The sequence below is a fragment of the Segatella copri genome (assembly GCF_019127135.1).
Lineage (GTDB): Bacteria > Bacteroidota > Bacteroidia > Bacteroidales > Bacteroidaceae > Prevotella.
This window is the reverse complement of sequence record NZ_JAHOEA010000006.1, coordinates 1-98,307: the sequence shown is the minus strand read 5'-3', so window position 1 is coordinate 98,307 and position 98,307 is coordinate 1. Positions and strand designations below refer to the sequence as shown.

Here is a 98,307-nt window from a genome sequence, read left to right as displayed (position 1 = left end):
CTGCCCCCGAAAAATAGAAAAATCCAAGATGGGTGACGCATAGTCAAAGTCAGGATAGCCATCATCTGAGTACTGGCGACCGCTATATCGTTGGCTAGCCCATTTTTGCCGCAACTTCACTCCATAGAAATTAGGATTAGAGCCATGTCGCATCAGCTCTATGTCCGAGAAATCCACATTGATGTATTCATTGCTCTGAAATAAGGCCCTGAGATTGTTGATGTATTGCTGCTTGTTTTGCTTGCTATAAACCACTTTCTCCTTTACTTGTTGGGAAACACCATCAGCTTGACTTTTACCCATAGTTTTAATAACACGACCTGTGATAATAAGCGCATCATCACTGAAGATTTCATCCAAAGCCGCTATATTCTTCTCAACATAATAGCTTCTGAAATCTTCCACGAACTTCAAGATTTCCCTTCTCATTCGCATATCCAAGTTAGCTTTTCCACCTGATAAAAGTGCAAGATAAGAGTTATTGTCTATAGCTGTTCTTACGCCTGTAATAACCCCTTGCTTGTTAAAACTGATAGTCAGTTCTTTATGCAATTCACCTTTGTAAGTATTGTCCAAAGGTTTCATCTCGACAGGTATCTGACGGACTTCATACCCTGTAAAGTCTTGGATACACGACTGAACATTATTATTCCATTCACAACGGAAATGGATGTTCTTCCAAAGACTTCTCAATCCATTTGCCGCATTATCATCTATTCTTACTCCTCCTAAGTTCAAGAGCCCTACCCTATTTCGCTCAGCTCTGTTAATCTCCGTCAACAAAGCAGACACATTTCTCTCAACTTGCGATTTTAGCGTTTGGTTATAGATTCCATCAGAAAATCGGAACGTCACCTGTGCCAAAGCAAATTGAGCACAAGCAAACGCAGTACATAATATCAAAATTAACTTCTTCATATATCTCATTTTAGCAGTATACCTATTGGTATACAATTAGTAAACTTATTCATACTTTCCGTATCCATCACCGCTCCTGTTTTAACATTGATCCTCGCTCCATTCTGCATTGGAGAAAGCACACCAACAATTTGACGGTCGATATTCAACATTATCAGATAGCAAGCATTGGGATCAGACATCGTGCGAAGTTTTCCCCAATCTTCAACCAATCCGTTGTCCATTGCCTTTTCCAATAAGTATTGCATACTGGCATAAGTGTCTATTTCATTTATTTGCTTGATGATATTTGGCAAAGCAGAGCTACCAGACGTATGAGAAACAGAAGCTGTAATTTCACTTGAACTATTTGGAGTAAACTTCATGGTACTTTTATTGACAATGTCTTTTGCTACATACACCATGACAAGAGCCGACTCACCACGCTTAACATTTTTAGACAATAAGGCTTCCCGAACCCTATCCTCTCCGATTTCCGCGATTTCCATTTCCTCACAATAGGCAGAAAGTCTCTCCATCAGTCCCATCAAAGCCAATTTCTTGGCATCATCTTCAGTAGAGGCAGTTGCCTCTGCCGTGAAATACTTGCCTGAAAGTTTGATGTCATTGATAGCATCTATGCCATCCTGCCCAAAACAAAATAAAGGAAAAGCCCAAAGGACTAAGTAACCTAAAATTCGTTTCATTTTTTATTTTCTTGATTTGATGTCATTATAGAGATTCTTCACATTGGTTGTTGGTGTATATAGATACGCATACGATGTGAACAAAAATTTGCTTGTTGCAATATCTTTCACATCACACGACAAACTCAACACATGGTCATAGCCAAGTTCCTTATTATATAGGAACAAGCCACCTTGCAACTTGCCGTTCTTAGTTTCTTCATAGCCAAAATATGGCACGCATCCCATACTCCTTGCAAAAGCAACCAACTGTCTGACTGGCACTACAACTGTTGTTTTTTTCTTATCACTACCTATTACGGTAAGTGAAATCTTTGCCGCTGGAATGGCATCGCAATCCAACAACAACGTATTGGCTACTGTTTGAACTGGGAACTTTGCATCTACAACAGGAATATAATCCACGCTATCTTTCAACTTAAAGAATGTAGTGTTGGTTATCGTTTCCAAGCCATAATGTTTTCCTGGCAAAGTGTACAGAGTATCCGTACCATCCTTCACAATATTCAGCCTCGCAACATCCACATTACAATCAGCAGGGCTATGCTTCAACTTATAAGCCTTTAAGTCTCTCACAAAGTTGGCTTCCAATTCCTTACGTGGAGCATTCATCAAGAAATCATACTTAATCGGAAGAAGAATATTAATTTTCTCGTTTTTACCATCTTTCCATATAATTTGGTACGCTTTGTTATTGACCATTGCTACAGAGCAAGATACCGATTTTGGAAGAGACAGCATCAGGCTCCAGTTTCCCTTGACGAATTTGGCATCCATATACTTTAATTGATTCTTTGTCAACTTATAGGTATTACATAGCAGTCCATTCTCCAAGAAATCAAGCACGGCACCATTCGCTTGCTGCCGATAAGCCTCAGGGAATAGTTGTATGCCAATATGTTCCACCATACCATTTTCGGCTTTTCTAACTACCAGTTGATGATTGTTCTTCTGTATGAAAGTATACCCTATCTTGAGTGTATCGAGACCCTCTAGCTTTAACTCAGCAGCCACCTTTTTCAATTCTTCCGTTTTGAAAGAGAGGTTATTCTGAGCCTCAGCAGCAAGAGCGACGAACATCAAGGATATTATTAATGATAGAATTCTTTTCATGTTATGCTATTGTTTTTAGCGATAGCAGATGCCCATTGGCACCTGCTATCATATAGGATTATCAGAATGTAAATTCACGAAGAAGCCCAGTCCACGAATTGCCTTCCTGTCCTCGTTTCATTATTTCCTTGGCGATTTCCGCATTTTTCGGCAAACCGCCTAGTCCTTGTTGATAACAAGAAGCAAGATTGGCTGCAGCCGTCTTAGAGAGATAGCCATTGACCAACGCTTTATTATAGCAAGCGATGGCTTTCGTGATATTTTTATTCACAAGCTTTCCTGTGAAATACAAATCACCAAGCTCACACATCGCTGGAGCATAATCTCCATCGGCAGCCTTTTCAAGATATGTCACCACCTTGTTTTTATCTACCTTGACCGTTTTACTGCCAGAAAGATGTAATTGAGCTAGGAGGAAACAAGCGTATGGTTCACCAAGGCTTACACCTTTCTCATAATATGCCAACATCTTCTTTTCGTTAGCCTTTTTCCATTCTTTGTCTGCATAGCAGAGACCCAAAAGAGCCGAAGCCACTGGTATATTTTTCTTTTCAAGCGCTGTCAGTTCCTTTACAGCCGTGGCATAATCAGGAGTAGTTGCTTCCATACAAGCCATAGCGTGTATAAAAGTATAGAAATCCGTTCCTTTCCAACCATTATTGATTTCCACATTATCATCAGCCAGTTGCTTCATGAAGTTCGCCTTCATGCCTTTAGCAGAAGCATTCGCTAACCATTGCAAGGCTATGAGATAGTTTTGTTTTACTCCCAATCCTTTCTTATACATGATGCCAATATTCCACAGAGCCACAGGATTGTTTTTCACCGCAGCTTGCTTGTAAAGACTCATAGCCTTTGAATAATCTTGCTGAACGCCATCACCTTTGTATAAAAGGTCGCCCAACAACATCATTGCACTCGGTATATTTTGCTTCGCAGCCTTGTCAAGATAGCCAACAGCCTTAGCTTTATCAACCTTGGTTCCCTTACCATTGCATAGATAATCGCCCAATTTATAAGCTGCAAATCCATTGTTCAAGTCAGCAGCCTTTTGGAAATAAGGCAAAGCCTCGGCATACTTCTTGGCATGGTCGTAGGTAGTAGCCACCTTGACGATTGCATCAAGAGAATTGTAGTCTGCTGCCATCTTATAATACTTTAACGCCAATTCTGGATTCTTCTTGACGGTATTACCACAACCATTCTCGTACAAATCAGCCAATAGATGCATATCAAAAGCGGAGTGAGACTTTGCTAGGTTCTCCTCACGCTGTTTGACGAGTTCTGAATTTCCAGCCTTGACAGACTCCTTGTAGAGTTTCACCGCCATGACAGAATCTTTCTTGACACCATGTCCCAACTGATAACAAAGTCCCATATTGGCAATCGCCTTGACATGCTTCTGCTTACCAGCCATACTAAACCATTTCAAAGCTACATCGTAGTTTTGCTTTACCTTTTTACCTGTATAGTAATAGGTTCCCAATGTGTTTTGCGACTCTGCATCTCCTTTCTTTGCCTCATCTATCAGTTTTCTAACCTCAAGAGAATCCACATTGACCGAAGTCTTTGCCTTCTTTACTTTTGCCGTTTTCTTCTGTGCGGAAACAGGAAGAACCAAACAAAAAGCCATTGACAGGACAAATAATATATGTTTATTTCTCATAACTATGAATTTTACTGAATATTACCAAAATAACTTTTTATCCAAGGTCAACGACATCGTCCATTGGGTTATCCAAGTCGCTATCCGAAACATTATCATGCTCATTCTGTGCCAGATAACCAGTCTCACCATTATTGACACTAACAATACTTTCCGAATCGCTTACAGTCAGGGTAGAAGGCACATCTGCTAGAACATTACCCGATTCATCGGTAACGACATCATAGGTATTGTCACCATCCACATCCACGGCATAAAGAGTTTCTCCATTATCACCAGTGAATTGTGCGGCTGACAAGACTTGCCCATCAACCGTTTCCACAGTACCAACTGCTGCAATGTCAAGATTTCCCATGTCATTATCGGTTGGGTCCACCATAATAACATCATTCGTAATATCTTGTGCTACCAAACGAGGGTCTACGTCCGGAATATCATTTGTATCTATCTCGCCAGCATGAACGGTATTCTCTGTAGCTGGCTGCACATGGGTAGTAGAATTTCCTTGTGGTTGTGTCGCATTATCAGACACCTGCGGCTGAGGCTCTGTAACATGAGACTCATTCTCCGTTGGGGTTACAGTGGCATTCTGCGTTTCCGAGTCTTTATTTTCTTCCGCAGTCACAACCTCCTCAGTATTCTGACCGATAACCTCCTCGTCCATAGGACTAATAGGTTCCACGATGGCAAACTCTTCATCGCCTCTTACAATATCAGCCGACACCACCGCACCTGCACCTAAACCTGCTGCACCAGCCAAGGCTGCACCTTTCTTGAAAGTTTCCTTAGCATTTCCATTCTTTGCATTCTTATTAATAACCTGAGTATCCATAATTGTTTGTTTTTAAATGATTTATACTTATTTTCTGATGCAAAGATACTTGTTTTTAGCGGTACTATCAAGTTTTTTCAGCCATGTTACTCCAACCACTAAGGTTCTTTGACGAAACCTAAAGTTTCTCTGACGAAGTCCCAAATACGATAAAGTTTAGTTTTTCTGTTAGATTTAGGAACAATATAAGATATGTTCTCTAGTCGTTCATTCACCCCATCCACTTTATCTATCTCTATAAGATATGCCGTATTATTATCATCACTATCCCTACATATCATAGCTAGTTCTTTTGCTTTTTCATCCAAAGGAGCATCCAAAGTTAGAATTTCTGCAATATCTTTATCCTTCACTTTGGTATAAACACCATCTGTACAAAGCATAAAAACATCATGAGGTTGTATGTTACGTATCAAAGTGATAGATGGAGTTTGATAATCTGCGGGATTATTCGTTACAAAAAGACATTTTGTTATGACATTTCTTTTTGGATGGTCGATAGCCTCAGCAGGAGTTATTACCCCTTCCTCTATCAAATCATTTACCAACGAATGGTCTTTGGTTTGGAATATAATCCCTTCCTCCTTACGTATCTGATAAACACGACTGTCGCCTAGGTGCGCCAATAACATACCCTCGCTTGTTTTCGCCATAAAGGCAAGAGTTGTAGCCATGGTTGGGCATATCGCTCTATTATTATATAAGGTGTGGTAGGCATGTTCTACGAGCTGCAATATATCTTCTGCCTTCAGTTCCGAACAACTTTCATTAGCCAGATTCTCTTCTATTGATTGACAAACAAGTTTGCTTGCCACCTCCCCATGGTCTCTTCCCCCCACACCATCACAAACGACGAAATACGAAGTTTGCTTGTTGGCATCTACAGGACATAAGCAATCCTCTTGGCTCTTTCGATTGCCAAGCTGGGAGAATGAACAGGGCTGAGTTATCGAAATTATCATAATTGTTTCTCCTTCCAATAAAGCAAAACCATAGGTTGCAAAATACGAAAAGAAAATCAAAAATGTCCATTTTCTACGGAGAACTTCAAAAACTCCGTAGAAAAATCCCATTATTAGTGTTTATGTGCTTATTTTAGCCAAAATACCATACGAAAACAAAACCTTTTCATATTTATTCCGAAAGAGCCAAACGGAAGCCTAGATTCATATCACGAATATTAGGAGAATATCCTGCTCTTGCCGCAACAGTTATTGCCCCAGCGATATAACTTCCACCACGAGCAATTCGAGTTGGTCCAGAATTCGGACCGACAGGGTCTTTTTGAGATGATTCTATATAATTTCCCCACCAATCTTGACACAATTCCCAAACATTACCATTCATATCATAAATACCAAGTTCGTTTGATTTCTTGGTACCTACAGGATGTGGTCTATTGTTAGAATTACCTTCATACCATGCAACATCAGAATACAAACTGCTACCACTATACTGAGTTCCTCTACTCTTATTTTCCCCTCTTGCAGCATACTCCCATTCCGCTTCTGTTGGCAACCTAAATTTCTTCCCTGTCATTTCATTCAACTTAGCTATAAATAATTGGCAATCATTCCAACTAACATTACCTACAGGCAAATCTTCTCCTTTAATTGAAGATGGATTATTTTCCATTACTAACTGCCACAAGCTTTGCGTCACCTCATACTTACCAATATAATAGTCCTTCGTCAAAATCACTTTATGAGCAGGCTTTTCCCAACTATAAGGATTTTGAATTTCAGATGTTGCTCCCATAACGAATGAACCAGACTCCACCTTTACCAATTCTATGTTGAAACCGTTCTTTACTGGTACTATAAGAGTTTTATTTTTATCATCGTTATCTATTGAGCGAGATAAAGACAGGATATAGGTAGCCCCACTTTTTAATTTTCCTACTCCATAATCATAAAAGTTTATCATCAGAGGAACATAATCCTGATGAAGAATACGAAGCATAGAATTGCCTTTAGGCATATAGACCCAATATTCACCTGTCTTTTTTACTACATCTTTTACACCGCCACTACATTCAAACTCAACGCCATCAAGAGCCAAGCCCACTTTCACTAACGCACAAATTTTGTCATTATTGTCAAGCCTAATAGCAGAAGGAGGAGTCCTAGCTGACAAGTCGCCTTCAGAAAGTTTAAAAGACTTCACCAACAACTCCTGAGAATATCCCAAGCTAACCAAACATACCAAGAAACAGAAAGTAAAAAATCGTTTCATATTATTTCACTATTAAATTTTAAACATCATATTTTCATTCAGAAAGAGCAAGTCGCAAGCCCAAAATCGGTAGATAAAATAAATCCATACACCACTCTTTTTGCATTGCAACTCACACAATACTAGCTATCATACTACTCTGATAAAGCTAATCTGAAACCTAAGCTACTAGCATGAGCAGTAAATGGATCTCCAATACGAACAGACGAACGACAATTTCGTTCATTATTAGGAAAGCCTCCTCCCCTATACATTTTTGAAAAAGTTCTAGGGTTTATCATTATAGGGTCAGACTGAGCCGTACTTTGATACTCTCCTTTTCCATCTTCAACCCATTCCCAAACATTGCCACTCATATCATAGATTCCTAATTCATTCGGAAGTTTTGTTCCTACAGGATGTGGTTGTTTACTATTTGCACCCCACCATGCTACATCAGACAGAATATCACTTCCACTATATTGATAACCTTTTCCTTTATTTCCGCCACGAGCCGCATATTCCCATTCTGCTTCTGTTGGAAGACGGAAAACTCGTCCTGTAACAAGGTTAAGTTTTTTAATAAATTCATGACAATCCTTCCATGTTACCGATTCAACTGGCAGGGTCTTTCCTTTAAAGACCGAAGGATTATTACCCATTACAGATTCCCACAAATGTTGAGTTACCTCATACTTTCCTATATAATAGTTTTTTGTCAAGGTAACTTGATGAGCTGGTCTTTCATTATCATACGGCTCTAACATTTCTGGAGTTGCTCCCATTGCAAATGTTCCCCCCTCGACTCTTACCATTTCAACATTTACACCATTTTTCACTGGGATAACCAAGGTATTAGAAGAAATACTAGCGTGGAGTTGCCCCACAGACTTTTCCAACGTAAGTACATAGGTCACACCACTTTCCACCCTACCTATTCCATAATCATAGAAATTGATTTCCAGTGGGGTGTAATCATTGTGCAAGACACGGAGCTTCGAGTTGTTCTGAGGTAGATAGACCCAATACTCACCAGTCTTTCTCACAACATCTATCACCCCACCACTACACTCAAATTCAACACCATCAAGAGCAACACCCACCTTTATCAACGCACAATACTTGTCATTAGTATCGTAGCGACACGTGGCAGAAGCTCTCGCTAAGATGTCACCTTGTGACACCTCAAAAGAACTAACCGATATTTTTTGAGCACAAGCCAACATTGTTTGAAACAAAAACAAAGCAATAGTTACGATTATTGTCTTCACAGCACTAAAATTTTATACTTTCTACAATTATTCGATGTTAATTATGAGGAATGAAGAAATCCTCTGGAGACAAAATCTCATCTTTTTTAGAAAACAAAAGACAAAAATGTATCTTTGGATTAGCTTCCTCTGTAAAATCCCACAAAAGGAAATAGTAGCCACCAGTTGCACTTTGCAGCTCTCCATCACCACGAGACAACTGTAATCTAAAGTTAACGCCATAAAAATATGGATTCCATGCATGACGCATTAACTCTATATCTGAAATTTTGGCTACTATACACCCATCTTGTTGAAAGTATTTATTTAGGTTACTCAAATATTCCTGCTTATCTTTTACCGAGCATTCATTCTTTTTCAAAGACACCCTTACTGGAGTTTCACAGTTTTCGGCAAGCGACTTCTTGACATCAAACGAACAAAATCCTAACATTTTTGCTATTGCATTTATATCCTTTTCTGTATAGTAGCTTCTACAATCCTCTAGATACTTCAATATTTCTCTTCTCATCCGCATATCCAAGTTGGCTTTTCCACCTGATAAAAGAGCGAGATAAGAATTATTGTCAATGGAAGTCCTAACACCAGTAATAATCCCTTGCTTATTAAAACTAATGGTTAGTTCCTTGTGTGATTCACCTTTGTATGTATTGTCCAAAGGTTTCAACACAATAGGTATCTGACGAATTTCATATCCAGTAAAGTCTTGAACACAAGACTGAACATTGTTTTCCCACTCACAACAGAATGGCATATATCGCCAAAGCATAGATAATCGTTCTGAGGCTTCTTTACTCATTTTTATTTTAGCCAAATTCAGCGTTCTATTGCTACTGTCAGCACGATTTATCTCCGTCAACAATGCTGAAACATTGTTTTCTACTTGTTTTTTTAGTGCTTGGTCATAAATGCCATCACTAAATCTAAACTTTACTTGCGCAAATGTTAGCAATGAGCTAAACATTTGAATCAAGACACTGATAATTAAAACTTTAGTTCTCATATACATCAAGTTAATAAAACACTTATTCTGAAAGGGCCAAACGAAGTCCTAAATCTATGGTATGAACAGAAGGACAATAAAAATATCGACAAGAAGGACGGCAAGAGAAGCCATCAACTCCCCAACTTCCTCCTCGTACTACTTTCAATTTTCCTTTTTCAAGCCCTACAGGATTTATTTCTGGCGAAGCAGAATAATTTCTTTTCCAATCTTGACAATATTCAAATACATTCCCAGACATATCATAAATTCCCAACTCATTAGGTCGCCTTGTTCCCACACCATGAGCATACAATCCACTGTTATGAGAATTCCATCCAACATCTGAAATATCATTACCACCACTATATTGGTATCCTTTAGACTTAATTCCTCCACGAGCCGCAAATTCCCATTCGGCTTCAGTTGGCAGTCGAAACTCCTTTCCTGTCATTTTATTTATTTTTTTTATAAACTTTTGGCAATCATCCCAACTCACATTATTCACAGGAAAATTTGTCCTTTTCAAACGAGAAGGATTCTTACCCATTACTATTTCCCACAAAGATTGTGTCACCTCATACTTTCCTATGTAGTAATCATCGGTTAAAGTAACTTGATGAACAGGACGTTCACTATCAAAAGCCATTTCATCACCATCCTTAGCCCCCATCAAAAATGTACCCTTTTCAACTTTCACCATCTCTATAAAAACATTACTTTTTACTTGTATTGAAATAGTGTTACTGGCAACCTCCACATTAGTTTTAGGCTTAGCAACATTCGATATGGATGCAATACTGTCACTTAATTTTGTTATCGGCAAAGATGCTTGCTGGAATTCTGAAACGACAGTACTTTCGGCAACATCAGAGAATTGCGTTTCTTTGAATAAGGCGATTTGAAGGTTACTAGGAGAGGAGGACTTTAACTTTACCATTCCTTCCTCCGACTCATAACCATCACAAATAACCATATAAGAATGCTGTCCAACAGGCAATGTCGCTTTTACCATTCCCTTTGAGCCTTTTACCAGTTTACTATCAATGAGTACCATTGCAGATGTTGGAGTATATCTGATAGTCAACGTTTGCCGTTGAGTGTTTTGCCTGGTATTAGAAGCATTCATTGTTAATTGGTAAGTCCTGTTACTCTCCAATTTCTCGACACCGTAATTAGGAAAGGTTACCATAATCGGAGAATAATTGGGATGCTTCACTTTCAACATTCGGCTACCTCGTGGCATATATACCCAGTACTCTCCTATCTTATTTACAACCTTTCCTACAACATTGCCTTCAAATTGCACCCCTTGCAAACCTATACCAACTTTTACTAACGCACAATTTTTATTATTCAAGTCCTTGCGCGGTTGAGTTTGAGCTGACAAATCAGATTGAACAAAGGCAAAAGACTTAACTGCTAATTCTTGCCCTTCCATTCTACACACAATTAAGAGCAACATTAAAATTGTTATAAGTTTTCTCATTTTATACTAACATTTAAATTCTGCAATTCTTATTTATTATAAAATGGCGGCACAAAGAAATCCTCAGAACCTTAATACATTTCTTTTTGGGAAAACAAAAGACCATAACGTATCTGTGGCTTAGCATCCTCTGTAAAATCGTTGATTTTTCTGCATAGAACAGTCCATAAACTATTATTCAGATAAAGCCAATCGAAAGCCAAGGTTATAAATACGATTTTTTGAAGTTCCATAATTACTACGATCAGAAGAACGACAAAATCCTGCAGTTTGCTCCCAACTACCACCTCGATATACACGACAGATGCCATCATCCGCACCTAACGGATTTGTTTGGCTTAAAGCAGAATAAAAGCCAAATCTGTCAAAGCACCATTCATCTACATTACCAGACATATCATAAAGTCCAAGTTCATTCGCAAGTTTGAGTCCCACAGGCTGGGTTTTATGTTCACTATTACTTGAATACCAAGCCACATCTGAAATTTTATTACTTCCACTATATTGATAGCCACGACTCTTCTTGCCACCACGAGCTGCATACTCCCATTCTGCCTCTGTTGGCAAACGGAACTTTCTGCCAGTTATGTCGTTTAATTTATTTATAAACTTTTAACAATCATCCCAACTAACTTGTTCCACAGGAAGATTATCTCCTTTAAAATAAGAAGGATTGTTGTCCATTAATGCACACCACAATGATTGCGTTACTTCATATTTACCAATATAATAGTCATTAGTTAAAGTCACTTGATGTATAGGTCTTTCTTCTGTCCATGAATTCTTCATTTCTGGGGTTGCTCCCATCATAAATGTACCACCCTCTACTTTAACCATCTCTATGCTAATGCCGTCTTTAACTGGAATTGTAATAGAACTAGCAGACGATGATGGTTGTTTCTTGTACGTTTCTTCTATCAAAGTTATTTCTTCTTTTGTTCCTTCTGTAAGCTTTACTTGCTTAGGAACGCAACCTAAAAATGTCACAGTTACTGTTATAGAAGAGGATTTTGCCTTGATTATAAAGTTCCCATCTATATCTGTTACAGAAATATTTTTCGTCCCTGTTTCCTCAACAACGGCACCAATTACAGGTTGTCCATTTATATCAACAACCTTACCAGAGAATTTTACAATTTGATTACGAACAATATGCTGCGTCGCTACATCGTTTGTAGAAGTCGAGATAGTATTTGTTTCTTTTGACAATGTAATTTGAAGGTTGCTCGGTGCTGCTGCTTTCAACTTTACAGTTCCCTCCTCTGATTCATAACCATCACTAGCCACAATATAAGAATGCTGACCTACTGGCAAGACAACCTTGGCAACACCATTAGTTCCCCTAACCATCTTATTGTCAACAAGCACAGTTGCGGAAGATGGAGAATACTTGATGATAAGGGCTTGCTTCTTTTGTTCAATAATCGACATTGGTTTTGTCAATATCAAAACATACGTTCGATTGCTCTCCAATTTTTCGATTCCATAGTCAACGAAAGTCACCATTACAGGAAGAAAACTTTGAGTAAGCACTTTCATTTGTCTCGAACCTTGTGGCATATACACCCAAGTTTCATTGCCATGTTTTATCAAAGGGGTAATAACATTACCTTCTATTTCCGAGATACCACCTACAAACTGTACTTTCACCAATGCGCAATTCTTATCATTCAAATCCTTACGAGGTTGAGTTTGAGCAGAGAGGTCACTTTCTGCAATACCAAAGGATTTTACATGCAATTCCTGAGAATAAACAGAAATGGAGAATAGTAATAGTATAAAGAGAGCAAATACTTTCCTTATTTTCCCTACTTTAAAAGTAATATACTTCATTCTTTAACTAAACATTTTTACTAACAAACAAAATACAAAGAAAATCAAAGCCACAATTAAGCAAAGTATCTTTGCGAACCAAAGTCCCCATTCTACTTTTATTATCGCTTTCGGAAAATCTGTTGCAACATATTCAGTTCTTTTAGGACTGGCCACATATGATAATGGCTTTTTAAGCCTGTAACTTGCATACAATAGATTCACAATAACATTCAGAATCAAATGAGTAAGTTCTAAAAGTATAACCAACAAGCAAGATATTATTATGACTTGTGCATAATGATTATGCAACAACTCATCCAACTTATACTCACCTTTTTCAACCAATAGCCAAATCAGTCCTAACCCTGTAATTGCCAAATATCTAATATAAGTCGATATTCTGTCAGAAAACAAGACCGCATTTTTCATACGTTCGTTATATTTTTTCCGAATATCTTGAATATTATTTATCATTTGCATATTGCACCCCCTACCCCTTATCGTTACAATTGGCAAGAACTCTAAGGAACAATAATAACCCCTTTACATTTTACATTATCTTTCAAAGAATCCATTGGGACTTTACCACTTTCATCTTCATCACCACGACTTTGTAGTTTTTCCCGACTATAACGCACTTTTTCCAAAGCATGGCCAAAGTCGTTATTTCTAAACTGATGCAGAGTCAATGCTTTAATTCTTTTTCTAGAAACAGGCAGAAATTTATAATTATGTCTCATCTTTGCTTAAAAAAGTCTCTTATTAATTATATTTTCAAACATCTTGAATTCTAATTCTCCCTATTATTCTGTGAGAACCAAACGAAAGCCAATATCATCAGACTTAACAATAGCCCCCGTTGCATTACGACTTTTCACACTGCAAAATTGACTGCCTGCTAAAAACCACCGCCAACTGCCACCTCGCAAAACTCGTCTTGCTCCATCTACAGGACCTTTTGGATCTACTGACGCAGAACTAGAATAATCTCCGTACCAATCTTCACACCATTCATATACATTGCCTGACATATCATAAAGCCCTAATTCATTCGGTCGTTTCATTCCTACTTCATGAACTTTCCCATCTTTCCAACCTACATCATCAAATTTACTACTACCACTATACATATAATCCTTACTATTTTTTCCGCCAATAGCAGCATATTCCCACTCCGCTTCTGTAGGAAGACGAAACTGGCAGTTTGTAATCTCATTAAGTTTAGATATAAATTTTTGGCAATCATTCCAACTTACCATTCCCACAGGATATTTAACACCTTTATTTTTGGAAGGGTTCGTACCCATTATCACTTGCCACAGGGCTTGAGTTACCTCATATTTTCCAATATAGTAGTTTCTTGTCAATGTTACTTTATGAACTGGTTTTTCTTTGTTTCCATCCTCTCCCACCTTAGAAGTAGCCCCCATCATAAACGTTCCTGCCTCAACTTTCACCATTTCAATACTAATACCGTCCTTTACAGGAATCGTTATCGTATTACCAGAAATTTTACTGGAGCTACTAGCAGAAGTTGGCCTTTGTTGCACTGTTGTTTGAGCTATAGGTTCAGTAGGTTGTACCATATTACCATTCTGATTCAGCACCAACACATAAGTCCTATTACCCTCCAACTTCTCCACGCCAAAATCTGCAAAAGTAACCATGATAGGCAGAAAATTCTTGGTTATCACTTTTATCTGTCGTGAATTCTGAGGCATGTAAACCCACACTTCATTATTGTGCTTATCCAATGGCGAAACCACATTGCCTTCCACATCCAAGACTTCACCGACAAACTGCACTTTGACCAAGGCACAGTTTTTGTCATTCGTATCCTTGCGAGGTTGAAGTTGTGCCGTCAAATCAGAGGAAGCCAACTCAAACTCAGAAATTAGCTTTTGAGCCGATACAGAAAAGGCTTCAAGCACCAACAACATAAAAAACAGAAATCGTCTCTTCATTTTCTGTTTATACCAAACATTACATTCATTATCTTACAAACGACTCCACCTTTACTCCATCTTGAAAAAGAGCGCCATTTTGCAAAACACCATTCTCGCAGTAGCCGTCAATATAATCACCAGCTTGAGGAACCGTAGAGCAACCTGCCACCGCATGGGAACTACGGAATGTCATTCTACCATTGCCATGTGGCTTGCCATTGAGAATACCACCTGTCCATGTAGCATAACCTAGATTTACCGTTCCAGACTTTGCCGTTTCTTTCTTTGCTGGCTTTACTGATGCTGGACCTCCATCAACATCTTCATGTTTATCCACCTTATTAGAGGTCTTGGCAGATTGCTTTTCAACTTGCGAATTATCCCTTTTTGGAGATTCAACATTTTCCTTAGCCGTAAACTTAGCGATGCGTACTGTATCTTGGGATACAGAATCCGTCTTTACATCTTGCTGAGCTACCTCCGAAGACTTGCCCTTATCACCGAAATGGTTCTTAGCATACCAACCGATGCTACCCACCAACAAGAGTCCGATGACAAGAGCTGCAACCTTTCCGATAGGCAGCGAACTGGAAGAGCTAGGAATAACAGGGTCTGTAACGATAGGTTCACCAGCAGTCATATCGGCACCAGAGCCCGTCTGTGATTTACCTTGCTGCAAGATATTCTGAAAGTCTTGGATGGTTTGCGGAAGACAAAGGCTATCCTTTTGCATTCCACAAATAATAGCATCCATCGTATTCTGCGAGATGCTTTCTGGCAAAGCTCGATATATCTTATGAACGCTCTGCTCCGAGGCATCATTCGGTTCCTTGCCTGTTATCATATATAATAAGGTGGCGGCTAGCGAGTAAATATCCAACGAAGGGTGGAACTCAGAAACAGGTTGCTTCAGTTCCATAGGTGAATAGCCTTTGGAATATCCACCAATCCCTTTGTTTCTCTTTGGCTTTCCATTCTCGAAATACACAGCCTGACCGAAATCTATCAACATCGGCTTTACCGATGCACCCTCACCCACCATCATGATGTTATCTGGTTTGATGTCCAAGTGCAAGATATGATGGTTATGGAGATAAGAGAGCGCACCCGATATAGCGCCGACGATTCCCCGAGCTTGGCTCTCAGACAAACAACCACCTTGTTCGGAAACATATTGATAAAGCGATACTTTGCCAAGATATGCCATCACATAATAAACCGTGTTGTTCTGTTCAAAGACCTCGTTCACTGGCACAATATTGGCATGTTTCAAGGCATGAAGTATCTCTGCCTCTTCTCGAAAATCTTGCTTCGCCTGCTTGAATAGCTGTTGGTTCTCTTGTGCCACCCGTACGTTCCCATTGGCATCCCTAGAACAAATCTTGCCCATGAAGAATTCCTTGATGGTAAATGTCGCAACCTGAGAAATGTTACCTACCATAATCTGCGCCTTGGCTAGGTAAGTGATGCCAAAACCACCCTGATGTAGTTGTTTATCTATCGTATATGTCGTTGCTCCTTTCAGAACGGAGCCTATTGCTAATGCGTTCTCTATCATAACTTATTTATTTGTAAGACAAAAGTGAGTTTTACCTAATATGAATTCTTGGTCCAACTGGATGTAAACCGACGTACCTACAGGTATCATCTTTCCTGAAAGATAAACAGGATTCTTGGAGCGATTAACGGTCAGGAGGTATTTGTAGGAATGTCCCACTGCCTCGACAAGAATCGTTACAGAGCGATGGCTAATAGTCCTATCTCCCTCTATCATAATATCAGAAGGAGAAGACGAGTCATACATGCCTATCGTATTGGATCCCAACTGCAAACCATAATATTTGTCTTTGTTGTAGAAGTGCCTCTTTTTCTGCAAGAGCCTGGCTACCACACCCGAAGGAGTTCCATTGGTAGGAATAATAGGGTCTGTTGCAGGATGGGATGACTTTTCCGAGTTTCCATCCATACCCATTCGAATTTGCTTCTCGGTGATTTTCACGCCAAACGTTTGTCCACATTCTAGATGAGGACACTTTACCTTGACCAAGCCTCCCTGTCCTGGCGAATAAAACTTCACCACTCGTCCACATTTGGGGCATTTTGTCGCAATGACTGGTTTCTTATTTTCTTCCATCGCTATTTTTACCAACTCATTAACACATTATTATATAGTGCCTTTGATGTCACCAATTGAGGATGCTGTCTCTTGTTATGCAGCTGTACATCTTTATGAATATACTTGAAAAGTTCGATGGCGGTAATGTTCTTGTCGCCATCGCTATCCGCCTTCCCACGCAAGCCCTTCATAATACCATTGGTCATCAATCCCGAACCAACCAAAGGACTCTCTGAAGAAGTTTCGCTAGAACGAGAGGATAGATATACGATATACCGAGGATTGCTCTTCATAATGTTTTCCCATGCCTTTTCATTGGCACTGACAAAATTCTTGGAATGCATATTGTTAGCAGCAGTTCCAGAGTAGCAAGCATCAATATAACATACGATATCCTTGGCTGGGCACTGGTCTAACTCTCGGAACAGCTCATTATACGAGAGCATCTGCGAAGAAGTGGATGCATAAGTACAAATGATGTTCTCCATACCATGCCCACTATAGGAAAATACAATCCTATCATTGGAGGTTGCTATATTTCTTACCTTTCTGATGGCAGCGATGACATTGGCACGAGTAGCATTCTGAGAGGTTAGCAGAACTACAGTCGCTCCCTTCGACTTATATAACGAAGCCAGACTCTTGGCATCCTTGGTAGACTGGGTGAGGTCGTTAGCCGTTCCTTCATAATTAGACACACCAGTAATGATGGCGTATGTTTTCTGTGCAAGCGCAGTTGTTGTCAGCAAAAAAGCAGACAAGCATGTTAGGACTAATCTTTTCATGATGTTTATATGTTTTAAGCGTGAGCCTTGCAACGGCTACACATTTGGTTCTTGAATTCGATTTCCGAAAGAGGCTTCGCACAACAAGGGCAAATCAACTTACCCGAATATTTGCTATTGAAATTCTTCAATTTCGAGTCTTTACCTATATATATGTTGATGAAAGCCTGTAGTATAGTGGTAAACACGGCTGTCACCGCCACTCCATATACCTTCTGATGCAACGGCAACAGCAAGGTGAGCATCAGTCCAATCATCGCCGAGATAAATCCTGGCAAGAACTTCATCATGTTCTTTTTCTGCAATTTGGCATCTATCTCCGTTTTCTCCCTGATTGCCTTGTCATGAATTTCAAGAACATACCGAAACTCCTGTTGATAATTCTTAGGGTCTTCCTCCAAGACATGATGGGCATAGAAAGTGAATCCCATGCTTGTTTGGTCGGCAAGAACGATACGAGTAAACTCGGTAATGTTCACCCTCTTTATCTGGACTAGTTCATCATTCTCATTGATGATGTATGTGCCATTCGTGGAGTTGAGGTCTTCCAAAATCCACTGTCCACTATCCGTAACAGTAATCTTGGCATGTTGCCTACTTACCCTCGAACCATTGATGGCAAACCTCTGGGTTCCCTCTTTTCCAATAATAACTTCTAGCATAATTCATTCTTCTTTATGGTGCTCTTGCTGACCAAATCCTTGTATTTCTTCAACAAAGGCTTTGGAAGTTTGAGCGTTATGGTATTCTTCATGCAATCAGACAAAACAAGGTGCTGTTTCAAAACATTTATGTCGTAGAGAAACCACTGATTGATGATTACACTTCTTCCTAATCTCACAAAAGGACTGACTTCTCCATCTGCATACGAAGCCGATACCAAAGTTTCCACCTTAGAAATGCCAAACGACAGAACGGTTGTCATACCACCAATGTAGCATATCTTGGTGTAATTGCCATCAGCCATAATATATGCTATGTTATCAACAAATAGCATGATCATTTCGTCTCGATTGTTGAGACAAATCTTTTTCATAAGCTACACATTATTATATATTACTATTTTATCTTTTCCAGCAACCCTGTCGGCACATACGCCGTACTCACCAAACAAACGCCTTTCACCTCGACAACTACCCTCTGCTGTCCGCCGAGCCTAGCCACCCTACCGACCACCCCCTTAAACTCGCCGCCAGTCACCTTCACCAAGTCGCCACTCTTGAAGTGGCACTGGTCTTCGCTCACCACCTTCACCTTATCTATATCCACACTCGTTACCTTGATGAAATTCATCATGGCAGCATAGGGGATGGTGAGAGGTGGATTCTTGCCCGCCTCATCTTGCTTGAAATGATCATAATAAGGATTGAGAAAATTCAAATCGTCGTTATTGAGTATTTGGGAGATTGTTTCTAGAGTGGCATACACAAAGAGGAAATTAGGCAGGAAAGGCTCTATCTTGAATCGTCGCTTTCCTTTGACAATCTTCGCAACGTGCCGCAAAGGGAGATAGCATTCGGCATCTATTCTATTACCGTCGGGGCTATTTCGTTTGCTCAGAATATAATCGTAGGCTTTCTTCTCACGATGGTAAGTGGCTCGCAACACGTACCATTTCTTCATTGGGTTTGGAGCATATCTTACCGACACCTCATTTTGTGTATTATTGAGGGGGACATCGGAGGTAAGTCCGACGTGGGGAGATACTTTTCTACCTCCATCGGGTGCCACATTAATCAATGTTGACATGGTATTTTCCTAGTTTCTTAGAAAAATCCTCAAAAACGAACGGACACAAAAAGAGCGCGGAGCCAGTCTGCTGCCCGTCCCACGCTATTAAGGCCTTCGCATTGCCCTGTCTGTCGAAACGAACAACGCTAATACAACTTCAAATCTCATGCAACAATCAAAATGATAAGAAATCGCGCGTAAATACCAATATATACAGCATATAGCAAGTATTTAATAAAGTATGTATTTTGTTATTTGTTTGTTACTTTGCCATTTGATTTTATAATTTATCATAGTTAATGGTTCGTAATTGGTTCTTGTTTTGGGTAACAAATCCAATTATTTTTCGTATCTTTGCACCGTGAGTAACAAATCTCGCAAAATGACAATAAGTAGAATAAAAAACAAAGTAACATGAGAAGTAACAATGAACCTGTGCGCATACGCTACAAGGATTTGGCGAATGGCACAAAGTCGATTTATCTCGACACTTACAAAAGTGGAAAGAGGTCGTATGAGTTCTTGAAGCTTTATCTGCTTCCCGAGGACGATGACAAGGCTAAGGCTGTCAATGCCGAGACCTTGCAGAAGGCAGAAGCTATCAAGAACCAACGAGTGCAAGAAATCCTGTCGGGAAAGTTGGAAACAGTGAAGGCTTCCTTGGAGCATCCTGCTTCTACAACAACTTCAAGCAAGAAGACCGCACGTTTAAGTAAGAAGAAAAAAGTCGGCAGTGATAAAACTGGCAAAAGTGTCAAGGGAAAGGAAAGTGAGGTAAACGAAGTCGTTGGAGCCGTTTCTGGCAGAGAAGGACACCAATGGAAGTTTATTGACGATGACGGTGAGGACAGAGCCATAGATGGAACAATCAAAAAACATAGAGGCAGACCCAACAAGCGTGAAGCTGTCACTCTTCGTTTCAAGGACCTTGCCAACGGCAGTAAGTCGCTCTACTTCGACATATATTATAATGGTGAGCGCAAGTACGAGTTTCTGAAGCTCTATATCAACCCAGAGATTACCGAGGCTGACAAGCAGAATAATGCCTTGGTCATGGAAACCGCAGAGCGTCTGAAAGAACGCAAGATGCGAGAGGTTGTCAATGGAGAGACTTTCACGGATCCTTCTGACGAGCTGAACCAAGTGGAGAAAGTTGAGGAATACACCAGTTCTGTGATAGTCCGTAGTCGCAAGATGCGCAATGGAGACCGTTCCCTCTTCCTTGATATATATTATGGTAAGGGACAACGTGCCTATGAGTCAGTTGGTCTTTACCTTCGTAAGGATGACAGCGAGGATAAACACAAGGAAATCTGGAAAGAAGCTGAGAAAAAGGCCAAGGAACGCATGAAGGCATTGAAGGACGGAACCTTTGAGAAGCGTGTCGGCAGAAGAGGCTACAAGCCGCATGGAGAAGATCCAGATGCCAACGTGGACAAATACAAGGAGTATCTTGCCACTAAGAAGGTGAAGACAGAGATTGCCGTTGCAGAGACTGAGCGCAAGAGAAATTCCAAGACCAAGGAGCCTGTGAGAATCCGCTTCAAGGAACTTGCCAACGGCAACAAGTCGGTCTATCTATCCATCAATGTCAACGGTCGCCGTACCTATGATTATCTGCGCCTTTATCTCATACCAGAGGTTGACGCAGCTGCCAGGGAGCAGAACAAGCAGACAATGCAAGCAGTCTATGCTATCAAGGCACAACGCATCATGAGCATCACTAACGGTATCGCAGGGCTCAAAGACAAGTCAAGAATCAAAATGCGACTTGTGGATTGGTTGGAGATATTCCGTGACGCACAAGTGGAGCGAGGAAGACAATCTGCCCGAAACTGGGTGAACAGCGTGCTGAATGCAGTGAGAGAACACTCGCCAAATGTGACACTCGCAGAGATGACCAAGGAATACTGCAATGGTTTCATGGTGTTCTTGTTGAACGACTATATCACCTACAAGCACACCCATCCGTCCAAGTCCACGGTGATGAACTATCTCAAATGCCTCAAAGCAGCCTTCAACATGGCTATTGAGGAAGAGATAATGGACGACAATCCCGTATTGCGTCTTCGCATGGATGTTCTGAAAGGTGGCGGCACCAAGCGAGAGTACCTGACCGTTGACGAGGTGAAGAGACTGATTGACACCCCTTGCAAGCGTGAGGATATCAAGGCGGCGTTTCTGTTTTCATGCTTCTGCGGACTCCGTATCAGTGACGTGAAGAGTTTGAAGTGGAAGAACATCATCACCGAGGGTGACAAGACACGAGTTGAGATATTGCAGTACAAGACCAAGCAGCCTCTCTATCTTCCTCTCAACAAGCAAGCCCTTCGTTGGATGCCTGAGCGTGGATCTGCAAGTGACGAGGACAATGTGTTTCCAACACTGCCAAGCAAGAACTACGACTGCATCCCGGAATGGAGCCGTGCGGCAGGTATCAGCAAGCATGTAACCTACCATGTCTCAAGGCACACGTTCGCCACGATGGAGCTGACCATGGGCGCAGACCTATACACTACAAGCAAACTTCTCGGTCATACGGAGGTGCGCACGACACAAATTTACGCAAAAATCATCAACAAGAAAAAGGACGAGGCTGTTTCTCTGTTGGACAGTGCGTTCGAATAATAAAAATGGAACATAATAATACATCAAACAACCAAGGACGAGAAGACTCCTCGTTCTCTCTTTTTACCCCAATGCAATGAATGCACCTTCGCTAACGGTGTAGGTGGCATTTGTGGTACCAACAAATTGTGGCTGTTCTTCAAGGAAGCCCATGAGTGCTATCAGACGGAAGTCATAGGATGCGGTAAACTGTATCACCGCTACAAAAAGGACTTTCTCAACAGCCATTTCTATACGGACTGCCAGTATGCGGCAGGAAAGAACGAGCACAAGAAGAACTTCTACATCATGGAGGAGTTTCTTGAAGAACGTGAGGATTTGGTAGTCATATTCTTTACCAAAGTGGATTTCGAGTATCATGACTACAAGGCTCTTCATCACAAGTTCAACACCACGGAGCCGCCTCCAAATGGTCAGTATCTCCATGGTAAACCACCGTCAATATTACAAACAGCACAAGAAACCAAACCGAAACAGGACTTTCAATGTTACTTTGATTCTACTCAGTTGAACCTCATTGCGCGCCATGCCAATGAGGTTCATTTGTTCTCAGCCGATGTGTCGGAAGAGGATATGCGAAAACTCTTCTCGTGCCAAGTTTGCAAGCAGCTAAAGGCGAGAAGTAACAGACGTGTGGCATTCTTCTTTGACATGCTCTGCAGCAAGAACTTGATTTGCAAGCAATGGCAATCGGTCATTGCCAAGCATAAACTCATTCTGTCTTCATCAACAGACAAGCCACTTACAACAACCAAGCTGTCCTCAGCAACCAGTGATGCCAAAAGTACCAACGCCAGTATCTATGAGGCTATCCGCAAGAAAGTGCAAGAAATAGCAGAATGCGGTAAAAATGATAGCAAGGACACCATCTGACAGATGAAAACCTTGACAGTTGGCTTGATAGTCGGTTGACAGTCAAGCGCCCTTCCATCCGATTGGGCAGAAATGCCCTTACCTTTGCCCTCCGTAATCAGAAACCTGGTTATGGAGGGCGACCTCGTTATGTGTAACGATAAATAAAATTACGACAATGATTGGACAGACAACAAATCAGGCAAACAATCCGCCAAAGGATGGTGCGATACTACCGCCAACGATAGACGTGGATAAACACGAGTTGACAGAACAAGAACTGGCAGACATGACACCAATGAGACTTGCCGAGCGCATTCAACAGATGGAAGAAGCATTCAAGCTGCTTGGACCAGTGGAGGATGTGCTGAACCGCATCAAGTGCTTGGAGAAATGGCTCTTTGCAGGAAAAGACGTGCTCACCCTTGACGAGGCAAGCGTATTCCTTGACGCTTCAAAGAGTCAGCTTTACAAACTGACACGTACCTTTGCCATTCCCCATTACAAGCCAAACGGCAAGACCATCTATTTCAGCAAGGAAGAACTGGTGGAATGGATCAAGAAGCACCCTGTGAAAACAAAAGACGTGTATGAGCAGGATGCCATACGCTATGTGATGAACAAACCCTTGAAGAGCAGATGACGATGGAAGACATGAACGACATGAGCCTCTTTGAAGGCGCAGCGGACAATGCTGATTTGTTGGAAAAGTTGCTGAAGGCATCGCTTATCCATGCGGATGAGACCTACCAGACACCGCCACAGATAATATGGGTGGACAACTCGACCATAGCCACGCTTGGCAACTTCAGTGCCTCCACAGGCAAGGCGAAGAGCCGAAAGACGTTCAACGTGTCCGCTTTGGTTGCTGCCTCGCTTGCTAACGGAAAGGTGCTGCAATATACGGCAAAACTACCCGATGACAAGCGTAAGATACTCTACGTTGATACGGAGCAGAGCCGTTTCCACTGTCACAGCGTGATGCAGCGCATCCTCCGGCTTGCAGGATTGCCCGACAACATGAACAGTGAGAACCTTGTGTTCTTCGGACTGCGAGAGTACAGTCCCAACCTCAGACTGCGACTGATAGAATATGCCTTGCAGACGCAAAAGGGCTTTGGCTTGGTCATCATTGACGGCATAAGGGACTTGATGCTCGACATCAACAATCCGAGCGAGTCCGTCCATATCATCAACAAACTGATGCAGTGGTCAAGCCGCTATGACCTGCACATCCATTGCGTCTTGCACCTGAATAAGGGTGATGACAATGTAAGAGGTCACATTGGCACGGAACTCAGCAACAAGGCAGAGACGGTACTGGTGATAAGTAAGAGCAATTCGATGGCGAATGTGAGTGAAGTGAAACCGCTCAACATCCGAGACAAGGACTTTGCGCCCTTTGCGTTCCAAATAAACAAGGAGGGACTTCCAGAGATTTCCAAGGACTATGTGGTTGACTCTACCACAGCCAAACAGCCGAAGATGACGATAGCCGACATTACCGATGAGCAGCATGACAAGGCACTTGAAATGGCTTTCGGCAAGAAAGTGGTGTCAGGTTATGAGAATGTGATAAACGCATTGACGAAAGGATATACAACTATTGGTTTTGCCAGAGGTAGAACAGTGATGTCAAAGTTGCTGACCTTCCTATTGAAGAGCAAACTGGTGGTGAAATGCGGCAACAACGAGTATTGCAGAATGAAGAATTATCCTTCGCTTCCGCTGCTTGAAGGGCAGGAGGTGAAGAAGTGAGGATGAAGCGAAAATCACTTCAAAAACTACTTCATTCACCTCGGTGTATATATAATAGTAGAACGGACGGATTTTGTGAAGTGGCATCATATATAACTACATAGATATACGACGAAATGACTTCACAAAACCGTTCATTCACTCTGGTGTATATATAATAAGCGCACGAATGAACAAAAAAAAGAAAGATGAACATACAACAAGCAAAGGAAATCAAACTCACGGACTATCTGAGCGCATTGGGACATCAGCCCAAACGATGCAGCAAGTCCACCTCTTATTATCTGTCGCCATTACATGCGGAGACAAAGCCATCGTTCAAGGTGAACTTCAGCCGAAACCAATGGTATGACTTTGCTCTTGGCAAGGGTGGCAACATCATTGCTCTTGCCCAACTTCTCTACAATACGGATGATGTGGGTGCTGCATTGCAGCATATAGCAGCAGACATGAACAACCCAAAGTCCACAAAGGCAAAACCTCCCATACCGACACAAGTAGAGACAGACAAGATGGACAAGGTACATATCCAAGAATTGTCCTACCCTGTGCTTATGTCGTATCTGCGTTCACGCCATGTGGATGCGGACATAGGTAAACGCTATTGCAAGGAGATCTGGTACACGTTTAAGGGCAAGCGGTATTTTGGTATAGCCTTTCCAAATAACAGGGATGGTTATGAGCTGCGTAACCCATATTATAAAGGTTGTTTGGGCGAGAAAGACATATCCTTGATACATTCACAGCAAGTTGGAGTGCAGGACAGATGCTGCATCTTCGAGGGGTTTATGGACTTTCTTTCGTACAAGACTTTGGAAAAGCGAGGCGACAATGTGATTTGCATACAAGAGCCATGTGATTATATTGTACTGAACTCCATCAGTAGCCTTGGGAAATGCATGGAACGATTGGCGTGTTACACTGCTATCCATTGTTATCTTGATAATGACCAAGCAGGAACGGTGGCTGCCCATACAATCATGGACTGTTATCAAAACAGGGCAATCAACGAATCCATAAGATATGCAGAATACAAGGATGTCAATGATTATCTTATCGGCAGAAAATCCATTATTCCGCATAAAGAGGATGTATAATACGATAATTTTCTACGGAGAAAGTCAATATTCTCCGTAGAAAACTATATTTTGCGTGATTTTTGCGTAGATTTCCGTACAAACATACTACATTTTTGAAAATATGTAGTAACTTTGTACAGAATTAAAGATGCAAATCATGGAAAAGCGTATGACAAATCCAAAATCTGAAGGCTATATCTCTGCAAAAGATATGGCAGGAAGAGCTGCATACTATAAAGTATTGCAAGCCGCCAAGAATGGCGAACTCACCAGAATAAAAAGAGGTGTGTATGCAACCGATGACCATTTGGCAAGTCAAATGCTTGATGTGGAAAAGGTTGTTCCTGGTGGTGTGTTGTGTCTGTATTCCGCTTGGTCACATTATCAGTTGACTACACAGGTACCACAAGAATATTGTCTTGCAATAAAAAGAGGCCGAAAAATCACCCTTCCAGATTATCCCCCAATTACACTATACCATTGGAGTGATACCGCCTTTAACCTTGGAATTACGAATACAGAGATTGAGGGTTTCAAGGTGAGAATATATGACGTGGAGAAATGTGTCTGTGATGCAGTAAAGTATAGAAACAAAATCGGCATAGATGTCTGTACGGAGATTATAAAGGAATATCTGAAACGCAGAGATCGTAATGTCAGCAAACTGATGAAATATGCCTCACAACTGAGAGTTGCCAAAACATTGGGAACATATCTACAAATGGAACTATAAAATAATAAATATGACAACGAAGAATTATGCTCGCTCGGTAAGAGCGAAACTGCTTAATATATCGAAAGAAGAGAATGTCTTCTACCAATCGATATTGACACGATACTTTCAGGAGCGTCTGTTGTACCGTCTGTCGGTAAGTCCATACAAAGAACGCTTTATATTGAAAGGTGGTGCATTACTGTATGCCCATGAGCATTTGAAAGCAAGACCAACATTGGACATAGATTTCCTTGGTCAACAGATTAGCCGTGAGTTGGACAATATCAAGGAGACATTCAGAAATTTATGCGACATAGAATGTCCGGAAGACGGAGTTGTCTTTGAAAAGGACAGCATTAGCGTAGAAGAAATCACTCTCAAAAAAGAATATAATGGTGTGCGAGTGCATGTCAAGGTAGGACTTGACACGGCAAGCCAAGTTATTTCCATGGATGTAGGCTTTGGCGACATCATAACTCCTGCACCCGTTGACCTTTCTTATCCGGTGTTGCTGGACACATTACCAGAAGTTGACATCTTGGCTTACTCTTTAGAGACCGTGGTGGCTGAAAAGTATCAGGCAATGATAGACCATGCGACAGAGAACAGCCGCATGAAAGACTTCTTTGATGTGTACAGAATACTAAAAGCAGGAAATATTGACTTGGACACATTGCAAGAAGCCATCACAGCCACGTTTGAGAATAGAGGCACCGCCATCTCTACGGAATATAGCCTTTTCGAGGATTCTTTTGCGACAGATGCCAAACGAAATATTATGTGGAATAGTTATTTGAAGAAAATCAAATTCAAGGAGCCACTAACCTTCCAAGAAGTTTGGACATATATCACACAGGAACTGAAACAATACATGGAAAAATAACAGTTCACCAAGAATTTGCCAAGCTCTCCGTTTCGGAGGGCTTTTTTTATGCCCTTTTCATAAGCAAAGATTATAAGGATGTAAACGATTGTCTAATAGGGAGAAAGAAAGCATGAGGGAAGCAAAAGTGGAATATGACGATATAGCGGATATACACTGGTGGATGGTGGATCATATTCACTATCTGCCAGCCATGATATATGCTGTATTGTTGATAGATATAGTATCAATCGTTGTCATCATCAAACATAGCAAGGGGCTGGAGCAAGACGAGGTATTGGAACGATTGAAGATAGGATGCAGTGTGGCAGTGTTCCTGCTTGGGATGCTGTTGGTGTATTATATAGCATATCTGTTTTGGTAAGGTGATATGGGAAAGTTTGAAAAACGATAGTTTTCTACGGAGAATATTCATTTTCTCCGCAGAAAACTGTTGTATTGAATTTGGATGTTCAGAAGCAATGAAGCAGGAATCCCCATAACTGATTCTATCTGTAAAGCCATTTCTGTGGATAGTTGTCTTTTCCCAGAAATTGTTTCATTTAAAGCTATCAATTCGATATTAGCTTTTTCTGACAATTGCTCTACAGACAGTCCCGACGCAACAAGCTCGTCGTTTATCAGTTCTCCAACATGAGTGGGCACATAGGGAATGGCGTTTGAAAAATCATATGTAGCCATAATAAAGTACGATCATTAATTATCAACTCTAATATCATTATGAATATTGATATCGTTGTGTACATATCCTCTTTGTTCTAGTAAATCGAGACATTCGGTATATATAGTGCCACGATGTCTAGGGTCTTTTATTGTCACAACGACAACAACGTCTTGCGAAAGTACTTCTCCGTCTCTCTCCAAAGCTTGTACAGCTGCATCACGGTAGAGTCCAGTGAGTTTCAGTGCCCATTTTCTGTTTTCTCCCAATGCCTTTCTCCTGTTAGTGTCAGTCATCTTGGAAAGATCAACATAATACTTCTTGATAGGTTGATATTTATCTCCCTGTTCAATCAGCATACGTTCTTCTGCGAACTCCTTTTTGAAAGCTTTTGAGCTATAAATCGATGCATTGAGTACATTAACGGCATCTTTTGATGTTCTTGACTCATTGCGCATCATACCTTCGCCCAATTGAACATGTTCAACATGGTCATAAGTTTCCAATAGAACATCCACTTGACTTTGGCAATACTCACAACCTTGCCCCGCATTAATTACAGGATTCACAGCCATTGACAATGTAATTTCACCGATGAAATAACCGTTTTCAACCAAACTTTGTGGGTATGGAAAATCCAAAGAAACAATATTTGTTCCTTTCTGTAAAGTCTGATGAAAAACCATAGTGCACTCATCAGCATCGTTGTTAAGCATATCTGTAATAACAGATGGCAAACCGAACCCCATTTCCCTGCGAAGTTCTTCTGGCGTTTTCGATAAACCTACAGGGTAATCAGAGTTGTGAACAAGCAATGCTTTCAAAAGCAAGGGATTGCATTCACCTCCAATCATCTGATTAAGATTAGCAGCCAAAGCTGTAATTCGCGGAGTAGAAAAACTAGTTCCACTCCAGCGGCAAAACTGTCTTCCCCATTCTGAAAACAGGGACAGATGTGTATCCATATTGCCGCCATAGTGCACCAAATCTGGCTTTACTGCATTTTCAACACCAGGACCAATGCGAGAAAAAGGACTTCTGTCATTTTCTTTAGCATCATTATTGGTAGTTTTCTTATGAGCTATAGATCCTACAACGAGACTAAGCAAAGAATCGGCGCCATCAGTAATTCTTTGATTTTCTGCTCTTGGATCAACATTACCTGCAGATTTGCAAATCAAGATTCTGTTGTCTTTCTGCAAGCTGTCCAATGCGATGCCCAAGTCGGAATATCTGTCATTATCTATCGTTTTTGTTGTACCTTGCGAGAGATTCCAGATTTTTATATCTGGATGTTTAGCGATAGCATTTTGAATGTTGGCTACCAACTCGTTTTCGTATATTTGGGTTCTGTCTGTATTGACAATACAACTCTTTATTTTACAAGGTCCACATTTCGTCAAATCTTTATTTTCAAGAAAATCACCATAGTTGATGACACTTGCAACAGCAGTTCCATGACTTCTGTTTATGTCTTCATCTTCCAAATCAGCGATATTATCTTCATCATCAATCATCCAAGGACGCAGGTAATCATTATCGCCAACACCAGAATCCAACAAGCCTACCACAGGATATGTTGCGCCTTCCAATGGTGTCATCACTTCGATGCTGGAGTTGTCTTCGTCTGGGGCAGTTTCAAATTCTATTGTAGGCATTTTTCTAACCGCCAAGACACAATCCATGGATGCAATAGCCTGAAGTGCTTCCTCTGACACATGTTCCAAGGAAAACAAGCGTAAGCTACTAGCATAATTCAGCTCTTCTAATTCAACTCCAAATTCCTTGCATTTTATACTCAAAGCAATACGAGAACGATGATTGTACTCACTATTCAGATAATCAACCAACTGCAGTTTGAGACGGTCATTTTCTTGAATGCTATCATCAACAACAGCCTTGTATCGAGAAATGTTTTCTATTGCAGACAAACCAATCTTTTTGTCTTTCGGCAGATTGGCTGTATTTACCACCTTAAAACCTCGCTCCATTTTCTTCAAATCATTGGCGGTATCAATCTTTACCAAGATTTTACCTACCGATGTGACTCCTAGGACATTTCGTTTAGAGTTTACATCCATCATTTTTCGCACTGCTGGACGATGAGATTTAGCTGTTGCTTTTTTGTTCAGTGTAATCTCTGTAAGCACAGGCATCGTTCTATTTGCATCAGAGAATAATTCTGAGAACAACTCCAATTGATCGTAAACCCTTTCTGCATTAACGGAAATAGCAGTATCATTAACCCACTTTGGTAATTCACTGCCACCACCAGCTTCCGTCAAGAAATTGTCTGTTTCTCCCCTAAAAGATACATTTTGTATAGGATATTCTTTTGCCATAATTCACTATTTTTTAGATAATACATTTCTGACCAATCTTGCACTAATATTTAGTTTTTGTACAATCTTGGCTTGACTAACTCCGTTTGTGTTAAGGAACATGATGAGTTTATCTTGTGCTTCGTCTTTTCCTTCGAACTCAAAGATAGTAACAAGTAAGTCCTCATATTCAATAGCTTTGCTTCCATTGATAACGCCCTTCACTTTTAGTTTGTTAAATATCGTAGAGATGTCAGAGGGAGACATTTTTTTTGTTAAGTCACAAACCGTTTTCATCTTTTGTCCATCCTCTACAAAAGGACAATTGAACCCAGATGTTAAGTCCAAAATTATTTTTTTTCTTGCTTCGTCATCAGGCATTCCGACTTCAATTTTTGTTGTGAAGCGTCTCCAAACGGCCTTGTCTAACAATTCGGGATGGTTTGTTGCTGCAATCAGAACGCAAGAAGTTGGCATGGAGTCAATGTTTTGAAGCAAGCTGTTGATGACACGCTTCAGTTCTCCCAGCTCGTGATTGTCGTCACGTGCCTTGGCTATAGCATCAAATTCGTCAAGAAACAAGATGCATGGCATGCTACTAGCATAGCTGAATATTTTTCTTAAGTTCTTTGCTGTACTACCAAGAAGTGATGAAACAATTCCATCCAATCTTGCTACCACCAATGGTAAATTGGTGTTTTCACTGACATAGTGAGCTATAGAGGTCTTGCCACAACCAGGTGCTCCGTAAAGAAGCATGGACTTAGGCATATTAACCCCTGCCTGTTCCAGTTCGTCACTGTGCCTCACCAACTCAATGAATTCACCTACTTGCCTTCCGACATTATCAGAAAGGACAATATTGGTACGTGTTGAGTCTTCGGGAATTACTTCTACTATTTGCAATTTGCTGTCCGAATCTAAAGGTAACATACGCATGGCATCAGCTGTTGCAGAACTTCTTGTGTTAGAGTTTTGAATTTGCTCTTTGATGCAACGAGCCAATTGAATGTTGCCCTCGGCTTCAAGACGAGTAGCTAAACGATTGGAGTAACTTATGATTTTTCTCCTATCGTTATTCAATCCTCCTTCTATAATTCTTAATATATCTGATGACATATGGCTTGTTATACATGTTATTATTATTTTTTGAATACAAAAGTAATAAAATAAAATCCAATGCGGCAAACATATTGAAACATTAACTCATTTTTAACACAAAACGTACATAAAATCAAAATATCTGTACGAATACCTCTATTTTATGTTATATTTCGTATTAAACAAGTACATATTACAAGATTTAAACAGATAAGGTATTCTATACTTAAAAACATCCGTCTAAGTATAAGGAAGAAATATGCGAAAACTAACAGAAGAAGCTGATTAAAGTATGATTGAGAGTATGATATATGATTATAATTTGAATATATCTTAAACTTTGATGGCCATACTTTACAAAATTCTTTTATGTCGGATTTTACTCTTTACTTTGCACTCGCAACTGGCACTTTTGCCACTGCATAGAGTATAAATCATCAATAAAACAAAGTATTATATGAGTCCATTTTTGATATTCGCCATCAGCCTTACCATTGCATACGCTATTTACTATGCGGTGATGATAACAAGAGACCTGTATGGTAAGAAGGAAGAAGCCAAAAGCAATGAGGAGGTGTTTGACATCAGCAACATAACGGAAGAGGAAGCTGCTGTAGCCGTCAACGAAAGCGATGGTGGCTTTAGCGTTGCCGACAAGCAATACGACACGAGTTTCCAAGACGGCACATCATACGATGAGGGCTATGGCATGGGAACAGAGAACAACGGAATGAGTGGTTATTCTCCAGAAACGGATTCTTCCGGCAGAGAAGATGATGTTGATGAAGACGAAGGAAATGATGTCAACCAACAGAAGCCGAAGAACGCAGCCGAGTCGTTGCAGGAAAAGATGGATGGGCAGATGGAGTCCACTTCTCCCATATGGATAGACGGACTATGGCAGGACGACTTCACGGAGAGCCTATTGAAACAAGGCGAGACAAAACCAGGACAACCAAACATCAAAACAATACCAGTCAAGGATGAAATTTAGCCATATAATAAAGAATGTAATAAGTTCCTTTGTCTTTGCGCTGCTCCCCCTGTCAGCATCAGCCAAATGCGGTAATGTGGACTATAGCTGGGGAGCAGACGCATTGGCAGGGATGCACGACTATGTGGTGACGATGATGCTGTATGTGCTGTATCTGACATACGCTGTCGCTGCTGTGATGGTGATTATATCCGCTTTGCAGATATATATCAAGATGAACACAGGGGAAGATGGAGTTACCAAGTCCATACTGACGCTGATAGGTGCCTGTCTGTTTATGATAGGCGCATCCATCCTGTTCCCGGCATTCTTTGGCTACCAGATTTAAGACTCAACTGCAGAAGAGTATATCATGTGAAAGCGACAACACCTTTCTATATAATTATAATAAGGTGTTTCCAAACGAATCATTAACAAGTAAAACAAGAAAGAATGTTTAAGAAAACAACGAACCATTTGAAGAAGACCGCCAAGAGCGTTCTCTCTTCAGGACGCTTGAAGACATTGGCATTTATGCTCCTTGTGGGCGGTGGCATTGCCATGGCGCAAAACTCGGCAGGTGACTACACAGCAGGAACTACTGCCTTGACAACTGTGACGGAGGAAATAGCCAAATACGTGCCTATTGTGGTCAAGCTCTGTTATGCCATTGCAGGTGTTGTTGCCGTAGTGGGTGCCATCAGCGTTTACATCGCCATGAACAATGAGGAGCAGGATGTCAAGAAGAAGATCATGATGATTGTAGGAGCATGTATCTTCCTCGTGGCAGCAGCACAGGCATTGCCATTGTTCTTCGGTGTGACCAACTAACGAGTGAGAGTTATTCTGTGCATATTCAGTAAGTGAGAAACGACGTGAAGAATGGCAAGAGAAGAGCAGGAAATCCGCTACCAAGACTACCCACTATTTAAGGGACTCCAGAAACCCCTTGAATTCATGGGAATACAGGGGCGGTACATCTATTGGGCAGCAGCCACAGCAGGAGGAGCCATCATCGGCTTCATTGCCGCCTACTGTCTGATAGGTATCATTGCAGGACTGATAGTGTTGGTCGTGGCAATCGCTACGGGTGCAGGTCTCATCATGTTCAAACAACGGAAGGGAATGCATACCAAGAAGAACGACCAAGGAGTGTTTATCTATGCCTACAGCAAGCGCATATAAAAATGTGAAACAAAAAAGTATCGACATGACCAAGATGTGGATGACAAGTAGAAAGTGAACGACTGGTAGGCTCATTCTCCCCCAAGGGTGTGGGCCTACCTTTATTTGTTTCTGCCGAAAGTATCGCATCTTTGATATAAAAGAATGGTTATGAGCATGAAAGCAAAGAACATTATCATTATGGCATTGGCTGGCATATTGCTGACCGCATGCAAGGACAAGACCTACAAGCCACCCACATTGGATGCCATGAGGAGTGCTGACAAGGCAAGAGCTGCTTGGGCGAGAGAGGCAGAAGAACATCCTGCGACCGTGGAAACACAAACAAACAGGATGGATTCCACTGCAAAGGATAGTGTATCAACCCTTTATAGCGAAGAAAGCTACAATACCTCTTATCAAGAGAATGACAACAAATCATCCAGTATGGGAGAAAATCATCAATCATCCGAAGAAACAGAAGAATAAACGAATATGGTACTATATGTAATCTTATTTTTCGTGGCAATCTGCATTGGCATGGCCATATCGGTTTATGCCTTTGGTACTGGTGGCAAGCGGAAGAAAATCTTTCAGGACATCTACTTCTCCGTGGAAGACACGGACGGTATCGGTGTGCTCTATACAAAGACTGGAGAGTATTCTGCCATCCTGAGAATGGAGAACCCAGTGCAGAAGTATTCTGCCAATATAGACAGCTATTATGAGTTCACCAATCTGTTTGCTGCCATCGCACAGACTCTGGGTGAAGGCTATGCCCTGCACAAGCAGGACATTTTTACCAGAAAACAGTTCAAGGATGAGAGTGACAAAGGCCATGAGTTCCTGTCAGAATCCTACTTCCGCTATTTCAACGGAAGAGAATATACAGACAGCATGACCTATCTGACCATTACGCAGGAGAACAAGAAGAGTCGTCTGATGTCTTTCGACAACAAGAAATGGCGAGATTTCTTAGTGAAAATCAGAAAGGTGCAAGACCAGCTGAAGGATGCCGGTATCAAGTCAGAGTTCTTAAACAAACAAGAGGCAAGTCTGTATGTTGACCGTTTCTTTGCCATGAACTTCCGTGACAAGATGGTGAGCATGACAGGATTCAAGGTGTATGACGAGATGATAGGTATGGGTGACAGACGCTGTAAGGTATATAGTCTTGTGGATGTGGATTGCGCCAACTTGCCGACACAAATCCGTCCGTTTACCAACATCGAGGTGAACAACACAAGTATGCCAGTGGATCTGGTAGCATTGGTGGACAGCATTCCTGGTGTGGAGAGTGTGGTGTATAACCAAATCATCTTTGTGCCGAATCAGAAGCGTGAGCTTGCTCTGTTAGACAAAAAGAAGAATCGCCATGCCAGTATGCCCAACCCAAACAATCTGATAGCCGTGGAGGACATCAAGCGAGTGCAGGAGGTGATAGCGAGGGAAAACAAGCTGTTGGTATATACCCACTATAATCTGATAGTGACGGTGAAGCCAGACACGGATATACAAAAGTGTACCAACCATCTGGAAAATGCCTTTGGCAGGATGGGCATCCATATTTCGAAGCGAGCCTACAACCAGTTGGAACTGTTTGTCAACTCTTTCCCCGGCAACTGCTATGGGATGAATGCCGACTACGACCGATTCTTGACCTTGGGCGATGCTGCCACCTGCCTGATGTACAAGGAAAAGATTGTGCATAGCGAGGACACGCCATTCATGGTCTATTATACCGACCGTCAAGGAGTGCCTGTGGCCATCGACATATCAGGGAAAGAGGGACGAAATAAGCTGACCGACAACAGCAACTTCTTTGTCCTCGGTCCTTCGGGAAGCGGCAAGAGTTTTTATGTAAACTCCATGGTGCGCCAAGCCCATGAGCAGGACACCGACATCGTGCTGGTAGATACAGGTAACTCGTATGAGGGACTGTGTGAATACTTCGGCGGAAAATACATTTCCTATACCGAGGAGCATCCTATCACGATGAACCCTTTCAAAATCAAGCGAGAGGAATGGAACATCGAAAAGTTGGGATTCCTGAAAAACCTCGTGATGCTGATATGGAAAGGAAGTCAAGGCACAGTGAGCAAGACCGAAGACAGACTGATAGAACAAGTCATCAACGAGTATTACGATGCCTATTTCACCACCAAGAGAGTGAGCAACCTCTGTTTCAACACTTTCTATGAGTTCAGTACTGAGCGACTGCCGAAGATATGCGAGGAGAACGGTCTGCATGGCATAGACCTGTCATCCTACAACTATCTGTTGAAGGACTTCTATAAAGGAGGCAGCCACGATGTGACACTGAATGAGAATATGGACAGCAGTCTGTTTGATGAGACCTTCATCGTCTTCGAAATCGACAGTATCAAGGATGATCCACTGCTTTTTCCACTGGTGACGCTCATCATCATGGACGTGTTCCTGCAGAAGATGCGCATCAAAAAGAACCGAAAGATGCTCATCATCGAGGAGGCATGGAAAGCCATCGCCTCGCCCATGATGGCGGAATACATAAAATATCTGTATAAGACCGCCAGAAAATTCTGGGCAAGCGTGGGTGTGGTGACGCAGGAGATACAGGACATCATCGGAAGTGAGATAGTTAAGGAAGCCATCATCAACAACTCTGATGTGGTGATGCTGCTCGACCAAAGCAAGTTCAAGGAACGTTTTGACACCATCAAGGCGATACTCGGTTTGACCGATGTGGACTGCAAGAAAATCTTCACCATTAACCGTTTGGAGAATAAGGAAGGGCGCAGTTTCTTCCGTGAAGTGTTCATCAGACGAGGACAGACCAGCAATGTGTATGGTGTGGAGGAACCGCATGAGTGCTATATGACCTACACCACGGAGCGAGCGGAAAAGGAAGCGTTGAAGCTATACAAGCGAGAGTTGAAATGCAATCATCAGCAAGCTATTGAAGCCTATTGCAGGGATTGGGATGCAAGTGGTATCAGCAAGAGCCTCGCCTTTGCTCAAAAGGTAAATCAGGCAGGAAAAGTACTGAATTTAGGGAACGAAAATAAAAAGTAATCAAAGATGAAACGACTTCTATCCATCATAATGCTGATAGTCTGTGTGTTGGCAAAGGCTGACGCACAGTACTACAGCGTGAACTATGACAGGCAGACGGTAGCTGCTATGGCAGCTGCATACGGAACGGAAGCCGTGGCAGAGGCATACTATAACGAGCAGGTGCAGAACATCTTGAAGCATTATAATGCAGCAGAAGTGGCAAGTGCCGGCATCTTCGCCTCAAAATTCTTGGAACGCAAGGCAATGACGGATTTGGGCATCTGGAACAGTTGCACAGAGAACTACTATTACCGCCGTATCTACAACATGGTGTCGGGCAAAATCATGCCGAAGATATGGACGGTGGCAGGAATGATGCTGAAAAGTCCGCAGACTGCCCTGTATTGGGGAACCTATCTGATGAAGATATGTGACGACACCAAGAACCTGTGCATGCAGTTTGAGAGTGTGGTAACAAACAGCACCCTCACATTCTCGGACATCGCCTTTCTACAAATCAACCAGGAGATAGCTGCCATACTGAAACTTTCAGAGATTGGCAACGTGGATTGGAAGAAGATGTTGGACGATTTGTCGAAGGTGCCAGGCAATTTTACAGTGGACAATCTGAAAGCCGACATCGACAATCTGTATAAGGCAGGAGCCAACCTTGCAGGAGCAGGAATGAACAATATCGGCAATGCCCTGTTGCAGAGCAGCCAGTTCAACGACCTCTTCCAAGGCAAGCTCAGTGCAGCCATCGACATTGTGGATAACTATTCCTCGCTGTTCAAAAGTCTCGACAAGAGCGTAGGCAACACCCTCTTGGGAATGATTGGAGGCAAGGACAACGTGGCAGGACTTTTCTCTCTTGCCAACTATAACCTCACCTCATGGATGACGGACTATCTGGATGAGACGGCAGGAAACTACTACACGCAAAGATGGTATATCGCCCGACGAGACCAAGGACGAGAGAAATTGTGCGACTATGTACCGCCCACCGATGACAACAGCATCTTGAAAGGCGACCACTGGTACAGAATCAACACCAAGGATGCCAACTTCTATCCCAACAATAGCCAAAAGGAAGCTATCCTGCAAAACTCGGAGAATCATGCAGGATGGTCAAGAACAAGGGTGCAACAGCTCAACAACCAGAATGATGGCTTTACCTACAGTATCAGCTATTGGTTGAACAGCTACATCATCAGTAGCAAGAAAAAAGGACAGAAACAGAAGGCATACGCCTACGAGATACAGGTGTACAAGAGTTGGAACAAGACAGAAGAAGTGTATGAGGCAGTCTTTGACTCCTATTCGATGGACTTGAACACCTTCAAGGCACAACTGCAAGCCCGGTTGAGCGAATGGAATGACAACGAGGAAGGCTATACCTATTATATAGGCAGTGATGCACGCAACTACTATCAGGCAACCGATGCCGCCAAACTGAAGGGATGCGAGAGCGTGACCATTAGTGTGACATGCAGCGACGGTGTGCAGTTGGGGCAAGGCACCACACAATACAAATGCAAGAGTTGTGGCGGTTCGCTGAATGACCACAGCAAGAAATGCGCCATGACAACATCTGTGACAGAGAACAACCTTGACCTCTCAGATTTGTATAAGCAGGAGCAGGAAGCCAATGCCAAGATAACCTCTTTGCAATCGCAAATCAATCAGTTGGAAGCGGAGAACAAATCACTTGTCAAGCAAATCGCCAATGCAAGTGTGGAAGATGCAGCCAAGTATCGGGAGCAATACAACAAGAACATGGCTTCCATCGAACAACTGAACAAAGAACTTGCCACATGGCAACAGAAACAAAGGAAAATAGAGGAAGCCAAGGCAGAGGCAGGAAAGGACAATGACGTGGCGACGGATGACTACTATCGCATACCAGCCATTATGAACGACTGCAAGAGCGCCTACAACCTGACTTGGCAAGGGGAAGGAACATGGAGCGGCTATACTTACATTCGAAAAGCCACCATGCCCAACATCAACGGCATCATCACCTTCAAGGCAACATTGAAGATTGCCCGAAAGCCGAAATATTTCTTGGGCATCAAGATACACAGAGCCATCCTGCAGATCAGTTGGGAGCTGACATCGGAATACACCAACACCTCGGTAGTGGATGTGATAACGCTTGACCCAAGCAAGACCGAGCAGGAAAAGGCAGACGAAGTGAACAAGCGCATCTCGGAAATCGCACAGGAATATCCATCGTGCAAGATAACCACCGAATATGCTAAGAGCGCACCTGCCGATGACAATAACCCCGATGATACCTTTCATCTGCTATGGTCGAGCGATAGGTTAGAGATAGCCAGAGAGGTGGACAGCAGAATCACCAAGATATACGCAGACTTGGTATCGTTGGAGAAGATGATGCACTACAAGCGCAACATCATCGACGTGCTGATGGACATCGCTCCACATATCAATGCTGACGAAGGACGACGGTTGACACTGGTGGAGAAATGCAAGAAACGTTGGTTGAGAAAAGCTGCCGACACCAAACACTCAGATGACTATCACGGCAAGTTTAATGATGAAGACAATGAAAATGAGTAATAGAAAAGAATACAAGGCTGATGCAGCGGAGAGGGTTGCAGGGCCAGTGAACAAGAAGCGACGAATGGATATTGTGAGAACATTGCTGGTAGCAATCTTGCTCCTCGCCCTCCCCTCTAAAACATTCGCCCAATGGGGATTTGATGTTGCCAGCGTGGAAGCCTACATCAATGACCACAAGAAACAGCGGAGTCTGTTGCTTGCACGAAGCACGTTGGAATACAGCAATAAACTATTGCACAGTTACAGTAAGGACGAGATCAAGGCATACAAGGAACTGAACGTTGACCTTGACAAGTACACCAGGGCATTTGATGTGATAGATGTGCTATATCAAAGTTTACGAACCAGTCTGAACGTGTACTCCACCTACGAGGGTGTGAGCGACAGAATATCGGACTATAAGAAGCTGTTGGATGACTACAACCAAAAAGTCATCAAACGAAAGCGCATCTCGCTTGCCGATACCATACTGATAGGTATTAACCGACGAGCCATAGAGAATATCGCAAATGAAGGCGAATATCTCTACAAAAGCGTGAGCGACTTGGTGCTGTATGCCACAGGAGCGGCAGCGTGTTCCACGGCAGACCTTCTTGTGGTATTGGAAAGCATCAACACCTCGCTTGACAATATAGAGAAGCATCTGAACAAAAGCTACTTTGAGTCGTGGCGATATATCCAAGTGCGCATCGGCTATTGGAAAGAAAAGGTTTACCGAACCAAAAGCAAGCAGCAAATACTGGAAGATGCCTTCGGTCGGTGGAGAGTGGCAGGTAAACTCGGATATTAGTTAAGTGAAGAGTGAAGTATGAAGAATTCATTTGTTAGCAAATAGTGAGAGTTAGTAACCCTTATATAATAATGTATAGACATGGATAGAAAGAAAACAAAGGCAGGAGCTATATTACTATTATTGGGCATAGCCATGACAGGCAATGCCCAGAGTTATGTGACATACAATCATGACAGTTCGAAAAAGAACCAGATAACGGTAATGGAAATCGGTAGCGGAAGTCTGTCACCAGAATTGTACTATCAGTTACTGCACAGCAGTTACAAGAAATCGGCTGCGAGTAAGAACAAACTCGGTTTTCGTACCACGGCAGGAATCGGAGCTTACAATCAAGTGGAATATGCCGAAGCCATCGACTCTGCCCTGACCAAAAGAGCAGAGATTGAGGCGTTGAATATGGCAGACCGTCAGATTGACCTCGCCTGGAAAGTGGAAGGAAGCAAAATCAACAGCAAGATGAATGCCTTCAAGAGCAACATCGACCGCATCCTGCCTGTAGGCGGATCCATCGGTGACAACCAACGCTGGACAGAATGCTATCATGTCTATGAGACAGCCATCAAAGCCACCAAGGATGCCTATATGCCCAATGCCAAGCGTAAGAAGATGTACCTACAGATTTATGCAGATGTGGCAAAACAGAACGAGACACTTGTGAAGCAACTGGTGCAGATGTCGAATGCCAGCAAGACCAAGGAATTGTTGACAGCAAACGGTAACTACCAGACCGCCAACAAACGAAGTATCATCAGCAGTGCATCCAGCAAATGGCGAGAGGCAGGAATGGCAGTGAGAAACAACACATCTTCTGGCAGTAATAACGGCTCGAATGAGGATGACAATGATTTGAAAATAAACAGATAAGGAGTTATGGCAGACAACAGTAGCATATTATCCGACTTCGGCATCAATATCTTGGAAGAAGAGATTGATGACGTGATTTTCCAGACCAACGAGTTTCTGTGCGACGCTACTTTTACAGGCTCAAACGGACCTTTTTGGTGGGTCGTCCAGATGTGTATGGCATTAGCCGCCCTCTTCTCTATCGTGGTGGCAGCGAACATGGCCTACAAGATGATGGTGAAGCATGAGCCACTGGATGTGATGAAACTATTCAAGCCATTGGTGATAAGCATCATCCTCTGTTGGTGGTACCCACCTGCCGATACAGGCATGACGAACAGTGGCAGCAATTGGTGCGTACTGGACTTTCTGAGTTACATACCAAACTCCATTGGAAGTTATACCCATGACCTATATGAGGCGGAAGCCACACAGATAGAGGACAAGTTTACGGAAGTTCAGCAGCTCATCTACACCAGAGACACGATGTACACCAACGTACAAGCCCAGGCAGACATTGCCCATAAGGGAACAACAGACCCGAATCTGGTGGAATCGACCATGGAGCAGACAGGTGTGGATGAAGTGACCAACATGGAAAAGGACGCAGCCAAGCTGTGGTTTACCTCACTGACTGCAGGAGCCGTAGTGAACATCGACAAGATAGTAATGCTGATAGCATTGATTGTGTTTCGTATCGGTTGGTGGAGTACCATCTATTGCCAACAGATACTATTGGGAATGCTGACGATATTCGGACCGATACAATGGGCATTCTCGCTATTGCCGAAATGGGAAAGCAGTTGGGCGAAGTGGCTGACAAGGTATCTGACCGTGCATTTCTATGGAGCCATGCTCTACTTCGTAGGATTCTACGTACTGCTGCTCTTTGATATTGTGCTCTGCATACAGGTGGAGAACCTGACGGCTATTACCGCCAGTGAGCAGACGATGGCAGCATATCTGCAAAACTCGTTCTTCTCGGCAGGGTATCTGATGGCAGCAAGTATCGTGGCATTGAAGTGTCTGAACTTGGTTCCAGACCTTGCGGCATGGATGATACCAGAGGGCGATACTGCCTTCTCCACCAGAAACTTCGGTGAGGGTGTGGCACAGCAAGCCAAAATGTCGGCACAGGGAACATTGGCGCATGTTGTTCATTAAAGGTAAAAAGGTAAAAGAGTAAAAAGGTAAAAACGAAATAGCAATGGTAATCAAGAATTTAGAGAATAAGGTGAAGTTGGTGACTATCATCTGTAGTCTGTTTCTGGTTGGGTGCGTGCTGATAAGTATCAGTAGCATCTGGACGGCGAAGAATATGGTGGTGGATGCACAGAACAAAATCTATGTATTGGATGGCAACGTGCCAATTCTGGTGCAGCGTACGACGATGGATGAGACACTGGATGTGGAAGCAAAGAGTCATATCGAGATGTTCCATCACTACTTCTTTACGTTGGCACCTGATGACAAGTACATCAAATACACGATGGAGAAAGCCATGTACCTGGTGGATGAGACTGGATTGGCACAGTACAATACGCTAAAGGAGAAGGGATTCTACTCCAACATCATGGGAACGAGTGCCGTGTTCAGCATCTTCTGTGACAGCATCAAGTTTGACAAGGAGAAGATGGAGTTTACCTATTACGGCAGACAGCGCATCGAGCGCAGAACCAATGTGTTGACCCGTGAACTGGTGACGGCAGGACAACTGAAACGAGTTCCGAGGACTGACAACAACCCACATGGATTGCTGATAGTGAACTGGAGAACCTTGCTCAACAAGGATATTGACCAGAAGACAAAGTCGAACTATTAAAGGTAAAAGGGTAAAGAAGTAAAAAGGTAAAAAAAGAAATAACGATGAACACAAAAGGATTTAAGCAGATGCTCGTTGGGGAGAAGATGCCCGACAAGGATGACCCCAAATACAAGGAACGCTATGAGCGAGACGTGAGAGCCGGAAGAAAGTTTGCCAAGATGTGCAGAATTGACAAGGCGGCAGCTAAGGTACAGAGGTTTGCCGACCTGCACAAGACACTGTTCCTGGTCATCGTGTTCGGTTTTGTAGGTGTGAGTTTCAGTTTCAACATCTATCGCATGGCAAGAGCTTATCATTATCAGGGAGAGCGACGCACCGCCACGGAGCGACAGGACTCCTTGATAAAGGCTCGCCATCAGAATATGGGGAATGCAAAGAATATAGTAAGAACCAATGAGGATGCACGCCATCCTTATAAAGACAAATAACGATGAAGCTGACAGAAAGAATCAATTTCAGACAACCCAAGTACATGCTACCTGCGATTGTCTATCTCCCACTGCTCGGTGCATCCTACTTTATCTTCGACCTCTTTGATACTAAGGTTGCGGAGAAGCAGGATGCCAATATGCAGACCACGGAATATCTGAATCCGAACCTGCCACAAGCCCATATTAAGGGAGGTGACGGTATTGGAGGCAAGTATGAGAACATGTTGAACGCCTACGGCAAGATAGAAGACCATAGTGCCGTGGAGAATATAGACCGAGACAATGAGCAAGAAAAAGAAGAATACCAAAGCAAATATTCGGATGCAGAACTGCAACAGTTGGATGCCGAAGCCAAGAGGCAAGCAGAAATGGAAAAACAGAGAGAAGCGCAAGAAGCCCATGAGCGACAAAGAGAGAACGAGGCGTTGGCAGAGCTGAACAAGGCACTTGCCGAAGCAAGGCTGAAGGGACAGCAAGCCACGCAACAGAACTCATCGTCTTCAGCAACAGCATCCGATGAAACAACAGCTACAGCCAAGGGCGGTATCAACATTGAAGGCAAAATCAAGGTAAATGAGAATGCCCGAAAGGAAGCGGACGAGAACGACAAGCCAAGCGAAGTGGTGAAAAAGGTGAAGACATCATCGGATTACTTCAATACATTGGCAGTGAATGAGAAAGAGCCTGCACTAATTAAGGCTATCATTGACGAGAATATCAAGGCGATGGACGGAAGCCGTGTCCGCTTGCGACTGCTTGATGATGTGGAAATCGGAGAAATGGTGGTGAAGAAAGGGGCATACCTGTATGCCACCATGAGCGGTTTCAGTTCGCAACGAGTGAAAGGCACGGTGAAAAGTGTGCTGGTGGACGATGAGATAGTGAAAATAAATCTGTCACTCTATGACACAGACGGCATGGAAGGCTTGTATGTGCCAAGCAGCCAGTTCCGTGAGACCAGCAAGGATGTGGCAAGCGGAGCCGTGACCGGCAATGTGGATATGAATACCACCAATACTGGCAGCAGTTTTTCACAATGGGGCATGCAGACCATGCAGAATGCCTATCAGAAAACAAGCAATGCCATAGGCAAGGCTATCAAGAAGAACAAGGTGAAACTGAAATATGGCACCTTTGTGTACTTGATAAACAGCAAAGACACCAAGAGTAAGTAAACATCAACATCCAAAGAATACGAATACGAATATGAATATCAAGAAGACTATTGGCACACTGATTATGTGTGCAATAAGTGCCACTCCAATGATGGCACAACAGACCAGTGCGGAGAGCTATCAGCCCTGCACCTATCAGGAAATGGAGCAACTGACTGTGAACGAGCAAGTAACTACCGTCATCACTGCAAGTGAACCCATCCGCTTTGTGGACATATCCACTGACAAGATAGCAGGAGACCAACCCATCAACAATACTGTGCGTCTGAAACCCAAGGAGGGAATGCATGAAGATGGTGAAGTGCTTGCCATCGTGACCATTGTGACGGAGCGATACCGCACACAATATGCGCTGCTCTATACCACAAGACTACAAGAGGCAGTGACGGATAAGGAGATACAACAGATAGAGAAGAATGCCTATAACAATCCTGCGGTCACATTGTCCTCTACGGACATGGCTCGTTATGCTCGTCAGATTTGGAGTTCGGAAGCCCATGTGAACAATGTGAAGACCAAAGCGCATAAAATGGTGATGCGACTGAACAACATCTATTCATCGGGCGACTATTTCTTCTTGGACTTCTCGGTGGAGAACAAGACGGACATACCGTTTGACATAGACCAAATACGATTGAAGCTGACGGACAAGAAGACCACAAAGGCAACCAACTCACAGATGGTAGAGTTGCATCCAGTCTTCACGTTGGAGCAGACCAAGCGATTCCGTTATGGCTACCGCAATGTGATAGTCATTCGGAAAATGACATTCCCGAATGACAAGCAATTAACCATCGAAATGACGGAGAACCAAATCAGCGGTCGCACCATCTCACTGAAGATAAACTATAGCGATGTGCTGTCAGCCGACTCTTTCAATCCGATTTTTCTGAAATAGAGCTACGCTAAATGATTCAGAATAGGCAGTTGAAGACAACGCTCTATCTTAGCCAAGGTTTCGAGGGATAGGTTTTCCTGTCCTTTGAGTACCTTGGAAACATATTGCTGGCTACAGCCCATGAGTTCAGACAATCGCTTTTGGGTCATACCCAATTCCTCCATCTTGTCGAGCATCATCATTGCAATGTGCTGAGAATAGCGAAGCCATGATTTGTTAGCCATGCGCCACTTTGCATTCTCACGCCATTTGGATGGAGTTGAAGACTGATGTTCTCTCAGTTTGGAAACGATTTCGTTTGTAGTTCTCATAATAACCTCCTTTCTATATGATTTCATTTAAGAAGTCCATGAAGGAATCCTTGTCGGCAATATCGTTGTCAAGTAAGAAACGTCTCACCTTTTCCATTCGGGCGAGTTCCACCAAAGTATGTTCACGTTCCTGCATGGTACGAGTCAACTTGATTGCACCGCCAGTGATAATGTAAATACCCGGTTCGAGTTTGATAGCATAGATGCGGAGCCAAGAAGCATGACGTGGCGTATTATGCAAGCGTGCCTTCTCTTTGCCCAACAACATTTCCGAAGTACGACTATTCTCCAATGGGCGGAAAATCTTGTCAAGGTCAGCATCAGGAGAAATATCCATGATGAGACATTGCAAGCGTTCGCTATCTTCAATCGTATCATAGATGGCTTGATTGACATCAGTGATTTTGAAGTAGGATGCCAAATCATCAATGTTATGCTTGAAGAAGCTACGCAACCATGTAACATCGTTCCATTGCCCAAGAATTGAGTCAAGAACGTTGTCGAGGCAGTCATCATATCTGACAGCCCAAAGGTGCTCGTTTTCTGTAATCAGGTCGAATGTCATAATCTTATTGTTTTATAGTGCGAAGATACAACAAATAATTGAGAAATACAACTTATAGGTTGATTATTTAAGAATATTTATGGAAGAAAGCAAGGAGCTACAAGGATTTTACAAGATATTCAGGGCGGTCATCTACATATCCGTGTTGATGGAGTTCTTTGAGTATGCCATAGACCCAAGGGCGATAGACGGCTTTGGCGGTGTGGTGTGCGACCTGCACGACCGCATCAAACAGTGGTTTATCTACCATGACGGGAACCTGGTGTATAGCAAGGTGGTGACATTCCTCTTGGTGTGCATCACCTGTGTAGGTACGAGAAACAAGAAACACTTGGAATTTGATGCCCGAAGGCAGGTGCTGTACCCCTTGGTGAGTGGCGTGCTGCTGTTGATATTGTCCGTGTGGCTCTTCGGCTATGTGATGGACACTCGTCTCTATACCCTAAGATTGAACACCATTCTTTATATGGTGGCAACCATCATCGGAACAGTACTGGTGCATGTAGCCTTGGATAATATATCGAAGTTTCTGAAGGAAGGACTGATGAAAGACCGTTTTAATTTTGAGAACGAGAGTTTCGAGCAGTGCCAGAAGGAGGAATACAACAAATACAGCGTGAATATCCCCATGCGCTACTACTATAAGGGTAAGTTCCGCAAGGGATGGGTGAACATCGTGAACCCTTTCCGAGGTACATGGGTTGTGGGTACTCCTGGTAGCGGTAAGACTTTTTCTATTATCGAGCCGTTCATCCGTCAGCACAGTGCAAAAGGCTTTGCCATGGTCGTTTACGACTACAAGTTCCCAACCTTGGCAACCAAACTGTACTACCACTACAAGAAGAACCAACAGCTGGGCAAACTGCCAGAAGGCTGTAAGTTCAACATCATCAACTTTGTGGATGTGGAATACTCCAAGCGAGTGAACCCAATACAGCAGAAGTACATCAATAACCTGGCAGCAGCGAGCGAAACAGCGGAAACCCTGCTTGAATCACTGCAAAAAGGTAAGAAAGAAGGCGGAGGCGGTAGCGACCAGTTCTTCCAGACCTCAGCCGTCAATTTCCTCGCCGCCTGTATCTACTTCTTCATCAACTATGGAAAGGAACCATACGACAAGGAAGGAAAGATGCTGATAGCAGAGAAAGTACTTGACCCGAAGACCATGCAGATGAAGCCGACTGGTAAGGTGTTTAACCATGCAGGAGAAGAAGTGGAGCCAGCCTATTGGTTGGGCAAGTATAGCGATATGCCCCATATTCTGAGTTTCCTGAATGAAAGCTATCAGACCGTCTTCAATGTATTGGAGACCGATAATGAGGTGGCTCCATTGCTCGGTCCATTCCAAACCGCCTTGAAGAATAAGGCGATGGAGCAGTTGGAAGGTATGATAGGTACACTGCGTGTCTATACCTCACGCCTTGCCACCAAGGAAAGCTATTGGATATTCCATAAGGACGGAGATGACTTTGACCTGAAGGTCAGTGACCCGAAGAACCCCAGTTATCTGCTGATAGCCAATGATCCAGAGATGGAGAGCATCATCGGAGCATTGAACGCCCTAATCCTCAACCGATTGGTGACACGAGTGAACACAGGGCAAGGCAAAAACATCCCTGTGAGCATCATTGTGGACGAGTTGCCTACACTCTACTTCCATAAGATAGACAGACTGATAGGTACCGCCCGAAGCAATAAGGTGAGTGTTGCCTTAGGATTTCAGGAACTGCCTCAGTTGGAAGCCGACTATGGAAAGGTTGGTATGCAGAAGATCATCACCACCGTAGGCAACGTGGTAAGCGGTTCGGCACGAAGCAAGGAAACACTGGAATGGCTTTCCTCCGACATCTTTGGTAAGGTGGTGCAACTGAAGAAAGGCGTGACCATCGACAGAGACAAGACGAGCATCAATCTGAATGAGAACATGGACAGTCTTGTTCCTGCCTCCAAAATTTCGGATATGCCGACAGGATGGATCTGCGGACAGACCGCAAGAGACTTTGTGGCTACCAAGACAGGTATGAATGGCAGTATGAACATACAGGAGAGCGACGAGTTCAAGACCAGTAAGTTCTATTGCAAGACCGACTTCGATATGGCAGACATCAAGAAAGAAGAAAGCGAGTATATGCCACTACCCAAGTTCTACACCTTCAAGAGCCGTGATGAGCGTGAGCGCATCCTCTATAAGAACTTCGTGCAAGTCGGTGAGGACGTGAAAGCCATGATAGCAGAGATATTCAATAAGAAGAATGCCAAGTGACAAGCCAATGACACCCCAAAAAACAAAACAAGAACAACATCCATGACGAAAAAGACAAGAACATACATCATCCTAACACTCTTGTTACTGTGCCAGAGCATCATGGCGCAGAACAAGACACCCACCAACGACAGCCCAAGCCAAGCCGACTTGGGCATTTTCGCTTTGCCTCCCTTTGAGCGAGCCGTGCGCTGTATCAAGTATTACGAGGGATGGCACGATATCAAGCGCAACTATCCCTATATCGGGTGGGGACACCGGATATTGCCGCACGAGAAGTTCAAGAAGAATCTCACTTATCGGCAAGCTGATTCTCTATTGTGCTCAGACCTCACCAAACTATGCACCATGTTCCGCAAGTATGGCAAGGACTCACTACTCCTTGCCGTACTTGCCTATAATGTCGGACCCTATAAGATATTAGGGAACAAAAGATTTCCCAAGAGCCGCCTCCTGCAAAAGATTGAGCGAGGAATGCGTGACATTGAGAAAGACTACCTTGACTTTTGCAGATGGAGAGGCAAGCATATACCGTCCATCAGAAGGCGGAGAATGGCGGAACTTCAACTTATATACATCCCATAAAAAAGCAATAGTACTTTATCGGTCATTGAAGTAGTACTTCATTGCTTGTCGAAGTTATACTTCATCGGTACTTGAAGTATATAGCCTAACACAGCATACAAAAAACGCATAAAACAGGTATTTGCGTATGTAAAAATTCTGAGATATTAAAGAATTTAGACTTAAATAGTCTTAAATTTGCATGTCTGTATTGATATTTCCTGCCATTTCTTGTCTTTTCTCAATAAATTTTCGTATTTTTGCAGTCGGATTGTATAGCCAGACCGCAGTTGTCGCTGTAAGACGAGTTCTTTCATGATAACCGAGTCGGCAGCCTACGCCGTGCAGAGTGTAGTGAAGTCAACCATGACATATCTATACGAAAGCGGGCTTTGGGTGGGAAGACAATCCAGACATAATGGAAGGCGTTTATCGACGCTGTGTTTAAGACTTCCTGTAATCTAGCAAATTAACAGTTAATCATAGTCTTGAATATGGTCAACGGTAGATGTCCCGGGTGTGATTATTTCAATCCCGTGGAGACCTTGTAAGCATAGATTGTACCCTTTCGGGCGCAATTAAATGTATTATATAGGTCTCTTTACACGGACATGATTTTCATATCGGCGTGGGCTCTGACGTTGTCTGTTCAACTATGATAGGCAATTGCTAGAGCCTCAGGAAGTGGAATGGACAACAGGACGATTCCACGCTTTTTTTCTGTCGCAATTTAACGGATTTCTGTCTAGAAAAAAGTTAGCACCGATATGAAAGTCGATGAATGGACATCAGAAGATGTACACACCTCAGGAGGTGGTGAATTCCCTCCTTGCGCTGGACTTACCTCCAACGCCCTCCCCGAAGCTCAAAGCATAGTTTCCGCCAAGAGTTCACAAACAGGGGTGTCCACCAGAAATGCCCATATAGCAAGTAAGCCTAAAGCACAAAAAGAGGCAGATTTTCCTCATTGGTATGCCTTACGCGCCACTTATGGTAGAGAAAAAAAGGCATACGACTATTTGACCGCAAAAGGTATCACAGCTTTCTATCCTACCACTAATGTAGTAAAACTTATAAAAGGTAAGCGTAAAAATGTTACCGAGTCTCGTTTACCTAACATCTTCTTCGCCTACGGTACCGAAGAACAACTCAAAACCTTTGTTTACGACAACGTAAACCTCCCATTTCTCCGCTTTTATTATCGTCACGTCCACGTTGGGCGCAGAATAGAGAAGATTCCTATGATAGTTCCAGACTGTCAGATGGAAAGTCTCAAAATCATCTGTGCTGCCGATGCGGACAATACCATCGTGTCATTAGTCGAAGTGCCAAAGTTCGAGAAAGGACAGTTGGTAAAGGTTATTGATGGTGCGTTTAAGGGAGTGATTGGCAGAGTCGCAAGATGGCAGGGACAGCAAAGAGTTGGAGTGGTTGTGGACGAATTGGTAACTGTAGTTACAGCGTATATACCGAGTGCATTTCTAATGTCTATTTAATTTCTTCGATTCCAATGGAATTACTAGTAAAAATAAATAAAAAGTTAGAGCAACGTAGAGCTATTTTGAATACAATCATTCAAAATGTTGGAATTCAAAATAAAATATTAAAATCTGCACAAATCTTGGCTGAATGCCTAAAACTCGGAGGAAAAATAATCACAGCTGGAAATGGTGGTTCAGCTTCTCAATCAGAACATTTTTCCTCAGAAATGATGGGGCGTTTAAAAAATAGCAGAACACCTTTTCCCTCATTATCGTTGAGTTCCAATGCATCTCTATTAACTTGTATAGGAAATGATTTTGGATTTGAAAGAATTTTCTCTCGGCAAATAGAAGGCATTGGTACAACGAAAGATGTGTTTATTGCATTTACAACATCATGTAAATCAAGGAATATCATAGAAGCATTGAATGTGTGTAAGAATTCTAATATAAAATCAATAGTTTTCACAGGACAATGCGTACATGATATTGATTTGTTAGCAGAAGAAATAATAATGATTCCAAGCAATGATGTACAGATTATCCAAGAGTGCCATGATATCATATCTCATATAGTGTGTGAACTGGTAGAGGAAATAGTAGATTTAAAAACAGTCAATGAGTGGGAGCAAATAAAAAATGAATTCAAAAATGGTTATAAGTTCCTTATACTTGATCGTGATGGCGTTGTCAATATAACAAAACCCAATGGCTATATTTCATCTTTTTCTGAGTTTGTTTTTACTGATGGCTTTAAATCTAACATTAAATTACTCTCGGAATGTTTTGATAGGATTTTCATAACAACGAATCAAGCAGGAATAGGAAAAGGTATTATGACCGAGAATGAATTGTTAACATTACATGAATGTATGTTGAGTGAAATCAAGAAGCTTGGGGGGTCTATAGATAAAGTCTATTACAGTAAAGGTATAGACGATACGGACAAAACAAGAAAACCTAATACAGGAATGGCAGAAAACATAAAAAGAGATTTTCCTGATATTGATTTTTCAAAAACAATTGTTGTTGGAGATTCCTTTGCAGATAGATTATTCGCTAATAGAATTAATGCTAAATTCATACTTGTTCAATAATATGGATACCGGAGAATTACAAATGAAAACTATTGTTATTGGCGATCTCATGTTAGACAAATATGTTTTTGGTATAGTCGAAAGAGTCTCGCCTGAATCAGGTTGCCCTATTTTGAAACAAACTACATGCGAATATCAATTAGGAGGAGCTGCAAATGTTGCAAAACAACTAAAAAGGTTAGGAGCTAATGTAATTTTGTTTGGAATAATTGGAAACGATGAAAATGGTAAAATGTTTAAGAAAATACTAAAGCAAGAAGGTCTAGAGGTCGATTTTTTATCAACATATAATACCGATACCACGTGCAAAACAAGATTCGTAAATGACCTTCATCAGCAAATGTTTCGTACAGATCGAGAAACTTTTGTGTCCTATAGTGACGAAGATAGATATAAAATTATGAATTATCTGACTCGGAACCAAATATGCAACATTGTAATATCTGATTATAATAAAGGCGTTATTACCACGCAAATGTGTCAAGACATTATCCGTTATGGACAAAGAAATGGCATTAATGTCATTATAGATATCAAGGAGAATGACTTGAAAAAATATAAAGGAGCAACTATTGTTAAAGGCAACAAAAAGGAAATACATAAACTTTTAGATAAATTGTCTGAAATATGGATTAGTGATAGTTCTTTACAAAAATTAAGAAGTGTATTAAATACAGAGCGATTAATTATGACGTGTGGTGAAGAAGGTATCATTGCTGTTGATGAAAAAAATAATATCATAAAACATAGCTGCCAAAAGCATCTCGTTTTTGATGTTACTGGAGCTGGAGATATAGTAACAGCATATATTTCTTATTTATCCAAGTATAAAGACATGTCATTTGATAGAATTTTATACTTTGCCAATAAAGCTGCGAATATTAAGGTTGGGCGTTTTGGAAATTCTATTGTAGAATTAGACGAAGTTCTAAATGGGTACATAAAAGTATTGAATGTACATGAAATTATCAAGAAGACAAAAGGAAAGAAAGTTGTCTTTACAAATGGATGTTTCGATGTTATTCACGCAGGGCATATAGACTTATTGCAAAAGGCAAAAGAAAAAGGTGATATTCTTGTTGTAGGATTAAACTCAGACTCTTCCATAAGAAGATTAAAAGGTAATAGTCGCCCAGTTAATACACTTAATCAAAGAATAAAAGTATTGTCTTCAATCCAATATATTGACTATATAGTTGTCTTTGACGATGATACTCCATTGCAACTTATAGAAGCAATAAAACCAAATGTGTTGGTAAAAGGCGGAGATTATAAATTTAAAGAGATTATAGGAGCTGATTTTGTCACAAAAAATGGAGGACAGGTTTTTAGCATCCCATTTGTATATAACCTATCATCAACAAAAATAATAGATAAAATAAAACTATGATTATTGTAACAGGTGCTACAGGTTTTATAGGTTCAAATTTGCTTGCAGAATTAGAGCTAAGACAATATAAAGGTCTTGTTGCCGTTGACTCATTCGGGGTTGAAGATAAATGGAGGAATATATCAAAACGTATATTCCCATATCTTGTTTCCCCTCAAGATATAGATTCATTTATAGAATCTAATGTTCAAAAAATAAAAGCCATTATTCATCTTGGAGGTATTTCCTCTACTACAGAAAATAATGTAGATTCTATTGTTGAAAATAACATCAAATTAACGATTAGATTGTATGAGTTTTGTAAAAATAATCACATTCGATTCATATATGCATCTTCTGCTTCTACCTATGGAGATGGGGGAAAAGGATATATAGATTCTGATGACATAGAATACTTAAATCAGCTATCTCCATTAAATCCATATGCATGGAGTAAAAATTATGTCGACAAATATATTTCATATGATAGATATGTGAATAAAAACAAATCATTATCAGTTGGATTGAAATTTTTCAACGTATATGGACCTAACGAATATCACAAAGGTTTACAAGCAAGCGTTATATTTCATTTTTTCTTGCAGATGCTCCAAAACAATACTGTAAACTTATTCAAATCTAATTGCGCAGATTTCAAAGACGGACAACAAAAAAGAGACTTTGTATACGTTAGAGATTGTGTAGATGTCATTATTTGGATGCTGGAACATCAGGAAATTATAGGACTCTTCAATGTAGGAACAGGATGTGCAAGTAGCTTTTTGGAAGTCGTAGAATCAATTAAAAAAGCCTGTCATATAGAATGTAAAATCCATTATATAGATATGCCCGAGAAACTTAAAAAACATTACCAAAATTTCACAGAGGCTAATTTGACGAAGTTAAGATCGGTTGGTTATACAAAAGAGTTTACTTCGTTAGAAGCTGGCATATCTCAATATGTAAATGAATTTTTAAACAAAAAAAATAAAAGATATGAGCCGAATTATATTTAATGTCGCAGCAAAGTGTGATAGAGCAGGGCGAGCTCAAAATCAAGATAACTATTGGATATGTCCAGACTTATCACTTTTGAATTCAGACTCGAGTCCCAAAATAGGAAACGATACAGACATAGAATTGTCTGAAAAAGGAACGCTTCTTGTTGTAGCAGATGGCATGGGAGGAATGAACGCTGGTGAAATCGCATCTATGCTTGTCGTTGAAAGTATAAAGAAACATTTTTCTAGTGTTCCTAACGAAATATTAAGCAACGAAGTTGACATTTTGGATTTTATCAAGGAGTCAATCATCGACGCAGATAATTCAATTAAGCAATATGCAAAAGAACACAAAGAAGCTGAAGGACTAGGTAGTACTATTGTTCTACTATGGCTATTAAATGGTAAAGCATATTGCGGATGGTGTGGTGATAGCAGAATATACAGATTCAATCCAAATAATGAGTTAGTTCGTCTATCTCATGACCACTCTTATGTACAATCTTTAGTTGATGAAGGCAAAATATCAGAAGAAGAAGCGTTCAATCATCCAGATGGCAATATTATAACGAAATCACTTGGAGATAATGGTGAAACTGCAACTCCAGAATTGCGAGTATATGATATTTACCAACGTGATGTATTTATTCTTTGCAGTGATGGGTTATGTGGATTACTCACAGATTCTGAGATAAACGAGACTGTTGAGAGTACCTGTACTTCTTCTAAAGATTCATTAGAAGCATTGTGGGAAAAAGGACAAGCTACAGGTTGGACAGATAATGTAACTATAGATATATTATGTGTGTCCGATGGAGGCAAACCTGCAAAAGGTAGACCTGATGGATATCCGAGAGTGGTAAAAAAACAGAGCAAGAATAGAGACAAAAAAGTTCCTATTGTAAATAGTAAGGATTCTCTCAGTTCGAAAATTCTAAAGTCTCCTTACATCTATATTATCGGCATTGTTTCTATATGTGTCTTAGGGATAGTGTTGTACTTTTCTTTTGTAAAAACACAAACTGAAGGGAATTCTAATTTTGAATTTAATGTCGAAATTCCTAACAAAGAAACGGATGAAAGTGACACCAATATCAATGATGACTCTTCAAGCTCACATAGCAGTTCTCAGGCTAACAACAATCACCAAAATGGAAGAAATAGAGATCATCGACGAAACCAAACAACAACTCATGGTGCAAGACAAACGAATACAGGAAGTTCAAATAACACAACTCAAAATCAAGGAACTCAAACACAAAACAATTCTCCTATAAATTCTGGGGTGATAAACCAACTTCCTCAAAATAATAATGGTCATAATACCAATATAGAACAGAGACCTTCAGTAGAATACACCCAGTTGTTTAATAATGTCCTAAACGATTACAATAAAGCAAAGAAAGCATGGGATATTATAAAACAGCAAAAATACAAGACTCGTAGATTAGAAAATATGGTTCTTGATTTTACTGATAATATCAATAAGAATATAGCAGCCTTAGAAAGGGATAAAGCGAACTATAACGCACTTAAAGAAAAGAATAGAATAAAAGACTTCAAGAAACTTTATGGCGAAATTAAACACGATTGGAGGAAGTATGATTATCAACCACCTATACAAGGTGGTGGTAATGAAATGGGGAGTCAAGAGTATTTATAGCTAAAAATAGTAAACAATTAAAATATAAATATGGCAGAAAAAAAAGCAATACACAAATTCAAAGCTGGAGATGTCTTTGATGAAAGATATATATTAGAGAAACTAATGGGTTCAGGTGGTTTCGCTGATGTGTGGAAAGCTAAGGATAAAGATACAAATTCATCCATCGCATTAAAGATATATACTAATCTTGATGATGATGGAATTAATGATTTGGCCTCAGAGTATACTCGTATGCAGAACTTAAACCATACAAATATACACAAAAACAAACTTTTATTATTTAGAAGAAAGGATATAAAAATGAAACGTTTACCTAAATATACGCCTGCGGAAGTACGGAATGATCCATACGGATTTACTTACAAAGAAATGTCGGAAGTTATTGGCGAGAATGAAGCAAAAGCCTTATATGAAGAATTATATAAGCAATTACCACGCAAAAAAAATCTATCAATGTTGGTAAAAAATATTTGCAAAAGCAGTGATACTGAAAAGTATGTTTACGAACTGAAAGACAACAAATACATTGAAACGGTTTTTATCAAGCGGCGAGATGGTGGAACTGTTTGCGTGAGCACACAAGTCGGTTGTCCTGTTGGTTGTATTTTTTGTGAGTCCGGGCGAAATGGCTTTGTTCGTAATCTAACATCGTCAGAAATCGTACAACAGATTATATTGTTGCGTCGAAAAGTAAACCGTATCGTTTTTATGGGTATGGGAGAGCCTTTATTCAATTATGACAACTTGATAAAAGCAATCCATATTCTCCGAGATAGATATGGGCTCAACTTTCCAACCGACGGCATTACCATATCAACAGTTGGTCCGGTCGATCAATTAAAAAAATTGCGCGAGGAACATCTTAAAATTCAGTTGACAATATCTTTACACGCAGCAACACAATCTGCAAGAAATCGTATTATTCCTCACATGCGCATATATGCTATTGAAGATGTTGTTAAGCAAGCCTTATCCTATTCTGAAAGGCATAATCGCAAAATTGTCTTTGCGTATTTGCTTTTACCGGGTATAAATGACCGGCCCTCAGATGTAAGACAACTTGCAAAATGGTTTCGGGGCAAAAAAGTTATGATTAACGTGTTACAATACAACCCAACAAGCAATTCAAGAATTAAAGCACCACAGAAACGGGAAATAGTTGCATTCAAACATCAATTAGAGCAAGCAGGACTTGAAGTTACTATAAGAGTTTCTCATGGCAGAAAGATTAACGCGGCTTGTGGACAGTTAGCTAACACATATAATAAATTCAAAAAAAAATGATTAAAAGTGCCAGACGCATAGACGCAGAGCCGATAACGCATTAGGTCAAAAAACGGCGCACCCGACAAACCCTGTGGAGGGCTGTGCAGATGCTAACCCAAAAACTATGTTGCCAAACGATACATGATTGTCCAAAAGTAGTACCTTTGCACTATGAATCAGAATGACAATATAAACATGTATGAAGGCCTCGCCTCATATTTCCTCCCCGAAGGAGTTCTTAAGTATTTTGAGGTGACAGACTTTGCAACACAGCGTACTTTGGACAAGGATGTTCTTTACACAACAGAGCTTCACATCTATCTGGATGAGCGCGACAATCGCACACCAGACATGAAGGATTCCGTGAGCAATGGTTTTGGGGAAGAATCATGTTTACTTGACTATCCAGCCCGAGACAAGAAGGCGGTACTTCACATACGAAGAAGGCGCTGGACAATGCCGGATGGCACAACAAGAAGTGTTGACCTTGACAAGGAGTTTGAACTGAAGCATAAGGGCACTCGATACGCGAAGGATTTCGCGCTTTTTTTAAAGAGGGCGAATGGACTCTGAGACGATAACCGCTCGTCAGATTGGTTATACGTACATGATTAACAGCTCCACGTTTGCCAAAAGATACAAGGACACCCTGAGTAACTTCGAGACGTGGGAGCAGAAGGATCACGCATCTAAGTGGATTCTTATTCCGCAAAACGTAGGTAAGGAGCAAGGCATAGACGAGACCTCCCTCCAGGGCGAACTGTACACTATCGTTCACAACAAGGATGCCCATGGTCGCAAGGGTGCAATCATAGCAGTAGTCAAGGGAACGAATCCTGCTGACGTACTGAAGGTTCTCATGCAACTACCTGCAGATAAGCGTGAAATGGTTGAGAATATCACGATGGATCTCTCAGATTGCATGCGTGTCATAGCCCGAGAGGCATTCCCTAAAGCCACAGTCATACGTGACTGCTTCCATGTCGTAAAACGCGGTGGAGAGGGCTGCGAAGAGATACGTCTGCGCCTGAAACGAAAAGCCGTAAAGGAGGTGAACAGACAGAAGGCAGAGTTTCGCAAATACCTCGAAAATCTGGCAGCGCAGAGAAAGGCTTACCGCGAGCGAATGAGGAAAAGGCATGGGAAGAACTGGAAGAAGAGCAAGCGTGGAAGAAAGCCTATGAGGCTGAACACTCGCTTTGAACCCAAAAGGCTTGAAAATGGCGAGACTCTTGTAGAGGCACAGACACGATGTCGCAAGCAATTGTCCATGAGCCGAGAGAAGTGGAGCGCAACGCAGAAAAAGCGTGCGAAGATACTTTTCGCACTCTACCCAAAACTTGAAGAAGCATACAATCTGATCAACTCCCTTAGAGCCATATTCAGAAACAAGAAACTCACAAAGGAGACTGCCAAACAGAATTTCAAGGGGTGGTATGAGAAAGTGGCTTCATGCACTCTGCGTGAAATCAAGTCCGTACGCGATACCATCAGATTCTATGAGGATGAAATCCTGAACTACTTTGACGGACGTAAGACTAACGCTTCAGCTGAATCGTTGAACTCAAAGATCAAATGCTTTCGTGCACAAGTAAAAGGAGTCATAGACATACCATTCTTCATGTATCGTTTAGCAACAGTTTTGGGTTAGCATCTGCACGGCCTACTCCACAGGGTTTGTCGGGTGCGCCAGATAAAAGTATATAATATAGATACCATTCTATATAGAAGTACTTTCGAATATCATGAATCTTCATTTGAAAAGCTAAAGGAAGCTGTCAATAATTACAGGCTAAAAAAAGTAGAACCTTATAATTATGATTTAACAGATGAAAACACTATACTTCGTTTGTATTGCGGTGATAAATTATCAACGTCTGTAGAGTGTTATAATAAAAGAACTAATATTATAGGAGACTTCAAAAAATTAATTTCTGAAATAAAGAAAATGATACCAGAATGGTCGTCTATAGTAGATTTGTGCAAGAAATCTGAGGCACTTAACGATTCACTTTCATCATTGCCTAATACAATTTGTACTACAATATCTTTAAGTGATAAGTTCCTTTCATTTAAAAGTAAAGGTGGTGAATATAAAAAAGTAAAAATAACTTGTAATAGAGATTGGGAATTGCTTGCATTTCCTAAATGGGTAATCGTTTCAAGAAATAATTATGATGAGATTGTCGTAGAGTCTACAAAAAATAATACCTCCCAAAAAAGAATTGGCGAGATAGAGGTTGGATGTTTAGGAGAAGTAAAGAAAATAACTATCTTGCAGAAATAGCCTTATTATTTTAGGCAAACAAAAAATGAGCTAATAATATACGAAAAAAATTAAGGACATACCATGCTGTTACCGAAATTCGATATATTAAATAAAATAAAAAAAGAAAGAACCATAACACTTGCAAATGCGATAATTATCGCATTTGCTGCTTTTGTTGTATTTACAGTTTTACAAACATTGGGAATAGTAAATTTATTTCTATTGGGATATACTGTTTGTTCGTGGATTGGCATTTTTATATTTTCCGTTATGATAACCTGGTGTTTTAATACTCAGCCTAATATAGTAAGATCTTGTATAACAATATTAATTTCAATGTTGTTTTTATTTTTATACACAACACTAGCAAGAACAAAACCTAATGTGATTTCCTATATAAATGCATTTGGGCTTGCGATTTTTGTTTCTTTCATCATATGTTTCATCTATATATTTCCTTTTTCATCGAAAAACTCGAATGAAAAAACACAGAATAAAGAATTAGACAAACCTCAAAATTTAATAATCGCCATCTATCAAGGACGATACAATACAAGAAATGATTTATTCAGATTCTATACAAACTATACAAGTAAAAAAGACACATTTATAGATTTATTGAATGTTATTTGCGAAGTGTGCATAGAATCAATAAACAATCAAGATTTGTCTCAGATAATAAAAGAGCGTTGCCAAAAGGTTTACTCTATTGTCAAGCCCATATTGGAAGAAGAAAAGGACGTTGAGTATCTTATGAATGTTACAGGAAAGGAACGAGATTCCCTCATGTTTTTACATAATTCTTCCAAAAAATTAGACGTATCAAAGCAAGAGGCTGTTATTCGCCATCTCTCGATTATTGCAGATTCTATAATAATCACAAAAAATAAGTTAACTGAAGAGAACAACCGCAACACACAATCATTAACCCTATCAATGATAGGAATTATTTTAACCATACTATTTTCTTTGCTGTCTTTACTTTCTACAGAAAATTTTTCTGCACTACATATTTATATGGATTACATAAAATAAATACCATCTATCACATATATATACGTGGTTTATTGTACAACAATGATAAAAAAGTTTTTTCGTTCTTAAAAGTTATATACTCTCAATAATTTTCAAAAGGATGGTAGGATTGATACTCCTGCCACCCTTTTTGCATGTAAGGTGGAGATGACTGCCAGTACTACGACCGGTATTGCCAGTGACTCCAACAATGATACCGGGATAAACATATTCTCCTTTACGAACTATGATAGAAGACAAATGACAATAGCTGACGTGGTAATTGCCATGCCGCAATGTAACATAGTTACCAGAACGATTGTCATACCCTACCTTTTCGACAATACCATCCATCATAGCATAGGCAGGTTCGTTCTTCGCACGAAGATCCAAACCGTTGTGCCATGATAGTTTACCTGTAAAAGGGTCACGACGATAGCCATAAGGACTGGTGACTTTGATTGATTTCAGTGGATAAGTGAAGCTTGGATAGCTACTTGTCCACTGTTTTTGTTTGTTATCCACAGAATCTGTTTCCTGTTGTGGCAGATTTGCCGTGACGAAATCTACCTGATTATTTGCAGGAGGCAGAAACATCTCCTCCACTTTCTTGACTTTGTAACGGCATGCGTTATCGCTGACGGTATTGAACTGCGCCTTCGCACTCGATACCGCCAGACAACTTATTGCCCATAATGCCATTATTTTCCTATTCATAGTGCAAAGTTAGGGAAAGAAATCAAGAGTGATACACGATGCAGTAAAAGTATAACATAAAATAAGATTAAAGTATGATTGAGAGTATGAAATGATGATATAATCATAATAAAATGGAAAAGATTGGGCAGAAGAACGTAGGCTTTCTTGTATTCATTACTCTTGGGCTATCTTTGCATGGCTATATGCAAAGTATCATTCAAAATATAATCAGAATATGAAAAGAAACTCATTTGAAGAAAGCGAAGTGCCGTATCAGACACTTGCAAAGTTCGGTCTTACCCATGAGATGATAGAAGACCTGCCGATGCATGCCTTGGATGACATCAGCAATGGTCGTCCATCGCCAGTATTGCCTGTGAGCATGGAAGTAAACGAGGGTTACAGTATCAAGAGCAGAACCCGATTCGCCTTGGTAAGAATGGCAGATGGAAACGTGGATGTGATGTTCTATCCTGTGTTGAAGTATGCCCCATTGGACAAATTCACCAAGGAGCAGCAGGAACTGTTGAAGCAGGGCAAGGCTGTGGTGGCAGATGTGGATATACCAGATGGCACACATGTCAAGGCTTTTGTACAGATTGACAGAGAGACCAATCAGGTTATGGCAGTGCCGACACCAGTGATTGGTAGAAACTTGCAGGTGCTATCTGACGAACTCTGTCTTGGAGGAACAGAACTAAAGAGCATCCAAAATGGCGAGGCACTGACATTTGCCGTAGAAGACGAGCCTGTGACCGTAGGCATCGACCTGAAGAGTGATACTGGCATCCGCTTCGCCAACGGTGATGGTGAACAGTGGCGCAAGGAGGGCAAGCGAGAGTGGGACAAATACACCTTCGGCATCTATGGCTGTTGGGTAATGGATGATGACGGTAATCTTGACTATGTTCCAGAGGAGGAATATACCGAAGAACTGTGGAATGAGCAGAAAAAAGCAGCAGGAAGACATGCTTCTGTCGTTGCAAGAAAGTAAAGTGAAACATCAAACTTAGGGAAGAAATGAGAAAAGGACCTTATTATACAGAAGACATTCTCGTAGAGAAGATGCAGAGCGGCGAATATGGTTGGCTTGATTATGTGAACCATTTCAGTGAGGAATGGCAGAACGAGTATGAGGAATACTGCAAGGAACACGCCCTGTGCATCGGCAACGAGAGTGCGGAACAGTTTGTGAAGTACAAAGACGAACTGTTAGAGCAAGGAATGGAAAAAGAGAACGCTTAATACAATCATGCTATGGCGATAAGAAAGAACTTGAATCCAAGACAGATGGACTTGCAGCCAGAGATGCGTGACATCTTGATGCGCAATGGCATGCAAGCCCATATCATAGCCAACGGTGACGGTTATCAGTTAGTGGTACAGGGACATGACTCCCCACTGCTGACCTATAACCTCACCGAGAAACAGATGTTGGCATTGACCGATTGGGGAACCAACTCTGCCAACAAGAAGGCGTACAATGTCTTTACCAGCATCATCGGCAAAGACTTCTATATGCCGAGAAACCTTGCCCATGCAAGAAATGCCAATGGAAGAGTGGCTATGGGACTGCATGGATATAGGATTGGTACTGGAGAATACGGACGGTTAGGATGGAGTCCAGAGTTTTTAGGTTGGACACCGAGAATGCAGGACGGCTATCATCTACGCAGAGTCGGAGGACAGATGTTCTATGCAGGAGCACCAATGGTAGCGGAAAGACCAGACAGAAGGCTGAAACCAGGAGAGCTAACCTCTGGAGGCTATGGCTTTTACTATAAAGGACAGCAACAAGTAGCATCACAAGCAGATGTATTACAAAACCTGCAAGCCGTGATGACACCTGTAGAGACACGTCCAAGAAGCAAAGAGCCAGCCAAACCCTACAAGGAACTGATAAGCTCACCTGTATATTTCTCCAACGATCAATGGCAGGAATGCCTGTCTTCACACGGTATCATCATCGATGAGAAGGCAAAGACACTCACCATCCAATCAGAAAGCACCAAAAGTGATATGGTGTATGACTTGACCGACGATGAATTGAAGGCATTGACCAACAATTCTGTCAAGCAAGTATCTGTAGCCAAACGACTGGATATATTGAATAATGTCATCAAGGACGATTTCACCGACAAGATAACGATGGATATGCTCAACAGCAAGGAGCGCATCCATATCGGTTTGCGTCCAGAGGTGCAACAGGAGTTGGACGGCAGGATGCAGTTGCAATCTACCGTTGAGCCACTGCAAGTGCAGCAAGAACCTATGAACAATAAAGTAGGTATTGTGGATGGGCAGGACTTGGACGAGAGCAAGGGGTGGTTCCGTGAAGTCATGCATGGCAGAGAAGTAACTGTTGGTGAGATACGAGTGGAGCCAGCGGAGCAAGAAGGCAAATTCCGCATGACAGCCATCATCAACGGTGAGCGAGTAAGCCACGAGATAACGCAGAAGCAGTATGACAAGTTCATGGCAGTGGATGACTACCATCGCATGAAACTTTTTTCCAAGATATTCGGTGAGGTTGATATGAAAGACCGCACCAGTTTGGGAACCAAGATTGGAGCTGCACTGTTAGCAGGATTGGGTGTTGCTGCCGAAGTAGGCAGTGAGCTACATCGTCCACATGGCGCACCTGTAGTGATAGTTGACCACCATCATGGTGCAGCACCTGCGCCACCTCGTCCCTACTTCAAGCCAGGAGTAGATACGCCAATGGATGTGGCGGCGAGAAACTTTGAGGCTGCCATGAACCAAGAAGTATTGCATCCTCACATTGGGAAAGGACTATAACGGAATACGCTTATGGCAAACAACGAACTGACATATAATGATTTCTTACAGCGTCTGAACATACAGGAGCTGCTGGTGGACGCAGGCTATCAGTTGAACAAACGAGATGGATTGCGCTATCCGTCGTATGTAAAGGTGGACAGTTATGGACAGCGAGTGAGAGGCGACAAGTTTATTGTCACAGGCAATGGCAAGTGCTGTTTTCAGCCACCAGAGCAGAAGAACTACAACGTGATAGGTTTCATCAAGGAGCATCCGACACTGTTTGACGACTATAAGCCAGGGATGTCATTGGACAGACTGGTGAATGTGGTATGCAACAGACTGTTGAATAATCCCATTGATGTGCGTGAAAGCAGAGTGGCAGAACCCAAGCGAGAAGCCAAGCCCTTCAACCTGTCAGACTATGACATCTTGCGTTTCAACCCAAGGGAAAAGGACACCCAACGGAAACACTATCCTTATTTCAAGGAAAGAGGCATCAACATGGGGACCCAGTTCGCCTTTCACAAGCATTTCTTCTTGGCGACCAAGCGTCGAAATGACGGATTGAGCTTTGCCAATCTCGCCTTTCCACTATCCTTGCCGTCCAAGCCGGACAGCATCGTTGGATTGGAAGAGCGAGGCAGACCGAGACGAGAGGACGGCAAGGCATACAAGGGCAAGGCGGAAGGAAGCAACAGCAGTGAAGGATTGTGGATAGCCAACCTGACCGGTAAGCCATTGAAAGAAGCCACAAATATTCTATGGTTCGAGAGTGCCTACGATGCTATGGCAGAGTACCAAATCAATCCAGTGAAGAACGTGTATGTCTCGACCGGAGGTACACCGACAAAGGGGCAAATAAAGGGAATGCTGGAAGAGACCCGAAAAGCGAACCATTATTTGGGCTTTGACAAAGACGAGGCAGGACGTGGCTTTGTGAAGAACTTCAAAGCAATCGCTAAGGAAATGGGATTTACAGACTTCACGGTGCAAGCCTTTCATCCTTTGGGACAATACAAAGACTGGAACGATGCCTTGCTTGGCAAACGAGACCAACGGTTGATAGACCAAGGAGAGATAGACTTCGACTATTTCGAGTTCGCCAAGGCGCAAGAGGCTGAGAGGCAACAAGAGCAAGCCAAACAGAAGGAAAAAGAGGAACAGACATCGGGCTTCCGCAGATGAAGCATGGTGTCATTATCAAAAAGGAGAACTATGCAGCAGACATATCGGTATAGAAACATCATCATCAAGCCCCATTGGATGCAGTTCGTCATCAACGAGCTGCACTTGCTTGTGCTTATAAGCGTAGGCTTTGTATATGCAGGTATTGATGATGCCGTTCTCTCCACTTTGGTGTTTGTCCTCTCGCTCTTGCTTTCCCTATGTTTGGCATATCGAATGGTCTATCTATGCAGGATGCGGTACATCATCAGTAACGAACAATTAGTGTTTGAGCATGGCGTGTTTCATCGTGAAGTAGATTATCAGGAACTATACCGTGTGGTGGATTTCAACGAAAGTCAAACTTTCATGCAGCAACTATTCCGATTGAAAACCGTGTGCATATATTCTGGAGACAGAACGACACCAAGGCTTGACATTATCGGAGTACCGATGAAGGAAAACTTGGTAACAACTATCAGAGAACGAGTAGAAACCAGCAAACGCAGGAGGAGCATCTATGAGATTACAAATAGGTAAGATATGGTTGATGGCAATTATCGGCATAGCAACGGCATCGGAAGCCAAGGCACAATTGGTGTCATCCAATCCCTTGGAATGGATGGCATTGGCAGAAGGCAATGAACTTATCAACAGTGAGATTGAAAAGCAAATCAACGGACAGACCAAGACGGCGTTGTTGCAGAATACAATGGCTGCTGAGTTTAACCAGATACACAAATGGGAGAAGAAATACAACAGCTACTTGAAATCAGTGAACGGCTATGCCTCTTCGCTGAAAGCATGTACCCATCTGTATGATGATGGCGTGAAGATTTTCATCACGCTCGCCAAGTTGAAGACAGCTATTGCCAATAATCCGCAGGGCATTGTGGCAAGCATGAGTATGAATAACCTGTATATCGAGACGGCAACGGAATTGGTATCGGTTTTCAATCTATTGAACGATGCCGTGGCGAATGGTGGCACAGAGAATATGCTGACAGGAGCAGACCGCTCCAAGACCTTGTGGGCATTAAACGACAAACTATCTGCTTTCCAAAAGAAGCTCAACAAACTGTATCTGAGCATCCGCTACTATACAATGAGTGATGTGTGGAACAATGTCACGGCAGGGATGATAGACAGAAGTAATGGTGAGATTGCTACGCAAGCATTGGGGCGGTGGCAGAGAGCTGCCAAAGTCAGTACACCATAATAATATAAAAACATTTGAGTATGAGAACATGGATATTTTGCTTTGGCATAATGTTGCTTTCCGTCTGCAAGGTGCAAGCCCAGAACGACCCTGTGTTGGCAGGAATGATATACGCATATACAGACAAGGCTGAAAAGGAGTTGAAGAACCAGGAGAAGGTGATGCTGATGCAGACCACTGGTCATATATGGTTGAAAGAGGAAGTGGAAGGAACCACCAATCTGCAACGAGAGTTCAACAACTACTTGGACTCGTTCCGCTCCATCGTGGTGTATGCTGCACAGGTATATGGCTTCTATCACGAGATAGACCGACTGGTGGATAACTTGGGAGGATTCACCAAACAACTGGATAAACATCCGAGCAATGCCCTTGCTGTGACACTGTCAGCCAAGCGCAACAAGATCTATCGGGAGTTGATTATGGGCAGCGTGGAGATAGTAAATGACATCAGGCTTGTATGCTTGTCAGGCAACAAGATAACCGAGAAAGAACGAGTGGAAATCGTTTTCGGCATCCGCCCCAAGCTGAAGGTAATGAACAAAAAGCTGCAACGGCTGACCAAGGCGGTGAAGTACACCTCGATGGCGGACATCTGGGCAGAGATAGAGGAAGGTAGCCACGACAAGGCTGACAAGAAAACCATCGTGAAGGACTGCATGAACAGATGGAAGCGAAACGGAAAGATCAAATAACAATAAAAAGATACGACTATGAGTATATGGGCAAAGATAGCAAAGTATGGCGGCAGTGCCTTGAAAGGTGCAGGTAGTGTCGCCAAGCAAGGACTGAAATCTGCAAGCAATACGGCTGTGCATCCCACCCAAGCACTAAAAGGCGCAGGAAGTGCGATGAAAACAGCCGCTGTGGGCAGCGCAGCAGGATATGTGGCATGGCAGAACCTTGTCAACGACAAGAGCATGGTGGAGATAGCCAGTGATGTGGTGGTAGGAAAAGACACCACGGAGAAAATATCCGAAGCTGTGGAAGACGTGAAAGGACTGAAGAACAAGGCTGGAGAAGCTGTGGATGCTGTGAATGGTGCCATGGGCGACATCAACAGCAAGTGGAGCGGAATGAGCAACTTCTTCCGTGGCATCTTCGGAGGCAACGGACTGGAGATGTTCGGCAACTTCTTCAAGAACTTAGGGAAAGGAAACGTGTCGGGACTGAGCCTTGCAGGACTGGTAACAGCAGCGTTCCTCACTTTCGGACGTTTCGGATGGCTTGGCAAGATAGCAGGAGCCATGCTCGGCATGATGCTCATCGGCAACAATTCCAATATCAAGAACATTGTCAGTGGTGATGGCGGTCAAGGAAGAAATGCGAACGAAGCAGAAACGACCACACGCAGTGGCGGCATGAAACGATAAACATAAAAACGACAACAACATGAGATATACAGAAGAAATGATGCTGCAATCAAAAAGCGGCTTTTGCATGCCCTTTGAGGAGCGAGGCAAGGATGTGGAACTGACACTTGGCTATGGAAAACAGAAGCATCCTGTAACAGGAATGGTGTTCTTCCATCACGGATTGGACTTTGAGGCAAATCACTATCTGCTGTCAGCCTTGGCAAGCGGAACGGTATCGGGCATTGGCAATGATGCGACACACGGCATCTACCAAGTGGTACGCTACGGCAAATATGAAGTGACCTACGCCCACCTTGCCAACGTGTTCGTGAACTTCGGACAAACCGTGAAGGCAGGAAACATCGTGGCATTGAGCGGTGACAGACTGCATTTCGAGGTGAAGTTTGACGGCAAGGAAATCAATCCGATTGATTTTCTGACCATGCTATATGGCAATGTGAAGGCAATGGAACAGACCGGTAAGACAGGTTTTCCTGAGTTTGAGACCTACGACATGAATATAGCCACACAGTATGACAAAGACCAGAAAGAGATAGAAGAATTGATGCTGCGCTTCATGCCATCGTATATGGAAGACCTGTATAAAGGTATGTATGTGACACCGCAACATGCAGAGCAGTCGCTAAGGAACATCTTTACCTTGTCAGCGGCGAAACACTATTTCTATGAAGCTATGCCATCCATCAGCAATCCGTTAGGCATCGGGCAGAGAGCTATGCCCTTGGCTTGCAAGGTGCAGAACTTGCTGATTGCGGATTTCTTGAACTATCTGGCATTGCGGCATGGCATCTATCTGTCCACATTGAGCGAAGTTCTAAAAAAAAACTCCATGACGAAGCCATAAGGACGAGTGGCATCATCGACCCGCTTGCTGAACTGGACATCGATGTGCAGAGCTTTGATATTCCAAGGTTGGTGAGCGTCTATCCCGACCGTGCAGGAGTGAGATGGTGGACAAAGGCGTGGTTCAATAACCGAGAGGAAGGAGAATGCTCCGTGGAGATAGAACTGCAGCAAGCCATCCTCTTCATCCATGACAGAATAGAGAAGGACTCTTGGCTGGAGGAATACTTTCCAAAACAGATGGAAGTGTATCACCAAGCCATCGAGCAGACAAGAGAACAGATATTAGGTCAACTAAACGTAACGCTATAATGAGTACTATCAAGAACCCTACACGCTTTGCCGAACTGGAGTATTGCCTTCAAGGATATTTTGACGGCAAGCTGGCACCTGTGATGAAACAGGTGCGAGATGACTTGACTCACAAGCAACTGGAGGAAAGAGGCAGATACCAGAGCAGTTTGGCAGGAGTGCTTGCTTCTGCCAATCCGTATGCCGACAACACCGAGTTTGTTCTAAAGCAAACAGGCAAATGGAACAGCAAAACCACGGAGGACTATCTAGCGATGTGCAACCAGAAGATATGGAAGGACAAAAACATCGTGAAGGATTTGGCTCTTCTTGCTGGCGAGTGGCGCAATGCCGTGGTGAAGGAAATTGGACGAAGCAAATATGACGCTTTGTCGAAAGCCTGTGGCGAGGATTTGGCATACGCATACGTTGCACAAAGGATGGAAGACCTGATGATTGGGAAGCTCGTCAAGGACAATACACCCAAGTCAACGATGGACTACATCTTGCGAAAGGCAGCACAAAACAGCATCTGGGGACTGCAAGAAGAACTGATGAAGTCACCATTGACGGCAGAGATAGAAGCTCGTGGCGAGAAAGCCTATAAGCCAAGCAAGACGGAGAAGTTTGCTGGAAGGGCTACCGCCTCGGTAGTGGATGCCGTGACTATGGGCGGTATCGGTAGTTGGAAGTCATTGGCAACTTTGGTGGGGAGCGACATGGCATTGGGCTATATCCTCGATTCCAAGAAGGGAAACGCAGAACAGCGGAAAGAGCAAGTGATGGAACTGAGCATCAGCAAGGGTGTGTTCGGACAAAACGGCAATGCCTTCACTGGTTTTCGCTCACAAGCCAAGAAAGTGAATGCCACCGACAATGGCTATTTCAAGACGCTCAACAGCAAACTCCATAATAAGATACATATTCCACAAAAAGCATTTACGCCTATGGCATGGACAGACAACAGTTTTAAGTTTCCTTTCCAAAAAGAGCAAGAGAAACGGAACGATCCGAAATACAAGAATGTACCGCTGATAGTGGCACCCGGCAAGGAAGATGCCTATCTGGAAGAGAAAGCCAAGCACGACGCAGCCAAGGTTGCAGAGGCAGAGCGCATCATCCAAGAAAAGAAAGAGGCAGAGGCGCAACAAACAGAAACTGATGAACAACAGCAAGCGCAATCAGAGGAAGAACTTCAAGACCAACCTGAAAATGATAACAGCAACGGTTGGGAAGGGCTGTTGAAGAACTTCGGACTGAATGGTTTCAGCGACATCGGCAATAACCTCGGCTATGTGATAGCCATGTTGCCCGACATCCTTGTTGGACTGTTCACTGGCAAGACGCAATCATTAGGCTTGAAGGACAACATGATGCCGATAGCCGCCATTCTTGCAGGAATGTTTGTGAAAAATCCATTGCTGAAGATGACGCTCATCGGTATGGGCGGTGCCAATCTGCTGAACAAGGCTGGACATGAAGCATTGGCAAACAAACGGGAAAGCAATGATGGAAATGCTGTATCATACGATAATACAACATCACAAGCAGTGCAATATAAGTCCTATCCAGACGAACCGTTGAATCCCCGAATAGCCAACCCTGTGCTGCAAGGCAATTGCTTGGTGGCAACCATCGACCGAGTGCCATACACCATCCAACTGCCAGAGCATGTGGTTGGAGCATATCAAGCAGGAGCCTTACCACTCAACACCCTTGCCAATGCCGTGCTTGCCAAGAGTGACCAGATGAGACAGATGGCAGAACACAACTATGGCGAGCAAGAAGTGAGAAGTGTGAGAAACGAGGCGATGGAAAACGCAGAGCAGCGAGAAGTTATTCAACGTTCAAGATAATAAAAGAAAACGTAAAACAATCATACAATGAAAGAGAAAAGTCCACAAGAGAAGAATGCGGCAGAGCGTCAAGTGTCACTGATTACCGAGGCCCTGTCGAAAGCAGCCGACAACAAGGGTGTCTGGCTGAATGAGCAAGGAAAGCAATATCCACGGTTTTACCCAAAGGGAGCGGCAGTGAGTCCGTTCAATGCCCTCGTGATGGGATTGAACTCCGACAAGAACGGATTTTCTACAAATCTTTATACGTTATTTAGCGAAGCCAAGAAGCGAGACGAGTCTGTGATGGCGCATGAGAGAGGTGTGCCGTTCAACTGGTATGCGTGGAACAAGTATGTGAACCGACATAATCCAGAGGACATCATCAGTAGAAAGGACTACCAGGAATTGTCGGCTACCGATCAGACACAGTACAAGGGCATCCATAATCGGGAGATACGAGTGCTGTTCAACATCGACCAAACCATGTTGCTATTGAAAGACAAAGAAAAATATGAAGAGGTGGTGAAGGAAAATGTCGGTGCGAATGAAGACAAGGCATTGCGTAGCCAAGTAAATGACTTCATCCAGAAGATGAAGGAAAACCTGATGGCGGTGCGCAAAGACGGAAGCGGAGTGGCACACTATGACACAGAAAAAGATGCTGTGTATATGCCAAAGCAAGAAAACTTTGAGCATTATAGCGATTATGTGCAGGAAATGCTGCGCCAAGTGGTGAGTGCTACAGGACATCAACAGCGACTGGCAAGGGAGGGCATGGTGATGAAAAACGGCATTGCGCCATCGGAGGATGCCGTGAAGCAAGAGAAACTGGTTGTGGAACTGGCTTCGGGCATCAAGATGATGAAAATGGGTATGCCAGCCAAGATTTCCAAGGAGAATATGGGACTGGTGGACTACTGGAACCGTGAACTGAAAGAAAATCCATGTCTGATAGATGCCATAGAGAGTGATGTGAACAATGCCTTGGACGTTATCCGCAAGGCAGAGCGTGGCGAGAAAATAGAATATTCATCCTTGAAGAACGAGCAGCAGACCACCGAGATGCAAGCGCAGATGCCCAAACACTACTTTGTGGCAGATGAGATAGCCAAGCATCCTGACAGCGAGCAGAAGTTTGTGGTGATTGTAAGAGACAAGGAAAACAAGAGTGCCGATGTGGTGTTGCCAGCAGGAGCATCATTGGAAGTGAACAATGAAGTGTCGGGTATGAGCAAGCAGCGCATTGAACATGCCTTGCAGAAGGAAGGTTTTCTGTCTGTCAAGTTCTACAATCCCGATGGTGCATTAGGCTACCATCCTGATGACAGTTATTTCGCAGGAAAGGACATCACCGTTGCAAGACTGAAGAACTGGCAATTGGAAGACATATCCAAGATAGACGTGAGTGATGCCGTGAGCCAGAGCAAGCAGGTGGGCTTCGACCGCATACAGATGGTGCAGGATGACAACAAGCGTTGGGCGATGTATATCAAGCCCGAAGGACAGAAGGCTTTTTCCATCTATCCCGACAAGGCGGACTTAAACCGCTTCTTCACCACGCTGAAACAGGCGCAGGACACGATGGACAGCCTGAGGGTGGAACTGGCACAGAAATACTATGCGATGGCAGAGACAAAGCCTGACCTGAAGGTGGACTTGTTTGGCAGCGGTCAGCACAACGAGGTGGACATGAACCGCATACAGAAAGTGAACGTGTTCAAGGCAAAGAACGATGTCATTCTGTGTGCAGTCACCATTGATGGCGCAGACAAGTTGCAGCCTCGTGTGGTATCGCCAAGCCAATGGCAACGAATGTGGATTGCCGAAGACAAGAACGAGTACAAAAAGCATCTTGCTGCTACCCTGTTTGCTGACATCCTGCAGAAAGGACAGACGCAGGAGCAGACTGCATCTGAGAAGCAAGTTGAGGAAACCGAGGTGAAGCAAGAAACGCAAGTCTCCACCGATAAGAATGAGGAAGAGCATCGAGAATATCATGAGGAAGAGAACAAGCAAGCTTCCTCTGAGGAAAAGACAGATATTAGGGAAGAGAAGGATGTGACTGTTCAAAGAGATAATAACGCTACTGTGGAAAAGAAGGAAGAAACAAAGGGTAAGCAGAAGGAAGAGACCAAGGACTCTCCCATCATGAAGCAATGGAAGGAGTTGAAAGCCAAGCATCCAGATGCTTTGCTGCTGTTTCGTGTAGGTGATTTTTATGAGATGTATGAACAGGATGCCAAGCGAGGAGCGGAAGTGTTGGGGATAACATTGACAAAGAGAAACACCCAAGCAGGTCCCTACATGGCTGGCTTTCCACATCATGCCTTGGACACCTATCTGCCCAAGCTTATCCGAGCAGGAGAACGAGTAGCTATCTGTGACCAGTTGGAGGCACCCAAGCAGAAGCAAGAGGAGCAAAATACTGAGGAACAGCAGCGTTCTGGCGGTATGAAACGATAATAATGAGGATAAAGACATGAGCAAGAATCAGCAATATGCAGAAAGATATGCTGTCGAGGCGATGGAACAAATGAAGCGATATGGCATCCCTGCTTCCGTCACCTTGGCGCAAGGCATCTTAGAAAGCCGTAATGGACAGAGTGAACTGTCGCAGTTGGGCAACAACCACTTTGGCGTGAAGGCTTCGAAAAGTTGGTTGAAGAACGGTGGCGATTATCTTGTCTATACCGATGACAAGCCTAATGAGAAGTTCTGCAAGTATGCCACGGTGGGTGACTCATACGAGCACCATTCCAAGATATTGAAGAACAGCAGCCGCTACAGCCAATGCTTCAAACTCTCTCCCGATGATTACAAGGGATGGACAAACGGCATTGAGCGAGGCGGTTATGCCACCAGTGGAGGATATGCAGCCAGTTTGCAAAAGATTATCGAGATCAATGGATTACAGAAGTATGACCAACAGGTGATGCGAGAGATGAGGGCTGAGGGCAAGAAGTTCGGCGTAGAACAGAATGCAAGGACTTCAGCAACGGTATCGTCTTCGGTATCGACATCCAATAATGACGAAAAGAAGCAAACAGCATCTCAAACAACCAACGACAAATACTCATTCCCTGTGAAAAGGGACGAGTTCTTGTTTGTCACTTCTCCATTCGGTATGCGTCAAGACCCTATGGACAAAAGCAAACAGCAGATGCATAAGGGTATTGACATCAGAGCCAAGCATGATGCTGTGCTGGCTACAGAGAATGGCGGCAAGGTGGTAGCTGTGAGCCACAATGCCAATACTGGCGGTGGCAAGTCTGTAACAGTGGAATACGCAAGATCGGACGGAAGCAAGGTGCAGACCACATATATGCATTTGGACAGTATTGCCGTGAAGGTGGGTGACGAGGTAAAAGCAGGACAGAAATTGGGCGTATCTGGCAATACTGGAACGCGAACCACAGGTGAGCATCTGCATTTCGGGGTGAAGACCATATCGGCAGACGGCAAGACAAGGGACGTGGATCCTGCATCGTACTTGGCGGAGATAGCGCAGAAAGGCAATCTGAAGCAACAAGCATTGTATAACGGCAATGACCTGTTGGCAAAATACAAGGGAAATAGTTCGGCAGTGGACACGAGTCTGTCACCTGACGATTGGATGAAGAAACTGCTTTCATCCGAGGACGCAAGCACAGGATTGTCAAGTGCAGACCCGATAATGGGATTGGTGACTACCATGTATAGCAGTCTGCTTGCCCTCGCTGTGCAAATAGACAGTAAAAGCGAGGAAGAGCAAAAAGCGCAAATCTCAGAAGCTGTAAGCAAGAGGCAGGTGGACTTGAAACCGTTGATGCCGACTATGAAGGAGTGCGTGCTGAGCGTTGGCGACAATGGAAAGGCTGTGTTGCAAGCGGACAATGGCACTACCAAAGTGACGAGAGAGCTGACCAATGCGGAGTTCTGTAGATTGTCGCAAGTGTTGGGTGATACCAACCTGAGCAATGATGCCAAGAAAATGCGCATCGCTGGAATGGTGAATACTATCGTGCTGACGCAACAGGCATCGCAAAACTATGAGCAAGTCCTGGAACAGCAAGAAGGTCAAAGTCAGACAATGCAAAGAAAGTAAGATACTTGGAGGTTCCACATCTTGGTCGATTGAAAACGAATAAAAAAGTATTTGAGCTATGATTAAATGTAACGTAAGTGTGTGCGGAACCGTCAGCAAGGCTGCAGTGGTTCGCAATGGGAAGGACGGAATGCCTTTTACGACATATTCCGTGGATGTGGTGGTGCCAGCCAAAAGTGGTATCAACAAGACCGTGATTGTCAGTTGCATCATGGATGGTGACGATTCGGAAGGTATTGTCGTGGGCAACCGCATTGAGTTGAAAGGTGTGTTGACCTTCAAGAAGAAAGACGACAACCTGTATTTCAACTTGAAGGTATCGGAAGTGAACCTGTCTCCCGTATCGGAAAGCAAGGATGGCATCGTGGGCGACATGGAATTCAAAGGCAAGGTCGGTAAGGACATTGATATGAAGAAAGGCAAAAATGGTAAGGCTTTCCTGATGTTTTCTGCTTTCAGTGCAGAGAAGATTGGAGAAGAATTTGCCTTTACATGGGTGCGCTTTGTCCGGTTCTCGGAAGAAAAGGAAGAATGGCTGCAGTCGAAAGCCACCATCGAGGCAAAGGGCGAGTTGGAAATCTCGGTGTATAACGACAGACTCAACTTAGGCTGCAAGGTGGCGGAGTTGAACCAGTGGGAGAAGAAACCGTATCATCCTAACAATTAGCAAGTATGGCATATTACAATAAGAGTCCACAGAATAATGGCGATGGAAAGAATGCTGAAGACAGAGCCTTGGACACCTTCGCCAACATGATGATAGAGAAAATCGAGTCGTTGGGAAGCAAGGACGGATGGCAAAAGCCTTGGTTTACGGAAGGTACATTGAGTTGGCCGAAGAACCTGTCTGGCAGAGAGTATAACGGCATGAATGCCTTGTTGCTCACCATGCTCTGCGAGAAGAAAGGCTACGAGTTGCCAGTGTTCTGCACCTTTAACCGTGCAGTGGGTTTGAACTATCAGACCGACAAGCAAGGTAACAAGAAGCAGATGGTGGATGCCAATGGCGAGCCGTTGCCCAAGGTTGGCATCAATAAGGGAGAGAAGAGTTTTCCCGTGATGCTGACAAGTTTCACCATTGTACACAAGGAGACAAAAGAAAAGATACCCTATGACGACTACAAGCGAATGAGTGCTGAGGAGCAGAAGGAGTATAATGTCTATCCGAAGTTGAATGTGTACCAGGTGTTCAATGTGGCACAGACCAATCTGAAGGCGGCAAGACCTGAATTGTATGCCAAGTTGGAAGCAGAGAACAAGCCAGAGAAGGCATTGGTGAAGGAAGGTGACATGTATTCGTTTCCTGCTGTTGACCGGATGTTCAAGGAGCAGAGATGGATTTGTCCCATCAATATCGAACACCAGGACAATGCGTTCTACTCCATTTCCCGCAACCAGATAACCATTCCTGAAAAGTCACAGTTCAAGGATGGTGAGTCGTGGTATGGAACAGCGTTCCATGAGATGGTTCACTCGACAGGAGCGGAAAATCAGTTGAACCGTCTCAAACCGCAGTCGGGCTTCGGTTCCGATGAATATGCACGTGAGGAACTGGTTGCAGAGTTGGGCAGTGCATTGGTGTGCCAGAAGTATGGCATGACCAAGAATCTGAAGGAAGACAGTGCCGCCTATCTGAAATCGTGGCTCGGCAGTCTGAAGGAGTCGCCAAGTTTCATCAAGACCACCTTGATGGATGTGAAAAAGGCAACGTCTATTCTCACGCAGAGAATAGACGAAGTGTCTTTGGAAATGAAGGAACAACAGAGTGAGGATGTTGCAGCTTCAGTATCGGAAGAAAACAAGGATGCGAAGGACATGAAGCAATCCGCATCATCAAATGATAGTGAGCAAACTGAGGCAGAAGAAGAAAAGGTCGCAAGGTCTGTGTTCCGCCGATAATAAGGCTATTTGTAGCAAAAAAGCAAAAATCCAAGATGCGCACATATATATATATCAATGTGTAAGCATCCTGGATTTTTTCATTATTCGGGTGTGGCATCTTCGCTGTCACCATCTTCCTCATCTTCGTCAGCAAGCCATTTCTGCCAATTTTCCTCATCGATGGTGAGTTCGTTCATTTCCCAATCATATGCGAGTTCGGGCATTGGGTCACGAGAGTAAGGGAAATGGATGGTATAGCCGATTTGTCCATAGGAGACATGGAGCGGAGTGACGCAAAGGTCTCTGCCGAAATAGCTTCGGGTGGTAAGGTATTTGCGCCAGTCGAAACGCTCATTGAGAATGTTTCGACATAGGCGGTAAAGATATTGTTCTATTGTCATACGGCTTGAGGTTCCAACTGTGAATAATATTGTCTGAATGCCTCATAAAGGTCAGCCATCATGACTTCGGCTTCCTCCATGTCTTTGACTATATCGGCAATGTGGTAAGGTGCGCCATTTTTTCCGTGACCGTCTGAGCCAATCCAAATGTACGCTTCTTCGTCAACATCAAAGTTCTCATAATACTCATGGATATTGTCGATGAAGGCTTCCATATCATCGTCTTCAAGTTCCACGCTGAAATTGAAATCTTGACCATAGGAAGTATATTTGGCGAAGTTTACATCTGTCTTGCCATTTTGTGGCTCGGAGAAATCAACGCTCCATCCTAATATTTCGGCTATCTCCGTTATCTTTTGCTGTATCATATCGTTTGATTTTTAGCAGCCATAGGCAAGAAGCCTACGGCTGATGTGTGGTTTAAGCTTCTTCCCTGTCATACATATCAGACAGGAACGACTGCAATCTTTCGTCGGGAATGTTCCCTATTGGGCAAGGCTTGAAGCTCTTGTCCTGCAATATCGGTATCTTGGGAAGGTTATATCCGACATCCACGCTGATACTCTCCATTTCCTTGATGGAAGCATAGCCATATTCTGTATCGGCGAGACCGACAACGATAGAGAACAGCGTGAAGTCATTGCCTTCCGGCTGACCTTCCAATACATACCAACGGACTTTGCCGATGAAGAAGACGCATTGGCAAATGGCATCCTTCTTCTTGCCGTCCTGTGAATAAAACGGATATTGCTTGAACTGCTCCGCCAACTGTGGTGTAATCAATCTGCTTGTCATAGCTGTATTATTTATTGTGTGAATAATCTGGTGAAGATGGATAGTAGAGCTGCTGCTCACGCAAGGCTTCAATGGCAGCATGTGCCAAGGTGCAAGCCCATTCATTGCGAAGGTCATAATAGCCCTTCTGATAGTTTACAGCCAACTGCTCCATGAAAGCCATCATCACCTTGAACTTCTCGTTTACAAGAAAGCGGTGGTCATTGGCAAACTCTGCACCCACCTTGGATGCGGAACACATCTTGCCGTTCACGAAGCGTGAAAACTCATTGGCAAACTCCTTGTCTCTTTCGTTAATCATATCGTTCATATCTGTTCGGATTAAATTGTGAAACTTCTTTTTCTTCCCTATTCTCGAAGCCTTTACGACTTCATTGAGGGAATTGATTTTACGTGCAATCAAGAGTTCGGACATGGAGGCAGACAAGACAAGGAATTGGGAGATTATTTCATTGGAATACCCCAATCTTTGATTGGTGGAAGGCTGCTGATGAAATAACCTGCTAATAGCAAGGCGATACTTGACGGTCTGGTGGGCTGAACTAAATTTGCTAAGGAAAAACAAGGGAGGATGAAGGGGTATGGGAGATGTGTAGTGACTAAAACTGGTAAGATTACCGCTTTTTGATAATAGAGAGATCTGTTAGAACCGGCATATACAGTTCGAGCATTCCCGTTTTTTGTCATTTGTGTCACTTTTCGGGAATTGTATTTCTGAAAATATCCCTGTTCAATCTTCGCACTATGTTAAATAGTGTTGAACAAGATGAAATATTGAATAAAAAGTTCGTTCGTTTAAGTTTTGTTCATTATCTTTGCAATGTTCAATCAAATTGAACACAACTGATATATTGAACAAATAACATAAAATGATGGCAAACAATATCATAATAAACCAAGCATTGGATGCTCTTAGAGCAAGCCTTCCTGTGGGGGATGTTGTGTCAACAACAGCCGTCAAAGTAAATTGTACCAATGAAAATGATGTCACTGTTAAGATCATGAATGTAGATTTTGTGTGTCATGTAAGGGAAAACATAACCAAGGCCACATTAAATCCGACATTAGCTACTATGCAAACTATGAACAATGACAAGCAGCAAATCTTGCTTGTTACGCAATATGTCACGCCACAGGTATCAACAGAATTGGCAAACAGAGGCATCAACTATCTGGACTGTGCAGGAAACTGCCTTGTCAGATATACAAAGGCAGGGAACTTGATTTTCCAAATATTTAATCAAGGAAGGAAAAATACAGAGTCCAAGGTGAAAACCTATCCCGTATTTCAAGATGCAGGATTGAAGGTCGTGTTTTATCTGTTGCAAAATGCAGACAATATAAAGAAGCCTTATCGAGAGATAAAAGAGCAAATTGGTGTATCTTTGGGAAGCGTGAAAAACGTTTTGGATGAACTTGCAAGACGTGGTTTTGTTTGTGACACTAAAAACGGTCGCATAATAAAAGACAAAAAACAACTGCTTGACTTATGGGTTAGCAATTACAATGAAGTATTGAAACCCAAATTGCTGGTAGGCGCAATGGCATTTCGAACAGAAGCGAATAGAAATGAGTGGAAAAACATAGCCTTGCCAAAGGGCATGTCATGGGGAGGAGAGCCTGCCGCAAACTTGACGGATGGCTACTTACAACCAGGAATTTTCGACATATACACGGAAATACCTGCAGCACATCTTATACGAACAGGTGTCGTCAAGCAAGATGCAAATGGGGAAATTCATCTGTACAACAAATTTTGGAATTGGGAAACTGACAACAGAACTGTTCCTGCTATATTAATCTATGCAGACTTGATGGGTAGTGGCAATAGTCGCTGCTTGGAGGCTGCGCAACGCATATTAAAGAATGAGCTTAAAGATTTCGAGTGAAAAGATAAACAATCCATTTCTTGTGGATTTGTTGGAGAAACTTACAGATAGTTTCCGTAGAATGGATCACGACTTCTTTATCATAGGAGCCACCGCTAGAGATATAGTCATGCAGCAGATGCTGAACACGTCATCACGTAGAAAGACAAGAGACTTGGATCTGGCTATAGCTGTTCCAAACTGGCAGGAATTTGACAAAATCAAAAATAGTTTGATTGCGGATGGTTTCGAGAAGGACAAGGCAAAACACCAACGCTTCTATTATGGTGACTATGAGATAGATGTTGTTCCATACGGATATGTCGCCAAGGAAGATGACAACATCTATTGGCCACCCGAAGAAACAATTGCCATGTCCGTAAAAGGGTTTGACGAAGTGCTTTCTGATGCTATAACTGTTAGTATTGATGACAGATTCACTGTAAAGATAGCTTCTTTGCATGGATTATTCTTGCTGAAGTTCAATGCTTGGATGGACAGACATCTAACCACAAACAAGGATGCAGAGGATATGTCGTTCATATTGGACAACTACCTTATGGCAAACTTGGATCGAGAAGCGTATATGGAAGTGTATGATTGGGAAGATTTTGACGAATATGTAGCTAGTGGCTATTGGCTGGCAAACGATTTGGCAAAGTTATTGAACCGAGACCAACTTGTATATTATGCAGACAAAATTGACGAGGAATTGCAGTTGGAGGAGAGAAGCTATTTGATAAGCCAAACTCTCAATTCACAATCGGGTTTGAATTATGACCAAGTAAGGAGAACATGGCAAGTCATTTCAGAAGTGTTTCGCTCTGCTACAGAAGAAAGGGATTTATAATGATAGATATAAATTATTGTAGTCAAAAAGGCTTATGTGATACAAACCAGGATTTTATCTTGTGCAAACAATTACAAGATAGGAGTTGCATCGCTATCCTTGCCGATGGTATGGGTGGCTTACAATATGGTGAGATCGCAGCTGTCACTGTTGCACAAAGTATTTATAAAATATTGGCAGAACATAATTCTGTGGATATAAGAGATCTGTTAGCAAAGGCTTTTGAACAAGCAGACATTGCAGTTGCAGATAAATGCAAGGCTCTTTGTTGCAAAATGGGAGCAGCAGTTACCGTCTTATACATAAAAGATGATACTGCCTATTACGCATGGCAAGGAAATGTTCGTCTATATTACAAAAAAGAAAAAGGTATACATCAACTTACTGAAGACCACCAGAAGGAAGGTGATAATTGTACCTTTCTGACTCGTTGTGTGAATGGAAGAGGTTTCCGCAACCCTATATCCATTCAAGAAACGAAAATATCAGACATGGACTTGTTGTTTTTATGTACAGATGGATTTTATCAATCCAAGGATTGCATAGATTCTGTTATAGTAGAAAACAAATTGCCAAGTCGTATAGAATACTTGGAAGATGATGCATCCTGCATTCTCATACAGTTGCATAACCCTTGATAAGATAAGAGATATGGCAAAGAAGAAGCATAAAGGACATTACTGTAAGATTTGTGGTGAATACAAGTCGAACGAGTCATTTTCGGGGAAAGGTCATGTCCAACACATCTGTAAGGAGTGCATGGGTGAGATGAAGAAAAGCAACAAGAAGATTTTGGACTTGCCTTTCGGGGACAATGAGTTTGAGATCGTTGATGCCGATGAATATATCGATACTATTTTATATGGCAACAACGAAGAACGAGAAAACAAGACTTTCAAGAAACTCAGCCGTGAACAGAAAATGGTGTTGAAAGCGATAGTGCAAGATGAAGTTTCGTTCTATTGGCAAGCCCATCGACAGATACCAGTAAATGACAAGTTAAAACAACTCAGAAGTTCTGTCAATACTGTAGTATATGAACAGTTGGACTTTGCCATAAAGGATGACACGATGTTCAAAGCTTATATACAAGAGCAAGTCATCACTGTCATAAACAAGATATTGCGACAGGAGAAAGAACAAAACAACCAATAGCAGAAAGAGCCCATTCATCACGAACGGACTCTTTCTTTTGATAATCATTGTTTTGCAGATTACCGCTTATCGTATGAATGATAGTAAAACATATTTACTGTGCAAATAGTCTGACAGCCGTATGACGGTTGACTGCAATTGGTGAATACTTATCAATACCGCCCTTACTTTTTGATATTATCATGGACTTGTCAATGCCTCTTGCCACAAGCTGTTGCGTGATATAATCCGCTCTTGACTTGCTGAGAGGATTGTTGATGCCATCGTTTCCTGTGGCACTGTCGGCAGCACCAACAACGGAAATTTTGAGATGATAAGCCTTTGCTACACGAGCAAGCTCATCCAAATTTACCATCTGTGAAACGTCAGCCAACTGCGTGGTTCCAATCTTGAAAAAGAAGAACACTGGCGAACCGATGCACTTGGTTCCACCTGCCATTTCTGCAACGTATTTGTTCCAAGAAACAGAATCAGAAACGGAGAAACTATACTCCAGAGAGCGGCTTGTTTTTGGTTTTCCCATGCCATTCCAATCCTTGTGAGCCAATCTTGCACGGAGCGAGTTCAAACCGCTGTAGTCATTTTTCGGGTATATGCAATACTCCGTACTATCCGCATAATATGTCAGGCGGTCGGCATAGGCTTTCAGCAATCCTTCAATCTCCAAGATCTTTCTCATCTCAGCGATGGCATTGGCATCCTCCGCATGAGCTTTGCTTAACTTTTGGTTGCGAGCCAACAAATCATTGGTGTAATCTGCCAGCCATTTGTTCTGGTTGATATAAGGAGCGGCATCTACAACCTTCTTCCAACCGACCTTCCCGATATTGAAAGTCAGTCCGGCAGACAAGGTGAACAAATTGTCACCAAACTTGTTGGATGCGCCAACACCATCAAAGTCACGGAATGTGGTTGCGCCACCCAATTCCATGTTGACCGCCAAACGCTTTGTTAAACGATATTGTCCAATCACACCATAGTTGATGACAAACGGACTCTTGCCGTTATCCTCGTTATGGATAATACCGCAACCAGCATACGGAATGAATCCCCATCTTTGTGTGGTGGCATGGTCTTTGACAAAACTGTTGGTCACATTCCAAAGAAAATCCGCATGAAACATCTTGTAATCACGGACATTCTTGCTGGCATCCTTGAACTGAAAACCTTGGAAACTAAATCGACCACCAATCTCTGGCGTGAACCATTTTCCTGCCTCTATTGCTAGGGAAGGTTTCATCCTGTCGAACAAGTTCCCTGTACCATGCGGCTTTCCTACAAAGGTTGATATGCCACCAGACATACCAACGAACCAGTTGGAAGACCATGCAGAAGGAACTGCCACTTCTTTGAGGTATGTAGGCTCAATCTGTCGGAGCATATCCTCATTTATGCCAGACGGCACCAAATCATCCGTGCCATCATCCATAGTCTCTGCATTGACTTGCATTTGTCCGCATAGGCACAATGCCATCATAAATATTGCTTTTCTAATCATAAATTTCAATTTGTCGATTATTTTTTCTATTAACGCTTTCTACCCTTGCTGCCTTTCGGTCGCATCATCCTGTTTGCCATCGCAAGGCAGCGGTGCGCCCAACGCCTGTCATCCTCGTCATCGTTGCGCCCCCATTTCATGTCATTGCTGCCACCGCCTCCGCCACCTTGCCCTTCGGCAAATGTCGTGGCTTGGTCGATGTAGCCAAGGTATAATAAGGTGGCACAATGAAGAACTTCGGCAGTGTGCTCGGCTATGGTTTCCAATGGCGAACCGTCAAATGCTACTTTGATTTCAGGTGGCAACGATGCCATTTTGGAACGGTAGTCAGTGACCATGCTTTCCAACATAGCTGTCTTGATAAGTGTGCCAGCACCAGTCTGAGCTTCACGAGAGAACTGCATGGCATCCTGTCGAAGCGTCTCTGTCCGCTCCTTGATAAACTCCATGTCCTTGTTCAACTCATCCAACTGCCGGTCAGCTACAGCGAGCTTGTCTTTCTTGTCAGCCAGTTTCTCATCAACGGAAGCCAACTCATTTTGCAATTTTTCCAACTTCTGCAACAAGATGGAACTATCTCCTTCCTTGTTAGCAATCTGCACCTTCAACTTGTCAATCTCCAACATCTTCTGATGTCTCTCTTTTTCCAGATGTTCCACCATGGAAGAGAGACCTTTTACACGACGTTCTGCCAGTGCTATTTCCACCCGAAGATCGCTTACAGCCTTGTTAAGGTTGTCCAGTTCCTCTTCCTTTGAAGAACATTCCTCGGACAGGTGCTTGCGGTATTCCTCCGTAGGTCTGTGTCGTTGCCGAGTCTCCGTTTGGCTCGTTCCACGCACCAGTCCCCAAGGTTCATTGACCATCGCCAACTCGTCATGAAGTTTCGATGTACGTTGACTATATTCCCGATTGTTGGCACCTGCGAAGATTTCTTTGAAGGCAAACTTGCCGTCCTTGATTGGCAGAAGAACGCAATGGATGTGTGGTGAAGTCTCGTCCAAGTGTACATAGAAGGCAACGATATTCTCCTCACCATACTTTCCTGCGACAAAATTATAAATGTCCGTCGCCCATTGCTCAATCTCAGGCATACGCTTGACTGCATAATTTTCCTTGTTGTCACCAGGCTTGAATACAACCTTTTGTTCACCGAAGGCAAGCTCACGCATCTTCCATTGTGAACCGCTGAAAATGAAGTCCGCCACCGTTCTGAAACGTGGCTCAGTCAATCCCTCATTTTTGTCCTTGATGCCACGAGCAGCCAAGTTCTCAGCCATCATCTGTGGGATGGACTTGCTCTTGTCGATAGGTGCTATCTTGCCTCCCTTGGAAATCTGGAAGTTCAGATGCTGTCTGCCGAGGTCATAGTTACCCTTGGCAATGGCTACCTGCCAAGCCCGGTCGCTCCAGTTTCGTTGGTATTCACGGCTGAGAGCGGCGGCGCATCCCTTACGTCCCCTGACGTTCAATACCTGCTTTGCTATTCTTTCCATATCTCTGATATGCTTATATGTGTCAGTAAAAACAGTGTCCCAGCTTGCTGTCTTGGCGGACACTCTCCCGAAGACTGATAGGTCGTAGGGGTAATGAGTTACCACACTCCCTAAATTCGTGAACAGCGGGCAAGCCCGATGCGCTAAAAAAGGCAAGCCACGACGAGTGCGATATGCCAGTACCGAACCGTGAGGTCTTAAAAGGAGAATGTCCGTAAGGCAGCTATAATGGAACAGAAAGAACTCTACTTATGGTTGTCCGCCTTGGCGGTTACAACTGGCTTGGCAGCTGTCTCAACTGTTGAGGTAGGACAGCAAGCCTTATAAGCGGAACACAGGGATTGGAAAAGGCTCATGTCTTCAGCTGTGTTCAATTTGACGGAAGCAGACTTTCCATGACTGGCGATGTCGGGCAGTTCCTTAATCAGAAGGAGCAACTGGAGCCAGTCTCGATTGAGAACACGAGTGAAGAACTTGAAGATTGCGTTACGCAGCTGAAGTCTGTTATGTTCTTCCTCATCTACAAGAGGCATACAATCCACAAGTCTGCCAATCATGCAAGTGGCAATATCATCAGATGAAAGTTGGTTGTCAGATGATGTAGAAGCAGAGTTGTTTTCTTGCGATAATGCTACTGCACCCTTTACAATCTGACCACAGACAACGGCAGTCTCTTCTGTGGTGGAAGTGCCATTGAACCAACTGTCCATTGTGAAACGGATGATTGGTTCCAATATGCTATTTCGCATTGTCGGAACGTTACCGTCCTTCATGCCAATCATCGTGATGATGGTGTATTTCGTTTCAAACTCCTTGCAGTGTATCAGCCCATGTTCCGTTAATTTTTCGAGGAACTGACGCACGGTAGCACGATGCCAATGCCAGTCCTCCGCAAGTTGAGTTTTGGTTGTAACAAACAGAAAATCTTTCAATTCGTCTGCCACTTCCTTGCTTACGGCTTTCGGCATGTAGTGTTCACAAGCCTTGTCCAGCAGATAGCAGAACGCTTCGTGTTTGGAATACCGCTCGTTATGTCGGTCCTGGAGAGATGCCAGAAAGCCGACAGAGAGACTTACCTTTATATTTTCCTTTGGTATATGTTTCATTGAAAATGTCTTGTTGATGTTGTGAAATAATGATTCTCATTTTAGACTGAGTGTTGTAGAATGTGCCAAGTACCAAGTAGCATATTCCAAGAATGGACTAAAAGTAGAAGTTCACGATGTCCTCAGGACATTGCGCCAAGTGTCTGCCACTGTCAGGACATTGTGCCTTGAAGATGACCTTTGAGGACGGATAGTAGATGGATGCCACCAAGAGCAAGCCTACCATCACCCCCAATGTGTACAAATGGGGAGTGAACATGAACACCAATGAGGCTGTAAAAGCAATGGCACATGATTTCCTGTTGTCATGCAACCTATGCAGCAGATTGTCTGCATAGGAGAACTTGAACAGTAACAATGCCAACAGTGACATTACATGAGCACCAATCTCGTTGGGCTGTACTTGATATGCCACGAAACTGAACACCAATATTGCCATCAGCAACAGCAATGTGTACAGTTTTCGAAAATTATGCGAAAATACCATGCGGAGATAAAATCTCTGCATCATCCGATTGTTCTTCCTGTAGCACATCGTTGATGCCAAGAGAAGAAACATAGGGAATAAAAGAAAGATAATCTTGAATATCATAGATCAAATTGTAATGTAAAACGGTCAATAACCTTCGAATAGCTCCAACTCAATAATTCCATAGGTGACTTCCATGAAAAGTCGCTCGACATCCGCCATTGTCAAAGCATTTGAAGCAAGGCGTTTCTTGAAACCAGCATCCTTTCTCATAAGAATCTTGGCACTTCGGTCAATGTCAAGCAGAGGAATATGCCACTCTTGCCCACGGACATAATCATTGTTGGAATGACAGGCCCGAAGGGTAATACACCGACAGCAGACGGTCTGTACCATGCCATGCTGTGAAACTGCGGTGTCTTTCCAATGGAACGAACTGCCAACGTCTATCCATGTGTGGCATTTGTGGATGATGTCCACGATGTTCTGAAGCTGCATGTCGCTCATAAAAGGAACGTAATGTCACATGAAACACATCAGCATGTCCGCCTTGTCACGCTTGTACTTGAAGAAGCCTGTCCTCGCTTGCAGTTCCATGTCATGGCACAAGTCACCGTACATGAACTCCAAGGACTCATAGATTGTCACCATGACGGAGTGGACATTTCCATTGGCATCCGTACTGGTATTCATCTTGTACATCCGCCCGAAATTAGGGTTGGAGAAGGCACAGCAGAACTGTCCGAACTCTGTATGTACGGAAGTCACCTTGTGGTAAAGGATGACCAGTTCCATCTGGTCTTCGAACAGGTTCATCACCTCTTCGAGAGGACAAGGCTTTTCCAATTTGAAGTCAAGCAGGACATAGCCGTCTTCATAGACTGGCTGTTCCATGCGCTCCTGGTTGATAAGCTCTGGCAACTGCAATGGTGCAAGTGCCAGGAAGTCGTTGAGAAATTTATGCAGCATAACTATTGTGTTTATAATGAAGAAATGTATAGCTTGATGAACATATCTGGTAACCCGTCTGTCATATTCTTGTCCATCTGCAAGGAATGGCTAAGACAGGCGATTGTGCCTAAAGCATCTATTGACAGTTGCACCAAATCCTTTCGCTGATTCTCTGAAAGCATCGCCATTCCGAAGTCATCAATGGACAGGAATGGTTGCAGTATCATCCAAAAATAGGCAGTCCGTTGTTCTGCGGAAGTAACCTTTCCACTCTTAATATCAGCAACGCAAGTCTGCGCATTGGCGATGATTCTTCGATTGGTACGAACCGCCATATATGCCACGGCATCCCTTGCTGGTAAGTTTCCTTTCCTTGAAGATTGAGCAATCATCTTGCACACATCTTCTGTTCCACTTGTTATATGCGAAACCGACACGTCGCTCATCTCGTATAGATGAGATAGAAATGTTCTGAACAGCCTATCCTCCGTTTTCAGAAAGGCGAGGAACTGTGATTGGTTGGCAATGCCTTCCTTCTTCACCTTCTCCAAGAAGAAATGATAGGTGGTCAAGATCCTTGTCTTGTCACCTTTATATAATGGTATGGTGTCCATACTCTCAAAAAACTTTGAAGCCACCAAGGAAAGGCTGTCCGTTTCCTTCTTACTTTTATAAGGGGAGACGTTCATCTTCAACAGGAGCACATCCTTGAATGTCCTTCGCTTGGCGGTAGCTATGCGCATAAACTCGTCACGGATGGAGTCATGGACATTGGAAAATTCTTCCATCGGAAACGAATGTGCCTTTTTGATGGTGTCTCGCATCAGACAAGCAGAAACCGAGTCTTCTAAAGTACGCCATTTGGATATTTTGTCGGCAAGGTGTTCCATAGACAAATCCTTGTCTGATTTCATCCTTGAAAGGAACTCCTTTTGCGCATCCAATGCCTCCCTTGCATCATGGAAAGATGATTCACTGGCATTTTTTGAACAGGATGCCAGCAAAAGAATGGCAAGTATGATGGCAGACAACATGGACATATGTTTTCTACCATCAAAGTATGATATGCGAAAACTTGAAGTGCAAGATTGTTTGCACTTCACCCTCAATCGGCTTTTTGCCGCAGATATGATAATGTTTATACTTTCCATTTCGGACTTTGTTTGAAATTTACAGTGCGAATTTACGACTATTTATCGGGTATTTATTCAAACCAAATCAAACTTTATGTTTTATTCTCATTCATACTTTATAGCATGATATGAAATGATAATATATCCAAGAAAGTGCAGTACATCAATCTTTAATTAACTATAATAATTATCAGAGTATGATTATACTTTGATGGAATATAAGTATCTTTGTCGGCAAATTACAAATCAGTGTATAATAGCTATGGCAAAAGTAGGTTACATATTTAACTCGGAGCAGTATGACACATTCACCTTTGACCGGGCTTGGATGGAGAAGTATGGCTGTTGCCGTATCATAGAAGATAGTGCAAACCAGGAGAAGACACGCCCGGAATGGAAGCAGCTCATGGATTGTTTGGAACGAGGTGATGAACTGGTCATCTCGAAGTTCAGCAATGCGCTGCGTGGTGTTCGGGAATTGGCGATGTTCCTGGAGTTTTGCAGGGTGAAGGTGATAAGGATAATATCCATTCAGGATAAGATTGACTCAAAGGGGGAGCTATTCCCAAGTACATCAATAGCCGATGTGCTTTTCATGTTCGGTTCGTTGTCAGAAGAGGTCGTTGCCTTGCGCAAGGCTACTGCCCATGTGGAATATATCAAGTCGGGTATTAAACCTGCCAAGAGTTCAACTCCAAAGAAAGGCATTGACCGTGAGAGGAATATCGTCAATATGTATAACAACAACTACACTATCGATGACATCTGGAAGGTCAGCGGCTTCAGGAGTCGCAGCTCGGTGTTCCGCATACTCAACAAGTATGGGGTGAAGCTGAACCGTGGCAAGTTCAGCGGACCGCTTGGCAAGAGAAAACCAAAGAATGAAAGTGATATATAAAAAGTGATTTTATGAAGAATATACTTTGTTTTGAGGGAGAATGGAAATTCAATACCCACAAAAAGCCTGAACGCTTTGATTTGAATAGCGAGCCTATTCTTAGAATGTTGAAAGAATATCATAAATGCGATGCTATTTATAGGCACATTTTGACAAAAGAGGATTTGAAACTCTACATAGAGTATTTCAACAGGAACAAACGTGAATGGAATAAAATAGACATTGTTTATATAGCTTGTCATGGTTGGTTTCATTCTATAAGTTTAGAGGGAGAGAATGGAAATGTTGATTTACAAGAATTGGCAGATATAGCTGGGGATTTCTTCCGTGATAAAATAGTTCACTTTAGTTGTTGTAAAACACTCGCTAACACCTCTGAAGTTGAGCACTTCAAGTCTGTTACAGGCGCAAAATTGGTATGCGGATATAAGAAGAGCGTAGATGCAATGAAATCAGCCATAGCTGACACGGCTTTACTGAATGAATTGATAACAAGCAACAAGCCAGGCAATATCAAAAATATTGCCATTAGTAAGTTTCGCAAAACATACAAATCCTTATTGAACGAATTAGATTTTTGTGCAATATAGATAAATGGTGAGCCATACTGCAACTGATGCTTGCAGTATGGCTTGCCCATAATACTTGGCAGATAAGGCAATTCCTTATCTGTCTCTTCTGAAATCATTTCGCTTGTCTCCGTGGAAAAGGCTTTTAAGCGTTCCGCCTAAAGCCTTGAACACGAAGAACACCACGAACAAAGATACGATGTCGTCCATACGCTATAGTTTTCGTTTGTTATACTTGTGACTTGTACAGATTGATGATGTCCATCCCCATCGACTTGGCTTTTCGGCAAGTGTAGAACGTGCCGCCCTTGGGCTTGCCGTCGAAGAAAGCAATCAGTCCGCACGAATGAGAAAGCATATAATCATTTCGTCTGAGCAAGCATCCATTGAAATAGTACTTACTCAAAAGGATAGCATCGTCCGCCTTGTCAAGAATATCCCAATAGCGGTCTTGCTCCCTTGCGCTCCACCTCTCGTTCTGACCGTCATAGGGAATGACGGCAATAAGTTTCAGATTGGGAAGTTTCACTTTCAATGAAATCACCTCCTCGGCTGCCAACATATCGAAACCGAGTGCCATGCCACAATAGAAATTGGTGATGCCCATAGCATAGAGCAGCCTTATCTTGCCCCTCAGTTTCTTCCTTATCTCGTCCTTATGGTCTTCCGCTATCGTGCGATGTCCCGAAAAAGCCACGGAATTGGCTTTGATGTACTTTGTCTTATCCATATCACTTTGCATATTTATAGTGTGTGCGTCCCAAGAAAAGACCTCCCAATACGTTTCCGCCAAACATTTCCAACTGATTGGCAAAAATGGCATAGCTTGCGCCGGTCGTTACCACATCATCAAAAACATAGATGTCCTTGCCTTTGAAGTAGGCTTCATCAAACTCAATCACTTGTGTCTTAGTGATGCTCTTTTCCTTGTCATGGCGGTGCTCGTGTACTGCCAAGCGGTCGCCTGAAACGGATATGTGCGAATAGCCGTTGATGATGCCGCAAAGCTCGCTCACACGATTACAGAAAGCCATGTATCGACTCTCGTTCTTGGCTTGGGTGCTGGCTGGCACACATACAAACACGATGTCCTTTATCTTCTCACCACAAACTTTGATAAGATGTGCTGCGGTCATTTGCGCCACCTTCTCAAAAGCGTTGTCCCTTGCATCCTTGAACGCCCAAATCAGTTGGCGTGCAGCCACTGCGTCCTCGCCCACATTGCGAACTCTCACAGGGAAATACTTCAAGAAGAAATCCATCCTCTTGCTCAGCTGTCTCTTGATGCTGTCGTCTATCATTCTTACCATAGTCGGAAAAATTATTTGTGTTAAACTCAATTTTTATTTTCCCTATTTTCGGAAGCCTTTCGGCTTGCCCAAGGGATATTTTTCCGCCACGCAAAGGTGTTGGAAGGCAAAAAGACAAATTGGAAGCGAAAAATACGCTCTATATGCAAGGCACATAGAGGAAGATTTTTTGAAAAGCATCCATGATGCCCAATTTGGCATTTGCCACGCAACTGGTACCTTTGCGGAAAATATCCGAAGCGGCAAAGACGATGGACGAAATGAAATGACTATAAGTGCTACTACATAAGATTACAACAAGAAAAGGGTGGGTGTGGAACTGCGCCATCGGTGCAATTCCGCAAGGGTGGGACGAAGTGCTATAAAGAGAGAACGGTTTGCCGATTATAACAGAAGGACGGAACAAAGATGCGGCAGGAGTAATTGGGAAACTCTCTTGGCATCCATGCCGAGTGTGTTTCCGCTCCAGCCTTCATGCCATGTGGCTTATTGCAGTAGCGACAGTTGGTCGCCACAGTCAAGGAGTCTTTTGGCATGAAATCTTTGTAACGGCTATAAAAGTGTAAACCATGGATTATAAAAGGAAGACGAGAAGCGAATATAAAAGATATGGGTGGGAGTGAAACTGCGCAACAGCCAGACAAGCTATCCCACGAAAGGGGTGGCATTGGTAGACAGCATGTAAGTGACGGTTGCGTCACGGATGCCGTTAGCCAATGCCATTCTGTTCGTGCTTGTCCTTCGGCAAATGGTCATTCTTCATCTTTCGGGATGTTACTCCCGATAAATGAAGAATGTCGCTTTGACGAACTGTTGGTGCGGTTTCGCAGATGGGTGGGACGAAGCGTTAAAAAAGAAAGGTGATTTGGCTGATATAAAGGGAACTCGTAATGGCGGTTATAAGAGTAAACTTGCTAATAGTGGCTATAAAAGTAAACATGGTTGTATGAACAAAACAAAAGCGACCGAAGCCGCTTTGTTTATTAGAGAGAATGAAAAAATCCTATTTCTTGCCTTTCTTGGTAGGCTTTTCAGGCTCTACCGTTGGAGTTTCCTCCTTGTCTGGTGTAGGATAGAACTTGTTTGCGATGAAGACGATGCGGTTGTGCTTGGTGCCTTGCTGATCAACCCATTCATCTGGCTTGAAGTAGCCCTCGACAGTGAGCATGGTTCCCTTCTGCAGCTTGTCGAAAGAGTCAACATGCTCATTCTTGCGCCATGCCTCCATGTTCATGAAAGCTGATACTCTGTTGGTTTCCTCACCATTCTTCTCCTGACGGCTGACTGCCAATGAGAAACGTGCTACTGAAGCGTTGGTGAACTGACGGATTTCTGCGTTGTTGCCTACGAATCCTGTTACTACGAAAGTGTTCTCGATTTTTTTCATATTGAATTACTTTTTGAAGTGAAACTTAATTTTTACATGCAATTCAAAAGCAGGGATGTGGCACATGAGGGCAGCACCAAGAAAATCGACTATAATACTCGTTTTCTGTTGGCGGTGAGGAGAAAAAGGAAGATTATCGGCTATTTTATTGGTCACAGCGAAGCGACCGCACAAGACGGATTCCATCTGTCGAAGCATCACGCTACCTTTGCATAGGAAAAATAGTGGCTTCAAAAAATCGGTAATTCAGAAAAGGACGCAAGAACACCGTAGCAGCATCGTAAGGCTCAATCATTTGCAGCAACCATCATCAATGCAAAGCACGTTTCCATGGCGTTTTGCCGTCAGCAACAAGGGTTAACCAACAGGCAATACACTTTTCCGCATGGAGGGTGGTCGCATGAGCATATTGACCAAGACAAGCAGAAGGAGAACCTGCTTCGAAGGCTACTCCTATTTGTAGAGGAAGGTAAGCATGAGCAACCAACTACAATCGCCATGCTGCAAACAAGATCCATCCTCAGACAAAAGGCTTCATTGTACGAAAAGCTCCAAGAAAGGCGTAGTCGCAGATTTTATCTCATACAAAGAGGCAGGTCGCCATTTGGCGAATACAACCTCAAAGCATAGCCATATAAAAGTTTATCGGCAAACGATGAAGGGAGTTTGCCGTTACATACAAAAGGGCTTTTACTGGCGGAAAGAAAAAAGATGCCTGACGAGTATAACCTTCACCAAGCATCCTTTTCGTCAGTCATAGACAAGAACGTCATCACGTCTTTCTACAATTTCCTTGCCATTGCGCAATTTCACTACGATGTCCTCACCATAGTCTGCAACCACGAAACCTTCTGTGCGTCCTCTGTAGGGTATCAGCAGTGTGCAACTGCAACCGATAATGTCGGTCAATTCTTCGTATTCAAACATAGCTCTATAAAGTTTGTGGGTTCTCCGAATGATAAATCACCTTGCAATCCTCAACCTCGGCAGGTAGTCCAAAGGCAGGATAGTGCGAGAATGATGCGTTTCCGTCTTGGCTGAGTGGAGAAACAATCTCCACTTGCCATTTCTGCATGAAGCCATCAACCATCTTGATGTCCTCGTCACTCAATCCCGTAGGGTCGCCATTGATGATATAGCATAATGCCCAAGTGGGGATTTTCTCTATCGTCTCAAATCTTTCCATCAGCCAAACGTGAACTTGTTTATATAATAATAGGTATCCTCGTTCTCATACTCATAGCCGTTGATGAAGTCCACCATTTCATCATCGGTTCTGTCGCCTTGCGAGATACCCATCTTCTCACACCACTTGGCAATAGCATCTTGGCAAGTGTCAAAGATGTCCTCACAAGCATCCTCGAAAGGCTCACCCGAAGAACTCACACAGCATTCCTCTGGGAAGAAGCCTTGCTCGTCATGGACATAGAAAATGTCGCATCCACATTCTATCTCACGATAACTGACGGAAAGTTCTCCACCAAGAACTTTGTTCAGTTCATCAAAGAACTCCTCACAGGCAGACCATGCACTTTCGGTGTCAAAGGACAACAAGCAGATGTCCTCGTCTGCCTCAAACTCTGCCCAATAGATATATCCTCTTACCGATATGCCCATCTTCTCATAGTCGATGCCATAGTGTTCCGCCAACTTGTAGAGATGTACGTTCTTGGTGTTCACCTCCATTGTTTGGAGCGTGTTCCAAAGGTCGGCTACCGCCTTGCGTTCGCCCATCACCTTGTACTGAGTGTCACAAATGTTTGCCATAAGCTCATTTTTTTATTCCCTAATTTTGCATCTGCAATTTCGGGATTGATTTAAATTTTGTTGCCTCAAAAGGTGTCTGTGCTTTTCCTGCAAGGTTCTCTGCTAAAATACAACCTGCAAGGTGGAGATTTTAGCAAGAGACCATAGGCACTGACCTTGCAAGGAATATGGGTACAGACATTACCTTTGCAACCAAATTTATCAAAGCCCAGAAATGGTGATGAAGATTCAGGTAACGGAGTAACAATTAGAAAAGTTGAGATATGAGGATAAAAGAGCTAAGAACGACTTGAAACAAGCAATTACAAGTGGAAAGTAACAGAAATCATACAAGAGTTCTTACTGGCGGAAAGAAAGAGAGCGACAACCCAATACTGCACATGGCATGGTTGGGCTATCGCTCCGCAATTCGTTCAGTTCATCCAATCCATTAGTATATATATCCTAAGATGAATGAATTTATATTTGTGTATTGGCTTTGGTTGGCTGCCATAGACAAGTAACACATCATTTTTCTTTCCGCCAGTAAAAATGGTTCTTGAAGTAAAAGTAACGGGGAAAATGGTTGTTGAGTAGCAAAATTTGTTGCACAAGATTTGTTTTTCATTTTGTTGGTTCTTTCTTGTCACCCAATAAAATGATGCTTACGTTTGAGTTTTCCTGTACCTGCTGATAATCAAGTAGGTAACAAATAAGAAATATCGTCTTTCAATGTACAACGCTGGAAGCCCCACGCCGATGTAAGTATATAGTACCACCTATCAACTCATTGCTAAATGCTATGAGCCAATAAGGGTTGTATATATGATACATCCCAAGGGGCGTCCCCGTTGCTTTGTTCTTGACAGACATTTGGAAGTTGCGAAGTTCTAATAGCGTCAAAACCAAAGCGTACAGTTACGCCTTTATGTATATATGTCCATCCCACCTTCGCCCTGTTGGAGCTTCCAGTAAGGATATGACACCGCAAAAGTAACAATTATTATCGAAACAACAAAACTTTTAGCGAAAAAGTTTCGAAAAAAGTTATGTGAGGGGGAACTATGGTGAAAAGGAGGGGAGCTGCGGAGCATGATTCTTCCAACAAAAGGAATGATATTTAGAAAGAAGTACGGCGGCGATAAAGAACCTATTGATACACGCACGTATAAATCTTTTTTCTCGAAAAAAGTATCAAAGTCTCATTTTTTGGCAGAAAACGAGGCTTATATCTTTAACATACAGAACTTTACAATGAATGAGACTTCTCTAAAAATGGAGGGAGAAGTATCATCGAAGTATCATAAAATGGGGAGAAGTATCATGATTTCTTGCTTGCATCGAAAAAAAATGCTTTATGAAGTGATAATAATAGCATTTACAAGGCAATAAACAGGAGGTTTTTGCGTTTAGTAAAACAGAATGTTTTATTCTTAATACTTAAGAAACATGGATGAAAAGGAATTACTGAAAAAGGCTTTTGAGTACGGAAACGTACCTAGCAACATCACCTACTGTTTCACCGAACCATGTCCGATGAAAAACAAATGTATTCACTATCTATCCGGTCTCTATAAAAACGAGAAGACTGATAGAGGGGATGCCATTTTCCCAAATGCCCTGAAAAACGGGAATTGCAAGTACTTCGCTCCGCTGCGTGTCGTGAAAATGGCATGGGGATTCGACAAACTCTTTGCCGAAATGAAAGTGAAAGACGCTCCTGCACTGCGCGCCGAAATGAGAGACTACCTCGGCAGCAAAGGACAATACTATCGTTACAAACTGGGACAACTGAAACTCCTGCCGGAACAACAGGCATATATCAAACAGCTCTTCGCCAGATACGGATATAAAGATGTTGAATTCGACCATTTCTCAGAAGAGATTGATTTCACTAAAAGCTAATCTTTTTCTCTGCCCTCCAGATGTTCCAGCCATGCCATTTAAACGGTCCCACAGAGAACACGTGACGGGCTACCGGTGAACACGTGACGGGCTACTGGAGAACAAGTGACGGGCAGTCATTGCCCGTACAATGGGAAACGAGTGCCCAATTTACCAACCAAACTTTGGGCAACGCTGATAAGATTTTATAGTTTATAGTTAACAGTTTATAGTTAATAGTTAACAAACAAACATCCTAATCAATATATTCAATGAAAGTAACTATCGTTCATACAAACAATAAGAAGCAGCTCCTCGTCAGCACCAAGACGATGGAGAAGTTGCTGGAGCGCATCGCTAAGGATGACAGCAAGAATACTGTTACCCATTTCCGTGAATACGTGACCTATATGGAAAGCGGCTACGAATATTACAAGGATATGCCAACATGGATGCACATCTACCCCGCTGCCGAATTTGCCAAAGACGAAAACAACAACCTGAAGATGAAGACTTGCAATGGTATCCTGCTGCTGAAATTCGGAAACATCACGGATGCGGACGGCGTGGAGGGCGTGAAGCGCTCGGTTGCCATGCTGCCTTCTACCTTTGCTGCGCTGGAAGGTGCTGATGGTAAGTCGGTTATCGTATTGGTAAAATTCACCAATGAAGATGACTTGCTGCCTGCTGAGGAGGCGGATGCCGAACGACTTTACCGCATCGCTTACCAGCAAATTTTGCCTGTATATCAGGCGATAGCCAAGGCTTCGGTGCTCACAGACGGACCGAAACCTTCTATAGAAGCGGGCGCAAGCCTGTCTTTTGAGCCTTCGATGCACAACAGTTTTATGATGACGCTCGATGCGAAACCTTATTTCAACAGTAAGGCGGTAGCGATGAAAATTGACAGCAACATGCACCCTCAGAGCCAGGCTTTCAACACGGAAGATAATCAGCAGATGATTCCTGGTTCCGATACTTCGGAAGAAGAAAAGAAAGTTGACAAGAACAGCGTTCGCGAGAATATCATGAGCATGATGCAGCTGCTGAAAAGTAAATATAACTTCAGATACAACACGGTGATGAAATTCGTGGAATACATGCCGAAGGAGAAAGGTTGGTATGGTTTCCAACCTGTGGATCCGAGAGTGCAGAAACGCATGACGCTGGAGGTGCAGCTCGCAGACATCCGAGTGAGCATCAAGGATGTCAGGAATTTTCTAGAGTCTGACTACATCAAGAATTATAATCCGATAGATGAATATCTTTTCCAATGCTACGACAAATGGGACGGGAAGGATCATATCCGTGCCTTGGCTCGTACGGTTCCTACCAACAATCCTTACTGGGCAGACTGGTTCTACACCTGGTTCCTGGGCATGGTTGACCAGTGGCGCGGCTTTACCCATCGCCAGTATGGCAACTCGGTGGCTCCGCTTCTCATTTCCAAGCAGGGTTACAACAAGAGTACTTTCTGTCGCCGGCTGTTACCACCGGAACTGCAGTGGGGATATAACGATAATCTGATTCTGTCAGAAAAACGTCAGGTTTATCAGGCGATGGCGCAGTTTATGGTCATCAATCTCGATGAGTTCAACCAGATTTCGCCACAGGTGCAGCAGGGATTTCTGAAGAATCTCATCCAGTTGCCTACGCTGAAATACAAGCCTCCGTATGGCAGTCATGTCATGGAATTTCCTCGTCTCGCCTCGTTCATCGCCACGAGCAACATGAAGGATATTCTCACCGATCCATCCGGCAACCGAAGATTCATAGGCGTGGAACTGACGGGACCTATCGATGTGAGCGTGCGTCCGAACTATCAGCAACTTTTCGCCCAGGCGCTGACTGCTTTACACAATGGCGAAAAGAGTTATTTTGATGCGGAACAGGTGAAGTTGATCATGAAGAACAACTGCCAGTTTGAGGTGGCTGAGCCGATAGACCAGTATTTCATGCTCTATTTCGAGTTGATTGAGAATGAGAGAGAGGGCGAATATCTGACTGCTGCCGAGATTTTCGACTATCTGAAAAAGCAGATAGGTTCATCGCTCAAGGTGAACAGTTTGATGGGATTCGGCAGAAAACTGGCGAATATGAGTGAGTTAAAACATAAGAGATTTGCAGATGGAATGAAGTATCTTGTAAAGAAAAAGTGAATCTATGATACTTCTATGAGCCTTTAATGAGACTTCTCGGCGCCAAAGCCGAGAAGTCTCATTTTCTTTATCTTATTATCTATCAAGTCTTTAAGTCGATATTTTCAATAGAAAATGAGACTTTGAGACTTTTTTCTCAAAAAAGATTTTTTCACGTAAGAAAGAAAGCTTTTGCCCTTACAGGGCGACAGGCTTGTATCCATCATTACCCAGGGCGCTGCCCTGGGAGGGCACTGAAAAAGGTACCCAATTTTAAGTTGCATAGCTTGTTTTTGAACTTTAATTCTTGTCCAAGAAGCAT

98 protein-coding genes and 2 pseudogenes are annotated in these 98,307 nt (G+C 42.7%); 58 read left to right on the top strand and 42 right to left on the bottom strand.

Annotated features, from left to right (window positions below; genetic code table 11):
• The 20 genes and pseudogenes from KSW37_RS03115 to KSW37_RS03015 all read right to left on the bottom strand — a co-directional run.
• Positions 1 to 918 (bottom strand): hypothetical protein (locus KSW37_RS03115; RefSeq protein WP_217313264.1); only part of this gene is annotated, 918 nt, incomplete at its 3' end.
• Positions 919 to 923: 5 nt separating this feature from the next.
• Positions 924 to 1,604 carry a hypothetical protein gene (locus KSW37_RS03110; RefSeq protein WP_119228874.1) on the bottom strand — a complete coding sequence of 227 codons (681 nt, stop codon included), beginning with the start codon at positions 1,602 to 1,604 and terminating at the stop codon, positions 924 to 926.
• Positions 1,605 to 1,607: 3 nt separating this feature from the next.
• Entirely contained in the window at positions 1,608 to 2,717 is a 1,110-nt protein-coding gene (locus KSW37_RS03105) for a hypothetical protein (RefSeq protein ID WP_151201989.1), read from the bottom strand.
• A 61-nt stretch (positions 2,718 to 2,778) separates the two neighbouring features.
• The gene (locus tag KSW37_RS03100) at positions 2,779 to 4,383 is read right to left on the bottom strand and encodes an SEL1-like repeat protein (RefSeq protein WP_217313263.1); all 1,605 of its coding nucleotides are present in this window, start codon (positions 4,381 to 4,383) and stop codon (positions 2,779 to 2,781) included.
• Positions 4,384 to 4,420: 37 nt separating this feature from the next.
• Positions 4,421 to 5,215: a hypothetical protein gene (locus KSW37_RS03095; RefSeq protein ID WP_119228877.1), complete on the bottom strand. Its 795-nt coding sequence runs from the start codon at positions 5,213 to 5,215 to the stop codon at positions 4,421 to 4,423.
• A 98-nt stretch (positions 5,216 to 5,313) separates the two neighbouring features.
• Complete coding sequence (locus KSW37_RS03090) at positions 5,314 to 6,288, bottom strand: PP2C family protein-serine/threonine phosphatase (RefSeq protein ID WP_119228878.1); 975 nt, start codon at positions 6,286 to 6,288, stop codon at positions 5,314 to 5,316.
• Between the two features lie 61 nt (positions 6,289 to 6,349).
• The gene (locus KSW37_RS03085; RefSeq protein WP_254368535.1) at positions 6,350 to 7,450 is read right to left on the bottom strand and encodes a formylglycine-generating enzyme family protein; all 1,101 of its coding nucleotides are present in this window, start codon (positions 7,448 to 7,450) and stop codon (positions 6,350 to 6,352) included.
• A gap of 134 nt (positions 7,451 to 7,584) precedes the next feature.
• Positions 7,585 to 8,700 carry a formylglycine-generating enzyme family protein gene (locus KSW37_RS03080; protein WP_334644687.1) on the bottom strand — a complete coding sequence of 372 codons (1,116 nt, stop codon included), beginning with the start codon at positions 8,698 to 8,700 and terminating at the stop codon, positions 7,585 to 7,587.
• Positions 8,701 to 8,737: 37 nt separating this feature from the next.
• A complete protein-coding gene (locus KSW37_RS03075; protein WP_151201990.1) occupies positions 8,738 to 9,703 on the bottom strand; it encodes a hypothetical protein in 966 nt (321 codons plus the stop codon).
• Between the two features lie 22 nt (positions 9,704 to 9,725).
• Positions 9,726 to 11,171, bottom strand: coding sequence for a formylglycine-generating enzyme family protein (locus KSW37_RS03070; protein WP_254368534.1), 1,446 nt, complete (start codon positions 11,169 to 11,171; stop codon positions 9,726 to 9,728).
• Between the two features lie 174 nt (positions 11,172 to 11,345).
• Positions 11,346 to 12,521, bottom strand: a pseudogene (locus tag KSW37_RS03065) (SUMF1/EgtB/PvdO family nonheme iron enzyme).
• A 486-nt stretch (positions 12,522 to 13,007) separates the two neighbouring features.
• Positions 13,008 to 13,460: a hypothetical protein gene (locus KSW37_RS03055; RefSeq protein WP_119228882.1), complete on the bottom strand. Its 453-nt coding sequence runs from the start codon at positions 13,458 to 13,460 to the stop codon at positions 13,008 to 13,010.
• 47 nt (positions 13,461 to 13,507) lie between these two features.
• The gene (locus KSW37_RS03050; protein ID WP_118064954.1) at positions 13,508 to 13,726 is read right to left on the bottom strand and encodes a hypothetical protein; all 219 of its coding nucleotides are present in this window, start codon (positions 13,724 to 13,726) and stop codon (positions 13,508 to 13,510) included.
• A 63-nt stretch (positions 13,727 to 13,789) separates the two neighbouring features.
• Positions 13,790 to 14,950, bottom strand: coding sequence for a formylglycine-generating enzyme family protein (locus KSW37_RS03045; RefSeq protein WP_254368533.1), 1,161 nt, complete (start codon positions 14,948 to 14,950; stop codon positions 13,790 to 13,792).
• Between the two features lie 28 nt (positions 14,951 to 14,978).
• Complete coding sequence (locus KSW37_RS03040) at positions 14,979 to 16,490, bottom strand: serine/threonine protein kinase (protein WP_217313262.1); 1,512 nt, start codon at positions 16,488 to 16,490, stop codon at positions 14,979 to 14,981.
• Positions 16,491 to 16,493: 3 nt separating this feature from the next.
• Positions 16,494 to 17,066, bottom strand: coding sequence for a hypothetical protein (locus tag KSW37_RS03035; protein ID WP_151201991.1), 573 nt, complete (start codon positions 17,064 to 17,066; stop codon positions 16,494 to 16,496).
• A gap of 8 nt (positions 17,067 to 17,074) precedes the next feature.
• Positions 17,075 to 17,833: a caspase family protein gene (locus KSW37_RS03030; protein ID WP_118064960.1), complete on the bottom strand. Its 759-nt coding sequence runs from the start codon at positions 17,831 to 17,833 to the stop codon at positions 17,075 to 17,077.
• Positions 17,834 to 17,847: 14 nt separating this feature from the next.
• On the bottom strand, positions 17,848 to 18,495 hold the full coding sequence (locus KSW37_RS03025; protein WP_217313261.1) for an FHA domain-containing protein: 648 nt from the start codon (positions 18,493 to 18,495) through the stop codon (positions 17,848 to 17,850).
• Positions 18,489 to 18,869, bottom strand: a complete 381-nt coding sequence (locus KSW37_RS03020; RefSeq protein WP_151201992.1) for a hypothetical protein — start codon at positions 18,867 to 18,869, stop codon at positions 18,489 to 18,491. The genes KSW37_RS03025 and KSW37_RS03020 overlap by 7 nt, the downstream gene beginning before the upstream one ends.
• 23 nt (positions 18,870 to 18,892) lie before the next feature.
• A complete protein-coding gene (locus tag KSW37_RS03015) occupies positions 18,893 to 19,582 on the bottom strand; it encodes a UpxY family transcription antiterminator (protein ID WP_119228889.1) in 690 nt (229 codons plus the stop codon).
• Positions 19,583 to 19,978: 396 nt separating this feature from the next.
• Here KSW37_RS03015 and KSW37_RS02995 point away from each other — a divergent pair, with 396 nt between their 5' ends.
• The 8 genes from KSW37_RS02995 (at position 19,979) to KSW37_RS02960 (ending at position 27,843) form a co-directional block, all read left to right on the top strand.
• Positions 19,979 to 22,192 (top strand): site-specific integrase, encoded by a 2,214-nt coding sequence (locus KSW37_RS02995; RefSeq protein WP_022328232.1) that lies wholly within the window; start codon positions 19,979 to 19,981, stop codon positions 22,190 to 22,192.
• A 126-nt stretch (positions 22,193 to 22,318) separates the two neighbouring features.
• Positions 22,319 to 23,065 carry a hypothetical protein gene (locus tag KSW37_RS02990; RefSeq protein ID WP_217313260.1) on the top strand — a complete coding sequence of 249 codons (747 nt, stop codon included), beginning with the start codon at positions 22,319 to 22,321 and terminating at the stop codon, positions 23,063 to 23,065.
• Positions 23,066 to 23,222: 157 nt separating this feature from the next.
• Complete coding sequence (locus KSW37_RS02985) at positions 23,223 to 23,687, top strand: helix-turn-helix domain-containing protein (RefSeq protein ID WP_022328234.1); 465 nt, start codon at positions 23,223 to 23,225, stop codon at positions 23,685 to 23,687.
• Between the two features lie 2 nt (positions 23,688 to 23,689).
• On the top strand, positions 23,690 to 24,802 hold the full coding sequence (locus KSW37_RS02980; protein WP_437182886.1) for an AAA family ATPase: 1,113 nt from the start codon (positions 23,690 to 23,692) through the stop codon (positions 24,800 to 24,802).
• Between the two features lie 188 nt (positions 24,803 to 24,990).
• On the top strand, positions 24,991 to 25,899 hold the full coding sequence (locus KSW37_RS02975) for a toprim domain-containing protein (RefSeq protein WP_118066281.1): 909 nt from the start codon (positions 24,991 to 24,993) through the stop codon (positions 25,897 to 25,899).
• Positions 25,900 to 26,029: 130 nt separating this feature from the next.
• Positions 26,030 to 26,614 (top strand): type IV toxin-antitoxin system AbiEi family antitoxin domain-containing protein, encoded by a 585-nt coding sequence (locus KSW37_RS02970; protein WP_010537134.1) that lies wholly within the window; start codon positions 26,030 to 26,032, stop codon positions 26,612 to 26,614.
• Positions 26,615 to 26,624: 10 nt separating this feature from the next.
• Positions 26,625 to 27,479 carry a nucleotidyl transferase AbiEii/AbiGii toxin family protein gene (locus KSW37_RS02965; RefSeq protein WP_022328238.1) on the top strand — a complete coding sequence of 285 codons (855 nt, stop codon included), beginning with the start codon at positions 26,625 to 26,627 and terminating at the stop codon, positions 27,477 to 27,479.
• Positions 27,480 to 27,591: 112 nt separating this feature from the next.
• Positions 27,592 to 27,843: a hypothetical protein gene (locus KSW37_RS02960; RefSeq protein WP_071122663.1), complete on the top strand. Its 252-nt coding sequence runs from the start codon at positions 27,592 to 27,594 to the stop codon at positions 27,841 to 27,843.
• Positions 27,844 to 27,890: 47 nt separating this feature from the next.
• Here KSW37_RS02960 and KSW37_RS02955 read toward each other — a convergent pair whose 3' ends face one another.
• The 3 genes from KSW37_RS02955 to KSW37_RS02945 are packed head-to-tail and all read right to left on the bottom strand — an operon-like array spanning position 27,891 to position 31,580.
• Positions 27,891 to 28,160 (bottom strand): helix-turn-helix transcriptional regulator, encoded by a 270-nt coding sequence (locus KSW37_RS02955; RefSeq protein WP_071122662.1) that lies wholly within the window; start codon positions 28,158 to 28,160, stop codon positions 27,891 to 27,893.
• 15 nt (positions 28,161 to 28,175) lie between these two features.
• Positions 28,176 to 30,482: a S8 family peptidase gene (locus KSW37_RS02950; protein ID WP_071122661.1), complete on the bottom strand. Its 2,307-nt coding sequence runs from the start codon at positions 30,480 to 30,482 to the stop codon at positions 28,176 to 28,178.
• A gap of 6 nt (positions 30,483 to 30,488) precedes the next feature.
• Complete coding sequence (locus KSW37_RS02945) at positions 30,489 to 31,580, bottom strand: AAA family ATPase (RefSeq protein ID WP_125104700.1); 1,092 nt, start codon at positions 31,578 to 31,580, stop codon at positions 30,489 to 30,491.
• 439 nt (positions 31,581 to 32,019) lie between these two features.
• Between KSW37_RS02945 and KSW37_RS02940 the strand changes: the two genes are divergently transcribed.
• The 14 genes from KSW37_RS02940 (at position 32,020) to traN (ending at position 45,286) form a co-directional block, all read left to right on the top strand.
• On the top strand, positions 32,020 to 32,556 hold the full coding sequence (locus KSW37_RS02940) for a hypothetical protein (RefSeq protein ID WP_010537136.1): 537 nt from the start codon (positions 32,020 to 32,022) through the stop codon (positions 32,554 to 32,556).
• Positions 32,546 to 32,884, top strand: coding sequence for a DUF4134 domain-containing protein (locus KSW37_RS02935; protein ID WP_217313257.1), 339 nt, complete (start codon positions 32,546 to 32,548; stop codon positions 32,882 to 32,884). The genes KSW37_RS02940 and KSW37_RS02935 overlap by 11 nt, the downstream gene beginning before the upstream one ends.
• 104 nt (positions 32,885 to 32,988) lie before the next feature.
• Positions 32,989 to 33,366 carry a DUF4134 domain-containing protein gene (locus KSW37_RS02930; protein WP_217313256.1) on the top strand — a complete coding sequence of 126 codons (378 nt, stop codon included), beginning with the start codon at positions 32,989 to 32,991 and terminating at the stop codon, positions 33,364 to 33,366.
• A 51-nt stretch (positions 33,367 to 33,417) separates the two neighbouring features.
• Positions 33,418 to 33,720 (top strand): DUF4133 domain-containing protein, encoded by a 303-nt coding sequence (locus tag KSW37_RS02925; RefSeq protein WP_153138108.1) that lies wholly within the window; start codon positions 33,418 to 33,420, stop codon positions 33,718 to 33,720.
• Between the two features lie 150 nt (positions 33,721 to 33,870).
• Positions 33,871 to 34,188 (top strand): hypothetical protein, encoded by a 318-nt coding sequence (locus KSW37_RS02920; protein ID WP_022121903.1) that lies wholly within the window; start codon positions 33,871 to 33,873, stop codon positions 34,186 to 34,188.
• A 6-nt stretch (positions 34,189 to 34,194) separates the two neighbouring features.
• Positions 34,195 to 36,753, top strand: a complete 2,559-nt coding sequence (locus KSW37_RS02915; RefSeq protein ID WP_217313255.1) for a TraG family conjugative transposon ATPase — start codon at positions 34,195 to 34,197, stop codon at positions 36,751 to 36,753.
• Positions 36,754 to 36,759: 6 nt separating this feature from the next.
• The gene (locus tag KSW37_RS02910; RefSeq protein WP_217313254.1) at positions 36,760 to 39,318 is read left to right on the top strand and encodes a hypothetical protein; all 2,559 of its coding nucleotides are present in this window, start codon (positions 36,760 to 36,762) and stop codon (positions 39,316 to 39,318) included.
• Between the two features lie 64 nt (positions 39,319 to 39,382).
• Complete coding sequence (locus tag KSW37_RS02905) at positions 39,383 to 40,111, top strand: hypothetical protein (protein ID WP_254359436.1); 729 nt, start codon at positions 39,383 to 39,385, stop codon at positions 40,109 to 40,111.
• An 81-nt stretch (positions 40,112 to 40,192) separates the two neighbouring features.
• Positions 40,193 to 40,978 carry a DUF5045 domain-containing protein gene (locus tag KSW37_RS02900; protein ID WP_217313253.1) on the top strand — a complete coding sequence of 262 codons (786 nt, stop codon included), beginning with the start codon at positions 40,193 to 40,195 and terminating at the stop codon, positions 40,976 to 40,978.
• A 6-nt stretch (positions 40,979 to 40,984) separates the two neighbouring features.
• Positions 40,985 to 42,121: a hypothetical protein gene (locus KSW37_RS02895; RefSeq protein ID WP_094881039.1), complete on the top strand. Its 1,137-nt coding sequence runs from the start codon at positions 40,985 to 40,987 to the stop codon at positions 42,119 to 42,121.
• Between the two features lie 43 nt (positions 42,122 to 42,164).
• Positions 42,165 to 42,779, top strand: coding sequence for a conjugative transposon protein TraK (gene traK, locus KSW37_RS02890; protein WP_217313252.1), 615 nt, complete (start codon positions 42,165 to 42,167; stop codon positions 42,777 to 42,779).
• 44 nt (positions 42,780 to 42,823) lie between these two features.
• On the top strand, positions 42,824 to 43,210 hold the full coding sequence (locus tag KSW37_RS02885; protein ID WP_217313251.1) for a hypothetical protein: 387 nt from the start codon (positions 42,824 to 42,826) through the stop codon (positions 43,208 to 43,210).
• A gap of 2 nt (positions 43,211 to 43,212) precedes the next feature.
• A complete protein-coding gene (gene traM, locus KSW37_RS02880; protein ID WP_217313250.1) occupies positions 43,213 to 44,388 on the top strand; it encodes a conjugative transposon protein TraM in 1,176 nt (391 codons plus the stop codon).
• A 31-nt stretch (positions 44,389 to 44,419) separates the two neighbouring features.
• A complete protein-coding gene (gene traN / locus KSW37_RS02875) occupies positions 44,420 to 45,286 on the top strand; it encodes a conjugative transposon protein TraN (protein WP_217313249.1) in 867 nt (288 codons plus the stop codon).
• 2 nt (positions 45,287 to 45,288) lie between these two features.
• Here the strand turns inward: traN and KSW37_RS02870 are convergent, their stop codons facing one another.
• Positions 45,289 to 45,597: a helix-turn-helix domain-containing protein gene (locus tag KSW37_RS02870; protein WP_254364547.1), complete on the bottom strand. Its 309-nt coding sequence runs from the start codon at positions 45,595 to 45,597 to the stop codon at positions 45,289 to 45,291.
• A 13-nt stretch (positions 45,598 to 45,610) separates the two neighbouring features.
• Complete coding sequence (locus tag KSW37_RS02865) at positions 45,611 to 46,162, bottom strand: hypothetical protein (protein ID WP_217313247.1); 552 nt, start codon at positions 46,160 to 46,162, stop codon at positions 45,611 to 45,613.
• 79 nt (positions 46,163 to 46,241) lie between these two features.
• Between KSW37_RS02865 and KSW37_RS02860 the strand changes: the two genes are divergently transcribed.
• From KSW37_RS02860 to KSW37_RS02805, 12 genes are all read left to right on the top strand, one after another.
• Entirely contained in the window at positions 46,242 to 48,425 is a 2,184-nt protein-coding gene (locus KSW37_RS02860; protein WP_217313246.1) for a type IV secretory system conjugative DNA transfer family protein, read from the top strand.
• A 42-nt stretch (positions 48,426 to 48,467) separates the two neighbouring features.
• Complete coding sequence (locus tag KSW37_RS02855; protein ID WP_217313245.1) at positions 48,468 to 49,010, top strand: glycoside hydrolase family protein; 543 nt, start codon at positions 48,468 to 48,470, stop codon at positions 49,008 to 49,010.
• A 746-nt stretch (positions 49,011 to 49,756) separates the two neighbouring features.
• Complete coding sequence (locus KSW37_RS02850; RefSeq protein ID WP_217313244.1) at positions 49,757 to 50,485, top strand: UpxY family transcription antiterminator; 729 nt, start codon at positions 49,757 to 49,759, stop codon at positions 50,483 to 50,485.
• Between the two features lie 14 nt (positions 50,486 to 50,499).
• A complete protein-coding gene (locus KSW37_RS02845; RefSeq protein WP_071122647.1) occupies positions 50,500 to 51,567 on the top strand; it encodes an HAD-IIIA family hydrolase in 1,068 nt (355 codons plus the stop codon).
• Position 51,568: 1 nt separating this feature from the next.
• A complete protein-coding gene (rfaE2, locus tag KSW37_RS02840; protein WP_071122912.1) occupies positions 51,569 to 52,957 on the top strand; it encodes a D-glycero-beta-D-manno-heptose 1-phosphate adenylyltransferase in 1,389 nt (462 codons plus the stop codon).
• Positions 52,954 to 53,952 (top strand): ADP-glyceromanno-heptose 6-epimerase, encoded by a 999-nt coding sequence (rfaD, locus tag KSW37_RS02835; protein WP_071122646.1) that lies wholly within the window; start codon positions 52,954 to 52,956, stop codon positions 53,950 to 53,952. The genes rfaE2 and rfaD overlap by 4 nt, the downstream gene beginning before the upstream one ends.
• Positions 53,933 to 55,600 (top strand): PP2C family protein-serine/threonine phosphatase, encoded by a 1,668-nt coding sequence (locus KSW37_RS02830; protein WP_217313243.1) that lies wholly within the window; start codon positions 53,933 to 53,935, stop codon positions 55,598 to 55,600. The genes rfaD and KSW37_RS02830 overlap by 20 nt, the downstream gene beginning before the upstream one ends.
• Before the next feature lie 30 nt (positions 55,601 to 55,630).
• On the top strand, positions 55,631 to 56,887 hold the full coding sequence (locus KSW37_RS02825) for a radical SAM protein (protein ID WP_437182885.1): 1,257 nt from the start codon (positions 55,631 to 55,633) through the stop codon (positions 56,885 to 56,887).
• 153 nt (positions 56,888 to 57,040) lie between these two features.
• Positions 57,041 to 57,442: an ISAon1 family transposase N-terminal region protein gene (locus KSW37_RS02820; protein WP_254364545.1), complete on the top strand. Its 402-nt coding sequence runs from the start codon at positions 57,041 to 57,043 to the stop codon at positions 57,440 to 57,442.
• Entirely contained in the window at positions 57,432 to 58,520 is a 1,089-nt protein-coding gene (locus KSW37_RS02815) for a transposase (RefSeq protein WP_254364543.1), read from the top strand. The genes KSW37_RS02820 and KSW37_RS02815 overlap by 11 nt, the downstream gene beginning before the upstream one ends.
• A 33-nt stretch (positions 58,521 to 58,553) precedes the next feature.
• Complete coding sequence (locus tag KSW37_RS02810) at positions 58,554 to 59,156, top strand: BACON domain-containing protein (RefSeq protein ID WP_217313242.1); 603 nt, start codon at positions 58,554 to 58,556, stop codon at positions 59,154 to 59,156.
• 63 nt (positions 59,157 to 59,219) lie between these two features.
• A complete protein-coding gene (locus tag KSW37_RS02805) occupies positions 59,220 to 60,173 on the top strand; it encodes a hypothetical protein (RefSeq protein WP_071122641.1) in 954 nt (317 codons plus the stop codon).
• Between the two features lie 72 nt (positions 60,174 to 60,245).
• Here the strand turns inward: KSW37_RS02805 and KSW37_RS02800 are convergent, their stop codons facing one another.
• A complete protein-coding gene (locus tag KSW37_RS02800) occupies positions 60,246 to 60,869 on the bottom strand; it encodes a M23 family metallopeptidase (protein WP_071122640.1) in 624 nt (207 codons plus the stop codon).
• Between the two features lie 217 nt (positions 60,870 to 61,086).
• On the opposite strand from KSW37_RS02800, the gene KSW37_RS02795 reads away from it, so the two are divergent.
• From KSW37_RS02795 to KSW37_RS02725, 15 genes and pseudogenes are all read left to right on the top strand, one after another.
• A complete protein-coding gene (locus KSW37_RS02795) occupies positions 61,087 to 61,845 on the top strand; it encodes a DUF4099 domain-containing protein (protein ID WP_071122639.1) in 759 nt (252 codons plus the stop codon).
• A 26-nt stretch (positions 61,846 to 61,871) separates the two neighbouring features.
• Positions 61,872 to 62,096, top strand: coding sequence for a hypothetical protein (locus KSW37_RS02790; protein ID WP_071122638.1), 225 nt, complete (start codon positions 61,872 to 61,874; stop codon positions 62,094 to 62,096).
• Positions 62,097 to 62,108: 12 nt separating this feature from the next.
• The gene (locus KSW37_RS02785; RefSeq protein ID WP_071122637.1) at positions 62,109 to 63,650 is read left to right on the top strand and encodes a hypothetical protein; all 1,542 of its coding nucleotides are present in this window, start codon (positions 62,109 to 62,111) and stop codon (positions 63,648 to 63,650) included.
• A 12-nt stretch (positions 63,651 to 63,662) separates the two neighbouring features.
• Positions 63,663 to 64,820, top strand: a complete 1,158-nt coding sequence (locus KSW37_RS02780; protein ID WP_217313241.1) for a toprim domain-containing protein — start codon at positions 63,663 to 63,665, stop codon at positions 64,818 to 64,820.
• A 30-nt stretch (positions 64,821 to 64,850) separates the two neighbouring features.
• Positions 64,851 to 65,339, top strand: a complete 489-nt coding sequence (locus tag KSW37_RS02775; RefSeq protein WP_071122635.1) for a PH domain-containing protein — start codon at positions 64,851 to 64,853, stop codon at positions 65,337 to 65,339.
• Positions 65,320 to 66,018 carry a hypothetical protein gene (locus KSW37_RS02770; RefSeq protein WP_071122634.1) on the top strand — a complete coding sequence of 233 codons (699 nt, stop codon included), beginning with the start codon at positions 65,320 to 65,322 and terminating at the stop codon, positions 66,016 to 66,018. Before KSW37_RS02775 ends, KSW37_RS02770 begins: the two co-directional genes overlap by 20 nt.
• A gap of 20 nt (positions 66,019 to 66,038) precedes the next feature.
• Positions 66,039 to 66,713 carry a hypothetical protein gene (locus KSW37_RS02765; RefSeq protein WP_071122633.1) on the top strand — a complete coding sequence of 225 codons (675 nt, stop codon included), beginning with the start codon at positions 66,039 to 66,041 and terminating at the stop codon, positions 66,711 to 66,713.
• Between the two features lie 18 nt (positions 66,714 to 66,731).
• The gene (locus tag KSW37_RS02760; RefSeq protein ID WP_217313240.1) at positions 66,732 to 67,391 is read left to right on the top strand and encodes a hypothetical protein; all 660 of its coding nucleotides are present in this window, start codon (positions 66,732 to 66,734) and stop codon (positions 67,389 to 67,391) included.
• A gap of 19 nt (positions 67,392 to 67,410) precedes the next feature.
• Positions 67,411 to 68,238: a M23 family metallopeptidase gene (locus KSW37_RS02755; protein ID WP_071122631.1), complete on the top strand. Its 828-nt coding sequence runs from the start codon at positions 67,411 to 67,413 to the stop codon at positions 68,236 to 68,238.
• 11 nt (positions 68,239 to 68,249) lie between these two features.
• On the top strand, positions 68,250 to 68,549 hold the full coding sequence (locus tag KSW37_RS02750; protein WP_074027658.1) for a hypothetical protein: 300 nt from the start codon (positions 68,250 to 68,252) through the stop codon (positions 68,547 to 68,549).
• A complete protein-coding gene (locus KSW37_RS02745) occupies positions 68,549 to 70,384 on the top strand; it encodes a hypothetical protein (protein ID WP_071122630.1) in 1,836 nt (611 codons plus the stop codon). Before KSW37_RS02750 ends, KSW37_RS02745 begins: the two co-directional genes overlap by 1 nt.
• A gap of 27 nt (positions 70,385 to 70,411) precedes the next feature.
• Positions 70,412 to 72,829 carry a zincin-like metallopeptidase domain-containing protein gene (locus KSW37_RS02740; protein WP_217313239.1) on the top strand — a complete coding sequence of 806 codons (2,418 nt, stop codon included), beginning with the start codon at positions 70,412 to 70,414 and terminating at the stop codon, positions 72,827 to 72,829.
• Between the two features lie 16 nt (positions 72,830 to 72,845).
• The gene (locus KSW37_RS02735; RefSeq protein ID WP_217313238.1) at positions 72,846 to 74,450 is read left to right on the top strand and encodes a glucosaminidase domain-containing protein; all 1,605 of its coding nucleotides are present in this window, start codon (positions 72,846 to 72,848) and stop codon (positions 74,448 to 74,450) included.
• Positions 74,451 to 74,508: 58 nt separating this feature from the next.
• Positions 74,509 to 75,117 (top strand): hypothetical protein, encoded by a 609-nt coding sequence (locus KSW37_RS02730; protein WP_071122627.1) that lies wholly within the window; start codon positions 74,509 to 74,511, stop codon positions 75,115 to 75,117.
• Between the two features lie 5 nt (positions 75,118 to 75,122).
• A pseudogene (locus KSW37_RS02725) lies at positions 75,123 to 76,322 on the top strand (ArdC family protein); the annotation flags it as partial.
• 110 nt (positions 76,323 to 76,432) lie between these two features.
• Here the strand turns inward: KSW37_RS02725 and KSW37_RS02720 are convergent.
• From KSW37_RS02720 to KSW37_RS02705, 4 genes are read right to left on the bottom strand one after another with little or no spacing between them, the layout of a single operon-like run.
• The gene (locus KSW37_RS02720) at positions 76,433 to 76,732 is read right to left on the bottom strand and encodes a hypothetical protein (protein WP_217313237.1); all 300 of its coding nucleotides are present in this window, start codon (positions 76,730 to 76,732) and stop codon (positions 76,433 to 76,435) included.
• Entirely contained in the window at positions 76,729 to 77,100 is a 372-nt protein-coding gene (locus KSW37_RS02715) for a hypothetical protein (protein WP_217313236.1), read from the bottom strand. The genes KSW37_RS02720 and KSW37_RS02715 overlap by 4 nt, the downstream gene beginning before the upstream one ends.
• A gap of 52 nt (positions 77,101 to 77,152) precedes the next feature.
• Positions 77,153 to 77,527 (bottom strand): DUF2958 domain-containing protein, encoded by a 375-nt coding sequence (locus tag KSW37_RS02710; RefSeq protein ID WP_217313235.1) that lies wholly within the window; start codon positions 77,525 to 77,527, stop codon positions 77,153 to 77,155.
• Between the two features lie 7 nt (positions 77,528 to 77,534).
• A complete protein-coding gene (locus KSW37_RS02705) occupies positions 77,535 to 77,837 on the bottom strand; it encodes a sulfide:quinone reductase (RefSeq protein WP_217313234.1) in 303 nt (100 codons plus the stop codon).
• Positions 77,838 to 78,399: 562 nt separating this feature from the next.
• Between KSW37_RS02705 and KSW37_RS02700 the strand changes: the two genes are divergently transcribed.
• Genes KSW37_RS02700 through KSW37_RS02685 form a run of 4 tightly spaced genes read left to right on the top strand, consistent with a single transcriptional unit; the run spans position 78,400 to position 81,400 of the window.
• Entirely contained in the window at positions 78,400 to 79,416 is a 1,017-nt protein-coding gene (locus KSW37_RS02700; RefSeq protein WP_254368532.1) for a type IV toxin-antitoxin system AbiEi family antitoxin, read from the top strand.
• Positions 79,394 to 80,245, top strand: coding sequence for a nucleotidyl transferase AbiEii/AbiGii toxin family protein (locus KSW37_RS02695; protein WP_217313232.1), 852 nt, complete (start codon positions 79,394 to 79,396; stop codon positions 80,243 to 80,245). The genes KSW37_RS02700 and KSW37_RS02695 overlap by 23 nt, the downstream gene beginning before the upstream one ends.
• Positions 80,245 to 80,883 carry a PP2C family protein-serine/threonine phosphatase gene (locus KSW37_RS02690; protein ID WP_217313231.1) on the top strand — a complete coding sequence of 213 codons (639 nt, stop codon included), beginning with the start codon at positions 80,245 to 80,247 and terminating at the stop codon, positions 80,881 to 80,883. Before KSW37_RS02695 ends, KSW37_RS02690 begins: the two co-directional genes overlap by 1 nt.
• A 13-nt stretch (positions 80,884 to 80,896) precedes the next feature.
• Positions 80,897 to 81,400: a hypothetical protein gene (locus KSW37_RS02685; protein WP_217313269.1), complete on the top strand. Its 504-nt coding sequence runs from the start codon at positions 80,897 to 80,899 to the stop codon at positions 81,398 to 81,400.
• Between the two features lie 94 nt (positions 81,401 to 81,494).
• Here the strand turns inward: KSW37_RS02685 and KSW37_RS02680 are convergent, their stop codons facing one another.
• The 6 genes from KSW37_RS02680 to KSW37_RS02655 all read right to left on the bottom strand — a co-directional run bounded on the left by KSW37_RS02680 (position 81,495) and on the right by KSW37_RS02655 (position 87,960).
• A complete protein-coding gene (locus tag KSW37_RS02680) occupies positions 81,495 to 82,898 on the bottom strand; it encodes an OmpA family protein (protein WP_217313230.1) in 1,404 nt (467 codons plus the stop codon).
• A gap of 29 nt (positions 82,899 to 82,927) precedes the next feature.
• Positions 82,928 to 84,394 (bottom strand): MobV family relaxase, encoded by a 1,467-nt coding sequence (gene mobV, locus KSW37_RS02675; protein WP_217313229.1) that lies wholly within the window; start codon positions 84,392 to 84,394, stop codon positions 82,928 to 82,930.
• A gap of 245 nt (positions 84,395 to 84,639) precedes the next feature.
• Positions 84,640 to 85,500 carry a hypothetical protein gene (locus tag KSW37_RS02670; RefSeq protein WP_217313228.1) on the bottom strand — a complete coding sequence of 287 codons (861 nt, stop codon included), beginning with the start codon at positions 85,498 to 85,500 and terminating at the stop codon, positions 84,640 to 84,642.
• Positions 85,501 to 85,597: 97 nt separating this feature from the next.
• Complete coding sequence (locus tag KSW37_RS02665; RefSeq protein WP_217313227.1) at positions 85,598 to 86,011, bottom strand: hypothetical protein; 414 nt, start codon at positions 86,009 to 86,011, stop codon at positions 85,598 to 85,600.
• Between the two features lie 480 nt (positions 86,012 to 86,491).
• Positions 86,492 to 86,938: a hypothetical protein gene (locus KSW37_RS02660; protein WP_217313225.1), complete on the bottom strand. Its 447-nt coding sequence runs from the start codon at positions 86,936 to 86,938 to the stop codon at positions 86,492 to 86,494.
• 11 nt (positions 86,939 to 86,949) lie between these two features.
• A complete protein-coding gene (locus KSW37_RS02655) occupies positions 86,950 to 87,960 on the bottom strand; it encodes a hypothetical protein (protein ID WP_217313224.1) in 1,011 nt (336 codons plus the stop codon).
• A gap of 355 nt (positions 87,961 to 88,315) precedes the next feature.
• Here KSW37_RS02655 and KSW37_RS02650 point away from each other — a divergent pair, with 355 nt between their 5' ends.
• A complete protein-coding gene (locus tag KSW37_RS02650) occupies positions 88,316 to 88,951 on the top strand; it encodes a recombinase family protein (RefSeq protein WP_217313223.1) in 636 nt (211 codons plus the stop codon).
• An 11-nt stretch (positions 88,952 to 88,962) separates the two neighbouring features.
• Positions 88,963 to 89,541 (top strand): DUF6642 family protein, encoded by a 579-nt coding sequence (locus KSW37_RS02645; protein ID WP_117701461.1) that lies wholly within the window; start codon positions 88,963 to 88,965, stop codon positions 89,539 to 89,541.
• A gap of 208 nt (positions 89,542 to 89,749) precedes the next feature.
• Here KSW37_RS02645 and KSW37_RS02640 read toward each other — a convergent pair whose 3' ends face one another.
• From KSW37_RS02640 to KSW37_RS02630, 3 genes are all read right to left on the bottom strand, one after another.
• Complete coding sequence (locus KSW37_RS02640) at positions 89,750 to 90,250, bottom strand: SLOG family protein (RefSeq protein ID WP_217313222.1); 501 nt, start codon at positions 90,248 to 90,250, stop codon at positions 89,750 to 89,752.
• 1 nt (position 90,251) lies between these two features.
• Entirely contained in the window at positions 90,252 to 90,830 is a 579-nt protein-coding gene (locus tag KSW37_RS02635; RefSeq protein WP_058322074.1) for a hypothetical protein, read from the bottom strand.
• A gap of 1,003 nt (positions 90,831 to 91,833) precedes the next feature.
• Positions 91,834 to 92,217 carry a single-stranded DNA-binding protein gene (locus tag KSW37_RS02630; RefSeq protein WP_217313221.1) on the bottom strand — a complete coding sequence of 128 codons (384 nt, stop codon included), beginning with the start codon at positions 92,215 to 92,217 and terminating at the stop codon, positions 91,834 to 91,836.
• A 36-nt stretch (positions 92,218 to 92,253) separates the two neighbouring features.
• On the opposite strand from KSW37_RS02630, the gene KSW37_RS02625 reads away from it, so the two are divergent.
• Positions 92,254 to 92,433: a hypothetical protein gene (locus KSW37_RS02625; RefSeq protein ID WP_217313220.1), complete on the top strand. Its 180-nt coding sequence runs from the start codon at positions 92,254 to 92,256 to the stop codon at positions 92,431 to 92,433.
• Between the two features lie 534 nt (positions 92,434 to 92,967).
• On the opposite strand, the gene KSW37_RS02620 is transcribed toward KSW37_RS02625, so the two are convergent.
• From KSW37_RS02620 to KSW37_RS02610, 3 genes are read right to left on the bottom strand one after another with little or no spacing between them, the layout of a single operon-like run.
• Complete coding sequence (locus KSW37_RS02620; protein ID WP_010537206.1) at positions 92,968 to 93,144, bottom strand: hypothetical protein; 177 nt, start codon at positions 93,142 to 93,144, stop codon at positions 92,968 to 92,970.
• A gap of 4 nt (positions 93,145 to 93,148) precedes the next feature.
• Positions 93,149 to 93,403, bottom strand: a complete 255-nt coding sequence (locus tag KSW37_RS02615) for a DUF6926 domain-containing protein (RefSeq protein ID WP_010537207.1) — start codon at positions 93,401 to 93,403, stop codon at positions 93,149 to 93,151.
• On the bottom strand, positions 93,403 to 93,984 hold the full coding sequence (locus tag KSW37_RS02610; RefSeq protein ID WP_217313219.1) for a hypothetical protein: 582 nt from the start codon (positions 93,982 to 93,984) through the stop codon (positions 93,403 to 93,405). The genes KSW37_RS02615 and KSW37_RS02610 overlap by 1 nt, the downstream gene beginning before the upstream one ends.
• Positions 93,985 to 95,412: 1,428 nt before the next feature.
• On the opposite strand from KSW37_RS02610, the gene KSW37_RS02605 reads away from it, so the two are divergent.
• Positions 95,413 to 95,868, top strand: a complete 456-nt coding sequence (locus tag KSW37_RS02605) for a DUF6078 family protein (RefSeq protein WP_118141200.1) — start codon at positions 95,413 to 95,415, stop codon at positions 95,866 to 95,868.
• Between the two features lie 251 nt (positions 95,869 to 96,119).
• Positions 96,120 to 98,006, top strand: coding sequence for a VapE domain-containing protein (locus KSW37_RS02600; protein WP_217313218.1), 1,887 nt, complete (start codon positions 96,120 to 96,122; stop codon positions 98,004 to 98,006).
• The last annotated feature ends 301 nt before the right edge of the window (positions 98,007 to 98,307 follow it).

What these genes read in the sequence shown, in the direction of transcription:
- KSW37_RS03110 (WP_119228874.1), bottom strand. Translation starts at nt 1,604, where the DNA reads ATGAAACGAATTTTAGGTTACTTAGTCCTTTGGGCTTTTCCTTTATTT.
- KSW37_RS03105 (WP_151201989.1), bottom strand. Translation starts at nt 2,717, where the DNA reads ATGAAAAGAATTCTATCATTAATAATATCCTTGATGTTCGTCGCTCTT.
- KSW37_RS03100 (WP_217313263.1), bottom strand. Translation starts at nt 4,383, where the DNA reads ATGAGAAATAAACATATATTATTTGTCCTGTCAATGGCTTTTTGTTTG.
- KSW37_RS03095 (WP_119228877.1), bottom strand. Translation starts at nt 5,215, where the DNA reads ATGGATACTCAGGTTATTAATAAGAATGCAAAGAATGGAAATGCTAAG.
- KSW37_RS03090 (WP_119228878.1), bottom strand. Translation starts at nt 6,288, where the DNA reads ATGGGATTTTTCTACGGAGTTTTTGAAGTTCTCCGTAGAAAATGGACA.
- KSW37_RS03085 (WP_254368535.1), bottom strand. Translation starts at nt 7,450, where the DNA reads ATGAAACGATTTTTTACTTTCTGTTTCTTGGTATGTTTGGTTAGCTTG.
- KSW37_RS03075 (WP_151201990.1), bottom strand. Translation starts at nt 9,703, where the DNA reads ATGAGAACTAAAGTTTTAATTATCAGTGTCTTGATTCAAATGTTTAGC.
- KSW37_RS03070 (WP_254368534.1), bottom strand. Translation starts at nt 11,171, where the DNA reads ATGAGAAAACTTATAACAATTTTAATGTTGCTCTTAATTGTGTGTAGA.
- KSW37_RS03055 (WP_119228882.1), bottom strand. Translation starts at nt 13,460, where the DNA reads ATGATAAATAATATTCAAGATATTCGGAAAAAATATAACGAACGTATG.
- KSW37_RS03050 (WP_118064954.1), bottom strand. Translation starts at nt 13,726, where the DNA reads ATGAGACATAATTATAAATTTCTGCCTGTTTCTAGAAAAAGAATTAAA.
- KSW37_RS03045 (WP_254368533.1), bottom strand. Translation starts at nt 14,950, where the DNA reads ATGAAGAGACGATTTCTGTTTTTTATGTTGTTGGTGCTTGAAGCCTTT.
- KSW37_RS03040 (WP_217313262.1), bottom strand. Translation starts at nt 16,490, where the DNA reads ATGATAGAGAACGCATTAGCAATAGGCTCCGTTCTGAAAGGAGCAACG.
- KSW37_RS03035 (WP_151201991.1), bottom strand. Translation starts at nt 17,066, where the DNA reads ATGGAAGAAAATAAGAAACCAGTCATTGCGACAAAATGCCCCAAATGT.
- KSW37_RS03030 (WP_118064960.1), bottom strand. Translation starts at nt 17,833, where the DNA reads ATGAAAAGATTAGTCCTAACATGCTTGTCTGCTTTTTTGCTGACAACA.
- KSW37_RS03025 (WP_217313261.1), bottom strand. Translation starts at nt 18,495, where the DNA reads ATGCTAGAAGTTATTATTGGAAAAGAGGGAACCCAGAGGTTTGCCATC.
- KSW37_RS03020 (WP_151201992.1), bottom strand. Translation starts at nt 18,869, where the DNA reads ATGAAAAAGATTTGTCTCAACAATCGAGACGAAATGATCATGCTATTT.
- KSW37_RS03015 (WP_119228889.1), bottom strand. Translation starts at nt 19,582, where the DNA reads ATGTCAACATTGATTAATGTGGCACCCGATGGAGGTAGAAAAGTATCT.
- KSW37_RS02995 (WP_022328232.1), top strand. Translation starts at nt 19,979, where the DNA reads ATGAGAAGTAACAATGAACCTGTGCGCATACGCTACAAGGATTTGGCG.
- KSW37_RS02985 (WP_022328234.1), top strand. Translation starts at nt 23,223, where the DNA reads ATGATTGGACAGACAACAAATCAGGCAAACAATCCGCCAAAGGATGGT.
- KSW37_RS02980 (WP_437182886.1), top strand. Translation starts at nt 23,690, where the DNA reads ATGGAAGACATGAACGACATGAGCCTCTTTGAAGGCGCAGCGGACAAT.
- KSW37_RS02975 (WP_118066281.1), top strand. Translation starts at nt 24,991, where the DNA reads ATGAACATACAACAAGCAAAGGAAATCAAACTCACGGACTATCTGAGC.
- KSW37_RS02970 (WP_010537134.1), top strand. Translation starts at nt 26,030, where the DNA reads ATGCAAATCATGGAAAAGCGTATGACAAATCCAAAATCTGAAGGCTAT.
- KSW37_RS02965 (WP_022328238.1), top strand. Translation starts at nt 26,625, where the DNA reads ATGACAACGAAGAATTATGCTCGCTCGGTAAGAGCGAAACTGCTTAAT.
- KSW37_RS02960 (WP_071122663.1), top strand. Translation starts at nt 27,592, where the DNA reads ATGAGGGAAGCAAAAGTGGAATATGACGATATAGCGGATATACACTGG.
- KSW37_RS02955 (WP_071122662.1), bottom strand. Translation starts at nt 28,160, where the DNA reads ATGGCTACATATGATTTTTCAAACGCCATTCCCTATGTGCCCACTCAT.
- KSW37_RS02950 (WP_071122661.1), bottom strand. Translation starts at nt 30,482, where the DNA reads ATGGCAAAAGAATATCCTATACAAAATGTATCTTTTAGGGGAGAAACA.
- KSW37_RS02945 (WP_125104700.1), bottom strand. Translation starts at nt 31,580, where the DNA reads ATGTCATCAGATATATTAAGAATTATAGAAGGAGGATTGAATAACGAT.
- KSW37_RS02940 (WP_010537136.1), top strand. Translation starts at nt 32,020, where the DNA reads ATGAGTCCATTTTTGATATTCGCCATCAGCCTTACCATTGCATACGCT.
- KSW37_RS02935 (WP_217313257.1), top strand. Translation starts at nt 32,546, where the DNA reads ATGAAATTTAGCCATATAATAAAGAATGTAATAAGTTCCTTTGTCTTT.
- KSW37_RS02930 (WP_217313256.1), top strand. Translation starts at nt 32,989, where the DNA reads ATGTTTAAGAAAACAACGAACCATTTGAAGAAGACCGCCAAGAGCGTT.
- KSW37_RS02925 (WP_153138108.1), top strand. Translation starts at nt 33,418, where the DNA reads ATGGCAAGAGAAGAGCAGGAAATCCGCTACCAAGACTACCCACTATTT.
- KSW37_RS02920 (WP_022121903.1), top strand. Translation starts at nt 33,871, where the DNA reads ATGAGCATGAAAGCAAAGAACATTATCATTATGGCATTGGCTGGCATA.
- KSW37_RS02915 (WP_217313255.1), top strand. Translation starts at nt 34,195, where the DNA reads ATGGTACTATATGTAATCTTATTTTTCGTGGCAATCTGCATTGGCATG.
- KSW37_RS02910 (WP_217313254.1), top strand. Translation starts at nt 36,760, where the DNA reads ATGAAACGACTTCTATCCATCATAATGCTGATAGTCTGTGTGTTGGCA.
- KSW37_RS02905 (WP_254359436.1), top strand. Translation starts at nt 39,383, where the DNA reads ATGGATATTGTGAGAACATTGCTGGTAGCAATCTTGCTCCTCGCCCTC.
- KSW37_RS02900 (WP_217313253.1), top strand. Translation starts at nt 40,193, where the DNA reads ATGGATAGAAAGAAAACAAAGGCAGGAGCTATATTACTATTATTGGGC.
- KSW37_RS02895 (WP_094881039.1), top strand. Translation starts at nt 40,985, where the DNA reads ATGGCAGACAACAGTAGCATATTATCCGACTTCGGCATCAATATCTTG.
- traK (WP_217313252.1), top strand. Translation starts at nt 42,165, where the DNA reads ATGGTAATCAAGAATTTAGAGAATAAGGTGAAGTTGGTGACTATCATC.
- KSW37_RS02885 (WP_217313251.1), top strand. Translation starts at nt 42,824, where the DNA reads ATGAACACAAAAGGATTTAAGCAGATGCTCGTTGGGGAGAAGATGCCC.
- traM (WP_217313250.1), top strand. Translation starts at nt 43,213, where the DNA reads ATGAAGCTGACAGAAAGAATCAATTTCAGACAACCCAAGTACATGCTA.
- traN (WP_217313249.1), top strand. Translation starts at nt 44,420, where the DNA reads ATGAATATCAAGAAGACTATTGGCACACTGATTATGTGTGCAATAAGT.
- KSW37_RS02870 (WP_254364547.1), bottom strand. Translation starts at nt 45,597, where the DNA reads ATGAGAACTACAAACGAAATCGTTTCCAAACTGAGAGAACATCAGTCT.
- KSW37_RS02865 (WP_217313247.1), bottom strand. Translation starts at nt 46,162, where the DNA reads ATGACATTCGACCTGATTACAGAAAACGAGCACCTTTGGGCTGTCAGA.
- KSW37_RS02860 (WP_217313246.1), top strand. Translation starts at nt 46,242, where the DNA reads ATGGAAGAAAGCAAGGAGCTACAAGGATTTTACAAGATATTCAGGGCG.
- KSW37_RS02855 (WP_217313245.1), top strand. Translation starts at nt 48,468, where the DNA reads ATGACGAAAAAGACAAGAACATACATCATCCTAACACTCTTGTTACTG.
- KSW37_RS02850 (WP_217313244.1), top strand. Translation starts at nt 49,757, where the DNA reads ATGAAAGTCGATGAATGGACATCAGAAGATGTACACACCTCAGGAGGT.
- KSW37_RS02845 (WP_071122647.1), top strand. Translation starts at nt 50,500, where the DNA reads ATGGAATTACTAGTAAAAATAAATAAAAAGTTAGAGCAACGTAGAGCT.
- rfaE2 (WP_071122912.1), top strand. Translation starts at nt 51,569, where the DNA reads ATGGATACCGGAGAATTACAAATGAAAACTATTGTTATTGGCGATCTC.
- rfaD (WP_071122646.1), top strand. Translation starts at nt 52,954, where the DNA reads ATGATTATTGTAACAGGTGCTACAGGTTTTATAGGTTCAAATTTGCTT.
- KSW37_RS02830 (WP_217313243.1), top strand. Translation starts at nt 53,933, where the DNA reads ATGAGCCGAATTATATTTAATGTCGCAGCAAAGTGTGATAGAGCAGGG.
- KSW37_RS02825 (WP_437182885.1), top strand. Translation starts at nt 55,631, where the DNA reads ATGGCAGAAAAAAAAGCAATACACAAATTCAAAGCTGGAGATGTCTTT.
- KSW37_RS02820 (WP_254364545.1), top strand. Translation starts at nt 57,041, where the DNA reads ATGAATCAGAATGACAATATAAACATGTATGAAGGCCTCGCCTCATAT.
- KSW37_RS02815 (WP_254364543.1), top strand. Translation starts at nt 57,432, where the DNA reads ATGGACTCTGAGACGATAACCGCTCGTCAGATTGGTTATACGTACATG.
- KSW37_RS02805 (WP_071122641.1), top strand. Translation starts at nt 59,220, where the DNA reads ATGCTGTTACCGAAATTCGATATATTAAATAAAATAAAAAAAGAAAGA.
- KSW37_RS02800 (WP_071122640.1), bottom strand. Translation starts at nt 60,869, where the DNA reads ATGAATAGGAAAATAATGGCATTATGGGCAATAAGTTGTCTGGCGGTA.
- KSW37_RS02795 (WP_071122639.1), top strand. Translation starts at nt 61,087, where the DNA reads ATGAAAAGAAACTCATTTGAAGAAAGCGAAGTGCCGTATCAGACACTT.
- KSW37_RS02790 (WP_071122638.1), top strand. Translation starts at nt 61,872, where the DNA reads ATGAGAAAAGGACCTTATTATACAGAAGACATTCTCGTAGAGAAGATG.
- KSW37_RS02785 (WP_071122637.1), top strand. Translation starts at nt 62,109, where the DNA reads ATGGCGATAAGAAAGAACTTGAATCCAAGACAGATGGACTTGCAGCCA.
- KSW37_RS02780 (WP_217313241.1), top strand. Translation starts at nt 63,663, where the DNA reads ATGGCAAACAACGAACTGACATATAATGATTTCTTACAGCGTCTGAAC.
- KSW37_RS02775 (WP_071122635.1), top strand. Translation starts at nt 64,851, where the DNA reads ATGCAGCAGACATATCGGTATAGAAACATCATCATCAAGCCCCATTGG.
- KSW37_RS02770 (WP_071122634.1), top strand. Translation starts at nt 65,320, where the DNA reads ATGAGATTACAAATAGGTAAGATATGGTTGATGGCAATTATCGGCATA.
- KSW37_RS02765 (WP_071122633.1), top strand. Translation starts at nt 66,039, where the DNA reads ATGAGAACATGGATATTTTGCTTTGGCATAATGTTGCTTTCCGTCTGC.
- KSW37_RS02760 (WP_217313240.1), top strand. Translation starts at nt 66,732, where the DNA reads ATGAGTATATGGGCAAAGATAGCAAAGTATGGCGGCAGTGCCTTGAAA.
- KSW37_RS02755 (WP_071122631.1), top strand. Translation starts at nt 67,411, where the DNA reads ATGAGATATACAGAAGAAATGATGCTGCAATCAAAAAGCGGCTTTTGC.
- KSW37_RS02745 (WP_071122630.1), top strand. Translation starts at nt 68,549, where the DNA reads ATGAGTACTATCAAGAACCCTACACGCTTTGCCGAACTGGAGTATTGC.
- KSW37_RS02740 (WP_217313239.1), top strand. Translation starts at nt 70,412, where the DNA reads ATGAAAGAGAAAAGTCCACAAGAGAAGAATGCGGCAGAGCGTCAAGTG.
- KSW37_RS02735 (WP_217313238.1), top strand. Translation starts at nt 72,846, where the DNA reads ATGAGCAAGAATCAGCAATATGCAGAAAGATATGCTGTCGAGGCGATG.
- KSW37_RS02730 (WP_071122627.1), top strand. Translation starts at nt 74,509, where the DNA reads ATGATTAAATGTAACGTAAGTGTGTGCGGAACCGTCAGCAAGGCTGCA.
- KSW37_RS02720 (WP_217313237.1), bottom strand. Translation starts at nt 76,732, where the DNA reads ATGACAATAGAACAATATCTTTACCGCCTATGTCGAAACATTCTCAAT.
- KSW37_RS02715 (WP_217313236.1), bottom strand. Translation starts at nt 77,100, where the DNA reads ATGATACAGCAAAAGATAACGGAGATAGCCGAAATATTAGGATGGAGC.
- KSW37_RS02710 (WP_217313235.1), bottom strand. Translation starts at nt 77,527, where the DNA reads ATGACAAGCAGATTGATTACACCACAGTTGGCGGAGCAGTTCAAGCAA.
- KSW37_RS02705 (WP_217313234.1), bottom strand. Translation starts at nt 77,837, where the DNA reads ATGAACGATATGATTAACGAAAGAGACAAGGAGTTTGCCAATGAGTTT.
- KSW37_RS02700 (WP_254368532.1), top strand. Translation starts at nt 78,400, where the DNA reads ATGGCAAACAATATCATAATAAACCAAGCATTGGATGCTCTTAGAGCA.
- KSW37_RS02695 (WP_217313232.1), top strand. Translation starts at nt 79,394, where the DNA reads ATGAGCTTAAAGATTTCGAGTGAAAAGATAAACAATCCATTTCTTGTG.
- KSW37_RS02690 (WP_217313231.1), top strand. Translation starts at nt 80,245, where the DNA reads ATGATAGATATAAATTATTGTAGTCAAAAAGGCTTATGTGATACAAAC.
- KSW37_RS02685 (WP_217313269.1), top strand. Translation starts at nt 80,897, where the DNA reads ATGGCAAAGAAGAAGCATAAAGGACATTACTGTAAGATTTGTGGTGAA.
- KSW37_RS02680 (WP_217313230.1), bottom strand. Translation starts at nt 82,898, where the DNA reads ATGATTAGAAAAGCAATATTTATGATGGCATTGTGCCTATGCGGACAA.
- mobV (WP_217313229.1), bottom strand. Translation starts at nt 84,394, where the DNA reads ATGGAAAGAATAGCAAAGCAGGTATTGAACGTCAGGGGACGTAAGGGA.
- KSW37_RS02670 (WP_217313228.1), bottom strand. Translation starts at nt 85,500, where the DNA reads ATGAAACATATACCAAAGGAAAATATAAAGGTAAGTCTCTCTGTCGGC.
- KSW37_RS02665 (WP_217313227.1), bottom strand. Translation starts at nt 86,011, where the DNA reads ATGATGCAGAGATTTTATCTCCGCATGGTATTTTCGCATAATTTTCGA.
- KSW37_RS02660 (WP_217313225.1), bottom strand. Translation starts at nt 86,938, where the DNA reads ATGCTGCATAAATTTCTCAACGACTTCCTGGCACTTGCACCATTGCAG.
- KSW37_RS02655 (WP_217313224.1), bottom strand. Translation starts at nt 87,960, where the DNA reads ATGTCCATGTTGTCTGCCATCATACTTGCCATTCTTTTGCTGGCATCC.
- KSW37_RS02650 (WP_217313223.1), top strand. Translation starts at nt 88,316, where the DNA reads ATGGCAAAAGTAGGTTACATATTTAACTCGGAGCAGTATGACACATTC.
- KSW37_RS02645 (WP_117701461.1), top strand. Translation starts at nt 88,963, where the DNA reads ATGAAGAATATACTTTGTTTTGAGGGAGAATGGAAATTCAATACCCAC.
- KSW37_RS02640 (WP_217313222.1), bottom strand. Translation starts at nt 90,250, where the DNA reads ATGGATAAGACAAAGTACATCAAAGCCAATTCCGTGGCTTTTTCGGGA.
- KSW37_RS02635 (WP_058322074.1), bottom strand. Translation starts at nt 90,830, where the DNA reads ATGGTAAGAATGATAGACGACAGCATCAAGAGACAGCTGAGCAAGAGG.
- KSW37_RS02630 (WP_217313221.1), bottom strand. Translation starts at nt 92,217, where the DNA reads ATGAAAAAAATCGAGAACACTTTCGTAGTAACAGGATTCGTAGGCAAC.
- KSW37_RS02625 (WP_217313220.1), top strand. Translation starts at nt 92,254, where the DNA reads ATGCAATTCAAAAGCAGGGATGTGGCACATGAGGGCAGCACCAAGAAA.
- KSW37_RS02620 (WP_010537206.1), bottom strand. Translation starts at nt 93,144, where the DNA reads ATGTTTGAATACGAAGAATTGACCGACATTATCGGTTGCAGTTGCACA.
- KSW37_RS02615 (WP_010537207.1), bottom strand. Translation starts at nt 93,403, where the DNA reads ATGGAAAGATTTGAGACGATAGAGAAAATCCCCACTTGGGCATTATGC.
- KSW37_RS02610 (WP_217313219.1), bottom strand. Translation starts at nt 93,984, where the DNA reads ATGGCAAACATTTGTGACACTCAGTACAAGGTGATGGGCGAACGCAAG.
- KSW37_RS02605 (WP_118141200.1), top strand. Translation starts at nt 95,413, where the DNA reads ATGGATGAAAAGGAATTACTGAAAAAGGCTTTTGAGTACGGAAACGTA.
- KSW37_RS02600 (WP_217313218.1), top strand. Translation starts at nt 96,120, where the DNA reads ATGAAAGTAACTATCGTTCATACAAACAATAAGAAGCAGCTCCTCGTC.